Source organism: Ruegeria sp. HKCCD7296, from assembly GCF_013110775.1.
In the GTDB taxonomy this organism is placed as follows: domain Bacteria; phylum Pseudomonadota; class Alphaproteobacteria; order Rhodobacterales; family Rhodobacteraceae; genus Ruegeria.
In genome coordinates, this window is the sequence record NZ_WVRF01000003.1 from 1 (window position 1) to 112,291 (window position 112,291).

At 56.4% G+C, this 112,291-nt stretch carries 119 protein-coding genes, 3 tRNA genes and 1 other RNA gene (1 of these 123 cut by a window edge); 57 read left to right on the forward strand and 66 right to left on the reverse strand.

Translation table 11 applies throughout. The annotated features are described in order from the left end of the window. The first annotated feature begins 170 nt into the window (after positions 1-170). Positions 171-938 (forward strand): SDR family oxidoreductase, encoded by a 768-nt coding sequence (locus tag GS632_RS04945; protein ID WP_171721422.1) that lies wholly within the window; start codon positions 171-173, stop codon positions 936-938. Here the strand turns inward: GS632_RS04945 and GS632_RS04950 are convergent. Together GS632_RS04950 and GS632_RS04955 are read right to left on the reverse strand one after the other, a co-directional pair. Beyond that, positions 935-1,804: an acyl-CoA thioesterase II gene (locus GS632_RS04950; protein ID WP_171238854.1), complete on the reverse strand. Its 870-nt coding sequence runs from the start codon at positions 1,802-1,804 to the stop codon at positions 935-937. The two genes, GS632_RS04945 and GS632_RS04950, sit on opposite strands and share 4 nt — an antisense overlap. A 52-nt stretch (positions 1,805-1,856) precedes the next feature. Continuing rightward, complete coding sequence (locus tag GS632_RS04955; protein ID WP_171238853.1) at positions 1,857-3,089, reverse strand: serine hydrolase; 1,233 nt, start codon at positions 3,087-3,089, stop codon at positions 1,857-1,859. Between the two features lie 194 nt (positions 3,090-3,283). Here GS632_RS04955 and GS632_RS04960 point away from each other — a divergent pair, with 194 nt between their 5' ends. Beyond that, entirely contained in the window at positions 3,284-3,895 is a 612-nt protein-coding gene (locus tag GS632_RS04960; RefSeq protein ID WP_171721423.1) for a 2-hydroxychromene-2-carboxylate isomerase, read from the forward strand. 18 nt (positions 3,896-3,913) lie between these two features. Here GS632_RS04960 and GS632_RS04965 read toward each other — a convergent pair whose 3' ends face one another. Both GS632_RS04965 and GS632_RS04970 read right to left on the reverse strand, forming a co-directional pair. Then, complete coding sequence (locus GS632_RS04965) at positions 3,914-4,948, reverse strand: phosphotransferase family protein (protein ID WP_171721424.1); 1,035 nt, start codon at positions 4,946-4,948, stop codon at positions 3,914-3,916. Positions 4,949-4,962: 14 nt separating this feature from the next. Beyond that, positions 4,963-5,781: an SDR family oxidoreductase gene (locus tag GS632_RS04970; protein ID WP_171238850.1), complete on the reverse strand. Its 819-nt coding sequence runs from the start codon at positions 5,779-5,781 to the stop codon at positions 4,963-4,965. A 149-nt stretch (positions 5,782-5,930) separates the two neighbouring features. On the opposite strand from GS632_RS04970, the gene GS632_RS04975 reads away from it, so the two are divergent. From GS632_RS04975 to GS632_RS04985, 3 genes are all read left to right on the forward strand, one after another. Further along, a complete protein-coding gene (locus GS632_RS04975) occupies positions 5,931-6,926 on the forward strand; it encodes an NADPH:quinone oxidoreductase family protein (protein ID WP_171238849.1) in 996 nt (331 codons plus the stop codon). Between the two features lie 129 nt (positions 6,927-7,055). After that, positions 7,056-7,505 carry a type II 3-dehydroquinate dehydratase gene (aroQ, locus tag GS632_RS04980; protein WP_171238848.1) on the forward strand — a complete coding sequence of 150 codons (450 nt, stop codon included), beginning with the start codon at positions 7,056-7,058 and terminating at the stop codon, positions 7,503-7,505. Continuing rightward, complete coding sequence (locus GS632_RS04985) at positions 7,502-8,257, forward strand: autoinducer binding domain-containing protein (RefSeq protein ID WP_171173992.1); 756 nt, start codon at positions 7,502-7,504, stop codon at positions 8,255-8,257. The genes aroQ and GS632_RS04985 overlap by 4 nt, the downstream gene beginning before the upstream one ends. Positions 8,258-8,636: 379 nt before the next feature. Here GS632_RS04985 and tsf read toward each other — a convergent pair whose 3' ends face one another. The 5 genes from tsf to GS632_RS05010 all read right to left on the reverse strand — a co-directional run bounded on the left by tsf (position 8,637) and on the right by GS632_RS05010 (position 12,430). After that, positions 8,637-9,512, reverse strand: a complete 876-nt coding sequence (tsf, locus tag GS632_RS04990) for a translation elongation factor Ts (protein ID WP_171238847.1) — start codon at positions 9,510-9,512, stop codon at positions 8,637-8,639. A 76-nt stretch (positions 9,513-9,588) separates the two neighbouring features. After that, positions 9,589-10,380 (reverse strand): 30S ribosomal protein S2, encoded by a 792-nt coding sequence (rpsB, locus tag GS632_RS04995; protein WP_171234285.1) that lies wholly within the window; start codon positions 10,378-10,380, stop codon positions 9,589-9,591. A gap of 166 nt (positions 10,381-10,546) precedes the next feature. Then, positions 10,547-11,383 carry a lysophospholipid acyltransferase family protein gene (locus tag GS632_RS05000; protein WP_171238846.1) on the reverse strand — a complete coding sequence of 279 codons (837 nt, stop codon included), beginning with the start codon at positions 11,381-11,383 and terminating at the stop codon, positions 10,547-10,549. Between the two features lie 5 nt (positions 11,384-11,388). Beyond that, the gene (locus tag GS632_RS05005; protein ID WP_171238845.1) at positions 11,389-12,144 is read right to left on the reverse strand and encodes a GNAT family N-acetyltransferase; all 756 of its coding nucleotides are present in this window, start codon (positions 12,142-12,144) and stop codon (positions 11,389-11,391) included. Positions 12,145-12,247: 103 nt separating this feature from the next. Continuing rightward, positions 12,248-12,430, reverse strand: coding sequence for a DUF3553 domain-containing protein (locus GS632_RS05010; protein WP_050602459.1), 183 nt, complete (start codon positions 12,428-12,430; stop codon positions 12,248-12,250). Between the two features lie 43 nt (positions 12,431-12,473). On the opposite strand from GS632_RS05010, the gene GS632_RS05015 reads away from it, so the two are divergent. Continuing rightward, positions 12,474-13,070: a histidine phosphotransferase family protein gene (locus GS632_RS05015; protein WP_171721425.1), complete on the forward strand. Its 597-nt coding sequence runs from the start codon at positions 12,474-12,476 to the stop codon at positions 13,068-13,070. Here the strand turns inward: GS632_RS05015 and GS632_RS05020 are convergent. The 9 genes from GS632_RS05020 to GS632_RS05060 all read right to left on the reverse strand — a co-directional run bounded on the left by GS632_RS05020 (position 13,067) and on the right by GS632_RS05060 (position 20,516). Beyond that, positions 13,067-14,329: a glutamate-5-semialdehyde dehydrogenase gene (locus GS632_RS05020; protein WP_171721426.1), complete on the reverse strand. Its 1,263-nt coding sequence runs from the start codon at positions 14,327-14,329 to the stop codon at positions 13,067-13,069. The two genes, GS632_RS05015 and GS632_RS05020, sit on opposite strands and share 4 nt — an antisense overlap. A gap of 33 nt (positions 14,330-14,362) precedes the next feature. Beyond that, entirely contained in the window at positions 14,363-15,469 is a 1,107-nt protein-coding gene (proB, locus tag GS632_RS05025) for a glutamate 5-kinase (RefSeq protein WP_171173981.1), read from the reverse strand. After that, positions 15,457-16,491 (reverse strand): GTPase ObgE, encoded by a 1,035-nt coding sequence (gene obgE, locus GS632_RS05030; RefSeq protein WP_171238843.1) that lies wholly within the window; start codon positions 16,489-16,491, stop codon positions 15,457-15,459. The genes proB and obgE overlap by 13 nt, the downstream gene beginning before the upstream one ends. Before the next feature lie 38 nt (positions 16,492-16,529). Then, a complete protein-coding gene (locus tag GS632_RS05035) occupies positions 16,530-17,066 on the reverse strand; it encodes a GNAT family N-acetyltransferase (protein WP_171090081.1) in 537 nt (178 codons plus the stop codon). After that, positions 17,063-17,671: a LysE family translocator gene (locus GS632_RS05040; RefSeq protein WP_171173977.1), complete on the reverse strand. Its 609-nt coding sequence runs from the start codon at positions 17,669-17,671 to the stop codon at positions 17,063-17,065. The genes GS632_RS05035 and GS632_RS05040 overlap by 4 nt, the downstream gene beginning before the upstream one ends. A gap of 96 nt (positions 17,672-17,767) precedes the next feature. Continuing rightward, positions 17,768-18,037 (reverse strand): 50S ribosomal protein L27, encoded by a 270-nt coding sequence (gene rpmA / locus GS632_RS05045; protein ID WP_039535512.1) that lies wholly within the window; start codon positions 18,035-18,037, stop codon positions 17,768-17,770. An 11-nt stretch (positions 18,038-18,048) separates the two neighbouring features. Next, entirely contained in the window at positions 18,049-18,663 is a 615-nt protein-coding gene (locus GS632_RS05050; protein ID WP_171238841.1) for a 50S ribosomal protein L21, read from the reverse strand. Positions 18,664-18,873: 210 nt separating this feature from the next. Then, entirely contained in the window at positions 18,874-19,674 is an 801-nt protein-coding gene (locus GS632_RS05055) for a DUF2059 domain-containing protein (RefSeq protein ID WP_171721427.1), read from the reverse strand. After that, positions 19,674-20,516, reverse strand: coding sequence for a DUF2059 domain-containing protein (locus GS632_RS05060; RefSeq protein ID WP_171238840.1), 843 nt, complete (start codon positions 20,514-20,516; stop codon positions 19,674-19,676). Before GS632_RS05060 ends, GS632_RS05055 begins: the two co-directional genes overlap by 1 nt. Before the next feature lie 123 nt (positions 20,517-20,639). Between GS632_RS05060 and GS632_RS05065 the strand changes: the two genes are divergently transcribed. The 9 genes from GS632_RS05065 (at position 20,640) to GS632_RS05105 (ending at position 29,383) form a co-directional block, all read left to right on the forward strand. After that, positions 20,640-20,729 (forward strand) — tRNA-Ser (locus GS632_RS05065). Positions 20,730-20,975: 246 nt separating this feature from the next. Next, positions 20,976-21,500, forward strand: coding sequence for a hypothetical protein (locus GS632_RS05070; protein ID WP_171237593.1), 525 nt, complete (start codon positions 20,976-20,978; stop codon positions 21,498-21,500). Between the two features lie 195 nt (positions 21,501-21,695). After that, positions 21,696-22,724 (forward strand): alcohol dehydrogenase catalytic domain-containing protein, encoded by a 1,029-nt coding sequence (locus tag GS632_RS05075; RefSeq protein ID WP_171237594.1) that lies wholly within the window; start codon positions 21,696-21,698, stop codon positions 22,722-22,724. Positions 22,725-22,797: 73 nt separating this feature from the next. Next, complete coding sequence (locus GS632_RS05080; protein ID WP_171173965.1) at positions 22,798-23,673, forward strand: branched-chain amino acid ABC transporter permease; 876 nt, start codon at positions 22,798-22,800, stop codon at positions 23,671-23,673. A gap of 3 nt (positions 23,674-23,676) precedes the next feature. Then, the gene (locus tag GS632_RS05085; RefSeq protein WP_171619006.1) at positions 23,677-24,774 is read left to right on the forward strand and encodes a branched-chain amino acid ABC transporter permease; all 1,098 of its coding nucleotides are present in this window, start codon (positions 23,677-23,679) and stop codon (positions 24,772-24,774) included. Continuing rightward, a complete protein-coding gene (locus GS632_RS05090; RefSeq protein ID WP_171173961.1) occupies positions 24,771-25,535 on the forward strand; it encodes an ABC transporter ATP-binding protein in 765 nt (254 codons plus the stop codon). Before GS632_RS05085 ends, GS632_RS05090 begins: the two co-directional genes overlap by 4 nt. Further along, positions 25,532-26,305, forward strand: coding sequence for an ABC transporter ATP-binding protein (locus GS632_RS05095; protein WP_171237596.1), 774 nt, complete (start codon positions 25,532-25,534; stop codon positions 26,303-26,305). The genes GS632_RS05090 and GS632_RS05095 overlap by 4 nt, the downstream gene beginning before the upstream one ends. Positions 26,306-26,310: 5 nt before the next feature. Continuing rightward, positions 26,311-28,197: a long-chain fatty acid--CoA ligase gene (locus GS632_RS05100; protein WP_171237597.1), complete on the forward strand. Its 1,887-nt coding sequence runs from the start codon at positions 26,311-26,313 to the stop codon at positions 28,195-28,197. Between the two features lie 25 nt (positions 28,198-28,222). Continuing rightward, complete coding sequence (locus GS632_RS05105; RefSeq protein WP_171237598.1) at positions 28,223-29,383, forward strand: ABC transporter substrate-binding protein; 1,161 nt, start codon at positions 28,223-28,225, stop codon at positions 29,381-29,383. Between the two features lie 66 nt (positions 29,384-29,449). Here GS632_RS05105 and rpsI read toward each other — a convergent pair whose 3' ends face one another. The 3 genes from rpsI to GS632_RS05120 form a co-directional block, all read right to left on the reverse strand. Then, positions 29,450-29,935: a 30S ribosomal protein S9 gene (gene rpsI / locus GS632_RS05110; protein WP_171090107.1), complete on the reverse strand. Its 486-nt coding sequence runs from the start codon at positions 29,933-29,935 to the stop codon at positions 29,450-29,452. Between the two features lie 6 nt (positions 29,936-29,941). After that, the gene (rplM, locus tag GS632_RS05115) at positions 29,942-30,400 is read right to left on the reverse strand and encodes a 50S ribosomal protein L13 (RefSeq protein ID WP_039536983.1); all 459 of its coding nucleotides are present in this window, start codon (positions 30,398-30,400) and stop codon (positions 29,942-29,944) included. Between the two features lie 162 nt (positions 30,401-30,562). Further along, positions 30,563-31,966 (reverse strand): PLP-dependent aminotransferase family protein, encoded by a 1,404-nt coding sequence (locus GS632_RS05120; RefSeq protein ID WP_171721428.1) that lies wholly within the window; start codon positions 31,964-31,966, stop codon positions 30,563-30,565. Between the two features lie 99 nt (positions 31,967-32,065). On the opposite strand from GS632_RS05120, the gene GS632_RS05125 reads away from it, so the two are divergent. Then, the gene (locus tag GS632_RS05125; protein WP_171173951.1) at positions 32,066-32,293 is read left to right on the forward strand and encodes a DUF1127 domain-containing protein; all 228 of its coding nucleotides are present in this window, start codon (positions 32,066-32,068) and stop codon (positions 32,291-32,293) included. A gap of 62 nt (positions 32,294-32,355) precedes the next feature. On the opposite strand, the gene GS632_RS05130 is transcribed toward GS632_RS05125, so the two are convergent. Beyond that, on the reverse strand, positions 32,356-32,799 hold the full coding sequence (locus tag GS632_RS05130) for a PaaI family thioesterase (protein WP_171237600.1): 444 nt from the start codon (positions 32,797-32,799) through the stop codon (positions 32,356-32,358). 58 nt (positions 32,800-32,857) lie between these two features. On the opposite strand from GS632_RS05130, the gene GS632_RS05135 reads away from it, so the two are divergent. The 4 genes from GS632_RS05135 to gluQRS all read left to right on the forward strand — a co-directional run bounded on the left by GS632_RS05135 (position 32,858) and on the right by gluQRS (position 36,769). Next, positions 32,858-33,643 carry an enoyl-CoA hydratase gene (locus GS632_RS05135; RefSeq protein ID WP_171237601.1) on the forward strand — a complete coding sequence of 262 codons (786 nt, stop codon included), beginning with the start codon at positions 32,858-32,860 and terminating at the stop codon, positions 33,641-33,643. A gap of 255 nt (positions 33,644-33,898) precedes the next feature. Continuing rightward, positions 33,899-35,239: a methylenetetrahydrofolate--tRNA-(uracil(54)-C(5))-methyltransferase (FADH(2)-oxidizing) TrmFO gene (trmFO, locus tag GS632_RS05140; protein WP_171173945.1), complete on the forward strand. Its 1,341-nt coding sequence runs from the start codon at positions 33,899-33,901 to the stop codon at positions 35,237-35,239. Between the two features lie 37 nt (positions 35,240-35,276). Further along, positions 35,277-35,891 carry a class I SAM-dependent methyltransferase gene (locus tag GS632_RS05145; RefSeq protein ID WP_171173943.1) on the forward strand — a complete coding sequence of 205 codons (615 nt, stop codon included), beginning with the start codon at positions 35,277-35,279 and terminating at the stop codon, positions 35,889-35,891. Continuing rightward, the gene (gene gluQRS / locus GS632_RS05150) at positions 35,888-36,769 is read left to right on the forward strand and encodes a tRNA glutamyl-Q(34) synthetase GluQRS (RefSeq protein WP_171237602.1); all 882 of its coding nucleotides are present in this window, start codon (positions 35,888-35,890) and stop codon (positions 36,767-36,769) included. Before GS632_RS05145 ends, gluQRS begins: the two co-directional genes overlap by 4 nt. A 10-nt stretch (positions 36,770-36,779) precedes the next feature. Here the strand turns inward: gluQRS and hisI are convergent, their stop codons facing one another. Beyond that, positions 36,780-37,151 carry a phosphoribosyl-AMP cyclohydrolase gene (hisI, locus tag GS632_RS05155; protein ID WP_171237603.1) on the reverse strand — a complete coding sequence of 124 codons (372 nt, stop codon included), beginning with the start codon at positions 37,149-37,151 and terminating at the stop codon, positions 36,780-36,782. A gap of 67 nt (positions 37,152-37,218) precedes the next feature. On the opposite strand from hisI, the gene GS632_RS05160 reads away from it, so the two are divergent. Continuing rightward, positions 37,219-37,671, forward strand: a complete 453-nt coding sequence (locus GS632_RS05160; protein ID WP_171234306.1) for an iron-sulfur cluster assembly scaffold protein — start codon at positions 37,219-37,221, stop codon at positions 37,669-37,671. 70 nt (positions 37,672-37,741) lie between these two features. Here GS632_RS05160 and GS632_RS05165 read toward each other — a convergent pair whose 3' ends face one another. The 6 genes from GS632_RS05165 to GS632_RS05185 form a co-directional block, all read right to left on the reverse strand. Further along, on the reverse strand, positions 37,742-37,903 hold the full coding sequence (locus GS632_RS05165) for a hypothetical protein (protein WP_171237604.1): 162 nt from the start codon (positions 37,901-37,903) through the stop codon (positions 37,742-37,744). 140 nt (positions 37,904-38,043) lie between these two features. Continuing rightward, positions 38,044-38,166 carry a hypothetical protein gene (locus GS632_RS22250; protein ID WP_256368504.1) on the reverse strand — a complete coding sequence of 41 codons (123 nt, stop codon included), beginning with the start codon at positions 38,164-38,166 and terminating at the stop codon, positions 38,044-38,046. A gap of 112 nt (positions 38,167-38,278) precedes the next feature. Further along, on the reverse strand, positions 38,279-40,369 hold the full coding sequence (gene recG, locus GS632_RS05170; RefSeq protein WP_171237605.1) for an ATP-dependent DNA helicase RecG: 2,091 nt from the start codon (positions 40,367-40,369) through the stop codon (positions 38,279-38,281). Then, positions 40,366-42,618: an NAD-dependent DNA ligase LigA gene (gene ligA, locus GS632_RS05175; RefSeq protein ID WP_171721429.1), complete on the reverse strand. Its 2,253-nt coding sequence runs from the start codon at positions 42,616-42,618 to the stop codon at positions 40,366-40,368. The genes recG and ligA overlap by 4 nt, the downstream gene beginning before the upstream one ends. Positions 42,619-42,741: 123 nt before the next feature. Continuing rightward, positions 42,742-43,458 (reverse strand): response regulator transcription factor CtrA, encoded by a 717-nt coding sequence (gene ctrA / locus GS632_RS05180; RefSeq protein ID WP_171234310.1) that lies wholly within the window; start codon positions 43,456-43,458, stop codon positions 42,742-42,744. 85 nt (positions 43,459-43,543) lie between these two features. Further along, a complete protein-coding gene (locus GS632_RS05185) occupies positions 43,544-43,837 on the reverse strand; it encodes a DUF1153 domain-containing protein (protein WP_171234311.1) in 294 nt (97 codons plus the stop codon). Between the two features lie 130 nt (positions 43,838-43,967). Here GS632_RS05185 and mnmA point away from each other — a divergent pair, with 130 nt between their 5' ends. Together mnmA and GS632_RS05195 are read left to right on the forward strand one after the other, a co-directional pair. Then, on the forward strand, positions 43,968-45,113 hold the full coding sequence (gene mnmA, locus GS632_RS05190; RefSeq protein WP_171237606.1) for a tRNA 2-thiouridine(34) synthase MnmA: 1,146 nt from the start codon (positions 43,968-43,970) through the stop codon (positions 45,111-45,113). Positions 45,114-45,280: 167 nt separating this feature from the next. Continuing rightward, positions 45,281-46,240 carry a hypothetical protein gene (locus GS632_RS05195; protein ID WP_171721430.1) on the forward strand — a complete coding sequence of 320 codons (960 nt, stop codon included), beginning with the start codon at positions 45,281-45,283 and terminating at the stop codon, positions 46,238-46,240. On the opposite strand, the gene GS632_RS05200 is transcribed toward GS632_RS05195, so the two are convergent. The 19 genes from GS632_RS05200 to GS632_RS05290 all read right to left on the reverse strand — a co-directional run bounded on the left by GS632_RS05200 (position 46,237) and on the right by GS632_RS05290 (position 63,037). Further along, positions 46,237-46,782, reverse strand: coding sequence for a carboxymuconolactone decarboxylase family protein (locus tag GS632_RS05200; RefSeq protein WP_171173922.1), 546 nt, complete (start codon positions 46,780-46,782; stop codon positions 46,237-46,239). The two genes, GS632_RS05195 and GS632_RS05200, sit on opposite strands and share 4 nt — an antisense overlap. A gap of 97 nt (positions 46,783-46,879) precedes the next feature. Continuing rightward, entirely contained in the window at positions 46,880-47,455 is a 576-nt protein-coding gene (locus GS632_RS05205; RefSeq protein ID WP_171721431.1) for a hypothetical protein, read from the reverse strand. Then, complete coding sequence (gene lpxB / locus GS632_RS05210; protein ID WP_171721432.1) at positions 47,448-48,614, reverse strand: lipid-A-disaccharide synthase; 1,167 nt, start codon at positions 48,612-48,614, stop codon at positions 47,448-47,450. Before lpxB ends, GS632_RS05205 begins: the two co-directional genes overlap by 8 nt. Then, on the reverse strand, positions 48,614-49,408 hold the full coding sequence (locus tag GS632_RS05215) for an LpxI family protein (RefSeq protein WP_171237609.1): 795 nt from the start codon (positions 49,406-49,408) through the stop codon (positions 48,614-48,616). The genes lpxB and GS632_RS05215 overlap by 1 nt, the downstream gene beginning before the upstream one ends. Positions 49,409-49,412: 4 nt before the next feature. Continuing rightward, positions 49,413-50,198 (reverse strand): acyl-ACP--UDP-N-acetylglucosamine O-acyltransferase, encoded by a 786-nt coding sequence (lpxA, locus tag GS632_RS05220; RefSeq protein WP_171173915.1) that lies wholly within the window; start codon positions 50,196-50,198, stop codon positions 49,413-49,415. Further along, positions 50,195-50,668: a 3-hydroxyacyl-ACP dehydratase FabZ gene (gene fabZ / locus GS632_RS05225; RefSeq protein ID WP_050602398.1), complete on the reverse strand. Its 474-nt coding sequence runs from the start codon at positions 50,666-50,668 to the stop codon at positions 50,195-50,197. The genes lpxA and fabZ overlap by 4 nt, the downstream gene beginning before the upstream one ends. Before the next feature lie 72 nt (positions 50,669-50,740). Further along, positions 50,741-51,304 (reverse strand): OmpH family outer membrane protein, encoded by a 564-nt coding sequence (locus GS632_RS05230; RefSeq protein WP_253284429.1) that lies wholly within the window; start codon positions 51,302-51,304, stop codon positions 50,741-50,743. 21 nt (positions 51,305-51,325) lie between these two features. Further along, positions 51,326-53,686: an outer membrane protein assembly factor BamA gene (gene bamA, locus GS632_RS05235; protein ID WP_171173911.1), complete on the reverse strand. Its 2,361-nt coding sequence runs from the start codon at positions 53,684-53,686 to the stop codon at positions 51,326-51,328. 127 nt (positions 53,687-53,813) lie between these two features. Further along, the gene (locus tag GS632_RS05240) at positions 53,814-53,957 is read right to left on the reverse strand and encodes a hypothetical protein (RefSeq protein WP_171173909.1); all 144 of its coding nucleotides are present in this window, start codon (positions 53,955-53,957) and stop codon (positions 53,814-53,816) included. Positions 53,958-54,036: 79 nt separating this feature from the next. After that, on the reverse strand, positions 54,037-55,389 hold the full coding sequence (gene rseP, locus GS632_RS05245) for an RIP metalloprotease RseP (RefSeq protein WP_171237612.1): 1,353 nt from the start codon (positions 55,387-55,389) through the stop codon (positions 54,037-54,039). Between the two features lie 4 nt (positions 55,390-55,393). Then, on the reverse strand, positions 55,394-56,566 hold the full coding sequence (dxr, locus tag GS632_RS05250; protein ID WP_171721433.1) for a 1-deoxy-D-xylulose-5-phosphate reductoisomerase: 1,173 nt from the start codon (positions 56,564-56,566) through the stop codon (positions 55,394-55,396). After that, positions 56,566-57,348, reverse strand: coding sequence for a phosphatidate cytidylyltransferase (locus GS632_RS05255; RefSeq protein ID WP_171237614.1), 783 nt, complete (start codon positions 57,346-57,348; stop codon positions 56,566-56,568). Before GS632_RS05255 ends, dxr begins: the two co-directional genes overlap by 1 nt. After that, positions 57,345-58,076 (reverse strand): isoprenyl transferase, encoded by a 732-nt coding sequence (locus tag GS632_RS05260; RefSeq protein WP_171173900.1) that lies wholly within the window; start codon positions 58,074-58,076, stop codon positions 57,345-57,347. Before GS632_RS05260 ends, GS632_RS05255 begins: the two co-directional genes overlap by 4 nt. Before the next feature lie 9 nt (positions 58,077-58,085). Then, complete coding sequence (frr, locus tag GS632_RS05265; RefSeq protein ID WP_171173898.1) at positions 58,086-58,649, reverse strand: ribosome recycling factor; 564 nt, start codon at positions 58,647-58,649, stop codon at positions 58,086-58,088. Between the two features lie 182 nt (positions 58,650-58,831). Further along, positions 58,832-59,827 carry an acryloyl-CoA reductase gene (gene acuI, locus GS632_RS05270; RefSeq protein ID WP_171721434.1) on the reverse strand — a complete coding sequence of 332 codons (996 nt, stop codon included), beginning with the start codon at positions 59,825-59,827 and terminating at the stop codon, positions 58,832-58,834. A 105-nt stretch (positions 59,828-59,932) separates the two neighbouring features. Then, a complete protein-coding gene (locus GS632_RS05275) occupies positions 59,933-61,036 on the reverse strand; it encodes a dimethylsulfoniopropionate demethylase (RefSeq protein WP_171237616.1) in 1,104 nt (367 codons plus the stop codon). Next, positions 61,037-61,564: a DinB family protein gene (locus GS632_RS05280; protein ID WP_171237617.1), complete on the reverse strand. Its 528-nt coding sequence runs from the start codon at positions 61,562-61,564 to the stop codon at positions 61,037-61,039. Then, positions 61,564-62,268 carry a DUF1326 domain-containing protein gene (locus GS632_RS05285; protein WP_171173889.1) on the reverse strand — a complete coding sequence of 235 codons (705 nt, stop codon included), beginning with the start codon at positions 62,266-62,268 and terminating at the stop codon, positions 61,564-61,566. Before GS632_RS05285 ends, GS632_RS05280 begins: the two co-directional genes overlap by 1 nt. Before the next feature lie 4 nt (positions 62,269-62,272). Continuing rightward, complete coding sequence (locus tag GS632_RS05290) at positions 62,273-63,037, reverse strand: DUF2182 domain-containing protein (RefSeq protein ID WP_171176165.1); 765 nt, start codon at positions 63,035-63,037, stop codon at positions 62,273-62,275. A 115-nt stretch (positions 63,038-63,152) separates the two neighbouring features. Between GS632_RS05290 and GS632_RS05295 the strand changes: the two genes are divergently transcribed. The 9 genes from GS632_RS05295 to GS632_RS05335 all read left to right on the forward strand — a co-directional run bounded on the left by GS632_RS05295 (position 63,153) and on the right by GS632_RS05335 (position 70,099). After that, entirely contained in the window at positions 63,153-63,884 is a 732-nt protein-coding gene (locus GS632_RS05295; RefSeq protein WP_171173886.1) for a FadR/GntR family transcriptional regulator, read from the forward strand. Between the two features lie 117 nt (positions 63,885-64,001). Then, a complete protein-coding gene (locus GS632_RS05300) occupies positions 64,002-65,402 on the forward strand; it encodes a selenium-binding protein SBP56-related protein (RefSeq protein ID WP_171173884.1) in 1,401 nt (466 codons plus the stop codon). A gap of 13 nt (positions 65,403-65,415) precedes the next feature. After that, positions 65,416-66,069 carry a hypothetical protein gene (locus GS632_RS05305; RefSeq protein ID WP_171237618.1) on the forward strand — a complete coding sequence of 218 codons (654 nt, stop codon included), beginning with the start codon at positions 65,416-65,418 and terminating at the stop codon, positions 66,067-66,069. A gap of 59 nt (positions 66,070-66,128) precedes the next feature. Continuing rightward, positions 66,129-66,779 carry a TenA family protein gene (locus GS632_RS05310; RefSeq protein ID WP_171237619.1) on the forward strand — a complete coding sequence of 217 codons (651 nt, stop codon included), beginning with the start codon at positions 66,129-66,131 and terminating at the stop codon, positions 66,777-66,779. A gap of 17 nt (positions 66,780-66,796) precedes the next feature. Continuing rightward, positions 66,797-67,159 (forward strand): DUF4345 family protein, encoded by a 363-nt coding sequence (locus GS632_RS05315; protein ID WP_171173878.1) that lies wholly within the window; start codon positions 66,797-66,799, stop codon positions 67,157-67,159. Positions 67,160-67,195: 36 nt separating this feature from the next. Beyond that, positions 67,196-67,543, forward strand: a transfer-messenger RNA (tmRNA) gene (ssrA, locus tag GS632_RS05320). A gap of 100 nt (positions 67,544-67,643) precedes the next feature. Beyond that, complete coding sequence (locus GS632_RS05325; protein ID WP_171173876.1) at positions 67,644-68,075, forward strand: ester cyclase; 432 nt, start codon at positions 67,644-67,646, stop codon at positions 68,073-68,075. Positions 68,076-68,310: 235 nt separating this feature from the next. Then, the gene (gene chrA, locus GS632_RS05330; protein WP_171237841.1) at positions 68,311-69,564 is read left to right on the forward strand and encodes a chromate efflux transporter; all 1,254 of its coding nucleotides are present in this window, start codon (positions 68,311-68,313) and stop codon (positions 69,562-69,564) included. A gap of 76 nt (positions 69,565-69,640) precedes the next feature. Continuing rightward, positions 69,641-70,099: an SspB family protein gene (locus tag GS632_RS05335; RefSeq protein WP_171173874.1), complete on the forward strand. Its 459-nt coding sequence runs from the start codon at positions 69,641-69,643 to the stop codon at positions 70,097-70,099. A 24-nt stretch (positions 70,100-70,123) separates the two neighbouring features. Here the strand turns inward: GS632_RS05335 and GS632_RS05340 are convergent, their stop codons facing one another. Then, the gene (locus GS632_RS05340; RefSeq protein ID WP_171173872.1) at positions 70,124-70,687 is read right to left on the reverse strand and encodes a hypothetical protein; all 564 of its coding nucleotides are present in this window, start codon (positions 70,685-70,687) and stop codon (positions 70,124-70,126) included. A 206-nt stretch (positions 70,688-70,893) separates the two neighbouring features. Here GS632_RS05340 and fumC point away from each other — a divergent pair, with 206 nt between their 5' ends. Genes fumC through GS632_RS05355 form a run of 3 tightly spaced genes read left to right on the forward strand, consistent with a single transcriptional unit; the run spans position 70,894 to position 72,682 of the window. After that, positions 70,894-72,288, forward strand: coding sequence for a class II fumarate hydratase (gene fumC / locus GS632_RS05345; protein WP_171721435.1), 1,395 nt, complete (start codon positions 70,894-70,896; stop codon positions 72,286-72,288). Beyond that, positions 72,288-72,464, forward strand: coding sequence for a DUF4169 family protein (locus GS632_RS05350; RefSeq protein WP_171173868.1), 177 nt, complete (start codon positions 72,288-72,290; stop codon positions 72,462-72,464). The genes fumC and GS632_RS05350 overlap by 1 nt, the downstream gene beginning before the upstream one ends. Further along, positions 72,461-72,682, forward strand: coding sequence for a ribbon-helix-helix domain-containing protein (locus GS632_RS05355; RefSeq protein ID WP_171237621.1), 222 nt, complete (start codon positions 72,461-72,463; stop codon positions 72,680-72,682). The genes GS632_RS05350 and GS632_RS05355 overlap by 4 nt, the downstream gene beginning before the upstream one ends. A gap of 286 nt (positions 72,683-72,968) precedes the next feature. Here GS632_RS05355 and GS632_RS05360 read toward each other — a convergent pair. Then, positions 72,969-73,054 (reverse strand) — tRNA-Leu (locus GS632_RS05360). A gap of 148 nt (positions 73,055-73,202) precedes the next feature. On the opposite strand from GS632_RS05360, the gene GS632_RS05365 reads away from it, so the two are divergent. Both GS632_RS05365 and GS632_RS05370 read left to right on the forward strand, forming a co-directional pair. Next, positions 73,203-73,781 (forward strand): YqaA family protein, encoded by a 579-nt coding sequence (locus GS632_RS05365; RefSeq protein ID WP_171090199.1) that lies wholly within the window; start codon positions 73,203-73,205, stop codon positions 73,779-73,781. Beyond that, the gene (locus GS632_RS05370; protein ID WP_171237622.1) at positions 73,778-74,245 is read left to right on the forward strand and encodes a disulfide bond formation protein B; all 468 of its coding nucleotides are present in this window, start codon (positions 73,778-73,780) and stop codon (positions 74,243-74,245) included. The genes GS632_RS05365 and GS632_RS05370 overlap by 4 nt, the downstream gene beginning before the upstream one ends. On the opposite strand, the gene GS632_RS05375 is transcribed toward GS632_RS05370, so the two are convergent. Then, on the reverse strand, positions 74,242-74,829 hold the full coding sequence (locus GS632_RS05375; RefSeq protein ID WP_171090203.1) for an HNH endonuclease: 588 nt from the start codon (positions 74,827-74,829) through the stop codon (positions 74,242-74,244). The genes GS632_RS05370 and GS632_RS05375 overlap by 4 nt on opposite strands. A gap of 213 nt (positions 74,830-75,042) precedes the next feature. On the opposite strand from GS632_RS05375, the gene GS632_RS05380 reads away from it, so the two are divergent. Further along, positions 75,043-75,648, forward strand: a complete 606-nt coding sequence (locus tag GS632_RS05380; RefSeq protein ID WP_171234570.1) for an rRNA large subunit pseudouridine synthase E — start codon at positions 75,043-75,045, stop codon at positions 75,646-75,648. Positions 75,649-75,680: 32 nt separating this feature from the next. Next, a complete protein-coding gene (locus tag GS632_RS05385; protein WP_171721436.1) occupies positions 75,681-76,106 on the forward strand; it encodes a VOC family protein in 426 nt (141 codons plus the stop codon). A gap of 45 nt (positions 76,107-76,151) precedes the next feature. On the opposite strand, the gene GS632_RS05390 is transcribed toward GS632_RS05385, so the two are convergent. Together GS632_RS05390 and GS632_RS05395 are read right to left on the reverse strand one after the other, a co-directional pair. Continuing rightward, positions 76,152-76,817, reverse strand: a complete 666-nt coding sequence (locus tag GS632_RS05390; protein WP_171237624.1) for an alpha/beta hydrolase — start codon at positions 76,815-76,817, stop codon at positions 76,152-76,154. Continuing rightward, positions 76,814-77,446 carry a DNA-3-methyladenine glycosylase gene (locus GS632_RS05395; protein ID WP_171721522.1) on the reverse strand — a complete coding sequence of 211 codons (633 nt, stop codon included), beginning with the start codon at positions 77,444-77,446 and terminating at the stop codon, positions 76,814-76,816. The genes GS632_RS05390 and GS632_RS05395 overlap by 4 nt, the downstream gene beginning before the upstream one ends. Before the next feature lie 97 nt (positions 77,447-77,543). Here GS632_RS05395 and GS632_RS05400 point away from each other — a divergent pair, with 97 nt between their 5' ends. Beyond that, a complete protein-coding gene (locus GS632_RS05400; RefSeq protein WP_171237625.1) occupies positions 77,544-78,770 on the forward strand; it encodes an MFS transporter in 1,227 nt (408 codons plus the stop codon). Here the strand turns inward: GS632_RS05400 and GS632_RS05405 are convergent, their stop codons facing one another. From GS632_RS05405 to cysS, 3 genes are read right to left on the reverse strand one after another with little or no spacing between them, the layout of a single operon-like run. Continuing rightward, positions 78,771-79,553: a squalene/phytoene synthase family protein gene (locus GS632_RS05405; protein ID WP_171721437.1), complete on the reverse strand. Its 783-nt coding sequence runs from the start codon at positions 79,551-79,553 to the stop codon at positions 78,771-78,773. Further along, positions 79,550-81,184 carry a citramalate synthase gene (gene cimA / locus GS632_RS05410; RefSeq protein WP_171173855.1) on the reverse strand — a complete coding sequence of 545 codons (1,635 nt, stop codon included), beginning with the start codon at positions 81,182-81,184 and terminating at the stop codon, positions 79,550-79,552. The genes GS632_RS05405 and cimA overlap by 4 nt, the downstream gene beginning before the upstream one ends. After that, complete coding sequence (gene cysS, locus GS632_RS05415) at positions 81,181-82,581, reverse strand: cysteine--tRNA ligase (protein WP_171721438.1); 1,401 nt, start codon at positions 82,579-82,581, stop codon at positions 81,181-81,183. Before cysS ends, cimA begins: the two co-directional genes overlap by 4 nt. A gap of 218 nt (positions 82,582-82,799) precedes the next feature. Between cysS and GS632_RS05420 the strand changes: the two genes are divergently transcribed. Both GS632_RS05420 and GS632_RS05425 read left to right on the forward strand, forming a co-directional pair. Beyond that, complete coding sequence (locus GS632_RS05420) at positions 82,800-83,144, forward strand: MmcQ/YjbR family DNA-binding protein (RefSeq protein ID WP_171237842.1); 345 nt, start codon at positions 82,800-82,802, stop codon at positions 83,142-83,144. 57 nt (positions 83,145-83,201) lie between these two features. Further along, positions 83,202-84,389 (forward strand): pyridoxal phosphate-dependent aminotransferase, encoded by a 1,188-nt coding sequence (locus GS632_RS05425; RefSeq protein ID WP_171234334.1) that lies wholly within the window; start codon positions 83,202-83,204, stop codon positions 84,387-84,389. Between the two features lie 3 nt (positions 84,390-84,392). On the opposite strand, the gene GS632_RS05430 is transcribed toward GS632_RS05425, so the two are convergent. Continuing rightward, on the reverse strand, positions 84,393-84,887 hold the full coding sequence (locus tag GS632_RS05430) for an outer membrane protein (protein ID WP_371809951.1): 495 nt from the start codon (positions 84,885-84,887) through the stop codon (positions 84,393-84,395). A 435-nt stretch (positions 84,888-85,322) separates the two neighbouring features. Here GS632_RS05430 and GS632_RS05435 point away from each other — a divergent pair, with 435 nt between their 5' ends. Further along, positions 85,323-86,867, forward strand: a complete 1,545-nt coding sequence (locus GS632_RS05435) for a trimethylamine methyltransferase family protein (RefSeq protein ID WP_171237626.1) — start codon at positions 85,323-85,325, stop codon at positions 86,865-86,867. Positions 86,868-86,910: 43 nt separating this feature from the next. On the opposite strand, the gene GS632_RS05440 is transcribed toward GS632_RS05435, so the two are convergent. Both GS632_RS05440 and GS632_RS05445 read right to left on the reverse strand, forming a co-directional pair. After that, positions 86,911-87,156: a hypothetical protein gene (locus tag GS632_RS05440; RefSeq protein WP_171237627.1), complete on the reverse strand. Its 246-nt coding sequence runs from the start codon at positions 87,154-87,156 to the stop codon at positions 86,911-86,913. Positions 87,157-87,695: 539 nt separating this feature from the next. Further along, the gene (locus GS632_RS05445) at positions 87,696-91,316 is read right to left on the reverse strand and encodes a vitamin B12-dependent ribonucleotide reductase (RefSeq protein ID WP_171237628.1); all 3,621 of its coding nucleotides are present in this window, start codon (positions 91,314-91,316) and stop codon (positions 87,696-87,698) included. A 541-nt stretch (positions 91,317-91,857) separates the two neighbouring features. Here GS632_RS05445 and GS632_RS05450 point away from each other — a divergent pair. Next, positions 91,858-92,292 carry a hypothetical protein gene (locus tag GS632_RS05450; protein ID WP_171237629.1) on the forward strand — a complete coding sequence of 145 codons (435 nt, stop codon included), beginning with the start codon at positions 91,858-91,860 and terminating at the stop codon, positions 92,290-92,292. Between the two features lie 11 nt (positions 92,293-92,303). On the opposite strand, the gene GS632_RS05455 is transcribed toward GS632_RS05450, so the two are convergent. The 4 genes from GS632_RS05455 to pdxH all read right to left on the reverse strand — a co-directional run bounded on the left by GS632_RS05455 (position 92,304) and on the right by pdxH (position 94,152). After that, positions 92,304-92,380, reverse strand: a tRNA-Pro gene (locus tag GS632_RS05455). 43 nt (positions 92,381-92,423) lie between these two features. Further along, the gene (locus GS632_RS05460) at positions 92,424-92,891 is read right to left on the reverse strand and encodes a DUF192 domain-containing protein (RefSeq protein ID WP_171237630.1); all 468 of its coding nucleotides are present in this window, start codon (positions 92,889-92,891) and stop codon (positions 92,424-92,426) included. A 6-nt stretch (positions 92,892-92,897) separates the two neighbouring features. After that, on the reverse strand, positions 92,898-93,404 hold the full coding sequence (locus GS632_RS05465) for a cold-shock protein (protein WP_174836485.1): 507 nt from the start codon (positions 93,402-93,404) through the stop codon (positions 92,898-92,900). A gap of 142 nt (positions 93,405-93,546) precedes the next feature. Beyond that, the gene (pdxH, locus tag GS632_RS05470) at positions 93,547-94,152 is read right to left on the reverse strand and encodes a pyridoxamine 5'-phosphate oxidase (RefSeq protein WP_171173832.1); all 606 of its coding nucleotides are present in this window, start codon (positions 94,150-94,152) and stop codon (positions 93,547-93,549) included. Positions 94,153-94,287: 135 nt separating this feature from the next. Here pdxH and fabI point away from each other — a divergent pair, with 135 nt between their 5' ends. The 5 genes from fabI (at position 94,288) to trpE (ending at position 100,293) form a co-directional block, all read left to right on the forward strand. Then, entirely contained in the window at positions 94,288-95,094 is an 807-nt protein-coding gene (gene fabI / locus GS632_RS05475) for an enoyl-ACP reductase FabI (protein WP_171237631.1), read from the forward strand. Positions 95,095-95,098: 4 nt separating this feature from the next. Further along, positions 95,099-95,608 (forward strand): xanthine phosphoribosyltransferase, encoded by a 510-nt coding sequence (gene gpt / locus GS632_RS05480; protein ID WP_171237632.1) that lies wholly within the window; start codon positions 95,099-95,101, stop codon positions 95,606-95,608. A 64-nt stretch (positions 95,609-95,672) separates the two neighbouring features. Beyond that, positions 95,673-96,848, forward strand: coding sequence for an aminotransferase (locus GS632_RS05485; protein ID WP_171237633.1), 1,176 nt, complete (start codon positions 95,673-95,675; stop codon positions 96,846-96,848). Between the two features lie 80 nt (positions 96,849-96,928). Continuing rightward, the gene (locus GS632_RS05490; RefSeq protein WP_171237634.1) at positions 96,929-98,770 is read left to right on the forward strand and encodes a peptidylprolyl isomerase; all 1,842 of its coding nucleotides are present in this window, start codon (positions 96,929-96,931) and stop codon (positions 98,768-98,770) included. Between the two features lie 11 nt (positions 98,771-98,781). Further along, positions 98,782-100,293 (forward strand): anthranilate synthase component I, encoded by a 1,512-nt coding sequence (gene trpE / locus GS632_RS05495; RefSeq protein WP_171237635.1) that lies wholly within the window; start codon positions 98,782-98,784, stop codon positions 100,291-100,293. A gap of 56 nt (positions 100,294-100,349) precedes the next feature. Here the strand turns inward: trpE and GS632_RS05500 are convergent, their stop codons facing one another. Further along, a complete protein-coding gene (locus GS632_RS05500; protein ID WP_171721439.1) occupies positions 100,350-101,768 on the reverse strand; it encodes a divergent polysaccharide deacetylase family protein in 1,419 nt (472 codons plus the stop codon). Positions 101,769-101,967: 199 nt separating this feature from the next. Between GS632_RS05500 and GS632_RS05505 the strand changes: the two genes are divergently transcribed. The 6 genes from GS632_RS05505 to lexA all read left to right on the forward strand — a co-directional run bounded on the left by GS632_RS05505 (position 101,968) and on the right by lexA (position 106,793). Beyond that, on the forward strand, positions 101,968-102,549 hold the full coding sequence (locus GS632_RS05505; protein ID WP_171176152.1) for an aminodeoxychorismate/anthranilate synthase component II: 582 nt from the start codon (positions 101,968-101,970) through the stop codon (positions 102,547-102,549). Continuing rightward, on the forward strand, positions 102,546-103,565 hold the full coding sequence (gene trpD, locus GS632_RS05510; RefSeq protein ID WP_171173818.1) for an anthranilate phosphoribosyltransferase: 1,020 nt from the start codon (positions 102,546-102,548) through the stop codon (positions 103,563-103,565). The genes GS632_RS05505 and trpD overlap by 4 nt, the downstream gene beginning before the upstream one ends. Next, positions 103,562-104,374: an indole-3-glycerol phosphate synthase TrpC gene (gene trpC, locus GS632_RS05515; RefSeq protein ID WP_171173816.1), complete on the forward strand. Its 813-nt coding sequence runs from the start codon at positions 103,562-103,564 to the stop codon at positions 104,372-104,374. Before trpD ends, trpC begins: the two co-directional genes overlap by 4 nt. Further along, positions 104,374-104,847, forward strand: coding sequence for a cyclic pyranopterin monophosphate synthase MoaC (gene moaC / locus GS632_RS05520; RefSeq protein WP_171237637.1), 474 nt, complete (start codon positions 104,374-104,376; stop codon positions 104,845-104,847). Before trpC ends, moaC begins: the two co-directional genes overlap by 1 nt. Continuing rightward, positions 104,844-106,016: a gephyrin-like molybdotransferase Glp gene (gene glp / locus GS632_RS05525; RefSeq protein ID WP_171721440.1), complete on the forward strand. Its 1,173-nt coding sequence runs from the start codon at positions 104,844-104,846 to the stop codon at positions 106,014-106,016. Before moaC ends, glp begins: the two co-directional genes overlap by 4 nt. A 78-nt stretch (positions 106,017-106,094) precedes the next feature. Next, positions 106,095-106,793: a transcriptional repressor LexA gene (gene lexA / locus GS632_RS05530; RefSeq protein ID WP_171721441.1), complete on the forward strand. Its 699-nt coding sequence runs from the start codon at positions 106,095-106,097 to the stop codon at positions 106,791-106,793. Here the strand turns inward: lexA and GS632_RS05535 are convergent. Then, entirely contained in the window at positions 106,787-108,835 is a 2,049-nt protein-coding gene (locus GS632_RS05535; protein WP_171721442.1) for a ComEC/Rec2 family competence protein, read from the reverse strand. The two genes, lexA and GS632_RS05535, sit on opposite strands and share 7 nt — an antisense overlap. A gap of 78 nt (positions 108,836-108,913) precedes the next feature. Between GS632_RS05535 and gltX the strand changes: the two genes are divergently transcribed. Together gltX and gltA are read left to right on the forward strand one after the other, a co-directional pair. Next, positions 108,914-110,314 (forward strand): glutamate--tRNA ligase, encoded by a 1,401-nt coding sequence (gene gltX, locus GS632_RS05540; RefSeq protein WP_171721443.1) that lies wholly within the window; start codon positions 108,914-108,916, stop codon positions 110,312-110,314. A gap of 122 nt (positions 110,315-110,436) precedes the next feature. Continuing rightward, the gene (gene gltA, locus GS632_RS05545; RefSeq protein WP_171173804.1) at positions 110,437-111,732 is read left to right on the forward strand and encodes a citrate synthase; all 1,296 of its coding nucleotides are present in this window, start codon (positions 110,437-110,439) and stop codon (positions 111,730-111,732) included. Between the two features lie 134 nt (positions 111,733-111,866). Here the strand turns inward: gltA and GS632_RS05550 are convergent, their stop codons facing one another. Continuing rightward, positions 111,867-112,291: the 3' portion of a PA0069 family radical SAM protein gene (locus GS632_RS05550; RefSeq protein ID WP_171237641.1), read on the reverse strand. Its footprint extends 643 nt past the window's final position; the window shows 425 of its 1,068 coding nt (coding positions 644-1,068); its start codon lies off the right edge, out of view; it ends in the stop codon at positions 111,867-111,869.

Here is a 112,291-nt window from a genome sequence, read left to right on the forward strand (position 1 = left end):
CTCCTTGCTTTTCAGCAAGATAGGGGATTTGTCGCAACCGAGTTTAGAATGTGCCTGCCTTCTATCCAATTATCGTGTAATCGGTATTATGGTAAATAGTCACTAAGGTTGCTTAACCGTACGCATGTATTCAATGTCTCTGTATTCCAACCAGGCGTACAGGAACGAAAATGGACCTTAGAAACAAAACAGTTGTCGTAACCGGTGCTGCGCATGGCATCGGTCGCGGTCTGGCCGAACGTTTTGCTGATGAAGGTGCGCTGGTCGTGTGTTCCGATGTCGACGACGCCGGCGCGCAATCTGTGGCGGATCAGATCGGTGGCCATGCATTTCCCTGCGATGTGTCCGACGAGGATCAAATTAAAGCACTGATAGAGCTCTCAGAAGACACTGTGGGTCCGATTGATTTGTTTTGCGCAAATGCCGGAATTCTGACGCTTGGCGGATTCGACGTTCCAGATGAAGACTGGGAGCGGATTTGGAAAATCAATGTGATGTCACATGTTTGGACAGCGCGGCATCTGGTTCCACGTATGATCGCTCGCGGTGGCGGATACATTCTGACAACCGCCTCAGCGGCCGGCTTGCTGAACCAACCAGGAGCCGCTCCGTATGCTGTAAGCAAACACGCTGCCGTCGGTTTCGCAGAATGGCTTGCACTGACATACAGATCACAAGGTTTACGGGTCTCGATATTGTGCCCACAAGGTGTCCGGTCAAAAATGACCGAAGGACATGACGTGTCGGTTGCATCCATTGACGGTATGCTTGATCCCAGTGACGTCGCCGAAGCTTGCGTCAGAGCTATTGAGCAAGAACAGTTCTTGGTCCTGCCGCATCCGCAAGTATTGGACTACATGCAGCAAAAATCAGCGGATTATGACAGGTGGTTGTCGGGAATGGATAAACTAAATCAAAAGTTTATCGGCACCTTTTAACCTATTTTCTGAACCCTGCGCATTAACCCTTCCTGAGCCACAGAGGCGATCAACGTTCCGTCCTCGGAATAGATAGAGCCGCGGTTAAAACTTCGTCCCTGCCCCGTCCAGGGCGAATCCATTACATAGAGATGCCAATTCTGAAACTGAACAGGCGCATGAAACCAAAGCGCGTGATCCAGACTTGCGCCGTTGAACTCTCCGGTAAACCAGCTCAATCCATGTGGGCGCAAGCCTGAGGACATGAGGTTCATGTCAGAGGCATAGGCCAGCAATAGGTGCTGCGTAATTGCGTCCGCCGAAGCCGCAGCAGCCATGCGAAACCAGGTTTGGTTCCGATCATCCGACACCTTCGGCGTGAACGGATCCAAATGGTCCACATCGCGCACTTCGATCGGGCGCGCTCGCAACAACTCTCCGCGCAGGCGCTCGGGCACTCGGTCAACATAAGACTGTCGCAATTCGGACCGGGACGGATAGCTTTCCGGCGCGTTCACAGTTGGCATTGGGTGCTGATGTTCCCAACCTTCGTCCTGTACGTGAAACGAAGCTGACATGTTCAGGATCTGCTTGCCGTGCTGAATGGCAACCACGCGGCGGGTTGTAAAGGAACCTCCATCTCGCGCCCTATCAACTTGATAAATAACGGGCTTTTCAGGATCTCCCGGACGAATGAAATACGCATGGAGGGAATGACACAGACGGTCTTCCACAGTTCGATATGCAGCGGCCAGAGCCTGTGCAATGACCTGTCCGCCGAAAATGCGTGTTGGTGTTTCACCCCCGGACCCCGTACCACGGAACAAATCGACTTCGAGTCGTTCAATGTCCAGAAGATCCAGTAAGATGCGTTCTGCTTCGGTCATTTTGTGCTCGCATGATCATTTACTCGACCACGGGGTATCAGGCAGACAGAAATCATTCAATCATGGCCGCATGAACCAGCGCTTTAAGCTCGGCCCGCGATGGGTACGAACTGGATGGCGACAATTGCGTAAAGAAAACGGCTGTCAGGTCATTCTGCCAATCAATCCAGAAGTAGGTCGAGGCCATACCGCCCCAACTGAAATCCCCAATCGAACCGGGTACCCGGACACGTCCGGGGTTCAAAACCACCGACCCCGCCAGGCCAAAGCCCATCCCCTCCATCGGCTGTTCCGCAAAACTTTTTGGACCCATTGATGCGATATCACCCGGTAAGTGATTGCGCATCATGAACTCTACGGTCTTGGATCCAAGCAAACGGTGGCCGTTCCCAGTGCCGCGATTGCGCAGCATATCTGCAAACTTGGCGTAATCATCCAGTGTCGAAACCAGACCGCCGCCGCCTGAAAAAGTCGTCGTGCTATTGAACGGCGATCCGTCATAGCTGTCGACCAATCGCAAGCTGTCGCCGCCCTGATCTGCTGAATTAAGCGCCATCGCGTCCCCTGCCAACGGTGTATAGAGCGATGCAAATCGGTCCCCTGCCCCAAGTGGCACCGAAAACCCGGTCTCACGCATGTCCAGCGGTTCAAATATGTGCTGTTGAAAGAATTGATCCAGCGTCTGACCTGATACCACCTCGATCACACGACCCAGAACATCCGTGCCGACCGAATACTCCCAACGCGCACCGGGCTGAAAGGCCAGAGGAAACCGTGCCAGATCCCGGACGCGATCTTCCAAAAGCCCTTGATCAGGCTTGAAAATAAGATCCTGTTCATCCATGGCTTGGGGCAGAATTCCGGGGTTGAAGGGATAGCTGAAACCACTGGTATGAGTCATCATCTGATGCAAGCTTGGCGATGGAGCGTCTTCCGTCTGCTCCAAAGTTTCAGCCCCTGCAACAAGCGCGTGCATTTCTTTGAATTCAGGAAGGAAATCAGACAGCGGAGCGTCCAGATGAAATAACCCGCGCTCAGCCAGAATCATCAGGGCAACCGATGTGATCGGCTTTGTCATGGAATAGATGCGCACCAGTGTATCGCGTTGAAATGGCAGGTTGACTTCCCGATTGCGCAGACCGCTTGCGTGATAAAAGGCCTCGGACCCGCTTTGCCGCAACAGAAAAGACGACCCTGCGTATTTTCGTTGCTCAACATAGCGGTCCATCCAGGCCCGAATATGATCCAATCGCGACGGATCAAAACTTACGTTTTGGTGGGGCATTCGACCTCTTCCATCTGGTTTCCGTGCTGAGTGTCTCGGTTTAAGGGGCGAGTTAACAGAGATTTTTTTACTAATAGGTAGCTTCCCCGAAGACTTCGGAAGCCCGCGTTGCGATGAAGTGTTAAACTGAGGCTGGCCCGGATTCGAAAGGGCTGACAGAGTCAGGTATCACCAGACCACTGGAAAGGAACACCATGACGCAAAACATAGATTTTGTTTATGATTTTTGCAGCCCAAATGCCTTTTTGGCGCATAAAACGCTGCCAGAGCTTTCGGCACGGTATGATGTTAAGTTCACTTATGTCCCTGTCCTACTACCTATCGTGTTCAAAGCGACCCATAACCAAAGCCCGTTTCAAGCCTTTTCCGAAAACCGCCAGAAAACAGCGTATCTCACGCATGACCTGCACCGCTTTGCGCGTCGGCGTGGATTGAGTTTTCACATGAGTCCGCATTTTCCGATGAACACAAAATTCGCGATGCGCGGCGCGCATTTTGCAAGGGGGAAATCTTGGGAAAGTAAATACATAAGCGCGGTTTTTGATGCGATTTGGGTGCACGGGCAAAAGGTCGATGAGATCGCCGTGCTGATCGACATCTTGCAAGAGAACGAACTGCCCGTTCGCAAAATCCGCGAGGCAATGAGCGATCCTGACGTCAAACAGAACTTGAAAGATCAAACCAAAGCCAACGTGCGACGCGGAGTATTTGGTGTTCCAAGCCTGTTCGTCGGGCCCGAGATGTTCTTTGGCAAGAACAGTCTGCCCAATGTCGAAGTTGAGCTTCTAAGGTCAAACGGCGTGTAAAACCTGTAACTTACAGGTTTATGTGAAAGTGCCGTGAAGCGCTTTCAGACCGTGCTGCGCGAACAGGGGAACATAAGCGCCGTATGCCTTGGCTCGCTCTGGGTCAGAGGCATTTCCATCCAGCGCGCGTTTATAGACACCTTGCAGAATTCCAGCCATGCGAAAGAAATTGAAAGCCAGGTAAAAACCGAAATTTTCAATTCCATCCAAACCGCGCCGGTTGCAGTATTGGGCGACAAAGGCCTGATCACTGGGCAAGCCCAGATTGTCCCGATCAATTCCGGCCAACCCGCGCCCTTGTTTTCCCGGAGGCAACTGCCACTGCATGATCACGGCTGCCAGATCCGCATAGGGATGCCCGATCGTGGACAGTTCCCAATCCAATACGCCGATACAGTTGGCGCTTTCAGCTGCGAACATCAGATTGTCTATACGATAGTCACCGTGCACCAGTGTTCGCTGCCCGTCATCTTGCGGTACAGAGCGTTCAAGCTCGGAGGCCAAGGCATCCATGTCTTCGATCACCGAAGTCTCTGACGCACGATACTGTTTGGTCCAGCGCGAGATCTGACGCTCATAGTAATTGCCTGTCGGCCCATAATCGGACAACCCCACGGCATCGATGTCGACCATGTGCAACTGGGCAAGAACCCTGTTCATCTCATTCATCACGGCCGCGCGCGTTTCGTTGGTTTCGCCCTGCAGCGTTGGTTCGGGAAAAATTCTGCCGTGCAGACGCTCCATCACGTAGAAGGCCGAGCCTATGATGCTGTCGTCCTCGCACAGAAGAAACATCTCGGGCACAGGCACATGGCTGCCTGCCAGCGCGCTTTGAACTCTGAACTCGCGGTCTACGGCATGTGCCGATTTCAGAAGAACGCCAGGTGGCTTTCGCCTTAGCACATAGGTTTTGCCCGGCGTTCTAAGCTCAAATGTTGGATTGGACTGCCCAACTGAAAACTTTGTCGCCTCTAACGGACCTTCGTAACCAGAGAGATTTGCGCTGAGATACCTGTCTACCGCCGCAAGATCCAGATGGATGTCATTGCTCATGGCTTGCCTTCCAGTCACAGGGCTTCTGCAAAGATATTTCCGGCTGTTACCACATTGATTCCACCCGAAACCGGGATCACCGCACCGGTTACGTAGCTGCCGCCACGCCCGCACAGAAACAGCATACATCCTGCAATGTCTTCGTCGCGCCCGACCCGGCCCAATGGAACCGATTTGCCAACCTTTTCGCGTGTACCCTCGTCCGCCGTGGCAAACGCCGTCATACGAGAGACAAACGGTCCCGGCGCCAGCGCGTTAACCGTGATGTGGTATGGCGAAAGCTCTTTGGCCATGATCTTGGTCAGATGCAGAACCGCAGCCTTTGAAGCCGAATAGCTGTACGCTCCGTCCCCCATGGGCACTTCACCCATCACAGACCCCACATTGACTATTCGGGCAGGATCATCGGCCGTTCCCGACTTCATCAGTATAGGCAAAAGCCGTTGGGTCAGCTCGAAAATCCCCGTCACATTGACGGACATCACCTTGCCCCACGCGTCATAAGGAAACTGGCCCAGCGGAGCACCCCACGACACACCGGAGTTATTCATAAGAATATCAAGTCGTTCGGTTCGGTCTTGAATGTCAGAAACAAGGCTGGCGATCCCTTCCTCGCTTCCGATATCTCCGCTAAACCCCTCGGCGCTGCCTGGCGCATCCAATGCGTTCAGTTCAGCGGCCACTTCGGCGCAGGCATCCCCTTTGCGCGACGCGATCAGAACACGCGCCCCCGCCCTGACCAGCGCCTCGGCCGCCATGCGCCCGATCCCTGTCGCACCGCCTGTGACCAGTGCAGTCTTGCCCTCAAGAGAAAACAGGGTTTCTGGCGTCATGATCGTGCTCCTCGTTCTTGTTCGCGCCTGTGAAAGCTTGCTCTGGCCCGCTTAATGCCGTTACGGCAGTCAGCGGTCGTTCACGTTGACAAACCCATGTTCGGCACCAAAACTTCCTAATCACAAGTTACAGGCAGAACAGAGGTCTTATGCAAGCGTTACTCAGCGTCGCACCGGGCGGACCCGAAACACTGAAGCTTACCACCCTGCCCGATCCGCAGCCCGGTAAAGGGCAGCTGTTGGTAGACGTAAAAGCGGCCGGCGTGAACTTCCCGGATACGCTGATCATCCGGGATCTGTATCAGATTAAACCGCCCCGCCCATTTGCACCCGGCGGCGAAATCGCAGGTAAAGTGCTAGCCCTTGGTGAAAACGTCACGGGGTTCAAGATTGGCGACCGCATTTTGGCGCTTACAGGGCATGATGGGTTCGCGACCCACGCAACGATCCGTGCCGACAGCGCCATCAAGATACCTGATGCGATACCGTATGATGAGGCCGCTTGTTTCATTTTCACCTATGGTACGTCCTATCACGCACTGAAGGATCGGGCGAACCTGAAGACTAACGAAACTCTATTGGTTCTGGGGGCATCTGGTGGCGTCGGATCCGCGGCTATCGAACTTGGAAAAGCCATGGGCGCCAAAGTGATAGCCGGCGTCTCTTCTGCCGAAAAGGCCGAGTTTTGTCGCCAGATTGGCGCGGACGAGGTTGTCATCTACCCACGCGACTTGAACAATGACGCGCAGAAAGCCTTTTCAGCCGAGGTCAAGAAGATCGCCGGCCCTAACGTCGTGGATGTGGTGTATGATGCTGTGGGCGGTGCATTGGCTGAACCGTCCTTACGCTGCATGGCCTGGAATGGACGCTATCTTGTGGTCGGTTTTCCCGCAGGTATTCCGCAGATCCCTTTAAACCTTCCGCTTTTGAAGGGCTGTCAAATCGTCGGCGTTTTCTGGGGCGCTTCTGTCTTCCGTGACCCCAAAGGCCATGCCCAGAACGTCGCGGATCTGTTCGCCTTTTATGCTTCAGGACAAATAAAGCCTCGTATCAGCGCGCGGTTCCCACTCGAACGCGCGCATGAGGCGCTCGAGCAGATGTCGCAGCGCGCGGTTCTCGGAAAACTGGTTGTCACAATGGGTTGAGCTGAACGCGAAACAACCACCTTGCGCGAGGGTTTGCACCAAAGTCGCAAATTGGAATTTGTAATGTAATGTCAGGTGGACAATCCGGCCTTTTGCTGTCTATGAACCATTAATGGGGATTTTATAGATATGCATAAAGTTCTGGTATTAAACGGACCTAACCTCAATCTGCTTGGCACACGTCAGCCTGAGGTCTACGGCAGTACGACTTTACATATGATCGAGGAACGCTGCCGTCAGCATGGCGCGTCCGTTGGGCTGGACGTGTCGCATTTGCAGTCCAACCACGAGGGCGTCTTACTTGACGCAATCCATGCCGCGCGCGGTGTGCAGTCTGGACTGATCCTGAATGCGGGCGCTTATACGCACACGTCGATTGCCCTGATGGATGCCATTGCCTCGGTTGAGTTGCCTTTGGTCGAAGTGCACCTGTCCAACATTCATGCCCGCGAACCCTTCAGGCACAAGTCTTATATCGCTCCGGTGGCACTGGGTCAGATTTGTGGTTTCGGCGCCGAGAGCTATATCCTGGCGTTGGACGCGCTGGCCGCGCATTTGAAGGCAGGTGACGCCGTATGACTTTGAAGGAATACCTGCGTTTTGTCAGCTATACCAAAACCATGGAAGACCTGTGGGATGCTCATTGTCGCCAGATGTCCCAGTATGGGTTCGAACGTCTTATCTATGGATATACACTTTACAGAACTGCGACGTCTTTGGGCGATCCCGAAGACTTTGTAATTCTGACCAATCACAAGCGCGCCTATGTCGACGGATTTCTAAAGGACGGCCTGTACTTTCACGCCCCAATGTTGAAATGGGCATTGGACAACGAAGGCGCTGCAAGCTGGAAGATGCTCCAGGACATGAACTCCAGCGGCACTTTGACGAACGAAGAACGCAAAGTGTACGAGTTCAACAAGTCCATGGGCGTTGTGGCTGGCTATACGGTCAGTTTCAACTCGGTGTCCATGCGATCGAAAGGCGCGATTTCCCTTTCGGCCAAAACCGGCTTGAGCCAGGAAGAAATTGACTCGGTCTGGGAAGAGCATGGCGAAGACATTCTGTTGATGAACAACGTCGCACACCTGAAAATTCTTACATTGCCGTTCAACCCGCCAAACCGCGCGCTGACAAAACGACAGCGGGAAGCTTTACAGTGGGTGGGCGATGGCAAGACAACGCAAGACATCGCTTTGCTGATGGGGCTGACATCGGCCACGGTCGAAAAGCACCTGCGACTCGCGCGCGAAGCGTTGTCGGTCGAAACAACGGCGCAAGCCGTTCTCAAGGCATCGCTACACAATCAGATGTTCATAATGGAAGCCTGAACGCTAGATTTTGACGCCATCCCGCGTCAGTTTACCCTAGGTAAGGAAATCAGTACTTTTCAGATCTATCCTAAAAGTTGCAAAGTGAGAGTGTTCCGTGAGTGGTGGCTTTAGCCAGGGAACATTCGATTGGATCTTTGCAATAACAGAGCTCTCCAATCACTCTGACAAAGGGGCGTTTATTCTTCCGCGTACCAGTGTCGGAATTTTGGGGGGCCCCGACCATCCCCATCAAGCGGGGCCCTCCATTTCATTCTCAGACAACAGAAAAACGTTCATCGCGACTGATTTTGCGCGAACAAAAAAGGGTTACGCACAGCGTAACCCTTTCGTTTTGCAGAGATAAGGCCCTCAAGCAGAACCTTTCTCAATAACGTGCTTAGCCTTGAGCGGCTTTGGCAACCTCGGCTGCGAAGTCTTCTTTTTCGACCACGATGCCCTCGCCAACTTCCAGACGGATAAAGCCAGTGATGGTTGCGCCCGCTTCTTTGGCCGCTGCTTCAACGGTCAGGTCAGGGTTCACAACGAACGACTGGTTCAGCAGGGTCGATTCGGCGACGAATTTCTTCATACGGCCTTCGATCATCTTCTCGATCACCTGCTCCGGCTTGCCGGATTCGCGGGCGATGTCCATCTGAACCTGCTTTTCTTTTTCGACAACAGCCGGATCCATGTCGGCCTCAGACAGAGCAGCGGGGTTCACAGCTGCGATGTGCATCGCAACCTGCTTGCCGATGGCTTCGTCGCCGCCCGACAGCGCAACCAGAACGCCGATTTTGCCCATGCCGTTGGTGGCCGCGTTGTGAACGTAGGACACAACGGTGTCGCCCGACAGTTTCGCCATACGACGCACCGACATGTTTTCACCAATGGTGGCGATCTTGTCGGTCAGGGTGTCTGCAACGTTCTTGCCACCCAGATCAGCGGCCAGCAGTGCCTCGACATTGTCGACGCCTTCCGCGGCGTATGCGATCTTGCCAACCATTTCCTGGAACTCAGCGTTCTTCGCAACGAAGTCGGTTTCCGAGTTCACTTCGACAGCAACACCGTTGCCACCGTTCACGTGAACTGCAACCAGACCTTCTGCTGCGGTACGGCCCGATTTCTTGGCCGCTTTGGCCAGGCCCTTGGTGCGCAGCCAGTCAACGGCTTCGTCCATGTTGCCGCCGGTTTCGGTCAGCGCTTTTTTCGCGTCCATCATGCCTGCGCCGGTCGAGTCGCGCAGTTCTTTAACCATTGCTGCTGTGATTGCCATCTTTGGCTCTCCTCAATTCAAACGGAATTGGGGCAGGTCATACCCTGCCCCATATGTCATTTACGTGACGGGCAGCTTACGCTTCGGCAGGTGTTTCTGCTTCGGCGGGGGCTTCTTCTGCAACGGCTTCTTCAACCGGAGCTTCTTCGAAGGCACCCAGATCAACGCCAGCAGCACCCATCTGAGCGGTCATACCGTCCAGAGCGGCACGTGCGGCTAGATCACAGTACAGCGCGATTGCGCGGGCTGCGTCGTCGTTGCCGGGGATGATATAGTCAACGCCGTCGGGCGAGCAGTTGGTGTCGACAACAGCCACAACCGGGATGCCCAGCTTGTTGGCTTCGGCAATGGCCAGCGCTTCTTTCTTGACGTCGATGACGAACAGCAGATCCGGTACGCCGCCCATCTCGCGGATACCGCCCAGCGAAGCTTGCAGCTTGGCCTGGTCACGTTCCATGCCCAGACGCTCTTTCTTGGTCAGGCCTTCGGCGCCCGATTCCATTGCTTCGTCGATCTGGTTCAGACGGTTGATCGACTGGGAAACGGTTTTCCAGTTGGTCAGCGTGCCGCCCAGCCAGCGGTGGTTCATGTAGTACTGAGCCGACTTTTCAGCAGCATCTGCGATCGGCTGAGCTGCCTGACGCTTGGTACCAACGAACAGAACGCGGCCGCCTTTGGCAACGGTGTCACGAACAGCTTGCAGAGCCTGGTCCAGCATCGGAACGGTCTGGGTCAGGTCCATGATGTGGATGCCATTGCGCGAGCCGTAGATAAACGGGCCCATGCGGGGATTCCAACGCTGTGTCTGGTGACCAAAGTGAACGCCAGCTTCCAGCAGCTGACGCATGGAGAACTCGGGAAGAGCCATGCTATTTTCCTTTTCCGGTTTACGCCTGGGCGGGGGTGAAAGAAGCGGATGCTCCAACCGGCGGTCTTGATGAGGATGTCTCCCTCAAAAAGCCCAAACCCCGCCTGCGGGTTTGAATGGCGCGCGTATACGGCAGGTTTGGAAGCAACGCAAGGGCCAATTGCCCTTATTTCTCAAGCAAAGCCAAAGCATGGGCGTGCCTGACGGCATCTTCACAATGCGCTGCCAACGCTTTGCGGTTTTCAAAATCGCTTACCTTTGCCGGAGCGTGATAAATCAGTTCAACAGAACCTTGCCTGTGCGCGCCAAGTGTCTTGAGCAAATGCGGGCCGAACTCCATATCGCCCCACCAGCCGTAAAATCGTTTGGGCTGTCCTTTGGGCGCATGAAAGACGACCGAAACCGGTTGGATATACATGAAGTCGCGCAGCTCATCCGCAAAGAACGCCGCGAAAAGCGTTGTTTTAAATGGCAAAACACGCAATCCATCCGTCGAAGTGCCTTCGGGAAAGAACAGCAGCTTGTGTCCCGCTTTCAGGCGGGTTTCGAACAGTTTGGTCTGTTCTTTGGCTTTTGCACGGTCCCGTTGGATGAACACGGTGCCGGTGGCGCGGGCCAACCATCCGACTCCGGGCCATTTCGCGACTTCGGCCTTCGACACAAAATAGACCCTCTTACGCGCGTTCAGGGCAAAAATGTCCAGCCAAGAGGTATGATTGGCCACCACCGCCCCCTGCTCTTTCATCAACACGCCAGAGGTTCGGAACTCTATGCCGAGTATCCGAAACGCACTGCGGCACACAAATTGCGTGATGAACGGCGTGACGGGTCTGCGCACTCCGCACAACGGATACTCAACCAGTCGAACGGCTAAAAGCAAGAACAAGCCGCCAAAGACCAAAAGGGCAAGGGGCAGCCCGCGTACAAAAACCAAAACCCATCCGACTACTCCAAGTTCGATCGGATCAGGTGCGTCTTCACTGTTCCAAAGCGGGTCGTTCACGGGTGTCAGGCTCCACCGTAGATGCGGCGCTGCCGGTCGTTCATACGAGCAGTGTCGAGGATCAGGCACACATCAGTGGTGTTGAATTTGTGATCGATAAAGGCGCCCTCGCCCACGAAACCGCCAAGTCTCAGGTAAGCTTTGATCAAAGCAGGCACCTGAACCATGGCCGCCCGACGGTCCAAGGCGTCCTTGGCAACCAAATCCATGGATTGAAAAACGTCAGGCTGCGCGCGTACCCGCAATTCGGGCGGGGCCAGATGGTTGTGATGCAACATGGATAAAGGTTGCGCCAGCGTTGCGACATCCGTGCCGTGAAAGCTTGCGACCCCAAACAGCACTTCGATCTCACGCTCGGTAACATAGGCCGCCAGCCCGTTCCAAAGATGATACATGGCAGTGCCGCCACGATAGTCGGGATGCAAACAGGACCGACCAAGCTCCAACAGCTTACGCCCACTGCTTTTCAACACCGTCAGATCATATTCATCTTCTGAATAAAACTGGCCCACTTCCGCGGCACGTTCACCCGGCAACATCCGGTAAACACCAATGATTTCACCAGTGTTGTCGTCATATGCCAACATGTGATCGAAATAGGGATCAAACCGGTCTTTCTCTAACCCTGCCTCGTGATCCACCAAGTCGCCACCACCACCCAGTTCGCGCACGAAGACGTCATAGCGCAGGCGTTGCGCAGCTTTTAACTCCGCCTCGGTCTCGGCCAGCTTGACGGTAAAGGTTGGGCCTGTATCCGGCATAAAGGTGGTATCCGCTTTCTTTTCGCCGCTGATACCTCAGTTGATCAACCGAAGGCAACAACCGGTGGTTTGACCCATGTTGTTAACCTTTCCTAAACCAGTTTCACGGATCAAAGACCGGCATCAGGGCGATGCGCGTTCCGTCGATTACCACTTTCCCCTGCTCGCGAAAGTTCACGGTGATCTTGCCTGCGATGTTGGATTGAACCTGTCCAACGCCCCATTCGGGAAAATCCGGGTGGCGGACAAACATGCCCGGTGCAAGAATGGCATTCATGTCTGTCATGCTGGGCTCCTGAATCCGGCGGCAGATACAGCAGGAGGTACGCATGGGCGCTTCGGACGTCAACCTGGCCGAGTTGATCGGCTCTCGGATCTGCCATGATCTGATCAGCCCAATCGGGGCCATCACCAACGGGCTTGAGCTGTTGGATATGGTTGGCGCTGTGCAAGGCCCCGAGATGGAGCTGATCTCGGGCAGTGTGGGCAGTGCGGGCGCACGTATTCGCTTTTTCCGGGTGGCGTTCGGGTCGGCCAGCGAGCAACCACTTGGGAGAGCCGAAATCACTGAACTGCTCAATGATGTCGAACGCGCAGGTCGTGTGCGGGTCAACTGGAACCTGACCGAACCTGTGCCACGCAATCAGGTCAAACTCGCCTTTTTGGCACTGATGTATTGCGAAAGCGCGATGCCGTTGGGTGGCACCGTCGATATCACAAGTCTGGGCGCGAATTTGACGGTGACCGGCACGGCAGACAAGCTGAACGTGGACGGCGACCTATGGAAAAACGTGGTCACAGGACGTTTTCCAAACAAGCTTACGCCCGCGCAGGTACAGTTTGCCCTGCTGCCGGAAACAGCCAAGGCGATTGGACGGCGCGTCGCGGTAGAAACCACCGCAACGCGCGTTTCGCTCAGGTTTTAAGCCCGGGTCGTTCCGTCCCCACGGACCAGATACTTGAAACTGGTCAGTTGCGCCGCGCCCACCGGGCCGCGCGCATGCATTTTGCCTGTGGCGATCCCGATTTCCGCGCCCATTCCGAACTCACCGCCATCTGCAAACTGGGTGGAGGCATTGTGCATCAGTATCGCACTGTCGAGACGTTCAAAGAAACGGGCCACCGCCGCATCGTCTTCGGTCATGATGCAATCAGTGTGGTTGGACCCAAATTGCTGGATATGCGCAATCGCTGCGTCAATATCTGCCACGGGTTTGGCTGCAATCACGCTATCAAGGAATTCCTTTCCCCAATCGTCTGACGTCGCGGCCTGTGCACCATCTACCGCCAAAGCGCCTTCGGCGTGAACCTCGACTCCAGCGGCCAGCAGCGCCTCGATCACATCGCGCCCCAGTGTTTCAACAACGTCCTGATGGATCAGCAAACATTCGGCGGCCCCGCAGATGCCTGTGCGGCGGGTCTTTGCGTTCAACACAACATCGAGCGTCTTTTGCGGATCAGCAGCTTTGTCGATGTAAATATGAACAATGCCTTCGAGGTGAGCAAAGACCGGCACACGGGCCTCGCGCTGAACCAGACCCACCAGCCCCTTGCCACCGCGCGGAACGATGACATCGACACAGTCGGTCAGGGTCAACAACTCCTGCACCGCCGCGCGATCCCGAGTGGGCACCAGTTGAATGGCGTCCTCGGGCAAGTTGGCCGCTTTCAACCCTTCGACCAGACACGCATGGATCGCGGTCGAGGAATGAAAACTCTCGGACCCACCGCGCAAGATGACAGCGTTGCCGGACTTCAAACACAGAGCACCGGCATCAGCAGTCACGTTGGGACGGCTCTCATAGATCACGCCAATGACGCCCAAAGGTGTACGGACCCGCTGAATTTTCAATCCAGTGGGGCGCTCCCATTCAGCCAGAACTTCGCCCACCGGGTCCGCCTGATCCGCTACGGTGCGCAGCCCGTCGACCATGCCCTGAATACGGGCCTCATCCAGCATCAGCCGATCCATCATCGCCGGGCTCAGGCCCTTTTCACGGCCAAACTCCAGATCTTTTTGGTTCTCTTCGATTATCTTCGCACGATTGGCCCAAACCGCATCCGCAGCGGCAATCAAGGCAGCGTGTTTACGCTCGGCGCTTGCAAAAGCCAGATCACGCGATGCGTCTTTGGCGCGTTTCCCAAGATCGGCCATCAATGCGGGAATGTTGTCGAAATCTTTCATATCGCGTGCCTTTCAGGTCATCTTTTACAGTGCTTACAGGGCCAGATCATCCCGATGGATCAAAGCTGCGCGACCCGGGTACCCCAAAGTCGCTTCAATTTCAGACGACTTGCGCCCCTTGATCGCGTCGGCTTCCTGCGCGGTATAGCGGCTGATCCCTTGCGCCAATCGGCGGGCATTTGGATCAAGAACGGCAACAGGGTCACCGCGCCCGAAATCGCCAGTAACTTCTAGAATACCCGCAGGCAGCAGGCTTTTGCCATTGGCCAGAGCGTTGGCAGCCCCGTCATCCACGGTGATCTCTCCGCGTGGTTTCATCGCAGATATCCAACGTTTGCGGGCTGCATGCGGGTCCAAGGTGGCAGTAAACCAGGTTGAACTTGCTCCATTTTCAAGCATTTTCAAGGGGTTCAAAACCGATCCTTCAGTGATGGCCATTGTGCAGCCACCTGCGGTGGCCATCTTGGCGGCCATCAGTTTTGTCTTCATCCCGCCCTTGGACAGGCCTGAGCCCGCATCGCCTGCCATGGCCTCAATCTCGGGCGTAATGCGATCAATTTTCTCGAAGCGCGTGGCCGAGGAATCCTCGCTCGGATTGCCCGAATAGAACCCGTCTACATCGGACAGCAGAATCAGTTGATCGGCCCCAACCGTCACTGCAATCTGAGCGGCCAGGCGATCATTGTCACCATAACGGATTTCGTCCGTAGCAACGGTGTCGTTTTCGTTCACGATCGGAACCACACCAAGGTTCAACAAGGTCTTCAATGTGGCACGTGAGTTCAGATAGCGGCGGCGGTTCTCGCTGTCTTCCAGCGTCACAAGCACCTGCGCCGTCGTTATCTGGTGCGGCGTCAAAGCCTCCTCATAGGCCCGCGCCAGACGGATCTGTCCCACTGCGGCAGCCGCCTGTGATTTCTCCAGAGGCAACGTAGCCATCGGCAAGCCCAGCACACCGCGACCCAACGCAATCGATCCGGAAGAGACCAGGATTACATCTGTCCCCTGCCCCTTAAGCCAGGCCACGTCCTGCGCCAACGAGTTCAACCAGTCAGACCGAAGCAACCCGGTATCGCGATCCACCAACAAAGCAGATCCGATTTTTACAACAAGACGGCGGGCTGAGGTCAGGGTTGCCAAGGCTGCGCCTCCTCAGCGGGTTTCCGGCGCACGCGATTGTCGTCAATCTGTGCCCTCAACGCACGCAGAACCTCGGTCACGCCTAGATGCGCGACGCCCGACATGGTCATGACAGGGCCACCCACGGCCTCTTCCAGTTCGGCTTTGACCAGTTCACGCTCTTCATCGTCCAGAGCATCGACCTTGTTCAATACGGTGATCCGGGGTTTTTCAGCCAGCTCACCGCCATATGCTTCGAGCTCGTGAATAATAGTCCGGTAATCGTCAGCGACTGATTCAGAGGTACCATCAACCAGATGCAACAGTACGGCACAGCGTTCAACGTGGCCAAGGAACCGGTCCCCGATGCCACGCCCTTCATGTGCGCCTTCGATCAGGCCGGGAATGTCGGCGACCACGAATTCAACGTTGTCGACCCCAACAACACCCAGATTGGGGTGCAGCGTGGTGAAGGGATAATCCGCAATCTTCGGGCGCGCATTCGATGTGGCTGCCAGAAAGGTCGACTTGCCCGCATTGGGCATACCCAGCAACCCCACATCCGCGATCAGCTTGAGCCGCAGCCAGATGGTTCTGTCGATACCGGCCTGTCCCGGATTAGCCCGGCGTGGTGCCTGATTGGTAGCGGACTTGAAATGCAGGTTTCCGAAACCGCCATTGCCGCCCTTGGCCAGCAGAACCCGTTGCCCAACTTCGGTCAGATCACAGATTACGGTTTCTTCGTCTTCATCCAGAATTTCGGTACCAACGGGCACGCGCAGAAGGATATCGTCTCCGTCCTTACCGGTACGCTGCTGGCCCCGGCCTGGCTGGCCATTCTTAGCAAAGAAATGCTGCTGATACCGAAAGTCGATCAGGGTGTTCAACCCGTCCACAACTTCAGCCCACACAGACCCGCCTTTGCCGCCGTCCCCGCCATCAGGTCCGCCGTATTCGATGTATTTTTCGCGTCGGAAGCTGACGCAGCCGCTACCGCCGGCCCCGGACCGGATGTAGACCTTTGCAAGATCGAGAAATTTCATGGTCTGTCCCCTACTGCAAAGGCCCCATCGGCCACAAGTCAGAGTTTTTTACTGTATGTCCAGGTGGGCACATTCGCATCACGCGCCACCGAATAGCTTTCCGCATCGCCCAGATACTGGAATCCGCAATGGGTCAGCACCCGAGCCGAGGCGGGATTGTCCTGAAAAACACTGGCAAACATGGTCGCGTTCTGCAGAGGGTTGGCATTGACCAATGCTTCAACGGCCAAAGATGCAATGCCCGTGTTCCAATAAATAGGCGCAACCCAATATCCAACCTCGGACTGGTTCCGATCCAGTCGTTTCAGTGTGATCAGACCGATCAGTTCCGGGCCACCGTCTTTTATTGCATCCATAACCCAAACATCTTCGTCCCGGTCTTCTGCCATCGAACGCGTCACAAAAGCCTCGGTCGAGCCGGGCGCCAGCGGGTGCGCGATGCTTGTGGTCATGCGTGCCACGCGCTCGTCCCCCGCGTAGTGCTCGATCAGTCCCATGTCCGAACGGCGCAGCGGGCGCAGATCGAACCGCTCGGTTTCTATGACCGGCTGATTTATTATTGCTTCAAGCTTCATTGGTGTGTTCCTCCTCCGAACAACACAAAAAGGACGGACGCAACCGTAAGCCCGGCCAACGTCCACATTAGATATTTTTCCGCAGGGCGACCTTCAACCGCATGAGCAATTCTATCGCCTGCGAAGGTCCAGATCGGGTGCAAGACGACCTGGCAGATAAACAAACAAAGAGCGATCGTGAACGTTGCGTCCAAACTGGACGTGCCAGCCGCGACGAAACCAGTAAACCCAGCAATGATCATGGCCCAGGCCTTGGGGTTCAGCGGATGCACGATCAGTCCGGCCCAAAAACCCGGCACCGAACCACTTGCTCCATTTCGCGACAAGCGAAGATTGGCGATCTTCCAGGCCAACCAGCACACATAACCAGCAGAGGCGTATTTCAGCGCGGAAAACACAAAGGGCGCTTGTTCCGCAATTTGCATGAGACCAAAACCCACCGGCCAGATAATCAACTGCTTGCCTAGCACGACACCTGCAACAAACGGCAGGGCCGCCCGGAAACCATAGCGCGCACCTGTTCCCAGCAGAACCATATTGGCCGGTCCCGGCGTGCCCACCTGTGAGGCGGCGAAGATTAGAAAACTGGTGGTTGCGACGGGCATCGGTTTTTTGGGATCACAACTGCGTTAAAACGAAAAAGGGACCGGCATTTTCTGCCGGTCCCCCATGAATTTTTTATTAACCTTCTGGGTCTCGGCTTACTCTGCGGCCTCCGCCACTGGCAGGACCGAAATGAAGGTGCGGTTTTTGAGTCCCTTATGGAACTTCACGGCGCCATCGGTGGTTGCAAAGATGGTGTGATCTTTGCCCATGCCTACGCCTTCGCCCGGCCAGAACTTAGTGCCGCGCTGACGTACGATGATGTTGCCTGCGATGGCTGCCTGGCCACCATACAGTTTCACGCCAAGGCGGCGACCAGCTGAGTCGCGACCGTTACGGGAGGAACCGCCAGCTTTTTTATGTGCCATTCTCTCTCTCCTTAGCCTTGAGCCAGCTCTTTGGCTTGCTCAACCCATTCGGGTTTCACTTTGATGGTGTCGATAGCAGCAATCTGCTCGTCCGACAAGGCGGCCAGAGCGGCAAAGCTCTCGATACCGGCCTCAACCAGCTTTTTGGCGGCGGCAGGACCGACACCGTTCAGCTTGGTCAGATCGTCAGCGGCAGCAGCAGCGGCGGGTGCCTCTGCTTTGGCTTCAACTTTCTTGGCAGGCTTTGCGGCAGGGGCTGCTTCGCCAGCCGGTGCCGAACCGGTTGCAGCTTTGATGCCCGACTTGTCAGCGCCCGACGACAGGATGTCGGTGATCTTGACCAGTGTCAGTTTCTGACGGTGGCCAACGGTACGCTTCGAGCTGTGCTTACGACGGCGCTTGACGAATTTGATGACCTTGTCACCTTTGATCTGTTCGATCACTTCGGCCTGTACGCCCGCGCCTTCAACGAAAGGTGCACCAACAACCGGAGCGTCGCCGCCCAGCATCAGAACATCGTTGAATTGAACTTTTTCACCTGCGTCGGCAGCCAGTTTTTCAACGCGGAGCACATCGCCCGCCTGAACCTTGTACTGCTTGCCGCCAGTCTTGAGGACCGCAAACATGCGTCTTTCCTTTTCATACCCGCGTTCTGTGGTCCCCTTTTCGGGTGTTGCTGGCTTAAGCCACCTCGAACAGCGCGCCCTTCTCGGGCTGTGTGACTGACCCTTTCGACATATCTTAAGGGTCAAATAATAACGATACCCGGCGCGGATGACCGGCCGGGATGCGCGCTTATCCATAGAATAGGCGGGAAAGTCAACACCAAAGCAGCATCACAACTCAGAGGCCCTGAGAGTGCGCGCAACCGCTTGCCCCAATTGGTAAGAAATATCGTTGAACATGCGGTCAAAGCCCTCAAAAAGCGCGTCGTTCAGAGCTTGCCCAGTTTCCGTTCTTGAAAAGGCGATGTTCTCACGCATCTGCGCCTCGTCCAACGGACGATAGGCCAGCAACAAAAACGCATAAAGCCAGGCTTCGGTGTCTTCGGTCCGGCTGTCCTTTTGCGACAAAAGCTCGGCCAACAGGCCCTGCGTGTCGGCGCTTGAATCAACATCAAGCCCGCGAAAAAAGTTGTAGTCCGATGTCAAAGAGCCCTGAACGTTCTTTTCAATCAGTTCGTTCACTTCGATATATTCCTCGACCAAAGCAAACCTAGCTGTTGCGCGCTCGGTTGCTGCAAACGCATCACGGGCCATTTCTTCGATCGTGGGATCCGACATGGCCTGGCGGGCCGAGTTTTCAAGCGTCACTATGGTCCGACCAAGGTCGCTTTCAAAAAACACAATGGCCTGATCAAGTTGCGTGTCCGACATGCCGGTCTCAAACGCTTCGGTCAAATGGTCCTGCATCCAGATCTGGTCATAGATGTCTTGCACTTGGGCCTCAAAGAACGCACCCCCCGCATTGTTCAAAAGCGTTTCATCGAGATTTTTTCGGTGCTCCTGTCCTTCAAGCACCAAAATCTCCATCACCTCAGCCAAATGCATTGCCTGCGCCAACCGATCGATCTTTTCGTTAGCCGATGCAGGCAATCCTAAAACGGCAAGGGCCAAAGCAAGCAAAAGACGCCGCATCAAATATCCTGAGCGGGATGCAGATCAGCCATCCGCGCGGCAAGAACCTCGAAGCGCCGGGCCATGATCTCGAATTGAATGACATTCAAAAGCTCATAGACTTCCTGCATCAAGGGCTGTTCCAGCGCTTCGACATATGCGTTGACATCCTCGTCCGAAAAGTCCTGGTACGTATAAGCCGCGCCTGCAAGGCTGGAGAGTTGCAGAGACTGGCGCATCGCAGGTTCATTTCTTTTCAATAGCTCCCGCAAGCCTTCCGCATCCGTCTGCAATTCGATCACGCCCGATGCGCTGGCGGCCAGAAGGAAGCGCAGCTGTATTTCCTGCCACGCCCGAAGCGCTGTGCCGGTCGAATCAATCGCCGCATTCATACGCTTGAAGCTTTCGACCCTCTGAGACCCGTCCTTGATCAAATCCGAAATGATCTGCTGGCCTTCCAATTGCTTGGCCTCGTCGTCTTCATTCATGTGCGAGTCGTTTTCGACCGCAACCAGACGCTGCCCCAGATCGGACGCGTAGAATTCAACCGCATGTGCCAAGGCCTCATCGGTTAGCGTTTCCTCAAGAATGGAAACAGCCGTCTCATGCATGGCATCGACATCGAATACTTCATCTGTCAGGCGCGCCCAATCCGAGCCGAACCCGTCCGGGTCAATGCCAAGCATCTCAGGCGCAGAACGAGAGCTGAGCGTGATGCTTTCCAGCGCCACATCAAATCCGGTTGTGGTCAGAAACGCCTCGATCCGGTCCCGGTTGGCCGCAAACAGGGGCGCGACTGCCAAAACAAGCGCCAAGGCCGCCAAGAAAAGCAGAGATGTTATGCGATGTGCAAGCTGTGTCATGCCAATTAGAGTAGGCGTTTTCCGCCCGCAGGCAACGGAAAAACCCGGCTTTGACAGTTTCTGGAATTTTCTGCTTGCACCCCTGCCCGTTCCTTACTAAATCCCCCCCTCACAGACCCCCGCGGAGAGGTGCCGGAGTGGTCGAACGGGGCGGTCTCGAAAACCGTTGTGGGTGCAAGCCCACCCAGGGTTCGAATCCCTGTCTCTCCGCCACTCCCCGGCTTGGCCTTGAATTCAAAAGTTGTGCAGAGAATTGCTCTGGCTTTTAGTGGGGCAAGCGGATGGCTGCGCAATTGCAATGCGCGATTTCCCAAAGCAGCGTGATGTTGCCGTATGCAAAGCCTTGTATCAGCGTAGGCTGGCTCAAACCTCTATTCTGCTGAGAATTCAAAGGAATTCCCCTTTGTCATTGCGTTAGTCTTCAGGCATCCCGGCGACACAAATTCAAAGGAGATTCATATGTCGCGCACTCTTATTTTGGCCGTCATCATCGCTGTATTCGGCGTTGGCGGCTACTATTACCTCAACCAACCCGAACCTACTCCGGCAGAGCGTTTGCAAACAGCCGCAGAGGAAGCTGGCGATGCCTTGGCCGACGCTGCCTCTGACGCTCAGGACGCTGTGGCCGACGCCGTTGACACCGCAACCGAACAAGCTTCTGAGGCGGCTGCATCAGTGGCCGATCAGGCAGCCGAAGCGGCATCGTCGGTCGCGGATCAGGCGTCAGAAGCTGCGCAACAGGCGGGCGATCAGGTCGCCGCGCTGACCGATCAGGGGCAGGAGTTGCTGAATTCCTGGATTCAGGAAGGCAAGCTAAACCCAGCCAATTTCGACTATGACGGGATCATGGCTTCGCTGGAAGAAAGCACTCTGGCGGCCGACCTGAAAAAGCAGGCGATCCAGATCGTAAACGATATCAAAGCGTCGCCTGAGACCATCGCTCAGAAAATCCAGGAACTGACCAACCTGTTGACACAACAATAAAATACTTGGGGTCGACCTTGTGGTTTGGCCCCACCCTATGGGCGCATCTTAGGTGCCCCCACGTTATTTCGGCATTGAATTGACGCCCCGAGCGGCTTTTGATTGGCTCATTCCAAAGCTCGGCACGCGCCACGCCTGTTAAGGGTACGTGTTTAATACGGCGATTTCGACTTCAGATTTGTTGAGGATGACCAAATGACAGAACTGCCACAGACCATGTTTGCCACTCTATTAAAACATGAAGGATATTCTGGCACATCCAGCGGGCCAGCCATATCTGACGCAGCCGAATGGTTGGAACCCGCAGAGATACCCGTGCCACAGCCTGGCCCTGGTCAGGTTCTGATCAGATTGAGAACCGCATCGGTCAACCCGTCCGACTTGCATTTCATCAAGGGCGAGTACGGCCAACCTCGCGTAAAGGGATCCCCTGCAGGTTTCGAAGGATGCGGTGATGTTGTGGCCACCGGAAAAGGTGCCGAAGCCCTGCAAGGTCAGCGGGTTGCCTTTGTTGCTGCCGGATCGGGGGCCTGGGCGGAATATGTTGTCACGCAGATGCAAATGTGCATTCCGTTAAGGCCGGATATCTCGGACGATGACGGGGCCGCGCAGATCGTCAATCCGCTGACCGCGATGGCGATGGTAGACATGGCCAAGGCCGACGGCGACGCGTTTGTCGTGTCTGCCGCAACCAGCCAGCTTGGAAAACTGATGTGCAGCCTTGGGCGTGATCTTGGGCTGAAACCCATTGCGCTCGTGCGGCGCGCGGAGACCGTTGAGACGTTGAAAAGCCTCGGCGCTGCCGAAGTTCTGGTGACGACAGATTCAGATGTTGTTGAGCAATTTGCCGGACTGAGCACGTCCATGAAGCCACGCGTTTTCCTTGACGCCGTGACTGACCAACTGTCGGAACAATTGTTTTGCGCCATGCCAAACCGTGCACGCTGGATCACCTATGGAAAGCTTTCGACCGAAGCGCCGACGCTCACCCAAACCGGCCAATTGATCTTTATGGGCAAGCGGATCGAAGGTTTCTGGCTGACGCAATGGATGATGTCGACGCCACCGGCCGATCAGATGCGGGTGGTGGCCGAGGTTCAGGCGCGTTTTGCAGACGGGCGCTGGAAAACAGATGTTTCTGAACACCTTACACTCAGAGATCTGGTGCCAAATTTAGCCAATGCGCTGAAAAAGAGTGACGGAAAGGTGATAATCACGCCATAGTAGAAGAACCCCACGCACCCCGAAGACTTGCGTGAGGCTGACGGCACCTGTTGCTCGTTGGAGGGAGGACAGTTTGGATAACGCACAGCTGCTGATCAGCGGACTGGCGAATGGCTGCGTCTATGGCCTGATCGCACTTGGCTTTGTTCTGATCTACAAGGCGACCGAAGCGGTGAATTTCGCGCAGGGTGATTTCATGATGCTGGGGGCCTTTGTGACTATCGGCCTGACGAATACTGAATATATGGGCCTGCCCTTCTGGCTCGCCCTGCCGATCTCACTGGGGATTATGGGTGCCTTAGGCTATCTGCTGGATCGGCTGATTATCCGTCGATTGTTCGGTGAAAGCCAGACCGCAGTCGTCATCCTGACCATCGCTTTGGGGTTCGTGATCCGCTTTGTTGCGGGGTTGATCTGGGGGCACGAGCCGCAAACGCTGCAGAATCCGCTTGCCGGCAAAGAGGTTCGCTTTGGCGGTCTGGTTCTGGGGATGGAAGATGTGGCGGTGATTGTTGTCACGATCCTTCTGACCGGGGCGCTTTATGTCTTCTTCAGCCGCACAAAACTGGGCCTTGCGATGCAGGGCGCGTCGCAAAACCAATTGGCGGCCTATTACATGGGCATTCCGGTCAAACGCGTTCAGGGCTTTATCTGGGCACTGGCCGGGATCGTTGCCGGGATCGCCGGTATCCTGTTTGCCGCCAAGGGAGCGGTGGACCCGACCACCGGTTTGCTGGGCATCAAGGCCTTTGCAGCAGCGGTCATTGGCGGCTTTGGCAGTCTGCCGGGCGCATTGGCCGGAGGGCTGATCGTCGGTGTGATTGAGCCCTTTGCCAGCCGCTATATTGCCGCGGGTTATAGCCAGGTCGCGCCCTATGCTCTGCTGCTGGCCGTGCTGATTTTCCGACCCAACGGGCTGTTCAGTCAGGTTCGGGTCAAAAAGGTCTAAGCCATGCGGATCGTGTTTAAAACCAACTACATGCAGGACATCCGACCTTGGAAAGACCGGTATCAACTGTGTCTTTATCTGATCCTTCTGGCCGTCGTTGCAGCGGCCCCATGGTGGCTGGACGCATTCTATCTGGGTGAACTGACAAATGTTTTAATCTGGACCATTGCTGGGCTGGGCCTGATGATCCTGACCGGCCATACCGGGCAAGTCAGTCTGGGACATGCCGCTTTTCTGGCTTTTGGCTGCTATGCCAACGTTGCACTGATCGAAGCAGGGGTTCCCTTTCTGGTCGCTTTCCCACTGGCAGGAATACTGACTGGCATCGCGGGCGTGACAGTTGCCATCCCTGCCTTGCGCCTTCACGGTATCTACCTGGCCATCTTCACCATGGCCCTTTCGATCCTGATGGATGACATCATCGTTCTGTCTGAACCCATCACTGGAGGCGTCGCAGGCAAGTATGTCGGCGGGGTCGAGATCTTTGGCCATTTGGTAGATCGCTGGGGTACGCCGGATCTGTTCTTTTGGCTGGTTCTAACCGTAACGGTTCTAGTCACCTTGGGCTATATCAACCTGCTGCGAGCACCGCTGGGGCGCAGTTTTATCGCTGTGCGTGACTCAGAGGTTTCGGCTCAGGCGATGGGCATCGACATTGCGCGCACCAAAATGATCTCATTTGCCTTGTCCTGTGCTGTGACGGGCTGGGCCGGGGCTTTGATGGGGCTTTTTGCCGGTGCCTTCAACAATGAAACCTTCAGTGTTCTGATCTCGATCCAGTTGCTGATGATGATCGTGATTGGCGGACTGGGGTCGATCCACGGGGCATTTCTGGGTGCGATCGTGATCGGGTTCCTGCCGCAATTCCTTTCGATCTCTAAAGAATATGTCGGAGCCTTGTTCGGAGGAAACACAGTCGCCATTCCAGGCCTGGAATTCGGAATCTTTGGCATGATCCTGATTGCCTTCATCCTGTTCGAACCCATGGGCCTTTATGGTCGCTGGCTAAAGATCCGCACTTGGTTCGAGTTGTTCCCCTTCTACCGCAAGGACATGTTCAAACGGCAAAAATCTTATCTAAAGACAGAGCGTCTAAGATGAGCCTGCTGGAGTTTGAAAACGTAACCCTGAAGTTCGGCGGCCTCACTGCGGTCGATAACCTATCGTTCGAAGTGCTGGAGGGCGAGGTTTTTGCCATCGTCGGCCCCAACGGTGCTGGCAAATCGACTGTATTCAACCTGATCTCGCGGTTCTACGAGCCCTACGCCGGGTCGATCCGGTTCGACAGCCATGATCTGCTACGTGTCAAACCCTCGGGCGTTGCAACCTTTGGCGTGGCACGGACGTTCCAGAACATCGAACTGTTCGAGCACGCAACCGTTCTGCAAAACCTTCTGGTTGGGCGGCATAGGCATCGACAAACAAATCTGCTTTCCGAGCTTTTGTTCCTTCCGTCCGCCCGACGGCAGGAAATCGAAAACCGCGAGAAGGTCGAAGAGATCATCGATTTCCTCGATCTTCAGGCCTATCGCGACAAGATGATCGCAGGGCTGCCCTATGGCGTGCGAAAGGTGGTTGAGGTCGCGCGCGCACTGGCAACTGATCCCAAACTCCTGTTGCTGGACGAACCCGCCTCGGGCCTGTCGGTCGAAGAAACCAGTGACATGCGGTGGTGGATCGATGACATCCGGCGTCAGATGGGCATCACCGTGCTGATGGTGGAACATGACATGGGCCTGGTCTCGGGCGTGTCAGATCGGGTTTTGGCCATGGCAGACGGCGCTGAACTGGCACTGGGCTCTCCTGCGCAAGTGCAGGCCCACCCGGCTGTTATCGAAGCGTATCTGGGAAAAGCTTCATGACCGAGCCGATCCTGAAAATACGCAATGTCGAAAGCTTTTATGGCCCCATCATGGCCATTCGCGGGGTGTCATTGGACGTGCACAAAGGGCAGATCGTGTCGATCCTCGGGGCCAATGGCGCGGGAAAGACGACGCTGATGAAAACCGTGTCGGGCGTGATGGACCCTGAAAAGGGACAAATCACCTTTGATGGTGAAGACATTCAGGGGGCCGAACCACATAAGGTCGTGCAACGCGGGATCGTGCATATTCCCGAAGGGCGCGAGGTCTTTCCCCTTCTGACTGTTGATGAAAACCTCAGCCTTGGTGCCTATTCCCGCAAGGACAAAGACCAGATCGAGCAAGATCGTGAACTGGTCTTTAGCTATTTCCCCGTCCTCAAAGATCGACGCGGGCAAGAGGCTGGCACACTGTCAGGCGGTCAGCAGCAAATGTTGGCGATCGGACGTGGGCTGATGGCCCGTCCTCGCATCATGTTGCTGGATGAGCCATCACTGGGCCTGTCGCCGATGCTGGTGCAAGAGATTTTCGAGATCCTCAGGCGCCTCAACCAAGAACAGCAGATGACCATGATGTTGGTCGAACAGAACGCTCATGCGGCACTGGATCTGGCCCATCATGGCTATGTGATGGAGGTTGGACGCATCGTCATGGACGGTAGCGCCGAGGCTCTGTTGAAATCCGAGGACATTCAGAACTTCTATCTTGGTGTGCGTGAAGACGGCGCGCGGGAAAACCGGCGCTGGAAACGGAAAAAGACGTGGAGGTAAGACGGATGGATGCCAGCCCCCTGCCCCCGCAGACCACAATCAACGGCGTGCGCTTTAACGCAACAACAGGTCAAAGGCCGCTGCGGGTGGACGGCTGCATCACCATAAGCGAGCTGTTTCAACACCGCTGCGCCGAGCTGGGCGAACGCACCGCGCATCGGGAAAAAGATCTAGGCATTTGGATATCCTATTCCTGGGCCGATTACTGGCAACACGCCAAATGGATTGGTTTGGCGCTACGGAAACTGGGGCTGGAACGGGGCGATGTGGTCTCGATCCTATCCGAGGATCGCAAGGAATGGGCGTGGTTCGACATGGGTATTCAGGGCGTCGGGGGGATAGCCTCGGGCGTTTACACCACCGATTCCGCCAGTCAGTTGCAATACCTGATCAATGACAGTGGCAGCAAATTCCTGATTGTCGAAGATGAAGAACATCTGGACAAGTTCCTGGAAATCGAAGCCGAAGTTCCGGACCTGATCAAGGTGATCATTCTGGAATACGAAGGTCTGCACGACCTCAAGCACCCACGCTGCATGATGATCGACGACCTTTACGCGCTTGGCCGAGAGGCAGAAACAGCCGATCACGGGCGGTTCGAGGCCGAAATCGCGCTGGCGAAACCGCAGGATACGGCGCTGCTTGTCTATACCTCTGGCACCACAGGACAGCCCAAGGGCGCGATGCTGAGCCACGAGAATATCCTTGCTGCCATTGAATCCGGCGCGCGGGCCTTACCGGTTCTGGCCAGTGATGAGCAGCTTTGCTTCCTGCCGCTCTGCCACATTCTGGAACGGGACGTGTCGGTCTATTTCCCGCTGGCGGCCCGCTGCACTGTGAATTTCGCGGAAAGCCCGGAAACCGTATTTGCGAACTTGCAAGAGGTCTCGCCCTCGACCTTCACGGCTGTGCCGCGCGTGTGGGAAAAGATTTATGCGCATGTGCAAATTCTGACGCAGGAGGCCACACCGTTGGGGCGCGCGGCCTTTGGGATGGCATTGAAAGCAGGCGCTCGCCGCGCCGAATACAGGGCGGCAGGGAAACACGTTCCGATCGGTATCGCGGTGCAGTTCTGGATATGGGATCAACTGGTTCTGAAGAACCTGCGTCGTATGCTGGGCATGGACCAACTGCGTCGTGGCGGCACCGGAGCTGCACCGATTTCGACTGACTTGCTGAAATGGTACTGGGCCATCGGAGTACCTTTGGTCGAAGGTTTTGGGATGACTGAAACCGCCGGGTTGGCCACGCTCAACACCGTTGAAAGCAACAGGATCGGGACCATCGGCCAAGCCGTCGAAGGCTCCGACATCCGTATCTCAGAAGATGGTGAAATCCAGCTGAAAGGCATGAACGTCTTTCAGGGGTATTGGCGCAATAATGCCAAGACGGCCGAGACGTTCACTGCCGATGGTTGGCTGCGCACGGGGGATATGGGGCATATCGACAAGGATGGCTTTGTCACCATCACCGGCCGCCTGAAAGACATCATCATCACCGCAGGTGGTAAGAACATCACCCCGGCCGAAATCGAAAGCCAGTTGAAGTTCAGCCACTATATTTCTGACGCGATCCTGATTGGTGACAGGCGAAAATACCTGACGGCCCTGATCATGATCGATCAGGAAAATGTCGAGAAATATGCACAGGACCGCAAAATTCCGTTTTCGAATTTCGCCTCACTCTGTGCCGCGCCTGAGGTATGCGATCTGATCGGTGCCGAAGTTGCAGCCGTGAATACCCAGTTTGCACGGGTTGAACAGATCAAGGATTTCCGGCTGATCGACGTGCTTTTAACAGCCGAAGACGATGAACTGACCGCTACGATGAAGCTGAAACGGGGTTTGGTGGAAAAGAAACACGGACATCTGATTGAAGACATGTACAGTTAGACAAGGGAATTTCGGGAGGAGAGAAATGAGAGAGTCATTCAAACTATTGGCTGTCGCCACGGCCTTGACCGCCTCGGCGACCATAGGTTTGGCGCAAACCCAAGGCGTAACCGACGATGAAATCGTGATCGGGTCGGTCAACGATCTGAGTGGTATCTTCGCAGCCGTGGGCGTTCCGGCCACCAAAGGCGCAAATGTTGTGTTTGACCGTGTCAATGCAGCCGGAGGCGTGCACGGGCGACAAATCCGCTTTGTCGTCGAAGACAATGGCTATCAGATGCCGCGTGCAATGCAGGGTTACAACAAACTGCTGAACCGGGACAAAGTGTTTGCGATGCTGCAATCACTGGGCACACCGATGAACATGGCCGGCTTCAAACTGCTGGATCCAAAGGGAATTCCGAACGTTGCCCCCCTGACGGCGGCGCGGCAGATGTTGCAAGAGCCTATGCGCAACAAGTTCACCTCATTCTCGACTTACTATGATCAAGCCCGCATTGGCGTGAAATACCTCGCAGGTGAATTTGGATCACAAACCGTTTGCACGATGTACCTGCCTACCGATTTCGGCGAAGAAATTCTTGAGGGCAGCCAGGCCGGGGCTGAAGAGGCCGGGATCACATTTGGATCCGAGACCACTCATAAACCAGATGAGACCGATTTCGTGGGTTCGCTCAGTAAACTCAAGGAAGAAGGTTGTGACATTGTCACGATGGCGCTGGGCGTTCGTCAGGCGATCACTGTGGTGGGTACTGCCAAGAAGATGGGCCTGACGGATATGAAATTCCTGGGCACCTCGGCCAGCTTCCTGACAGTCGTGGCGCAGGTTCCCGGAGGCGTGACCGACGGCTTCTATGCCGCCGCCTCGTGGCAGGATCTGTGGGCCCGCGCCGATGAGCCCGCCCCCGCCGCGTTCATAGAAGAGTACAAGGCCGCCACGGGTGAAGATCCGGTTGGGTTTGCAATGCTGGGCTATTCCGCCGCCGAGATGATGGTCAAAGCGCTGGAGGCCGCAGGTCCTGATCTGACCCATGACAGTTTCATCGCGGCCATGGAATCGCTGGACTATCAGGACGATCTGGTCGGCAACCACATCACCTATGGGCCGGATGATCACCAAGGCGCGGATACCGTGTTCGTAAATGTTGTTGAAAACGGCGCGTGGAAGCTCGTCTACGAAGAATAAGTCGCAGTAAATGCAACGAAAAAGGGCTCGCAGATGCGAGCCCTTTCTTTTGGATTGTCCCGGCGATTAACGTTTGGAGAACTGGAACGAACGGCGGGCTTTGCGCTTACCGAATTTCTTACGTTCCACAACGCGGCTGTCGCGGGTCAGGAAGCCTGCGGCTTTCAGAGCGCCACGCAGGTTCGGATCGTACAGTTGCAGCGCTTTCGAGATGCCGTGCTTAACCGCACCCGCCTGACCGGTCAGGCCACCGCCTTTGACGGTTGCGACAACGTCGAATTCACCTTCAACACCAGCAACCTGGAACGGCTGGCGCAGGATCAGCTGCAGAACCGGACGCGCAAAATACTTGTCCTGGTCTTTGCCATTTACGGTGACCTTGCCGGAACCCGGCTTGATCCAAACGCGGGCAACAGCGTCTTTACGCTTACCGGTGGCGTAGGAGCGGCCCAGCTCGTCACGTACGGGTTCACGCACGATGACTTCTTCGGCCACGGTTTCAACGCCTGCGACGGCGCTCAGCTCTTCGAGAGTATTGATCTGATCAGCCATCGGTCATTAGCTCCGGGTGTTTTTCTTGTTCATGGACTTAACGTCCAGAACTTCGGGCGCTTGCGCCTCGTGGGGATGCTCGGCACCGGCGTATACGCGCAGGTTGGTCATCTGCTGACGCGCCAGGCGGTTGCCCGGCAGCATGCGCTTGACCGCCTGGGTCACGACGCGCTCGGGGTGTGCACCCTCAAGGATCTGCTGCTTGGTGCGCGATTTGATGCCGCCCGGGTGGCCAGTGTGCCAGTAGAAGTTTTCTTCGCGCTTCTTGCCGGTCATCTGGATTTTGTCAGCGTTGATCACGATGACATTGTCGCCCATGTCCATGTTCGGGGTGAACGATGCTTTGTGCTTGCCACGCAGGCGCATGGCGACGATCGAGGCAAGACGGCCCAGAACAACGCCCTCGGCGTCGATCAGGATCCACTTCTTGTCGATGTCTGCAGGTGTTGCAGAAAAGGTTTTCATGGCAGGATAGTCCTGTTTGATGTGAAAGACCGCCCCAAGACAGAGCGGTCCGAATTCGATGGTGGGGTTCTATGGGGTGGCCGCGCGCACGTCAAGCGCAGTAAACCTGTTTTTTACTAGGCAAAACAACACCTTAAAAAATAGGTATTATTTTACCCCAAATTAAACGCTGATTTGCTCGGGCGGATTGTCCAACAACGCACGCAGGCGAAGCATTGCGTCCTCGAACCGTTGCAACGAGACATGCCCGTTCATTGCAATGCGAACCGCATTTGGTGCACGGCCATCGCGCAAAGCGAATTCGTCCGCCGATCGCAATTGTATCCCCTCCCGCTCTGCCGCCCGGCTGAAAGCTGCTGCGCGCCAGCCAGATGGAAGGTTCAGCCAGACAAACGGTACGTCTGGTGCCCACGTCAGGTCAAAACCACCCAGCGCATTCACTGTGACACGCACATACTCGCCCATTCGGGTTCTGACATCTTTGGCGATCTGCCGCGTACGGGGATCAGACAAAAGCAATCGGGTGAGCTCTGCCAACGGCTGCGCCAGCCCAAAATACCCGTACTCTGCCGAGCGTCTCAGATCCACACTTCGCTCTTTCGGGGCAATGGCAAACCCGACGCGCAGTGATGGCGTCAGAACTTTTGAGATCGACGATACATGCCAGCCCCGCTCGGGCGCCAAGGCACGATAGCTGGGCTCTTTAGCCTCACCCATGCGATAACAGTCATCTTCCACGATCTGCACATCGAATTTTCGCGCAACTTCAACTACCTCTTTGCGCCGCTCAAGCGGGGTGTGCAGTGCGGTCGGGTTCTGCACCTCGGGTGAAACGCAAATCGCCTGCGCGGTTGTCTGCCGCAAAACATGTTCCATCGCAGTGGGATCGATGCCCCACTTGTCCATGCGAATACCGACCACTTCGGCCCGCATCAATTCACCGGCGCGGCGAAAGCCGGCGTAAGACAGGTCTTCGACCAAAACGACCGGCTTGGGACCTTGAAGGATGCTTTGAAACACAAGACACAATCCGTTCTGCCCCCCATGAGTCAGTACAATGTCGTCATCCGTCAGCGGACCCAGCGGTAAATTCGACAGCCACTCGACCACCGCCTGGCGCATTGGCTTATAGGCATCGCGGGTTGGATAGTTCATAAATAATGCGGGATCGGACTGCGCAACTTTCTGCAAACACTCCCGTATCAACGACACCTGCCCCATATCCGCCAATCTTGGACTGAACAGGCTGACGTGATTGGCATTCTGTGCTTCGGCCAAATGCAACTGACGTGACCAGACATCATCCAGAATCGGGGATTTCGGAGGGGCTACAAATGTACCACGTCCGACCTCTGCTTGTAACAAGCCTTCATCCGTCAAAATCGTATAGGCCCGTGCAACAGTACCCGGTGTGATCTGCAATCGATACGCCAGTTCGCGCACCGGCGGCAGCTTAGATCCGATGTCTAACGCTTTGCTCTCAATTGCTTTTCGTATTGTGTCAGCAACCAAAGTATACTTTGGCCCCTTGGCTTTCGGCAACTCTTCCGGCCAAATTGTATCCATTACAATTCTTCCTTTGATTTTGACACAATATTGAATGTATCAACATCTTGTACCGAATATCACTGCTTTGTGTCAATACAATTTGAAAGGAACTCTGAGATGACACGCACAATGCACAACCCCGCCCTTATACTGCTGAACGCCAGCCCTCGGCTGCCGCTGATCGCTGTGCTGGCCGTGCGGTTTGCGGCTGCGGTCACTCAATGGGAACGCCGCCGTCGCAGTCGCGTCAATCTGGGCAATCTGGATGATCGGCTGTTGAAAGATGTTGGCCTGACCCGCACGCAGGCGGACCGTGAAGTAAAACGCTACTTCTGGCAGATCTGAATCATCCCCAGTCCCAATTATTGGGACCTCTTCCTGGGCCGGGGCCAGTCCCCGGCCTTTTTTTAGCCGAACCGCGCCGCGGCCGAGCCTGCCGGTGGAATGGAATACGTCATGCTGGCCCGCGCAACCGGCTCGTCCATGCCTTCGGAATAGATCAAAACATCGCCGACGGCCAATGTTCGACCTAACTTAAGCAATCGGCAAGTCGCAATCAGATCGGCGCCACCTGCGGGTTTGCGAAGAAAATCCAGCGAACTGCTGGTCGTCACCGCCAGGGATTGCCGCCCTTTTCGCGCCAAAACCATAGCGTACACACTGACATCCGCCAGACCAAACATGGACGGGCCAGACACTGTGCCCCCGGGGCGCAGGTGCCGGTCCTGGACCACAAGGCGCATGGTAATGTTTTCTTCGGCCAGTTCTTCGACAACAAAATCCTCATGAATCTGAGGAAACACCTCTTTTAGGTATTGCGACAGTTCATCCCTGTTCATTGCCAAAGCCATACTTTCCCTCCTGCTCTTCCCGACCTAGAGTTGGCCCAACTTGGGATCGGAGGGCAAGATGGCAATTCTGGAACGTAACGACACTGGCGCGGTGGCACGGCTTACAATGAACGCGCCCGAGCGGTTGAACGCGCTGAGCGAAGAGATGCTGGCTGCGCTTCAGGATGAACTTGACGCTTTGCGCGATGACAGGTCCATCCGCGCAGTGATCTTATCAGGCGCTGGAAAGGCTTTTTGTGCCGGGCACGATCTGAAGCAAATGACAGCCGGACGTCAGTCCGAAGATGGGGGCAAAGCCTATTTCCAGGATTTGTTTGCGCGCTGCGCCCGGATGATGATGTCAATCCAGTCGCTTCCTCAACCCGTTATCGCTCAGGTCCATGGCATTGCCACCGCCGCCGGGTGTCAGCTGGTTGCGACCTGCGACATGGCTGTCGCAGCCGAGGGTACGCGCTTTGGCGTGAACGGGGTCAATATCGGGTTGTTCTGCTCGACACCAATGGTGGCGCTCAGCCGCAACATCCCCAGAAAGCAAGCTTTTGAGATGCTGACAACAGGCGCGTTCATTTCAGCCGAAAGGGCCGCAGAACTTGGGCTGATCAACCACGTCATCCCGGAATCGCAGCTGGACCATGAAGCCAATGCGCTGGCCGAGCTTGTGGCCTCAAAGCTTGGCGCTGCCGTGAAAATCGGAAAAGAGGCGTTTTATCAACAACTTCAGATGCCCCTGGATCAGGCCTACACCTATACCGGAGAGGTAATGGCGCAGAATATGTTGCACCGCGACACAGAAGAAGGCATTTCCGCCTTTATTGAAAAGCGCCCCCCAAATTGGACCCAATGAGGCAATTGTTTTGCACATTTTTTGCCACTGTTTTGATTTTTGCACTTTTCAAAACGGCGACTCTGTGGCAAAGCTGGGTCGAGGCTGAGGCCTCAGGACACTTTTGGGTCGCCGTGGGCGGAAGGTCCCTCCAGCTGGTCTCTCTCACCAGCGCTGACATTCCCGCAGCGGCGACCCCAAGACCCCCCTTTAAAATTATCGAAACTGGCACTGGCTGAGTTGCGCACGATTGTGGTCTGCCCTATGTGGCAGCGCATGACACAAGTTTTGCACATTGTAGGCGGCGGCATGGCCGGATCCGAGGCGGCGTGGCAAGCGGCGGAAATGGGCGTTGACGTGGTGATTCACGAAATGCGCCCAACCGTTGGTACCTTTGCCCATCAAACCGGCAATCTGGCTGAAATGGTCTGCTCGAACTCATTTCGGTCGGATGATGACGAACAGAATGCAGTTGGCCTGCTGCATTGGGAAATGCGGGCTGCCAACGGGCTGATCATGACAACGGCCGACGCCCATCGCCTGCCCGCAGGAGGGGCGCTTGCGGTGGATCGTGACCCTTTTGCCGAAAGCGTCACCGCAAAACTCCGCGCCCACCCACGCGTTTCGGTCACGGATGAAGAAGTGACCACCCTGCCCGATGACGGCCAATGGATCTTTGCAACAGGGCCCTTGACCTCGCCAGCACTGGGCGAAGCGATCCGCTCGGAAACTGGTGCCGAGGCGCTGGCCTTCTTTGATGCCATTGCGCCCATCGTTTATGCCGAGAGCATCGACATGTCGAAGGCCTGGATGCAGTCGCGGTACGACAAAGGCGAAACAGAAGAAGAGCGCACAGCCTATCTGAACTGCCCGATGGACCGTGATCAGTACGAGGCGTTCATCGACGCACTTCTGGCTGCTGACAAGACCGAGTTCCACGAGGGCGAAACAGCCGGTTACTTTGACGGCTGCCTGCCCATCGAGGTCATGGCAGAACGCGGGCGCGAAACCTTGCGCCATGGTCCTATGAAACCGGTCGGCCTGACCAATTCACATGCACCGGACGTCAAACCTCATGCCGTGGTGCAGCTGCGCCGCGACAATGCACTGGGCACGTTGTTCAACATCGTGGGTTTCCAAACCAAGATGAAATACGGTGCCCAGACCGAGGTGTTCCGAATGATCCCCGGCCTGGAAAGCGCCAGCTTTGCTCGCTTGGGCGGCATTCACCGCAACACATTCATCAACTCACCCACGTTGCTTGACGCGCAGATGCGATTGAAATCCAAGCCGAATATCCGGTTCGCCGGGCAGATCACGGGCGTCGAGGGCTATGTCGAAAGCGCCGCAATGGGTTTGCTGGCAGGGCGTCTGGCAGCTGCAGAGATACTTGGGCGTGATCTGCCGGACGTGCCGCAGGACAGCGCAATGGGCGCTTTGATTCATCACATTACCGGCGGGGCCGAGGCCAAGACCTTTCAGCCGATGAATGTGAATTTTGGTCTATTCCGTCCGGTGGATGGTCTGAAAGGTGGGCGGCGAGGCCGGAAGGACCGGTACAAAGCCTATACGGACCGCGCCAAGTTGGAATGGAGCACCTGGTTGGAGCATTGCTGACTGGACGCACAATACGGTCTCGGCCTAGCATACAGGTATGACCGACAAGTTCCTAGACAGCACCTACAACCTCGACACACCACAAGAAACAGAATCGCACTACAAGAACTGGGCGGCGACCTATGATAAAGAGGTCGAAGATCATGGATATGTCACGCCAGGTCGCGTGGCGGCGGCGTTGTGGTCTGCCCACCCCCACCCTGAAACCCCGGTGCTGGACTTTGGATGTGGAACCGGAATGTCCGGTCAGGCTTTGCGCTCAGTCGGGTTCGAGACTATCGATGGCATGGATCCCACTCCCAAAATGCTGGAAGAGGCAAATGCTAAGGGTGTGTACAGAAAGCTGACCGGCTTCGATATCACCAAGCCAGCTCCGCTCAAACGTGGTGCATATTCGATTGTCACAGCCATCGGTGTCATCGGTAAGGGCGCTGCCCCGGCAGAGACAATCGACGCTTTGATGCATGCTTTACCCAAAGGAGGGCTGTTTGCGTTTTCTTTGAATGATCACGCGCTGGCAGATCACACTTTCACCTGCCGCGTTACGGATTGGGTCGACATGGGGGCCGCACGTTTGCTATTTCGTGAACATGGGCCGCATCTACCCGGAATCAACCTTAACGCTGACGTGTATATAATAGAAAAAGCGTGACTTTCCTGACGCGCTTTGCGCCATCTCCAACCGGGCCACTTCATCTGGGCCACGCTTATTCCGCATTGATGGCCAACGACATGGCCAAAGCTGAAAGTGGTCAGTTCCTGCTGCGGATCGAGGATATCGACCAATCCCGTTCGCGACGGCATTGGGAGGATCAGATATATGATGATCTGACCTGGCTGGGCCTGAATTGGCCACGTCCTGTTATGCGCCAATCGGATCGCATGGCGGTTTACGATGCCGCCCTGGATCAACTCTGGGCGCGGGGCTTTCTGTATCCCTGCACCTGCAACCGCAAAGATATTGCCGCTGCAGCCAGCGCTCCGCAGGAAGGCGCACCGCTGCACGGGCCTGACGGAATAATCTATCCCGGGACCTGTCGTAAATTCAATGCAAGCAAAGACTTAACCCAACACCTTCGCCCAAAACACGAAGCTGTACGGCTGGACATTTCCAAGGCTTGTCAAGCGATTCAGGAGAGGTCCAGACTTCAGTTCACTGAACTCGGTTCCGGCCCCGACGGGGAAACAGGTGTAATCACCTTCACTCCGGATGAGATGGAAAAAACCGTCGGAGATGTTGTTCTCTCCCGCCGGGACATGGGCACGTCTTACCATCTGTCCGTTGTCCTGGACGACGCGGCGCAAGGAATCACGCGTGTTGTTCGGGGTCGGGATCTGTTCGAAGCCACCCGCATCCATGTTCTGCTTCAGGTTCTATTGGATTTACCAACGCCCGAGTATTTTCACCACGATCTGATCCGTGATGATGCAGGCAAACGATTGGCCAAGCGCGACGACGCGCGTGCGATCTCAAAATATCGCGCTGAAGGCGCCAGCCCCGCTGACATTCGGCGTATGGTCGGGCTTTGATCCGGCGCGCTTATTCCATCGGAGCCATCAATTCTGTCTCGGCCCCGTCACGAACAGCGGTGTAAAAGCAGGTCCGGCGATTTGTGTGGCAAGCAGCCCCGGTCTGACGCACCAGCACCAGAAGGCAATCGCGGTCACAATCGATCCGAAAGTCCACCAGTTCTTGGACATGACCCGAGGTTTCGCCCTTGATCCAGAAAGACTGACGAGACCGCGACCAATAGGTCACCCTGCCCGTTTCCAGCGTCTTTTCAACGGCCTGAGCATTCATCCAAGCCATCATCAGAACCTCGCCCGACGCGTCATCCTGTGCGATTGCAGGGATCAGGCCCGCCTCGTTATATTTCAATGTCGATGGGTCAAATATGACAGGCTCAGTCATCTCGAAAAACCTTTTGCATCCGGTGGGCTGGCCACTATGTATGAGGAACACACGACGAGGGAAAGCCATGAGCGGCGAGAACGACCTGATAAAGCTGTATTCCGGGCGCATTCTAGCGCTGGCGGCAGATATTCCGCATCTTGACCGTCTGGACGACCCAGATGCAACGGTCAAGAAACGGTCACCGCTGTGCGGCTCGACCGTGACAGTGGATGTCAAGGTTCAGGACGGCCGGGTGCGTGCCTTTGGTCAGGACGTCAAAGCCTGCGCCTTGGGTCAAGCTTCTGCCGCGGTCGTGGGGGATGCGATCATTGGCGCGACGCGTGCTCAGGTCGAAGCTGCTCGCGATCAGTTGGCTGCAATGCTGAAAAAAGATGGACCTGCCCCAGATGCTCCCTTCGACGGGCTCGAAGTCCTTATGCCGGCACGGGATTATAAGAACCGGCACGCCTCGATCCTTCTGGCGCTGGATGCCACAGCCGAGGCCATGGCACAGGCCGAACAGGCCCATTGCGCGTAAACTTGGCAAACTAAAGTAAACCTGTTCCGCCTCAGGTCAGATTTCAGTAGGAATGGGTTAGAACAATCTACTAGAGCATTTCGTCACGCTTTGGGTTGTTATTGACCCGATCGGGATAATAGCTGCGATTATCGCGCTCAACTCTGTCCTGTCCGCGCTGCTTGGGATCTTCAAAACTGGTCTGCTGAAAAAAACCGCCGCTCCTTCCGGGCGAAAGGGCGGCGGCAGGCATTGCGTGTCTCGTGTGGGGTCCGGTTCACCGCGCGGGGCCGAGGCATGGCCCCTCAAGGGGTTTGGGACAGGCAGGTCACCCTTGACTGAAATGGGGATGACAGCGCGGTTTTTTCGGCACGAGATCGCAGGCAGAAAGGCTTAGAAACCAACCGGCAGGTGCAAAGCTACCATCAGGATCACGACCAAAGACATCACGCCAACCGCATCCTGAAAAATGGTCGATTGCGCGCGGGTGAAAGCGGTCTTGATCTGGGTCAGCATAGGGTCACCTCCGGTCAGAGCTTTAATCCTTTGTTGACCTTTTGTTCTCATATTTACCCGAGTCGGTAAAGAACTTTTTAAGAACATTTGTGAACTTTTTAGAACACGTCACCTAACCCACTGAAATTAAACGGATAGCCTGATCTTGTTTCATCAACCACAAAAGAACACGCGCGGCACGGCCCCGTTCCGACGTCAGTTTCGGGTCTGTATTCAGCAATGCGCGCGCATCTGATTGGGCGACAGCCATCAATCCGGCCTGACGTTCAAGATCGGCGATATGGAACTTAGGAAGGCCGGATTGCGCGGTCCCGATCAGATCCCCGGCCCCGCGCATCTCAAGATCGGTTTCGGAAATGCGGAACCCATCCTCGGTTTCCCGCAAAACCTCCAGCCGTCTGCGCCCACCTTCGCTGAGCGGCGGTTGGTACATTAGCAGGCAGGTTGAGTCCGCGTCGCCACGCCCCACACGCCCTCGCAATTGGTGTAACTGCGCAAGCCCGAAAATCTCGGCCCGTTCAATCACCATGATCGTGGCGTTGGGAACATTGACCCCAACCTCGATCACAGTTGTCGCCACCAGAACCTTGGTGTCACCGTTCTGAAACGCGCTCATCGCCGCGTCTTTGTCAGTGAGCGGCATCTGCCCATGGACCAGCCCCACAACGCCTTCCCCCAGAATAGCGCGCAGACGTTTGAACCGTTCTTCGGCAGCGGTCAGGTCTGAAACCTCGGATTCATCAACCAATGGACAGACCCAGTAACACTGTCGCCCCTCTTCAATCGCGCGGCGAAGATGCGACACGACCTCATCCATACGCTGCGTGCTGACAATCGCCGTTTTGATCGGTTTTCGCCCGGGCGGTTTTTCGTCCAGAACCGAGACATCCATATCCCCATATTGCGCAAGCGCCAGGCTTCGCGGGATTGGAGTTGCCGTCATCACCAGAACGTCGGCACCCTGCCCTTTTTCCGACAGTTCCATCCGTTGCCGAACACCAAAGCGGTGCTGTTCATCGACGATGGCCAAGCGCAGAGCCTTGAACTCCACGTCACTTTGAAACACCGCATGGGTGCCGACCAGTATCTGAATACTACCTTGTTTCAGCGCCTCAAGCTTGGCACGACGCTCAGCACCCTTATCTCGCCCCGTGAGCAGTTCCAAAACCACCCCGGCCTCTTCGGCCAGCGGGCGCAACCCTTCCAGATGTTGGCGCGCCAGTATCTCGGTCGGGGCCATCATCACACCCTGCCCGCCTGCTTCAACAGCGATCAAAAGCGCCATGAAAGCCACCAGGGTCTTGCCTGCACCCACATCGCCCTGAAGTAGACGGTTCATCCGAGCGTCCGAAGCCATATCCGCCGCGATCTCTTCGATCGCGCGGCTTTGGGCCCCGGTCGGATGATAAGGAAGGCTGGCCAACACCTTGGATTGCAACCTCCCGGTCGCGACACTAACAATTCCACGAGATTTACGTTCCCGTTGGCGGGCCAATGCCAGGGTCAACTGATGCGCAAATAATTCGTCATAGGCCAAACGCTGCCGCGCGGGTGCAAAGGGAGCGACATCATCTGCCCCCTGCGGATTGTGACCGGCGCGAATGGCTGAAGCCCAATCCGGCCAATTTTGTTGCGCCACCTGAGCGGGGTCGATCCATTCCTCAAGCTCAGGCGCCCGCGCCAACGCGCTGCGACTGGCCTTGAACGCGGTTTTCTGGGTCAGCCCTTGTGTCAGATGGTAAACAGGTTCAAATTCCGGGATCTCTCGGGCCTTTTCTACTGGCAGCATATGATCCGGATGCACCATTTGGGCCATACCGTCGAACAATTCCAACTTACCGGAAATCACCCGGCGCGATCCCTCAGGCAGCACCTTTTTCAGATAATCTCCGCGCGCATGAAAGAAGACCAACTGAAAATCGGCCTGACTGTCTTCGACATGAACACGATAGGCCCCACCCTTACTGCGTGGCGGGCGATGCGTGCCCACAGTGACCTCAACTGTCAACGTGGAAGGCAAATCAGCGCCTTGGATCGTATCACGCCTACGACGGTCAACCACTGCGTAGGGCAAACCAAACAAAACATCGCGCGGACTTTCCACGCCGGTCTGCGCCATGACTTGCGCGGTTTTGGGACCGACACCATCGAGCGTCTCCAAATCCGCAAAAAGCGGAAAAAGCTGTTCCGGCCGTCCGCTCATGCGCCTTCGATCAGCTGCAACCAGCCATCCTCGTCCAAGGTTTCGATACCCAGTTCTGCGGCCTTTTTGGCTTTCGATCCGGCACCCGGTCCTGCAACCAAAATATCAGTTTTCTTGCTGACAGATCCCGAAACTTTCGCACCCAATGCCTCGGCCCGAGCCTTAGCTTCAGCTCGCGTCATCTTTTCCAGCGTCCCGGTAAACACCACGGTTTTTCCTGCCACCGGGCTGTCCGATGCGGGTGCATCCGGAGCAATGACGGTCAACTCCTGTCGTAGCGTATCAAATGCGCGCCTCTCTTCCTCATTTGCAAAAGCATCTGAAAGGGAAAGGCCAAGCGTCGCGCCGATCCCATCAATCCCGATCAGATCAGCCCAGGCTGCATTGGCCTCCGAAGAAACGCAGGCCGTTGCGATAGCCGCATCACGCACTTCCTTGACGCGGGCACGACGGCCCTCGGTCGCCGCTGTCGCTCGTTCCGCATCTTCGGCCTCATCGGCTTGCCGCTGCGCCAAAGCCGCCGGGCGAGCAGCATCCAACGCCTGCGCCATGGCATCCCACTCACGGTAATACAACGCCAAATCGCGCGCGCCAACTTCGCCCACATGCCGAATACCCAAGGCAAACAGTAGGCGCGCAAATGGAATTTTGCGTTTTTCGTCTATCGCAGCAAACAGATTTCCGGCCGAGGTCTCGCCCCATCCATCCCGGTTTTTCAACCGGGCCAGATTACCGTTGTCGCGCTGTTCCAATGTGAAGATGTCAGCAGGGGTGTTAATCGGAAGGACCGGGTCATCGTAAAACATTTCAATCTGTTTTGCGCCCAGGCCTTCGATATCAAACGCCTTGCGAGACACAAAATGTTTTAATTTTTCTACCGCTTGCGCCGGACAAATCAAACCGCCCGTACAGCGGCGCACGGCATCGCCTTCCTCGCGAACAGCCGCACTACCGCATTCAGGACATTCTTGCGGAAACGGAAATGTCTCAGTGTTCTCAGGGCGTTTGGTCAGATCGACATCGGCAACTTTCGGGATCACGTCACCCGCGCGATAAACCTGTACCCAGTCCCCGACACGTATATCCTTGCCTTCTCGGATCGTACTGCCCTTGGCATCGCGCCCGGCAATGTAGTCTTCGTTATGCAAAGTGGCATTCGAAACCACAACGCCGCCAACTGTCACTGGATGCAAACGGGCCACGGGGCTGAGCGCACCAGTGCGGCCAACTTGAATGTCGATTGCCTCTAGCCTCGTCCAGGCCAGTTCGGCGGGGAACTTATGCGCAATTGCCCATCGCGGCGTAGTAGAGCGAAACCCCAAACGCGCCTGAAGCGACAAATTGTTGACCTTGTAGACAACCCCGTCAATGTCATATCCCAAGGTGGACCGTTGCGCCTCGATTTCCCGATAGTGCGCGATCATCTCTTGGGTCGTCTGACATAGGCGCGTCAGTGTATTTGTCGAAAACCCAAGAGATTGCAGTCGCTCAATCGCACCCAATTGTGTGTCTGCCAAGGGTTCGGACACCTCACCCCACGCATAGGCAAAAAACTTTAGGGGTCGGGATCGCGTGATTTCCGCATCTATTTGCCGTAAAGACCCGGCCGCTGCGTTACGTGGATTGGCAAAGGGCTTTCCACCTCGTTCTGCTTGCCGCGCATTCAGCGCCTCGAAATCGGCATGAGACATATAGACCTCGCCACGGACCTCAAGCACTTCGAGCGCGCCATTCAACTGCTGAGGAATATCCGAGACGGTACGCGCATTCGCCGTCACATTCTCGCCGACCTCACCGTCCCCTCGCGTCGCGGCCTGAACAAGTTGGCCGTTTTCATAGCGCAAGGACAGCGACAGACCGTCAATCTTTGGTTCAGCCGTGAAAGACAATGGCTCATCGGAGCCCAGACCCAGGTACTTTCGAATCGATCTGTCAAAATCGGCCACGTCCTCGTCATCGAAGGCATTGCCCAGCGACATCATACGAACAGCATGCGTTACCTTCGAAAACCCGTCCGCTGCCTTGGCGCCGACTTGGTCCGACGGGCTGTCATCACGTTTGAGGTTGGGGAATCGCGCCTCAATCTCAGAGTTTCGGCGCTTCAACGCATCGTATTCCGCATCCGAAATTTCAGGCGCGTCTGTCCCATGATACAGCGTGTTTGCCCGAGACAGCACAGCCGCAAGGCGCGCCAATTCGGCGCGCGCTTGGTCTTCGGTCAGATCAGATATGGAAATGGAGTTGCTCATGGCCTCGCCCTGTCACGCGTTCTTGGACCTCAGTGATAGGGCGAGGCCATGGCCAGGTCCAGACGTGCTGAGCCGTGAGTGTAAAGTGCCGCCCTGGACCACCAGCGGCACGGGTGGTTCCAATCAGAGACCGACAGCCATCCGCGTCTCGTCGAGAGTATTGCTTTGCGGATCGCGCAGCACATAGCCGCGCCCCCAGACGGTTTCGATATAATTCTCGCCGCCGGTCGCATTGCTGAGCTTTTTGCGCAGTTTGCAGATGAACACGTCGATGATCTTCAGTTCAGGTTCATCCATGCCGCCATAGAGGTGATTCAGGAACATCTCTTTGGTAAGGGTCGTGCCCTTACGCAAGCTAAGCAGTTCAAGCATTTGATATTCCTTGCCGGTCAGATGAACAGTCTTTCCGTCCACCTCAACGGTTTTGGCATCCAGGTTTACCGCAACCCGACCGGTGTGAATGATGGACTGCGAATGCCCCTTCGACCGGCGGATAATGGCGTGAATACGCGCTACCAGTTCTTCGCGGTGGAAGGGTTTGGTCAGGTAATCATCCGCTCCAAAACCAAAGCCTTTGATCTTGCTTTCAGTGTCATCGGCCCCTGACAGAATCAGAATCGGTGTCTCAACCCGTGCGATACGTAACTGGCGCAGCACCTCGTGCCCGTTCATGTCCGGCAAGTTCAGATCCAGCAAAATTAGATCGTAATCATAGAGTTTCGCCAGATCGATTCCTTCCTCGCCAAGATCCGTTGCATAGACGTTGAGGTTTGCATGCGTCAGCATGAGCTCAATGCTTTTAGACGTGGTCGGATCATCCTCGACAAGAAGTACGCGCATTTTTTACTGCTCCAATTCGGTCAACAATTCCAATTAAAAATAAACCTGAACAAGAATGGTTAATCTGACGTTACCGTTGAATCAGTTATTCACACTCTCCCTTAGGTTGTCGATATTTTTTTAGGGCTGTGGCTTTCAGTGCTTCGGCACCATGTTCCGCAACAAGAGACACCCAGCCATTGAACTCCTCATCACTGATCCCGTAATTTTTCTTGGCATCAGACAAGCTGATCAGGCCGTAAAGCACGCCACGCACAACCAAAATCTTGCGTGAGGCCACCCAACGCCGTGTATCAGAAGGTGGCAGATCAGCGCGTGTCAGAATGGTACCGTCAGGCAATGTCACAGACCGAGGGCCTTCCACTTTGTGCAAAAACATCTTTCAACCCTTTTCTTACTGCATCACAGCTGACATCAGGCTACTTAAGAGCGCGTGAAACCGCCCCTTGAGAATGTTTAGAATTTTCTTATATTCCGGCGGTCTTCCTTAACCCGAAACGGAACTGATCATGGCCCTCGATACCGAGACCCCGCTGAACTCGCTTGGTTTTGCAAAGCCGCCTTCGGAAACGCGGGTGGTCGTTGCGATGTCGGGTGGCGTCGACAGCTCGGTTGTGGCGGCCTATCTAGCGGATCAGGGCTATGACGTTGTGGGGGTTACGTTGCAGCTTTATGACCACGGAGCGGCGCTGGCCAAGAAAGGCGCGTGTTGCGCTGGGATCGATATCCACGACGCGCGTCGTGTGGCCGAAGAACGTGGTTTTCCGCATTACGTTCTGGATTATGAGAACATCTTCAAAGATGCTGTGATCGACGAATTCGCCGACAGCTATCTGGCGGGAGCTACCCCTGTGCCCTGCATTCGCTGCAATGAACGGGTGAAGTTCAAGGATTTGCTGGAAACCGCCAAAGATCTTGAGGCCGACTGCATGGCCACCGGCCACTATATCCAACGCAAGATGGGTCCCAACGGACCCGAGTTGCACAGCGCCGAGGATGCGAACCGCGATCAATCTTATTTCCTGTTTTCGACCACACCGGAACAGTTGGATTTCCTGCGTTTTCCTCTGGGCCACCTGCCATCCAAGGACGCAACGCGTGAAATGGCGGCGCAATACGGGTTGTCCGTTGCGGATAAACCCGACAGTCAGGACATTTGCTTTGTGCCAAATGGCAACTATGCCAGCGTGATCGAAAAGCTGCGTCCCGGTGCGGCAGAGCCGGGCGAGATCGTTCACGCGGATGGCCGCGTTCTGGCGCAACATGATGGCGTGCTTCACTACACGATCGGTCAACGGCGCGGTCTTGGCATCGGCGGCCTGACTGAGCCGCTTTATGTCATCAAACTGGACGTCGACAAGAAACAGGTCGTTGTCGGCCCCAAGGAGATGCTGGCCACCCGTGTCGTTCCGGTACGCGAGATCAACTGGCTCGGCGATGAACCTTTCACCTCGCGCGACGAATGGCATCTGTCAGTCAAAGTCCGCTCGACCCGTCCCCCGCGTGAGGCGATTGTTAGGCCCCTGTCCGACACCACAGCCGAGGTCGAACTGCTGACACCCGAGGAAGGTATTTCACCGGGTCAGGCATGTGTGTTTTATGCAGGTGAAGGCAGCCGCATTTTTGGCGGCGGCTGGATCTGGCGTGGATACTGAACAAGTTATTGAAATAGCAGATCGCACAGGATATTTCGGTTTCAAAGTAATACCTTAACCGGAATACACAATGCTTAGACTCTACCGTTTTCTTATTTTGTTCCTGGCTATTCCAGCAATATCGCTGGCTGAGAATGCAGAAGAATGGACCCTGAAAGCGCTGCTTGATGAAGCAGACGGCTGGCAGGCAAGAATACAATGGCGCGATTTCTATGTCAGCCTACGCCTTGAGGACGACCGGGATACACGGTGGTGGTTCAGGTTGGACCACCCGGAGCCGGTCGGCATTGATTCAAACCAACCCGGGGCTACAGTTCGGCGCCGGGCTGTTTGGGTCCGAACCTGCGAACGCTTACGATCATGATTTTTTGAATAAACTTGCAGACAGCGACATGCTCGACCAGGCCAATCCCGAGGCTATTGCCAGCTTTGATCGACTTGCTTTTTTTGATGAATACGACACCGAAATACTGACCATCCCTGCAAGCGTCTGCGGTGGATGCGCTCGACCTGACGCCTACACCGGAGCCGTCACGATCAGGGTTCCGTTGAGCGATGAGCAGATCCAAATCCTGCGTCACTCGACATATGCAAAATTTTATTACTACAAAGTGAAATCCAAGTTGGAATGGGATGGAGGAAAGACCAGCTTCACTGTTGATCTCGTCGAAGAAGATGGCGATCTGCCTGATGCGATCGACCATCTTTTGCGGATCGCGGACGATCCCAGCCAAGCACCGGAAAAAGATCAACGAGGTTTCTTCGACTCACTGGACGATCAGTATGACGACACTCCGGATGCCACCCCCATCACTGCGGCCAATGGCGTTGCTCATCCTCCAGAAGACGGAATTTATACCCTTCACCCCGGCACATTTGCCTCATGCGAAACTTCGGATTGGGTATCGCATTTTCAGTCTTCAATCGAACTGCAACTCGGTGCCGACGGGCAAAAGGATCGCCATTCAAAGCTTGCTGAACTGGCGACAGCAAATGAATGCAATATCCTGACGACCTATGACCAGATCACCGTGTCCGCCATCGACCATGATGGGGACAGCGTGGCCATTGCGTCTGGAACATTGGAAGGTTGGGTTTTCAGGGAAATCCTTGCAACCGCGAATTAGGCTGAGACCGGTTCGACCTCTGCTTCGATCTGGATCTGAAGGGCATCGTTGAAGCGGTTGAACGCTCCACAAAGGGCGATGCGCCAGGTCAGCTCAACGATCTGCGCATCACTGAACCACTCCCGCAGGTCCGATACTTCGGCGTCCCGCATCCGACCGGATCGTGTTGTCACGGCCTCTGCATAGCGCACCACGGCTTTGTCACAAGCGTCCAGTTCTGGATGATCCTCAACGTCCGGCAGACGCGCAGCACCCTCGGGACTTAGGCCCGCGACGGTCAGCATCGGTGTATGATGTGAAACACAATAGTCGCAGGCGTTTAGCTTGGATACCGTCACCATCGCCAGTTCAAGCGCGCGCTGGGGCAGATTCTGTTGTTCGCGCAATGTGGTCAGCATTCCCGTCACATGTTCCAGAATCGAAGGGCAATAGGCCGCAACACGAGCCCAATTATCGAACGGCCCATATGCGCCCAAAGCCGAATGAGACGCGCGTGCCTCTTCGGTCATTTCTTGATCCGACAATGGGGGAATGCGGGTCATAGCAAAGCTCCTTTTTCGACGAGGATATCGCAGCCCCGTGTCGGTGCACCACCCGGATAAGGATCACATATGCGATATACGGCGTATCCTCTCTCTGTCACATAACATCCGTGGGCGAATTAAAGAGAATATAGAGACCAACACAGACCATGATGTACGGCGCGATCCGATCCAGACGTGCGACGCGAGGGCCGAGGCTTTTGGCGCGGGGCGCACCCCACGTCGCAACGGCGACCAGACCGGTGGCAGCCACTACTACGCCAACCAGCGCAGCAATGCGAAAAGTGGGCGCAGAGTCCGCCAGCAGAGGGGTCATGACCGCGAAACTGTCAATCGAAAGACTTAGGAAAAGCGTCACTACCGAAGTCACGGCCGCATTGGAATCCGTGTCCTGCGCTTCGGCGTCACGATACTGTTTCCAGATACCGCGGAAACCAAAAACCAGGGGCACGATGCCCAGATACCCGATCCAGAACGGGACACCGCTTTGGTTCAGACCAAGCGCGACGGTCATCGCCAGGGTCAGAACAAGGGTTTGAGCAACCGCAAAGCCAATGATGGCGCGGCGCTGTTCCATCACCAAAATCAGACCCAACAAGACGGCCAAATTGTCGAGATTGGTGGATACCATCGCGATCCCGGCAGACACCGCGAACAGCGCATGGTCAAGCATAATCGACCTGCATTCTATCCAACACAGCCCGCGCGGCACGCAAACCGGGGGCTTCGCCACTTCGGCCCAATCGGTCCATGGTCAGACCCATGGCAAGCTGCTGCGCATCCGGGGCGTTGATCACATTGCGCAAGGCGTCGGCGATCTTTGCTGGTTCGCAGTCATCCAGCAGACATTCCGGCACAGCGCGCGTATCTGACACCAGATTAACCAGAGTTACGGTGTCCAGTTTGACCATCCGTTCGGCCATCTTCTGTGTCAGCCAGTTGAGTTTGTAGGCAATGACCATCGGCGTATTCTGCGCAGCAAGCTCAAGTGACACGGTTCCCGACGCCGCAAGCGCCAAACTGGCCGCGCCAAACGCGGAACGCTTATAGGCAAGCGTTTGATCCGCGCCTTCATAGCGCGGGTCCAACACTACCGGGTCTCCGGGCCAGCCCGCGACCCGCTCTTTAACAAGCTCGGTTGTCGCGCCAACGGTGGGGATCACCACGCGGTAGCCCGGATGAGCCTCGATAAACAGCCGCAATGCACCGCCAAAGGACTCTGCCAGCCGTTCAATCTCGCCCCGACGTGATCCGGGCAAGGCCAACAAGATCGGCGCATCCCCCAGATCAAAGCGGTTCCGAAACGCGGCGATCTCTTCCGGCGTGGCAACAGGCTCGCTGGCCACGGGGTGACCGACAAAATCGCACTCCATCCCTGCCCGTTCCATATACGGCGGCTCAAAAGGAAGCAGCGCCAGCACATGGTCAATAACCTTGGCCATCTTATCGGCCCGCCCCGGCCGCCAGGCCCAGACACTAGGGGCGACATAGTGAACTGTGCGGATGTTGCTTGCGGCCTTTACAATCTTGGCAACACGCAGGCTGAAATCCGGACTGTCGATGGTGATCAACACATCCGGTTTCGTATCCAGCACGGCCTGCGCGGTCTCGGAGATTCGGCGCTTGAGGTGAAAGAACTTCGGCAGAACTTCGACAAGGCCCATGACTGAAAGCTCGGACATGGGAAACCGGCTGGTCAGACCCTGCGCCTCCATCAGCGGGCCACCGACCCCGTCAAATTCCACATCGGGGATCAGAGTTTTCAAGCCTGCCATCAACGCGCCACCCAGCCGGTCGCCCGAAGGTTCTCCGGCGACCAGAAAGACACGCATCAGGCCGCCCGCTCGCGGATGTATAGGAACAGACCCAGACGGTTACATTCTGCGATGACCTGCTCTTGCCGCAGTACAAGCACGCCGCCTTTTTCCAATACGATTCCAGACAACCCGGCCGCAACCGCATCGGTGACGGTATCGGGTCCGATGGCCGGTAGATCGGCGCGCCGGTCCTGACCGGGTTTGGGCCCTTTGAACAGTATTCCTCCGCCCGCATCTGGTCGTTGGGTCAAAGATTTCAGCATCCAAGCGGTGCCGAATATCCCTTCAATCGCCAGGGCCTGGCCATTTAACACAGCGCAGGCTTGCCCTGTATCTGCGGCCCCCATGGCACGCAGAATACCTGAAGCACGGACCGCATCAGCCATGTCGGCCTCGGAGGGTTGCGCATCCGTCTGACAGCCCAATGGAGGAAGCAACCCGGGCGCAATTTCGTGTGCGGCCCGCATTTGCAGCCCTGCATCTTCAAGAATCCCGATGACCGCACGCAACGCGCCGTCATCTCCGGACATGATTGCCTTTTGGATCACCGGAACCAATGGTAGCGTCGCGGCGTCAATGCGGCTTGGGTCGATAGGCGGGCGCTGAACCGCACCGGCCAGACAAATCTGCGTCACGCCCCGCGCCTTCAGATCGGCGATGAAGCTACCCAGCTGTTCCAGCGGAAACACAATATCCGCCGTCAAATCGTCAGGTAGAAACCCTTCCATTGCGCAGATCAAAGGTCGTTCGGTCAACTGTGCCACCACTTCGGTCGGCAATGCCCCTGTTCCCGCAATCAACGCCAGCATGGGTTTATTTCCCCGGTGTCAGGAATGAGCGATCACTGTGGCCGGTGACAAAATCGACGATCCGCTGCACGTAATCGCTTTCATTGCCTTCGCCGATCCGGCTGGCGCGGTCCATAAAGGTTCCATCGCCTTCGGACAGTTCCTTGAAGGCCGCGCGCAGCGCCGAGATATCCTCGCGCGAAACACCCTTGCGTTTCAGACCTACAAGGTTCAAGCCGTCCAGCTCACCACGTGAGGCCTGCACCAGACCGTAGGGAATAACGTCCTTGGGCACCATGGTCAGCGCACCAATGATTGCTCCGCGCCCGACGCGCACCCATTGATGCAGCCCTGAAATGCCGCCGACAATCACATCGTCTTCCACGATACAGTGACCAGCTGCCCCTGCGTGGTTGACCATGATGACGCGGTTGCCGATCTGCACGTCGTGGGCCACGTGAACGCCTGCCATCAACAGACAATCATCCCCGATGCGCGTGACGCCGCCGCCACCGTCGGTGCCGGTGTTAATCGTCACATGTTCCCGAATCCGGTTACGTTGACCGATTTCCAGGCGGGTGTTTTCGCCACCGAACTTCAGATCCTGCGGGATTTCACCAATCACCGAGAAATTGAAAATGACGGTGTCTTCGCCAACCGATGTATCTCCGGTCACAACCACATGAGATTTAAGCTCGACCCGATCCGCCAGTTTGACCTGCGCGCCGACATAGCAGAATGGACCAATCGTACAGCCCTGCCCGATCTGAGCGCCCTCTTCAACAATTGCGCTGGGATGGATTCCACTCATGTTGTTTTTTCCATATCCCAATCAACATAGGCCGAAAACTCGGCCTCGGCTGCTACTTCTCCTTCAACCGTGGCCCGACCGCTGAATTTGAACAGCTTGCCGCCTTTTTTACCGCGCACTGTTTCCACATGCATTTCCAGAACGTCACCTGGCACTACCTTGCGGCGAAACTTGCACTTGTCGATGCTCATGAAATAGATCAGCAATTCAGTATCGATGACATCCATGCCAACACCCAGCATCACACCCGCAGTCTGAGCCATGGCTTCGACGATTGTGACGCCCGGCATGATCGGTGTGCCGGGGAAATGCCCCTGAAAGTGCGGCTCGTTCATAGTCACGTTCTTGATGCCGCGCGCCGACTGATAGCCCGAGATGTCCACCACCTTGTCGACCAGCAAAAACGGATAGCGATGTGGCAAGATCCTCTGGATCAGCTGAATGTCGGCGCTTTTGGTTTCCGTGGTCATTGATCAGATATCCCGTTTTGGATGTTTCTTTTCCGCGTGGTTAGCAATACAGCAACCCAAGGGCAAGCAACCCTATTCGCCGTTGCCCTCTTGGAGGGAACTGCCATCCCCGATTGCAGCGTCGATACGGGCGATGGCTGCGTCAGTGATGTCGGTGGTGCTGACGACCACATTGGATCGTTCGATCATTACGCTGGCTCCAAATTCGCGCAGCAAGTCTACAAGGATGGGGCGGACGATCTCGAAAAAGGTCTGTTGCGCTTCTTCACTGCGCCGCGCCAAGGCATCCAGCTTTGCGCGCTGGCCTTCGCGATGAGACTGAACCTTGGTGTCAAAAGCCTCGGCCAATGGGCGGAATTCCTCAGCCGGCAAGGTCGCGCGCTGTTCCGTCAGTTCTTTTTCTTCCTGGCTGAGCTCAACCACAATCCGTTCGTTTTCCTCCGCAAGCAGGGCACTTTCTTTTTCGACCTCTCGCCGCACACGCTGACCGAAGGCCGACTTGGAAAACAGTTCTTCGCTGGACAAGGTAACGACACTGGCTTGCGGTACGCCGAGTTGTTGTGCCGAAACCAACGGTGCGGTCAAAACAACCGACAAAAGACACAGGGCCCCGAAAGGGCCCAGTGCTGTTTTCATTATCTTATTCAACATGTCTGATCAGAACCGAGCCTGAATCGTAAAGTCAAAGTTCTGTTCTTTGTCGAAGCTCTCTTTTTTCAGAGCCTGCGAGAAGTTGAACCGCAACGGTCCGAACGGAGTGTCCCAGAGAACAGCGATGCCAATCACGTGGCGGATCGAGCCGTTTGCGCCGACGATATTCGCACCGGCGGTGTTGACGTTGTCGATGTCATAGAGGTTACCGACGTCGTAAAAGACACCACCGCGCAGACCCAATTCTTCGGGCAGGCCAAGCGGGAAATCGCTTTCAAAGCGTGCAACCCAGTAATAGTTACCACCGATGGCGTCATCCTGACCGTTGGACAGATCCCGTGGGCCAAGACCTGCAGGCTCGAATCCGCGGAACGTATTGGGCCCCAGCACAAAGCGGTCAATCGTACGGCTGAAATCGTTCCCCCGCCAGTGCAGCGCACCCAGCTCCATCGACGCCCGCAGCACGACCTCTTCGTTCCAAACGCGGGTTTGTGCGATGCCGCGTGCGGTGGTTTTGAAGTATTTGTTGTCGCCACCAAGACCCGCAGCATCAACGCCAACCTCGAACAGAACGCCGGAATTCGGGTCCAAACCACCGCGACGGCTGTCATACACGTAAGACACACCCAAAGAGCTGGACGTTCGCTTACCCTGAGCGATTTCCGACGAAATAACCGCACCGTTCACTTCGTTGTCCTGCTGGGTCATTTCACTGCGATCCCAACCATAGCGCAACCGCAGCGACGACAGTTCCCCGATGGCATAGGTCAGTTGTGGGGTGAAGAACAGCGAGCTGGTATCATAGCTGGCAAAGCCCGAGTTTGTTCCCGACAGCCCCAGCCCCAAGTCAAAACGCAGCTTACGGCCCAGCAGATACGGCTCTGTAAAGCTGATCGAATACTGCTCGGAGTCCTGGGCGGTCGAAATCGTCAGACCTAGGTTCTGACCACGACCCAGGAAGTTGGATTCATTCAGACCAATCGCGATCCCGAAACCGTCCGTTACCGAGTAGCTACCACCAAGACTAAGCGAGCCTGTGGGTTGTTCTTCTACATCCACATCCAAGATCACCTGGCTGGGCGAAGACCCTTCGCGCGGCTCGACATCTGCGGTGGCGAAGAAACCCAGAGCATTGATCCGCTCAGCCGCCTGACGAATTTCGCGCGGGTTGAATGGGTCACCCTCGACCGTGTCAAACTGACGGCGGATGACGCGGTCCAGCGTGGTGGTGTTGCCTTCAATGTCAATCCGTTCAACAAATATGCGCGGACCTTTTGTCAGGACAAACTCCACATCCAGTGTCAGGTCGCGATCATTGCGGGTGATGCGCGGCTCGACCCGCAGGAAGTCCACGCCCTTCTTGACGCCCAAACGTTCTTGCCGGGCAATCGAGTTTTCAATCAGCGTGGGCGTATAAGTCACACCAGGTTTGATCTTCAGCGCATCTTGATATTCTGCGGCGTTGACGCCGGGGATTTCACTGACCGTAGTGATCTTGCCGAACGAGAACTTTTGCCCTTCTGTGACGTTCATAACCAGAAAGAACGCATCCCGTTCACGCGTGAATTCGACATTGGCGCTGTTCACCCGGAAATCGACGTAGCCACGCGACAGGTAGAAATCGCGAATGACCTGTTTGTCGAACTCGATGCGGTCACCAATAAACGTATCGTTACGGAAGAAGGTCCGAAGGAACGTTGCTTGCTTGGTCTCGAGAACCCGGCGCAAACGGCGGTCCGAGAATGCCCGGTTGCCAACAAAGCTGACACGCTCAACTTCGATGGTTGTGCCTTCCGCGACTTCAAAAACCAGATCGACCCGGTTGTCACTGCGGCGGATGATCCGTGGAATGACCGTTGCGGCAACCCTGCCCTGCGCTGAGTAAACTTCGGCAATCAAATCCGCGTCTGCTTCTGCCACCTGAGGGGTAAAGACTCGGCGCGGTTCGGATTGGATGACGTCCAACAAAACGTCATCTTTAACCCGAGCGTTTCCTTCGATGCTGATCTGGTTGATCGTGGGGTATTCCTGAACTTCGATCACCAGAGTAGTGCCACGCGGCGTCAGTTCGACTGTTTCAAATACACCACTGTCAAGCAATCGCTGATAGGCATCATTAATCTGTCCGGCGGTGACTGTTTGGCCCGGTTCGATTCCGGTTCGGGCAATAATTGTGCCGGTTTCGATCCGACGGTTGCCCTCAACCTGGAAGGAGTTGATCGTGAAGTTTTGCGCCTGCGCCGCGTTCGGAAAAGCCGTCAAACTCGCTGCAACAAAAAGGAAAAGAACCGTTAGCGCCTGCCACAAAATATTGTTTGTCGGCATTTGCCCCCCGCAGGATGTGCCCGCGTTTCGCCTGTCAGTCATTTTGTGCTCTACCCAGAATTTTAGAACTTTATTGCTGAGTAACGGGATTAAATGAGCTTGTCAAAAGGCGAAATAGAAGCATTCCACCACGAGGGTGGACCAGAAGCTGCCAGCATTTCGGTAAGAATCAGAATCCCGCCAGATAGATCCCGGCCAGATAAGCTGCACCTGCCAGCGCCAGCGCTGTCATCGCAAAGCTCAACAACACGTCACGGTTCAGCATGAAAAGCAGGCTGAACCCCTGGTACGATTTTTTAAGCGCTTTGGTCATGGTGATACCCTTTCGACGCAAAGAGCATAGTCCCGAAATAAGGCAGGAATGCGGCCCAAATTGGCGCCTAACGCCACAATCAGCAGAACAGATCGTTGCTAACCGAAAACAGCATCAGAGTCAGGATAATAGTGATGCCCAGTCCCATGAGAATTCTCAATGCGCCGTCGCTGGGTGGTTTACCTGCGACGGCTTCGTAGGCGTAGAAAACCAAGTGGCCGCCATCCAGTGCAGGAATCGGGAACAGGTTCAACAAACCAACGGCTGTCGACAGCACTGCGATAAAGAAGATAAAGTTCTGCGCGCCCTGGCTGGCCATCGCACCCGAGGTTTCGGCGATCCCGATTGGCCCGGAAATGTTGCAGGTGCTGATCGCGCCCGTCACCATGTGCCACATACCGGACAAAGACCCTTCGATGATCCGACCTGTTTGAATGACACCGCCGCTCAGTGAATCCACAAGACCGGCGGGTTCCGTAGCAGGTTCTAGCATCATTCCACCGATGATGCCGATCCGCCAATGGGTGACAAACCCACCTTCCGGTTGAGGCTCGTCCGTGCGTCGAGGCGCAAGTGCAAACTCCAGATCGGATCCGTCTCGCCATACGTTCAAAAGTAGAACGCGGCCATCCGAGCTTTCGACAAAGTCCTTCAATTGATCAAAGGCAAAGATCGGCTCGCCATTCACGGCAGTGATAACATCGCCCTGCTCAAGCTGGATATCCATTGCGGCGCTGCGCGGGGCGACCTGCCGGATAAGTGGTGGGAACATCCAAGGCGCCTGAACGTCCAGCGTTTCGCCGTCTCGGATTACTGTATAATCCAGAACTGGTTGCACCGGCAGTGCATCGATGAAATCCTGCCATGCCCCTTCTTCATCATAGTCCGGCGTAGTGATGCCCGAGATCGCGATGATCACATCACCTTCACGCAGCTCTTGCACCGTCCCTGGCAGAGGTTGCAATGAACCCACGGTCAACGGTTCGCGCGAAACACCCTGCGACCAGAAAATCATGCCAAAAACCAGAATGGACATCGCAAAGTTAAATGCCGGGCCTGCCGCCACTGTAGCAGCCCGCGCCCATAAGGGGGCTCCATGCATGGTGCGCCGCAACTCTTCGGGGCTTTGAGTGGCGATTTCGCCCATCGCCTCTTCATCTTTGCCTGACGCTGCGTTGGCATCACCCAGGAACTTTACGTATCCGCCAAACGGCAACAATGCGATCTGCCAGCGGGTGCCACGCTTGTCTACGCGGCTCCAAAGTACAGGGCCAAACCCGATCGAGAACACCTCGGCATGGATACCAGACCAGCGCCCCACAATGTAGTGGCCGTATTCATGCACGGCCACGATAACGGACAACGCGATGACAAAAGCCACAATCGTCCAAAGAAGATTGCCAAATTGAGGTATCAGCGAAAGTACGTCCAAAATTCTATCCTGCTCGTTCCACCACGGTGTCATCGACCCATTGACGTGCCAAATGGTCCGTTTGATGCACGTTATCAAGGGTCATCGGGGCATCAATAAGGCCGTCTGATGCGTCAAATCGGTCAAGAACGGCGGCCACGGCATCTGCCATATCCAGAAATGAGATCCGGCGCGCAATAAAATGATCCAGCGCTCGTTCCTTGGCTGCATTGAACACCGCCCCCGCCAGACCACCGCGCTCCATTACATCCCACGCCAGTTTCAAAGCCGGGTATCGCTTCAGATCAGGCGCTTTGAAGTTCAATTGTCCGACCTTCGCCAGGTCAAGCCGATCCACTGGAAGATCGCGTCGTTCTGGCCAATGCAAGGCATAGCCGATGGCATGGCGCATATCCGGTGCTCCCATATGGGCCATCACAGCCCCATCGCGGTACCCGACCATTGCATGTACGATGGATTCAGGGTGCACCAAAACCTCGATCTGCGCAGGCGAAACAGAGAAGAATTCCCTTGTTTCAATCACTTCTAAGGCTTTATTGAACATCGAAGCACTGTCGATTGTAATGCGCTGTCCCATGTCCCAGTTCGGATGGCTGGACGCTTGTTCAACGGTGGCATTGACCAAATCTTCCATCGGCCAGTCCCGGAATGCTCCACCGCTGGCCGTAATGATCACGCGCTCAACGGCAGTGATGTCTTCTCCGACCAAAGCTTGAAAAACGGCTGAATGCTCGCTGTCGACCGGCAGCAGTCGCGCATCATGAGCCTTGGCCGTCTCCATGACCAGAGACCCTGCGCAGACCAGCGTTTCTTTGTTGGCCAGCGCCAGCGTTGAACCTTGTTTCAGCGCCTCAATCCCCGGCGCAAGCCCTGCTGAGCCCACAATGGCTGACATGATCCAATCCGCTGGGCGCGTTGCAGCCTCGGCAATGGCGTTTGCGCCAGCCGCTGCTTCGACCTCGCTGCCAGTAAGCGCGGCGCGCAGATCGTCCAACTTGTCTTCATGTGCCGTCACCGCCAGATCGGCCCCTAAACGGCGCGCGTCATTGGCCAGTTTCTGAATATTCGCCCCACCTGTCAGAGCCACGACATCATAGTCGCTTGGCGCGCGTGAGATCAGATCGATCGTGTTTTGCCCAATCGATCCTGTGGCCCCAAAAATAGAAACCCTGCGCATTACATCCCACCCGGCGCGTAAAACAGCCCAGCTATAAGGACAAACAAGGCAGCGCCCATCATGCCGTCAAAGCGATCCAGAAAGCCGCCATGGCCTGGGATCAGGTTTGAACTGTCCTTGACCCCAAACTTTCGTTTGACTGCACTTTCGATAATATCACCAGCTTGACTGGCCATTGAAGCCAATATCGAAACAACAACAAACGCGAATCCGAAACCGGCATGGGCCGCAAAGGCCACCCCGACGCAGGCGGCGGCAGCCCATCCACCCAATGTTCCCGACCATGTTTTCTTAGGGCTAACTTTGGGCCAGAACTTAGGTCCGCCGATCATTTTTCCAACAAAGTACCCTGCGACATCCGTGGCGACGACCACGGCAATCAGCCAAACCATCCAACTAAAGCCAAAATTCTCGCGGACCGAGATGAACCCCAACCCGGCGCCGACAATCCAGACAGCAAACAGCCCATAAAGGATCTTGGATCGGCTCACCTGCCCCATTCCCACCAAGGCGGGCGCGACAATGACAGGTAATGTGTACAGAGGTGGCAGATGGTAACTCAGCAAAACCGCAGCGCTTGTCAGGACGCCAAGCTGAATGGCCGTACCCTGGCTTTTTGGATCGATCATCCGAACCAGTTCCCAGGTCATCAAACCGCAAGCTGCAGCGATAAAAGTTTCAAACCAAACACCGCCCAGCCACACCTCGACCGCGCCCACCATAACCAGCACGACTGCAGAAAGAACCCGTGCTGTCAGGTCAGACCATCGGCCTTCGCTCATGCCAGCACCGCTCCGAACCGGCGCTCTCTCGAGCCATAGTTGCGGCATAGCGCTTCCAGTTCGGCGGCCGTAAAGTCCGGCCACAAAGTATCGATAAACTCGTATTCCGAATAGGCCGACTGCCACAAAAGAAAGTTTGAAATACGCGCTTCGCCACTGGTGCGAATAACAAGGTCCGGATCAGGAAGAACACGCGTATCCAGATACTTAGGAAGAGTTTCTTCGTCCACCTCTTCAGGCTTCAATCGCCCCTCGGCAACATCACGCGCCAACCGTTTGGTGGCGCGCGCCACCTCATCACGGCCACCGTAGTTCAACGCCACCGTCAAATGCACGAGGTCGTTGTCCTTGGTTTCCTGTTCCAAAGCATCCATCAAATCGGTCAGCTTCGAATCCAACCGGACGCGATCACCGATGAACCGAACGCGGATTCCGTTGTCCGCAAGTGTCCGGGTTTCTTTGATGATGTAGCGACGAAACAGGCTCATCAGACCTGCAACCTCAACCTGCGTCCGCTTCCAGTTCTCGGTCGAAAAGGCGAAAACAGTCAGATACTTGATCCCAAGGCCAGGACAGGCCTCAACCACCTCTCGCACACGCCGCGCGCCCGCATGATGACCATACAGTCTGGGGCGGCCACGCGCCTGTGCCCAACGACCATTGCCGTCCATGATGATAGCCACGTGGCGTGGGCCGGAAACCGGATCGATTTGGGGATCTTTGGGCATCAGTCCAGCTCAGACCTGCATGATTTCAGCTTGCTTGGTCTCAAGCGCAACATCAACGGCCTTGATCATTTCATCCGTCAAATCCTGAACTTCGCTTTCCCAAAGCTTCTGGTCATCTTCCGACATTCCATCCGCCTTGGCTTTTTTGATCTGGTCCATACCGTCGCGGCGCACATTGCGGATCGAAACTCGCGCGCTTTCCGCATATTGCCCGGCAACTTTACCCAGCTCGCGGCGGCGTTCTTCATTTAGCTCGGGAATCGGCAACATGATGATGGTGCCGTTCAGCTGAGGATTGATGCCAAGTCCGCTTTCTCGAATGGCTTTTTCCACCTTTCCCACCAGTGACTTGTCCCAGACATTTACAGTCACCATACGCGGTTCGGGCACGTTCACTGTGCCCACTTGGTTGATCGGCGTCATCGAGCCATACGCGTCAACCATGATAGGTTCCAGCATGGAAGCCGATGCGCGCCCCGTGCGCAGCGAGGCAAATTCGGTTTTCAGATTGGCCATGGCGCCATCCATGCGGCGCTTGAGATCGTCGGTGTCCAGTTCGAAGTCGTCAGACATGCTGCTCACTCCCCGTATTCAGGTACTCTTTCGATGGGTCTTACGCCATCGCAAATGGGATGTATAGCAATCATGATCGGGAATTGTATCAATGGCCAGAGGCGCTGCGACCATTTTGTACCAAACCTGCGACCTCAGACCTGGTCGGAATAATCCGTCCAGGTCTGCTGGAAAGCTCGAACCTAAGCGTTTACATCCACTACGACGCGACCCTTGACCTGTCCTTTCAGGATATCGGCCCCCAGCTGAGGTAAATCTGACAACACAGCGGGTTGGATCATCGCGTCCAACTTGTCCATCGGCAGATCCGTGGCGATCCGTTTCCAGGCGCGCAGCCGATTGTCAAAGGGCTGCATTACACTGTCGATGCCCAACAGGTTCACCCCACGCAGCAAGAATGGAATCACTGTCGCCGGCAATCCAGCCCCGCCAGCCAAACCAACTGCCGCAACGGAACAGCCGTATTTCATCTGACCCAGAACACGCGCCAACATATCGCCACCCACTGCATCCACACAGCCACCCCAGGTTTCACTTTCCAGCGGGCGTTTGGTGGTCTCATTTAGGTCTTCGCGCGGCACAATGGTCGTCGCGCCCAAGGATTTCAGATAGTCCCCGGTTTCGGGCCGCCCGGTTACTGCGGCGACCTCATATCCCAGCTTGCCCAGAATTGCCGTGGCCACCGATCCAACACCACCTGCAGCGCCTGTCACCAGAACCGGTCCCCGATCCGGGGTCAGTCCATGATCCTCCAGCGCCATCACCGCAAGCATCGCCGTAAACCCGGCGGTACCCACAGCCATGGCCTGCCGCGTGTCCAACCCGTCCGGGAGCGGAACCAACCAATCGGCCCGCGCATTGGCTTTCTGAGAATAACCGCCCCAATGCGCCTCACCCACGCGCCAACCGGTTAGAACGACCTTGTCCCCTGGCTTGTAGCGATCATCTGACGAAGCCTCTACCGTACCGGCATAGTCAATGCCCGGAACGTGCGGGTAGGACCGGACCAGCCCGCCGCCTTTAGCAGACAGGCAGAGCCCGTCCTTGTAGTTGACCGTCGAATACTCGACAGCAACGGTGACTTCACCATGCGGCAAATCATCTTCAGACAATTGCTTGACCGATGGGCTCGCCAAACCGCTTTCTTCGTCCTTCTCCATCACAAGAGCATTGAACATATCTCAATTCCTTTCGTGTTTCTGCGCCCGGACCAGTTCTTCACCTGGCCCAAAATACCTCGGGGGAGTCGCGCAGCGACGGGGGCAGCGCCCCCAACCCCCGTGTCAAATCCAGAAATGTGACTGCACGGTTGCGTGACGCATCCCGTCCGGTGTCTCAACATCCAGTTCCGTTCCCGCGTCCCAATGGCTCAATCGCACCATGCCAATGGCTACGTTGGTCTTGAAGTCAGGGGACCAGGTCGCCGAAGTCACCTGCCCGACCCATTTTCCATCCGCGTAGAGACCCCAGGGCCTATCGCAGCCCGGCACAGGATCGCCCGCGATGGCAATAGGCCGGATTTGCTGAATGGGCCCCTCTTTGGCCACACGCAGCAATGCATCGCGGCCAATGCAGCCGATTGCGGTATGCGTGTTGCAGAACTTGCCCAAGCCACACTCGTGCGGAGTGTTATCATCCGTCATGTCATTGCCATAGGACAGCAAGCCACCCTCGATCCGTTCGATCAGGTTTGGACAGCCGGCACGCACCTCAAGGTCTTCTCCTGAAGCGAATAAAGCGTTCCAGAGGGGCATACCAATGTCGCTGCCCTCAACATAAATCTCGAATCCGCCCTGTTTGGAATAACCCGAGCGCGCCACGGCCAAATCGCGTCCCTCAAACTCGAACATGTCAAACTTGAAAAACCGGATATCCCGCACGCGGTCGCCAAATACGCGGGCCATGAGTTCGTCCGCCTTGGGGCCCTGAACAGCAAGCGGCGACACATCCGGCTCGTCCACGAGAACATCCAGACGGTATCCCACAGCGATCCCTTTGACCCAAAGCAACAGGTCACTGTCCGCAATCGAAATCCACCAACGATCTTCGGACAGCTTCACAGCCACCGGGTCGTTTAGCATTCCACCTGTTTCATCGACGATCGGCACATAGAAACACTGCCCCGGCAACATCCCACGCAAATCGCGCGGAGTGAGCATCTGCATCAGGCGTGCGGCATCCGGCCCGCGTAGTTCGACCTGTCGCTCACACGAGACGTCCCACACCTGCACATGGGTCTTCAAATGCCGATAGTCGGCCTCAACGCTTTCGAAAACAGTAGGCAATAACATACGGTTATATACCGTATATCCTTTGACCCCAGCAGCTTCGACCCCATCCGAGAATGGCGTGCGCCTCAAACGGCGCGAAGGAGATATTTGCGGCATTCAATCCTCCTGCGGCATGAAGACAAGATCACTGACCGGCGCTTCAGATCCCGCCTCAGTCAGCATCTTGTGCACTTGTCCCCGGTGGTGGGTTTGATGATTGAACATGTGGATGACGCACCGCGCATAGGGCAAAGTAATGTCAGCCTCCTTCGCGGCTGAATACCACGTGAACGGACCCGTCAGAGGTTCGTCGCCCAAGCTGTCAGCCCATCGGATGATGCGGGCATCAATCTTTTCTCGCAAGGGCAGCCATACAGACAGGTCGGGGCACAGATACACACTTTCATGAATACCGCCGCCCGCGCGGTGAATGTTGCTTTCTGGCCCGTCCCCCTTGTCAAAGCGGGACATCCAGATCCAGTCCCCCCAGAGCAGATGGTTGGCGGTACCTAGGATCGAACCAAAAAACGCTCCGCGTTCAAGGATCAGCTCCTCGTGACTCAAAGCTTGCATAAACTCCGACAACTGCTTGTTTTGCCAATGATTATACTGCGCCATCTCACGTGCATAAGCGCCGGTGATCATTACTTAGGCCCATGCCAGTCAATCGGACAAATCTCGGCTGACTTACCGCCAAAATCCCAAACCCGGCCGTAATCACGCACTTTCGACTTCGTGCCCCGCGCCACGATAATATCAGGGCCCATCCAGTATTTCGAGTTCGAAACCATGACGGGATGCTCTGGGTCTTTACCGCCCAGCATCTCAATCTCGCCCTGTATCTTTCGGCCAATCATGATGCGGCGCTTGGTGCCGTCGCGTTCGATCTGAACGGGCGCGCGCTCGGCCCCGATGATCTCACTCACCAGCATGGTGAACAGCCCGGTGGTTCCGCCCGCCTGCCCGCTGAAGATTTGCAGCAACCCGTTATACGCCTTGCCACTGGCACGTTCGTCTACATAAGCCGCCACTTTCCACTGGCCTTCGCCCATCCGGCCCGGGATATCGACCAACAGACCGACCTTCAGCCCAGAAAGATCTTCGCCCTCATAGTGCCCTTCATCGATGATGACGCCCATCCAAGCATGGCAATGGCCCTCGGTCGGAGGATGCGCACCCAACGACACAACACAGGGGCAGAATACATCGCACGAGCAGTTCAGGATCAATTCGCCCTTGATCGACCATTCCGTTGGGCTCATTTCGCGCCGTTTCGGGTTTGGCATCCGGCTGTCAATCCGCTGACTGATGGGCAACCGATCGGCTTCTGGTTTTCTGTTTTTTGCCATTGGCTTAACCTCCGTAGCTAATTGGATAGACGAGCAGGACGAGACCGCCCGTAATTAATACAAACCCCATGGGCCGCGTGATCGCGTGCCCGATTTGGGGGAGTTTCTCCAAAACCATGAACAGTGTCGCGAGACCCATCCACAACAAGCTCATGACACCGCCCACAAATCCCAGCGCCATAAAACCCCAGCAGCAGCCGACGCAAAACGCGCCCAGGCTCAAACCCATGCGGACCCCGCCCGCGAAGCCGGTTTTCCAATGGCCCAGAAAATAGGTCATCGGGGCATGACAAACGCCGTGGCAGACCTCTTTCGCGCGGGTGAACTGAAAGGCCCCCACTGCAATCATCAATCCGCCCGCAATCCAGCCGGACTTGGCGATGCCCAGCATATCGACCGCACCGCCAAACAGCAAAGCCAGCTGAATCCCGGCGATCAGAGCCGCAAACCCAACCCACACGATCGAGTACCCCGCCAGAACACCCAGCCAACCCGCACGGCTGCCATTGGCGCTGCGGATCAGGTCGTCATAGCTGCGCAGGGTTGGTACAAGCGTGGGCAGCATCATAGCCGCCATCATGATCGCCCACATTGAAAACAGCGGCCCAAACTCGGCCATGGGCATATACATGTCCATGCGCGGATCCATGGCCGCCATGGCCTGCCCCATGGGTCCGGGGCGACCGATCAGATCAAGGTCCATGTCCCGGCTCATCGAGAACATGACCCACCACGCCCACAGGATCAGAACATAAAAGCCCAGCCACATTCCGCTGCGCAGCCAAGTACGACTCACTTCAGCCTCCCGACTCAACTCCCTTGCTTTTCAAATGTCAGACTTTTAAATGTCAGACAAATAAAAATTTGCCCAAGGTCCTCTGAACATGAAAGCCGCCCCCCGAAAAACCGCTGACCTGTCCGCCCAGATCGCTCAAGCCATTCGGGATGCGATTGTGTCGGGTGAGCTTATCGGGGACGCCCGCTTGCCGTCAGAGGCTGAGTTGTCCGATCAGTTTCAGGTCTCGCGCCCTACCGTGCGAGAAGCGTTAAAACGGCTGGCGGCTCAGTCTTTGATCCGCACACAACGTGGCGCATCGGGTGGCGCGTTTGTAAACCGTTTGAGTTTTGAGGACGCCTATTCACAGCAAGTTACAACCTCGACCCTGTTGCTATCGATGAACGCCGTCAGCTTCGATACCGCATGCGAGGCGCGCTATGCACTGGAAAGGGCCTGTGCGCCTTTGTCCGCCCAGCGACGCACAGCGGATCAACTGGCCACCATGCGGGCGGAGATCTTTCGCCAGTCGCAACCTGGCCTTACGGATGAAGCGTTTTGCGCCTCGGATGTCACATTCCACCGTGCGTTGGTGGATGGTGCGGAAAATCCCGTTTTGTCTTACCAACTGGCCGGAGCTGTAGAAGCGATGCAACCGTTGATGAACATGATCACATTCACCGCGCGGTCTCGAGAGGCGATAATAGGACTGCATACAAGAATAGTGGACGCGCTTGAGGCCCAGAATGCGGATGCCGTAGACGCCGCGTTGGTGGATCTGGAGCATTACACCCGACAACTGGCCCAGGACGTGGCCGATCGCAAACGTAAACCGGCCTAAAGGCCAAACTTGCAACGCAACCTGAACGAAAGGCAGACGAGCAGGTAGAATGTCACCCGGCGACAAGACCGGAACTCTCAATATGAATTGAAGACCAATGACTTACGGGAGGACGTTATGAATACAAGACCGGACCCAACCTTTTATCCATCCGCCAAACTGGCAATGGAGGGCCCCACCGAAACGCTTGCTTTCACCTTGATGCTAAGCCCTGATTTTTCGCAACCAGACGGGCTGGCGGTTGTGAATGTCGATCCGACATCTGACGACTTCGGAAAGATCGTGCATCAGGTAATAATGCCTGAGAAAGGTGATGAGTTTCACCATTTCGGTTGGAATGCATGTTCGTCCGCCCTTTCGCCGCTGACCGGGCACGCGTTTCTAGAGCGACGTTATCTAATCATCCCCGGCATTCGGTCCAGCAGGATTTACGTCATTGACGTCAAAAACCCGCTTGAGGCGAAGATCCACAAGATTATCGAACCCGAAGAAGTCTTTGCAAAGACTGGATATTCACGCCCGCATACGATCCATTGCGGGCCTGAGGGCATCTATGTCAGTACTCTGGGCGGCGGTGGCGCGGATGGTACCGACGGACCTCCGGGCATCTTCATTATGGATTGCGAAAGCTTCGAGATCATCGGGCGTTATGAGATCGAGCGTGGCGTGCAGGACAAGCACTATGATTTCTGGTGGAATCTACCGCGCGACTACATGGTCAGTTCCGAATGGGGTCTGCCGCCGCAATTCGAGAACGGTATCGTGGCTGAGGACCTGCTGTCGAATAAATACGGCCATCGCATACATTTCTGGAACCTGCGCAACCGGACCAATATCCAAACCATCGATCTGGGAGAAAATCACCAGATGGCGCTGGAAATCCGCCCGGCCCATGATCCGATCAAGCAATACGGGTTCTGCGGGGTTGTTGTCGATACCACCAATCTGCAAGGTGCGATCTTTACATGGTGGCGCAATGACGACGGCACATTCGAGGCCAAGAAAACCATTACAATCGATCCGCAACCGGCCGACCCGGACGATCTGCCAGACCTGCTCAAGGGTTTTTCAGCTGTTCCGCCATTGGTCACCGATATCGACCTAAGTCTCGACGACAAATACCTCTATGTTGCTTGCTGGGGTACCGGAGAGATGCACCAATATGATGTCTCGGACCCAATGAACCCGACTCTGGCTGGCAAAGTAGAGATTGGTGGTATCGTCAAGAAAACCAAGCACCCGAACGGTCAGGATTTCGGCTATGGTCCGCAAATGGTTGAAATCAGCCGTGACGGAAAACGCGTCTACTGGACCAATTCGCTTTATTCCACATGGGATGATCAGTTCTATCCGGGCGAGCGCGGCGCGGCGATGGTCAAGGCTGATGTTGGAGAGAACGGAGGGCTGACGCTGGATCCGAATTTCTGGGTGGAGTTCCCCAAAGGCTATCGCAGCCATCAGATAAGGTTAGAGGGCGGAGACTGTTCAACCGACAGCTTCTGTTACCCGTCGGTCTGAATTGGAGGTCTTGATGACATCAACGGCTGGCCTCTGGCTGGCCGTTGTTCTCAGCGGCGCCTATCACGGGTTGAATCCGGGCATGGGCTGGCCGCTGGCTGTTTCTTCCGCCTTGATGGAGCAACGCCCGTCTGCGCTCTGGCAAGCGCTGGCGGCTTTGGCAGGCGGGCATTTTGTGGCCATGCTGGGGGTCTTGCTGCCTTTCGCCCTGATGGCGGTTCTGGTCGACTATCAGAAAGAAATCCGAATTGGTGCCGCGTTGATCGTGATCGGGATGGGTTTATACATCGCGATCACCCGTCGTCACCCCCGTTTCCTGTCACGGATTCCCCCCAGCAAGCTGGCTCTTTGGTCCTTCCTTGTGGCCCTCGCGCATGGGGCCGCGCTTATGCTGGTTCCAATCTATCTGGGGCTGTGTGCCGTAGATGAACTGGATGCTGGCCATCAAGCGATTTCTCAGATCATGACAACAAACACCCTGCTGGTTCTGGGCGTCGCCGCGCTGCACACTGCTGCCATGGTTCTGGGCGGCGGTCTGCTGGCCTTTGCTGTCTATTGCTGGCTGGGCCTGCAGGTTCTGTCGCGCAGTTGGTTTAACCTCGAACTCATCTGGGCGATAAGTCTGATATTGGTGGGCGGTCTTGGTCTTTGGTCGGCGCTTGGTTGATCTTGTACTTTGATTTGAAACGCGCTTTGTCTGCGGAAAGACAAATACGGAGCTTCCGAATGCAGGACCAAACCCGCCCAACCGAAATGCTGCGTCTCGGCAGAAGTGACGATTGGCAAGCCGCCACCACCCATGCCTTTACGCGCGAACTGTCGGACGGCACCCTGCCCGAGGACAAGATGCGCTGGTACCTTCTGCAGGATTATCAGTTCGTCGACGGCTTTGTGCGCCTGCTTGCAAGTGCAATTGCGCATGCCCCGACCCTGGGCGACAGCGTGCCTGCCGCTCAGTTTCTCGCGGTGATCACAGGCCCCGAGAACACTTATTTCCTGCGTGCGATGGAGGCTTTGGGCACAGAACCCAGCACCCAGCCTGCCCCTGCCACACGGGCGTTTCAGGACCTGATGGCCGAGGCCGTGGCCTCGGGCCGTTATCAGAACATGCTGGCGGTGCTGGTCGTTGCAGAATGGGTTTACCTTAGCTGGGCCAGCCCGGAAAACCCACCCAAAGACGACCTGCCCTTCTGGTTTGCCGAATGGATCACGCTACATGCAGGTGAAGGATTCGAAAGCGTGGTCGAATACCTGCGTGGACAGCTGGATAAGGTTTGGCAAACGCTGAATACGGCAGAACAGGCCGAGGTCACGCGTTTGTTCCATCGTGCGGTCGAACTGGAACGCGATTTCTTCGACGCCGCCTACGCGGCCTGAATCACAAGGGGGCTGGTATGGTCACAACATTGAACGTCATCGCTGCCTTGCTGACCGTTGGGTTCGGCGCGTTTGGATTTCTGGCCCCGGCCCACACTGCGTCGGCCCTTGATCTGGCCCCGACCAACAGCACGATGGGCTTATCTGAGATGCGCGCCTCGGTCGGAGGGCTGTTTGTCGTCACCGGACTTGCCGTGATCTGGCTGAATAACCCGATGGCCTATGTGATGCTGGGCGTTGTTTATGCTGGGGCGGCATTGGGCCGGTTCGTGTCGATTGCACTTGATAACCCACCTCTGACCAAGGCGTTGATCTTTGGGGGAATCGAGCTGGTTCTAGCCGTTTGGCTGATAGCTGCAAACATTAACAAGACAACTTAACCAATTGGGGTTACTACATAGATCTGGATGCAATCGGAGTTTGCATCTCTCCATCTCCTCACCTATATATGGGATGTCCTTCGGGACTATGGACATAAACGCGCTCGTAATAAGCGGATCGGACCCGGGGGCGGTACCCGGCGGCTCCACCAACCATCCTTCGTTTGGGGATTTTGGGGCCGAAATAGGATCGACGAACGTCTAAAGGGGTTAGCTTTGTCTCGGCTGTCTGCCACCGTTATCGGCGAAACTAGTACAATTGCAAACGACAATCGTGCTCCGGTTGCAGTTGCTGCGTAAGCAGTAACAAGACCGAAATCTAAGCCCTTGCGCCTAGCCGCGTAAGGCGGGGTTCGCAGGTACCTGGCAACAGAAACCTGCATTATTCCCCGAAATGTCTGACGTTATTTCCCTTTTTAGGGCGCATTCAGAGTTTGTTCATTTCTGAGTGTCATCGTGCCCTCACTTGGACAGGAGAGCTGGAATGACAAATTCAGAGATACTCAGAAAGTGGTATTCCGAAGTTTGGGAACACGGAAACACCGAGGCAATCGATCAGTATTTTGCACCTGAAACAATGGCCGAAGGGTTGATTCCCGAAATGCAGGTCGGGGCTGATGACTTCCGCGATCTGGTCACTGCTTTCCGCCATATTCTGGGCGACATCAAGGTCGAGCTGCCCAAGATCATTGAAAATGGGGATTGGGTGTCAGCCATTTTGAATGTTCGCACTTTCCGCGCCGATAACGGCGCGCCTTTGGAGGTCACCGGTCAGGTGATGGCTCGGTTCAAAGGCGACAAGATGGTTGAAGCCTATAATCACTTTGATTTCATCTCGTTCTTTGAAGAGTTGGGCCAGTTCCCATCCGACACCCTGCCCGTGTGCATGACAGGGCAGCGTCTGGACTGGGCCTGACCCCAAACCAATCTTGACCCCAATCGCGCTTGCACGTTAGCAAGCGCCATGGGGTCCAAGTGCGAACACCCAAGGCGGTGCCGCAAGTTTCGCATCTTTCGACACTTGCAGGATTTCATGTTGTGACTTGGCCGCCCGATACTACACAGCAGATCCCGATAGCCTTGAGTGTTTTCAACGGCTCCAGTTTCGGGATCGGGTCAAAGATTTCGGATCTTGCGACGTGAGCAAGACCATGACGCCGTCGATTAAAGACCTCATCCGGGTTTTTGGCAGGATCGGGCTGCTGTCCTTTGGGGGTCCGGCTGCGCAAATATCCCTGATGCATCAGGAACTTGTCGAGCGCCGACCATGGCTTGATGAACAGACCTACCTGCGCGCCCTGTCACTTTGCATGTTGCTACCGGGTCCGGAGGCGATGCAACTGGCCACCTATGCCGGTTGGCGCCTGCGCGGCGTAACAGGCGGGCTGATCGCCGGCAGTTTGTTTGTCTTGCCCGGCGCTTTGGTTATTGCGGTATTGGTCGCGCTATATTCCACGTTTGGCGATGTTCCGTTGGTCCAATCCGCCTTTGTTGGCATCAAAGCAACGGTTATTATGATCGTCTTGCAGGCGCTGCGCAATCTCTCGCGTAAAGCCTTAATGGACAAAGACCACCGCATAATCGCCGCACTGTCTTTCGCTTCCATTTTTCTGCTGAACCTGCCTTTTCCCTTGATCATTCTTGCCGCTGCGCTTTGGGGATATGCGACGTTTCGTGGCCCAACGGAACCGCCTGGCCCAGTTCAGCCATCGCACCTGAAACGATCACTCAAAACAGTTGCTATCTGGTTGCCGCTTTGGCTTGGACCATTGTTCGCGCTGACCCTCAGCGGGCATCAACTGCTCAGCGATTTGGGCTGGTTCTTTGCGCGACTGGCCGTCGTCACCTTTGGCGGCGCTTATGCGGTGCTGGCCTATATGACGCAGACGGTTGTGGATCAGTACCACTGGATCAGCACAGATCAAATGATCGACGGATTGGGTCTTGCGGAAACGACACCCGGCCCCCTGATCCTTGTCACCCAATTTGTTGCAATGCTTGCCGGTGAACTTAACGGAGGCTTCAGCTTGGCGTTGGCGGCCGGTGCAGTTGCGCTCTGGGCGACTTTTGCGCCCTGTTTTCTATGGATCTTCCTGGCCGCCCCGTATCTGGACCGGCTTGCCACGCGCCCGCGCCTGTCATCGGCCCTCAATGGCATCACCGCCGCTGTTGTCGGCGTGATTCTCAACCTTTCCGTGTGGTTCGCCCTGAACGTTCTATTCGAATCAGTGCCGAACATATCCTGGGGGCCGCTAGCAATACCTGCCCCACAGCTTTCCCAGTTAAATTTTGCTGCGTTGGGCTTAACCGCTCTGGCTGGGGTCTTGATATTTCGACTAAAATTGGGGATGGGCACGGTGTTGGCCCTGATGTCCATCGCTGGGCTGGCCGCACACAATATCTGATCAATCCGGTCATACCCGCTCTTTCGTTTCCGAACAAAAGCCCTATGCTGGGCATAACCACTTTTGAGGATCACACATGTCGCAAGGCATCGATTACGGCAACCTGATGCACTCCGCCATGCGCGGGCTTATCAAGAAAGTGCTGACAGATGTTTCCGAAACCGGATTACCCGGTGCACATCATTTCTTCATTACCTTCGACACGCGCGAGGACGGTGTGGATATCGCCGACTGGTTGCGCGAACGTTATCCGGAAGAAATGACGATTGTCATGCAGCATTGGTTCGAAAACCTCGAGGTTGGTGAGACCGGCTTTGCCATCACTCTGAATTTCGGTGATGCGCCCGAACCGCTTTATATCCCCTACGCCGCGATCAAGACGTTTGTTGACCCCTCTGTGGAGTTCGGCCTGCGCTTTGAGAGCCCTGAGGACGATATGGATGACGATCATATCGCAGAAGAGACGATTGAAGTCGAAGAAGAAGAACCACACCACGACGCAGACGTCGTGTCACTGGACAGCTTCCGCAAATAGACCTCAACCCCGCCACGCGCGGGGTTATTTCTTTTGTAGGAAAGTCTCGACCGACCGTGATTTCACACCTTCGATGAAACGAGAGAACGACAAGTTCAACCCGCCTTCTGCAAGCGTACGATCGTATTGCTGCAATTCGTACCCGCCATCCAAATCAATGAACAAGGAATAAACTGTCAACGTATCACCAACGATTCGACCCCAAACAAAAGGCTCCCCTTTCATCGGGTCCAACGGCACTTCGTGGCCAAACACATTGCGCTTCATTGCGGCTGAAAACAAATCCCCACGCCCCGAAGGCACAAAGTCGATTGAGAACTTTTGGTTCTTTACTCGCCCGTCCAGCTTATAGGTTGTGGTACGCCAGCTCACATTAAACCCGTCTTCGGTTTCGAAAATAGAAACGCTCATATCCCGCGGGGTAGAGGTGCCATCAGCATCCACAACGTTTGCAGACCCAATGTAATCCCCGACAAACGGCGCAATGTCCGCCGCGCGCGCGGACACGCTGAACACGGACAACCAAACCATGCACACCGCAAAGACCGCGACGGCTTTGGCTAGTGCAAATCTATGGAAATTTGGCATTTTGTCCTCCACGGGATTCACCTTTCTATTGTAGCTCAGAGGGGGCTGCGCACAATGGCACAATCCATCTCTTTCTCATTAAAGTGACGCACCCCGGCACCTATACCTTTGGTACGCCTGAGTTTAAGGTGCGCCCAACTGGCCGATTGCGTCATGGCTTTGCTGCGGCTAAACGGCATACAACTGCATACCAGACGGAGTGACAGATGTCTCAGACCCGCACCGAATCCGACAGCTTTGGCCCGCTAGAGGTCCCTGCCGACAAGTATTGGGGCGCACAAACGCAGCGTTCGATCATGAATTTCCCTATTGGCTGGGAAAAACAGCCCGTCGCTATCGTACGCGCGCTGGGCGTGATCAAAAAAGCCTGCGCCATGCAGAACAAGGCCATTGGCAAGCTGGACGCCAAGATCGCCGACGCAATCATCCAAGCCGCAGGTGAAGTGATCGAAGGCAAGTTTGATGACAATTTCCCGCTGGTCGTGTGGCAGACAGGCTCGGGCACGCAATCAAACATGAACTCCAACGAGGTCATTGCAAACCGCGCCATCGAAATTTTGGGTGGTTTGATTGGCTCAAAAGACCCGGTGCATCCGAACGATCACTGCAATATGGGTCAATCGTCGAACGACACCTTCCCCACCGCCATGCATGTGGCCACCGCGACCAGCGTGCGTGACGTGCTGCTTCCGGGTCTTGAAAAACTGGCCGCAGGACTGGAGCAGAAGGCCGAAGAGTTCAAAGACATCATCAAGATCGGTCGGACCCACACGCAGGACGCGACGCCTCTGACGCTGGGACAGGAATTCAGCGGTTACGCTCATCAAATCCGTCAGGGAATTGCCCGCGTTCACGCGGCGATGCCTGGGATTTACGAACTGGCGCAAGGCGGTACCGCTGTTGGCACAGGACTGAACACCCAGCACGGTTGGGGCGAGGCCGTCGCAGGCCACATGGCCGATATTACCGGCCTGCCCTTCGTCACCGCGCCAAACAAGTTCGAAGCATTGGCGGCCCATGACGCCATGGTCTTCCTGTCCGGTGCTTTGGCGACGATTGCAGGCAGCTGCTACAAAATCGCCAATGATATCCGTTTCCTGGGCTCCGGCCCGCGGTCGGGTCTGGGCGAATTGATCTTGCCCGAGAACGAACCCGGTTCGTCGATCATGCCCGGCAAGGTGAACCCGACACAGGCCGAAGCGTTGACCCAAGTCGCCGCCCACGTGATGGGCAACAACGCTGCGATGACTTTCGCAGGCAGCCAAGGTCATTTCGAGCTGAACGTCTACAACCCGATGATGTCCTACAACTTGCTGCAATCGATCCAACTGCTGGGTGATGCCTCTGACAGCTTTACCGAGCGGATGTTGATGGGAATCAAGGCCAACGAGCCACGCATAGACAAGCTGATGAAGGAATCGCTGATGCTGGTGACAGCGCTGGCACCGACTATCGGTTACGACAACGCCACCACCGTGGCCAAGACGGCGCATAAGAACGGCACAACCCTCAAGGAAGAAGCCATCGCGCTGGGCTTTGTGGACGAAGCAACCTTTGACGCCGTCGTCCGCCCCGAGCAGATGATTGGTCCAAAAGACTGATGGGCAAGCCGGTTAACCTGAACCGGTATCGTAAAGAAAAAGCGCGGGCTGAAAAGAAAGCCCGCGCGGATCAGAATGCTGTCGCTTTCGGACGCACCAAGGCCGAGAAGGAAATCGTCAAGTTCGAACGGGACAAGCTGAAGCGCGAACTCGACAAGCGCGAGTTAGACGAATGAGCGGCCGCCCAATCAAACGCTCTCTGACACTCAAGGGTCACCGAACATCCGTGTCGCTTGAAGATGAATTCTGGCGAGCTTTCCGCGACATAGCTGCTGAAAAAAGTATTCCGATCAATGTTTTGGCCGCTGAAATTGATGTTGAACGCGATCCTGAAACTGGCCTTGCTTCGGCCATTCGGGTGTTTGTTCTGAAATGGTATCAGAACAAGGTTTGAGGCATATGTCCGGCTTCGCCTTTGGCCATGAAGTTAAAAACATGCGGTGAACAATTGAAGCGCAGCGCCGTAATTGTTTCCCTTTTCCCCTGACTCGTTTTCTTGGACCGCTCAGATTTTAGGCGTTGAAGAAAACCACACCAAATCGTTGCCGCTTCGTTTTTTGCACTCAAGTTTTCGCAAGGCAGATCAATCGCGCGTTTCAAGGCAGCGCATCAAAAGCCATGACAACAAAGCGACGCAACTATCTGATCACGAGAAACAAATAGCAGGTTAAAAGAAAATGTGGTGCCCAAGGAGAGACTCGAACTCTCACGCCCGTGAAGGCGGGGGATTTTGAATCCCCTGCGTCTACCATTCCGCCACTTGGGCCACCGACACTGGATTAGCGCCCAAGCGCGGGAAGGTCCAGAGGCAAAAAACATCCCATATTCCATTTGTTTCAATCTGGGCGGTTGACGGTCCGTCAGGTGCATGGTTTGCCTTCTTGGGGCCGCTAAACGGGATTTGAGTACTGTATATGTTACGATCGCTTTATGACTGGACCATTCGTCTGGCCGAACACCCTCATGCCCTGTGGGCCTTGGCCATCGTCGCCTTTATCGAAAGCTCGTTTTTTCCGATTCCTCCTGACGTCCTGATGATTCCGATGATTCTAGCGCGTCCATCGCGCGCCTGGTTGATTGCGACCGTCGCGTTGGTGGCTTCGGTGTTGGGCGGGATGCTGGGATATGCGATTGGAGCGTTTTTCTATGAAAGCATCGGCCAGCCCATTCTGGAATCCATGGGCAAGGCGCACGCGATGGAAGAGTTCAACACGCGTTTCAACGATTTCGGCTTCTGGGCGGTGCTGGCCGCAGGCGTAACGCCCTTCCCCTACAAGGTCATCACCATCATGTCCGGCTGGACCGGAATGCCGCTGGGCACCTTCATCGCCACATCGATTCTGGCGCGTGCCATGCGATTCTTTCTGGTTGCCGGCCTGCTTTGGGGCTTTGGCGAACCGATCCGGGACTTTATCGAAAAGCGTCTGGGTCTTATGTTCACGCTGTTCATCATCCTACTCTTTGGCGGGTTCGTGGCGGTTAAATATTTATGACAAAACAATCCCGACTTGTGGCTCTGGCCACGATTGGCTCAGCAGCCCTTTTATTGGCGGCGTTCGGCTTTCAGCATTTGGGCGGGCTTGCACCGTGCAAGATGTGCATCTGGCAGCGCTACCCGCACGCAGTGGCTATCGCGATCGGTGCGGTCGCGCTGGCATTGCCAAGATTTAGTATCCTGCCGTTGCTGGGTGCAGCTGCGGCTGCAACAACCGCGGCCATCGGCGTTTTTCACGCTGGCGTCGAACAAGGCTGGTGGGAAGGCCCCAGCAGCTGCACCTCGGGCGATATCAGCGGGCTGAGCACCGATGACCTGTTCGATCAGATCATGAACGCGCCGCTGGTGCGATGCGACGATATTCCGTGGGAGATGTTCGGTATCTCGATGGCAGGGTGGAACGCCATCGCTTCGGCAGTGCTGATGCTGATCTGGATCGCGGCCTGGCGGGCACGCGCTTAAAACTCGTCCAGTTCCGCATCCCAATACAGGAAGTCGATCCAGCTTTCGTGCAGGTGGTTGGGCGGGAACTTCCGACCGATATTGCGCAGAGCCTCAGCATCAGGCTGACGCGGCGGTTTGCGCAATGTCATCCCCGCCTGACGCAGCGATTTGGACCCTTTGCGCAGATTGCACGGGCTGCATGCTGCCACCACGTTCTGCCAGCTGGTCACGCCGCCTGCCGCGCGTGGGACCACGTGGTCAAATGTCAGGTTATCGCGGCTGCCGCAGTACTGGCAGCGGAATTCATCCCGCAAAAATAAATTAAAGCGCGTGAAGGCCACGCGCTTTCTGGGTTTTACATAGTCTTTCAAAACAACGACCGAGGGTATTCGGATCTCGGTGCTCGGGCTTCGGACGACCTCGTCATATTCGGCCACGATGTCGACCCGATCCAGCCAGGCCGCTTTGATCGCCTCTTGCCAGGGCCACAATGACAGCGGGTAGTAGGACAAGGGGCGGTAATCGGCGTTCAAAACCAGGGCCGGGTGTTGTTTGAGCATACCCGGCTCTCTTACAAATTCGGTCCTGAAATCTCCGTCCATCACAGAATCGCTCCTCGCTCTCGGCTGCCCGTTTGTGACACCAGAGCGGAGAGCACCCGCCCCGGCCTTAAGATAACTATATATCGTGTTAAAACTCTGACAAGCCCTGATTTTCCACAATATGTCGCAGACTGGGTAAGCCGAATCTGTGACAGTCACATGACAGTTATCCACAACTTGCACCGGGTGCGTCCTTCGGGCTATGGGCGGGTCATGTCTTGGTTCATTCGCTTCAACAAACCATATGACGTGCTGCCGCAGTTTACCGACCGCGCCGATGCCGAAAGCCCGCGCAGCACGCTGTCCGATTTCATCGACCTGCCTGGCGTTTATCCCGCTGGTCGTTTGGATCGTGACAGCGAAGGTTTGATGCTGCTGACTGATCACGGAAAACTGCAGGCTCAGATATCAGATCCAAAGCACAAGATGGCAAAGACCTATTGGGTTCAGGTCGAAGGCATCCCTGATGAGGCCGCCTTGAAAGCGTTACGGAACGGGGTTGAGTTGAAGGACGGCCAGACGCGCCCCGCAAAGGTACGGCAGATTGATGAGCCCGAGGGGCTCTGGCCTCGCATCCCACCTATCCGGGAACGAAAAAGCGTACCCGACAGTTGGCTGGAACTGACCATCCGAGAGGGCAAGAACCGGCAGGTGCGGCGCATGACGGCGGCAGTGGGTCTGCCAACCCTGCGCCTGATCCGCTATCGTATCGGAGACTGGACACTGGATGATCTGGGGCCCGGTCAATGGGACAGCCTGCCGATGCCCACCTTGAACACCGCTCCGCAACGCAAACGTGACCGACGTCCGCGCCGGTGACAAAACCCGCCCTTTTCTGTTATACTTGGGGCATGAAACTCACGCCAGATATCCCGGCCCCTTCGGCCATTCTGGAGGCCGCGCTTTACGCAGACAATCTGGATGCGGCGGAACAGTTTTATAGCGAGGTTTTAGGGCTTGAGCGTATTCAGTGCATCAACAACCGCCATGTATTTTACCGCATCGGCGGATCTGTTCTGCTTATCTTTAACCCCAACCAAACAGAACAGCCGCCCCTCAACCCTGACATGCCTGTCCCACCTCATGGTGCGCGCGGCCCCGGACATGTGTGTCTTGTTTTGTCACGCGATGAAATCACAGTGATGCGCAAACACCTGCTGGATTGGAACATCCCCGTGGATGCCGAGTTTGACTGGCCCGGCGGTGCACGGTCTTTGTACGTGCGCGACCCGGCGGCAAACTCGATCGAGTTTGCCGAAGCGCATCTTTGGTCTTGATCTTGCACGGAACACCAAGGCGTTCCGCTGATCTGGATGGTAAAGTTAAAGGCTCAGCTTGTCGCGCATGAAAGCCAGCGCGACGCTCAAACCATCGGGGGCAATGCCATGGCCGGTGCCTTTCATGACATGCGCGTATATCTCTTTGAAATCCGAAGCCTGCAGGGCTTCAGCGGCCTCGGGCAGCGATTGCGGTGGCACGACGTCGTCCGCATCACCATGCACAAGCAGGACCGGCATCCGGCTGACAGTTTCGTCGGGCAGAAGATCGGGTTCCAACAACCGGCCAGAAAAGGCGACGATCCCAGCCACGGGGTCTTCGCGGCGCGGCGCAACGTGCAGGCTCATCATAGTGCCCTGGCTGAAGCCAAACAGCACAACCTGCTCGGGCAGTACATCTTCGTCCACCATCAGGGCGTCCAGAAAGGCGTTGAAGTCCTCAACCGCCATTTCCATACCCCGGCGCGACTCTTCTTCGGACGACCCATCGATCCAAGGAATCGGGAACCACTGAAAGCCGTTCGGCATCCCCGGAATCTGCTCGGGTGCATCTGGGGCTACAAACAGAGTATCGGGCAAATGCTCGCCCAACGGATCGGCCAACCCCAGCAGGTCGGCGCCGTTTGCGCCATAGCCATGCACGAACACCACGACTGATCGCGTGTCACCCGAAACAGGCTCTTTCCTCAGCGCATTCAAAACCCGTGTCATCTGATCCCTTCTCTTTGTTTATCAACCCGGTAATAGGCCCACAGCACCCGCGCCGCAACCGAGCGCCACGGCGACCACGCTTCGGCCATTTGGCGCAGTTCCTTGTCCGTCGGGCGTTTGGGCAGGTCATAGAGGACACGCGCGGCCTCTTGCAGCGCCAGATCACCGGGTGCGATCACGTCGGCGCGGCCCAGGGAAAACATCGCATAAATCTCGGCCGTCCAGACGCCGATCCCGGACACCTGCGTCAAAGTTTTAACCACCTCGTCGTCAGGCGCGTCGCGCAATGCTTTGAAGTCAATGCGCGCCTCAGCCAACGCCCGTGCATAGCGGATCTTCTGACGGCTTAGACCCACGGCGCGCAGATCTTCATCTGTGGCCCACATAATCTTGCGTGGACCGGTCAGTTTCGCGTCCTGCAACCGTTTCCAGATTGCACGCGCGGCAGCTACGCTGACCTGCTGGCTGACAATAGCGCTGAGCAGTTGTGCGAAACCATCGGGGCGGCGGCGCAGAGGCAAAGAGCCAGTTTGTTCGATGGCATAGGCCATGCGCGGGCAAGTTTGCGCCAGCCATTCGGCGCCTTCGGCCACGCAATCTGGCGTTTCGATGATGCGGCCTACGGACATGCGGCCTCCCTGCTCGGTGTTCATGGGCACGTTAGGCGCATGTGCCGCAGATGCAAGCCGCTTGTACCCCAAAGGCTTAGCCGATAACCATTCGCCCATGACAATGACCTCAGCCCTTCCAGACGACCGTCAGGCCAAGCGCAACGTAGCTGTTTTGGTGGCCGCACAGGCCATTCTGGGTGCACAGATGCCCATGATGTTCATTGTCGGGGGGCTGGCAGGCCAGTCGCTGGCCTCAAACCCTTGCCTTGCGACATTGCCCATTTCCTTGATTGTTCTGGGTTCCATGCTAGCGGCCACGCCGATCTCGGCGATCATGCAGCGCTGGGGCCGTCGTGCCGGATTCCTTGTTGGAGCAACCGCTGGCGCGTTAGGTGGGCTGATCGGAGCTTACGGCTTGTTCCTTGGCTCTTTCCCTATCTTCCTTGTTGGCAGCCTGCTGACAGGTATCTACATGAGCGCACACGGGTTCTATAGGTTCGCTGCGGCGGACACAGCGTCAGACGCGTACCGCCCTAAGGCCATTTCATACGTGATGGCCGGGGGACTGGCTGCGGCGATTATCGGCCCACAAATCGTGAAACTCACCTCTCAGGCCTATGTCATTCCGTTTCTGGGCACCTATCTGGCTGTGATTGGGATTAACGTTCTGGGCTCTGGCCTGTTCTTCTTTCTCGACATCCCAACACCACCAAAACCCACAGAGAACGAGCCCAAAGGACGTTCACGGCTTGAGTTGCTGAAAACACCACGTATCGCAGTCGCGGTCATCTGTGCGATGGTGTCTTACGCCCTGATGAATCTTGTAATGACCTCGACCCCGCTGGCCGTCGTTGGGTGCGGATTCTCGGCCAACGACGCAGCGGATATCGTTACAAGCCACGTGTTGGCCATGTACATCCCTAGTTTCTTTACCGGCCATCTGATCGCCCGCTTCGGGGTAGAGAAGATCGTGGCACTAGGCCTTGCCATTTTAGCAAGCGCCGGGGTTGTTGCCTTGCAAGGGGTTGAACTTGGGAACTTCTTCCTCGCGCTTGTTCTGCTGGGTATTGGGTGGAACTTTGGCTTTATCGGCGCAACGACGATGCTGGCAGATTCGCATGACCCGCAAGAGCGTGGCCGGATGCAGGGCCTGAACGACCTGCTGGTTTTCGGAGGTGTCACATTGGCCTCGCTGGCCTCAGGCGGGTTGATGAACTGCTCGGGCGGCTCTGCGATCGAAGGCTGGACAGCGGTTAACCTGGCCATGGTTCCGTTGCTAACATTAGCGGGTGGCGCGTTGCTGTGGCTGGTGCTGCGTCCCGCCGACCCGGAACGGGCCTGATCACCAGCGCCCACTGCTGACCGTCCACATCAGGGACAAGCGTTGCCGCATTTCGCCCGGTATCAAACTGCCAGAAGCAACACGTTCAGGCCGCGCAACAACCTCTTTCAACGCCCATTCAGCCAACCACCCTGCCGCAAGCGCTGGACGGGCTTCGACAGAGATCGCAACCCGGTTTGCCCGGGCCTTGTTAAGACGCTCCAGCGCAGATTGCGCAAGGGTTTGCACACCTTCCGGGGTGCCGTCCAACAAAGGTATCCGACCCCTGTTTTCCAGCTCGGGGGTCGCGCGAAGCCAGTTTGCAACACCAACGGCATAACCAAAATCGCGCAACACATCCTCGTCCGCGACACCCAGCGCTTGAGCAGAGGCCACAAACAAAGACCCCGCGCTATGGTTGATATAAGCGTCAAAGTGTTCCTGGCCTTCAAACGGATCCCGATAAATATCCCAACGCCTTACAGCCACATATTCATCCAGAACACCGGCCAGATGAGGCGAAAGCACACGCGATAAGGGCGTTACAACTTCATGCCGTCGCACAGTGGCGCCTTCGGCAATCTCTTGCAAAGCGTCGCGCCACCATTGCAGCCGCATCTCGGCAATCATCGGTTCTTGCGTGACCCAGGGCGCGCGCGCCACTTCGACGTTCAACGCGTATAACGGGAACAGAACGGCACGGGCCGCCACCGGGGCTGCCATTGCGGCACGGAACCGGTCAGGATCAGCCCGTTGCACCAGCGCGGCACAGGCTTTGACGTCGTCGTCAAAGACCGCGCTCACTCAGCTGCTGCCTTCTGCGGATCGCAATCGCGCACCAGTTTCCACTGAATCGCATCCAGCAAAGCCTCGAACGATGCATCGACTATGTTCGCGCTGACGCCCACGGTAGACCAGTGCCGCCCCTGCCCGTCTTCGCTGTCGATGATGACACGCGTGACCGCTTCGGTCCCGCCTTGTGTGATCCGCACCTTGAAGTCGACCAGTCGCATATCTGACAGGACTTGCGAATACCGCCCCAAATCTTTGGCCAAGGCTTTGGCCAGAGCGTTCACAGGCCCCCGGTCACTGCCGGAATCGTCCATGGACTCGCTGACGGACAGCTTCTTTTCACCGTCCACTTTCACGACAACAACAGCCTCGGACAGGCTGACCATCTTGTTGTACTTGTTCTTCCGCCGCTCAACCGTGACCTTGTAGCGTTTGACTTCAAAGAACTCGGGCAGTTGTCCCAGCTCGTCCCGCGCCAACAGTTCGAAACTGGCTTGCGCAGTATCATAGGAATACCCATCCGCTTCACGCAGTTTGATCCGTTCAAGGATCCGACCGAGCGCGGGATCACCCGCCTCGACGCTCAACCCGGCTTCGGTCAGACGTTTGCGCAGGTTCGACTGCCCGGCCTGGTTCGACATTGGAATGATGCGTGAGTTGCCCACACTTGCAGGCTCGACATGTTCATAGGTCGATGGGTCCTTGAGGATCGCACTGGCATGCAGTCCGGCCTTATGCGCAAAGGCAGACGCCCCCACATAGGCCGCCTGCTTGCTGGGAACCCGGTTCAGAACGTCATCCAACATCCGGCTGATACGGGTCAGCCCCGCCAGAGCATCCAGGCTGACGCCGGTTTCAAACTGCGAAGCATAGGGTTCCTTCAGCAGCAGCGTCGGGATCAAAGCGGTTAGGTTGGCATTCCCGCAACGCTCGCCCAAACCGTTCAGGGTGCCCTGAATTTGGCGCGCACCTGCTTCTACGGCCGCCAGGGAACAGGCCACCGCGTTCTCGGTGTCGTTATGTGTGTGAATACCCAACCGATCACCGGGCAGACCTGCTGCGATCACGTCTGATACGATCCGCCCAACGTCCGACGGCAAAGCGCCTCCATTTGTGTCGCAAAGGACCACCCAACGCGCGCCAGCGTCCAGCGCGGCGCGGCAGACCGCGACCGCATAATCCGGGTTGTCCTTGTAGCCGTCAAAGAAATGTTCGGCATCAAACAGCGCTTCGCGACCCTGCGCCACGATATGTGCGACCGAGGCACGGACGTTCTCGACATTGTCCTCAAGCGAGATCCCCAGCGCATGGGTCACGTGATAATCGTGCGATTTGCCCACCAGACAGACGGCCTGCGTGCCCGCATTCATCACGGCTGCAAGCACATCATCATTCTCGGCCGAGCGCCCTGCCCGCTTGGTCATTCCAAACGCCGTCAGACGGGCTGAGGTCTTCGGTGCAACCTCGAAAAACGCGCTGTCGGTGGGGTTCGCACCGGGCCAGCCGCCTTCGATATAATCCACTCCCAAAGTATCCAGAGCCTGAGCGATCTGCACCTTTTCGGCGGTGGAGAACTGAACGCCCTGCGTTTGTTGCCCATCGCGCAGGGTGGTGTCGTAGAGGTAGAGGCGTTCTTTGGTCATAAGACCTCCTCCAACTTGGAGGCATCAAACCCGGCACCGGGCACCAGTTCCACACCTTCCTTGCTCATGCGCACTTCAAGCCCTGCCGCGATATACGCGGCCTTGAGGCGGTCAACTTCCGAGAAGTCCTTGTTCTGCATGGCGGACGCCCGTGCGTTGGCCAAACGGTCAGCATGTGCAGTCAAGTCAACAGATGCCGTATCCGCCCACGCGCCCATCTCTGGCAGCAACAGCCCCAGCAACTGCGCGCTCGCCAACAGACCCTCTGCGTCACCGTCCGATGCAAGACGGTACAACTCGGTCATTGCACCTGCAGTGTTCAGATCATCGCTCAGTGCCACCACCACCGCAGGTGCCGCGCTGGCGGCGGGCTCGACGCCCGCTGTCAACGCCCGCCACTTGCGCAACGTCGCTTCGGCCTCACGCGCCTTTTTCTCGGTCCAGTCCATCGGCTTGCGGTAATGGGTCTGCAGAAACACAAACCGGATCACCTCACCCGGCACGCCTTGTTCCAACAGATCGTGCACGGTGAAGAAATTGCCCAGCGATTTGGACATTTTCTTCCCTTCGACCTGCAGCATCTCATTGTGCAGCCAAACCCGCGCAAACTCACCTTGCGGGTGCGCGCAGCAGCTTTGGGCGATCTCGTTCTCGTGGTGCGGGAACATCAGGTCGTTGCCGCCGCCGTGAATGTCAAAGCTCTCGCCCAGCAACTCATAGCTCATGGCCGAGCATTCAATGTGCCAACCAGGACGCCCCCGACCCCACGGGCTGTCCCAACCCGGCAGTTCGTCGGTTGACGGCTTCCACAACACGAAATCCATCGGGTTCTTTTTGTAGGGTGCCACCTCGACCCGAGCGCCTGCGATCATGTCATCGACCGAGCGGCCCGACAGCTTGCCATAGCCCTCTTTCCAACTGTCGACGGCAAACAGCACGTGGCCCTCGGCGGCATAGGCATGGCCCTTAACGGTCAGATCCTCGATCATTGCAATCATCTGGTCAATGTATTGGGTCGCACGCGGCATCTCGTTGGGTTCAAGAGTTCCCAAAGCGCCCATATCGTGCAGATACCAGCCGATGGTTTCGTCAGATCGTTCCTGTACCAACTGCTCTAACGAGCCTTCCGCGCCCGCCTTTTTACGCGCCAGCGCGGTGGCGTTGATCTTGTCGTCGACGTCGGTGAAATTGCGCACATAAGTCACGTGATCCGCGCCATAGACATGACGCAGCAGGCGGTACAGCACATCAAACACCACCACCGGGCGGGCGTTGCCCAGATGCGCGCGGTCATAGACCGTCGGACCACAGACATACATCCGCACATTTTCAGGGTCGATCGGAGCGAAGTCTTCCTTCGTCCGCGTCCGTGTGTTGTGCAGCTTGATCGTCGTCATCGGTCGGGCTCCTCAGAAACAGCATGTGCTTGCGCGTTGGCGCGGGCTTAGCAACTTGTCTCAGGGATGAAAACGAAAGAAACCGGCCCGCTTGATAAATCAGCAGGTAATGCAGCAGATAATGATGCAGGTCATCGGGTTCATGTCCTTCGGTTAGCACGGGTTGATCCTCAAGCCAAGTATTGAGTTTGCACGTCGCCTCAGTCACCGTGCGGATCATGGACCGAGATTACGTCAACACGGTTTGCAAGGAATTCCCCGGGGCCGCGTTGTCGGACCCCTGGGGCGGCGGGCACGATGCGTGGAAAATCGGTGGCAAGATGTTTGCCTGCATCGGTACAGCGAACGATGGTGTTTCCGTCAAAACACCCGATGTGGAAACGGCCCAGATGGTGATTGATGCCGGTGTGGGCGTGAAAGCCCCCTATTTCCACCGCAGTTGGGTGCGCCTTCCGTTTGATGCTGATCCTGAGGAACTGCGCCACCGCCTGACGGTGTCATACGACATTGTCCGGGCATCGCTGACTAAAAAGCTGCAAGCGACATTGCCGCCGCGAAGCTGATTGACAAAGCTCAGCCGCTCTGTCCCATTCAGCCAAAAGCTATCCCGGAGCAGTGGTATGAAACTGTCTAAACGCATCACGCAGATTACAGGCGGCGGCAGCGACGGCTGGGACGTGTTCTATCGGGCCCGACGGATGCTGAGCGAAGGTCAGGCCGTGACCGAGTTGACGATCGGCGAACATGACATCCGAACCGATCCATCGATCCTGCATGCCATGGACCTTTCGGCCCGCGAAGGACATACGGGTTATGCCATGGTGCCCGGAACAGATCTTCTGCGCGACACAGTGGCGGCACGGGTGCAAACGCGGACGGGCGTCCCAACAACGCGCAACAACGTTATGATCACACCCGGCGGCCAGTCTGCACTGTTTGCGGCCCATATGGCAGTTTGCGATCCCGGTGATGTGGGGCTGTTCCTAGATCCCTATTACGCCACCTATCCCGGAACGATTCGCGGGGTCGGAGCAGTTGCCCGCGCAATTCAGACCGCAGCAGAAGACGCCTTTCAGCCCTGCGCCGAACGGATCGATGCTGCGGCTGACGGTGCTGTTTCACTTTTGATCAACACACCAAACAATCCAACCGGGGTTGTTTATTCCCGCCAATCGCTTGAAGACGTTTCCGAAATTTGCCAGCGACGCGACCTGTGGCTGATCTCGGATGAAGTCTATGACACGCAGGTTTGGCAGGGAGAACACCTGTCGCCGCGCGCTCTACCCGGTATGGAGGATCGGACGCTTGTCATTGGTTCCATGTCCAAATCCCATGCCATGACGGGATCGCGCTGTGGTTGGATTGTCGGCCCCGAAGAGGTCATCGCCCATCTGATCAATCTGGCCACCCACACAACCTATGGCGTACCAGGCTTCATACAGGACGCGTCCAGTTATGCTCTGACCGCAGGACACGAGCTGGAGGAAAAGATCGCCGCACCGTTTCGTCGTCGACGTTCACAGGCCGTGGCGATTCTTCAGGATCAATCCACCGTTGGCCTGGTGCCCGCACAGGGGGCGATGTACCTGATGCTGGACGTGCGCAAGACCGGGTTGTCCGGGGAAAGTTTTGCCAATGCTTTGTTGGACACGCACAGCATTGCCGTCATGCCCGGAGAAAGCTTTGGCTCAGCCGCCGCCGGGCATGTTCGGGTGGCCATGACTGTTGAAGACAACCGTTTTGCTAGCGCACTGAAAACGCTGTGCTCTTTTGCCGAACAGCTCGCGCAGCGTCACGCTGCGGAATAGTATTCAAAAACGAAACGTTGTTCGTAAATTGAAAACGTTGGAATCCAGACTGCCGCTGGAACGGGTGACATCGTCGAAGTTTTGCCGCAACGCCTCGCCGCTGATCACAAAGTTTTCTCCAATCGGGTACGCCACGCCGATGCCGTAAACCGCTGCCGTGTCGCTGTCGACCGAGGTTTCAGCCCGCGCCGCCCCGACAACCACATAGCCAAGCGCGTTGCCGAAATCATATCCACCGCGCAGCTTCAGACGAGTCATGCTGTCCAAACTGCCTTGGGACGAGCCCAAATCCAACGAGAGCCGGTTGTATTCCAGCTCACCACCCAGGACAAAATTCCCAAAGTCCTGATCATAACCAATATGCGCACCAAAAGCGGTGTCATCACCGCTGGAGCCGCCCGGTCCATCCGCATCCGCATATCCAAAGCTGAGGCCCACATAACCACCTGTCCAATTTTCGGCAAAAACCGGGCCTGCGCTGGCGAGACAGGTCGCCACGAACAGGACAGAAAGAGGTTTTTTGCATGGGTACAAAATTATGTCGCTCTTGTTTCGATCTAAAGACGCAAACTTATTCTAATCTGCGTTTCGCTTCATCAGAATTCAATTCCAGGGTCACAAAACTCAAAAGTAAGTGAATGCAGTATAACAGAATTCTTCCAAAACGGGAGAAAATCTGCCCGATCCTCCTTTATCCCGCAGTAAACCGTCACGATGAGCTGCAAAAACCAACAAAGGTCGTAAACAGGACAGATTGTGTCTTAGTGTTTTGGAAGGCTCAGGCCAGAAGTTGAGAACCCGAATGACAGACCACGACTGGAAAATCAGCCTGATCAGCCGCACCATTGGTGCGGATCGTGGACGTGCCGCTCGGGGACGGCCGTAAGGGGATATTCCGCACCCCAAAGCATCACTCAACAACCGGATCAAGACATGAACGACCAATCCCGCAACACGTCACGCAGCGGAGGCCGTGCTGCACGCCGTGCCGCCCGCGCAACGGCCCTGCCCGACCATCTTCGCCCCGTGCGCCCTGGAATGAAGGGCGGAGTTCTAAATGTTCTGACGCAGGCACAAATTGAACGTATTCACGAGGCCGCACTGACCGCGCTGGAAACCATCGGTCTGGCTGACGCCCCGCAAAGCGGTATCGACTACCTTGTAAATGCAGGCTGCACCCTTGGGGACGATGGACGCATTAGATTTCCACGCGCTTTGGTCGAGGACACTATCGCCAAGGCTAACCGCGCGGTTACATTGTACAGCCGTGATGGAAAAACCGATCTTGAGTTGTCAGGCACCAAAGTTCACTACGGCACTGCCGGCGCTGCCGTGTCCATGGTCGACGTGCATGGGCGGGAATACCGCGATTCAACTGTGCAGGACCTACACGATGCCGCGCGAATCTGCCAACAACTTGATAACATTCACTTTGTTCAACGCCCTATGGTTTGCCGCGACATCGTGGATAACCTCGAAATGGACCTGAACACGATCTACGCCAGCTGTTCCGGCACTTTCAAACACATCGGGACATCGTTCACGGAACCCAGCCACGTCGCGCCCGCGATGGAGATGATCTACATGATCGCGGGTGGTGAGGATAAGTACCGCGAGCGGCCATTTGTATCGAATTCGAACTGCTTTGTGGTTCCCCCCATGAAGTTCGCCACTGAAAGCTGCGAAGTGATGGAGGAGTGCATCAAGGCCGGAATGCCTGTCCTGCTTCTTTCAGCCGGGATGGCCGGTGCCACAGCGCCGTCGACCATAGCCGGAGCCATCACTCAAGCGACCGCCGAATGCCTTGCCGGACTGGTTTACGTAAACGCCGTAAGTCCCGGAGCACCAGCCGTTTTTGGCACCTGGCCCTTTGGCTTGGACCTTCGGACAGGTGCGATGTCCATTGGGTCAGGCGAACAGGCGTTGCTGACGGCTGGATGCGCACAGATGCACCGGTTCTACAACCTACCCGGCGGAGCAGCAGCCGGAGCGTCGGATTCAAAACTGCCGGACATGCAAGCCGGATGGGAGCAGATGTGTTCCAACGTGATGGCGGGTCTGTCCGGTCTGAACATGGTCTACGAAGCGGCGGGCATGCACGCCTCTTTGTTGGGTTTCTGCTTTGAAAGCCTGATCCTCAGCGATGACCTGATCGGTCAGGCGCAGCGCTGCGTACGGGGCATCGAAGTGAACGATGAAACCCTAGCTCTGGACCAGATGGCCGAGGTCTGCATGGGCGGCCCTGGTCACTATCTTGGAACGGAAGCTACGCTCAGCCGGATGCAAGCTGACTACGTTTATCCCACATTCGGAGATCGATCGTCGCCAAAAGAATGGGTCGAGCTTGGCAAACCGGACCTGATCGACAAGGCAACGGCGCGCAAGGAAGAAATTCTGTCTGCGCCATCCGAGGCCAAGTTCGATCCGCTGCTGGACATGGAACTGCGCGAAAAGTTCAAAATTCATCTGCCCACTTAGTGGGCGGAAGGGCGGCCCGAAACCAATCGGGCCACCCACGGATTTATCCATCGCTTGACGGAAGCAGCCCTGCCTCTTGCGCAACGGCGACTTCGTCAGCGTCCAACGCGCCATCACCATTGGCATCCATCGCCGAGAAGGTATCGGCGTCTACATTCGGTACGACAGCCTGAACTTCCTCGATGGTCAGAACGCCATCGCCATTGGCATCGGCTGTAGATTGGGCCGAGACCAGTCCCGGCAAGGTTAGAGCAGCGATGGAAATTCCAATCAAATACTGCGGTTTCATTTTGGTGCCTCCTGATAGGTTGGTTTTGTTTTTGTCCGGACAAGCCCCAGAAACAACATAGCCTCGCACCACGTCACCCGCATAGCGCGACCAGCAGGGATTCGCGCCAATCCTTGCGTGTTTGACCGAGTCGGCATCGCAAAGTGCCGCCGGGCAAAATTCCGCCAGACCTGTATCGGCAGGTCTTGCCACACGCGCCGCGCACGATCTGGCGAAACACCGCTTAGAACAGCGACCGCGCGAAAAAAGAAAGGGGGCCGAAGCCCCCTGTCAGTTTCGCCTTCCAGGCTCATATCGTTGACCGCCCGGTGTTTTTTTGCCTGCGGCCTGGACTGCGCATGGGACGAGCGCACCCGCCCCGTGAAAGAGTGGGAGGGAGCAAATATTCCGCCCCACCCTGTTCCCGGCCAACACGGGCATGTCAGCCGAGTGGAGAAAGGTCATCAGGTAAGTCTTACGTCCTTTCTCCGTATTCGTCGGGGTCGGTTACCTAGGGCAGCGTCCGACCCCTACGCCCCGGGGTGCCAGGGCGTTAAAACTTAGCTACACCCGCTTGTCGCGCCGCAGGTGTTGCACTTCATGCAGGTGCCGTTGCGGACAAGCGTGTAGTTTCCGCATTCACCGCAGGGGTCACCTTCGTAACCCTGCATCTTGGCTTTGGTGCGGGCGTCCATTCCCGTGGCCACAGCATTTTCCGCAACGGGTGCCTCGAAAGCAGCGGCCGTTTCAGCCATACCGCCCAAGTCTGCCTGACCCGCATTGAACACGGCCAGATCCTGAGGCAGACGTTTGCGCAAATAACCGGTCGAGCTGATTTGTTTCAGCACTTCCAACGACTTGGACGCAGCGCTTTCACTGATTTCCGAGATGTTGGACACACCTTCTTCTTCGCCCCGACCCAGATCATCAAAGGTCGCACCTTCGGGTTTTACATGGGCCAGATCGGTGCGATCCAGATAGGACACGGCCAATTCGCGGAAGATGTAATCAAGGATCGACGTCGCATTTTTGATCGAGTCGTTGCCCTGCACCATCCCAGCCGGCTCGAACTTGGTGAAAGTGAAGGCATCGACAAACTCTTCCAGCGGTACGCCGTATTGAAGGCCGACCGACACGGCGATGGCGAAGTTGTTCATCATCGCCCGGAAGCCAGCGCCTTCCTTGTGCATGTCGATGAAGATCTCGCCCAGCTTGCCGTCTTCGAACTCACCAGTCCGCAGATAGACCTTGTGGCCGCCCACGATTGCCTTTTGGGTATAGCCCTTGCGACGATGAGGAAGTTTTTCGCGATGGCTGCGGATCATTTCTTTGACCACAACCTTCTCGATCACTTTCTCGGCCAGAACAACGGCTTTTTCCTGCGTCGAGCCGCTTTCCAGCACCTCAGCCGCCTCGTCGTCATCCTCGACCAGCGCCGCTGCCAGAGGCTGCGACAGTTTCGAGCCGTCACGATAAAGCGCGTTGGCTTTCACACCCAGCGACCAGCTGAGTTCGTATGCCTTCTGGCAATCCTCGATGGTCGCGTCATTCGGCATATTGATCGTCTTCGAGATCGCCCCCGAGATGAAGCTTTGCGCCGCCGCCATCATGGTGATGTGGCTATCAACCCCAAGGAAACGCTTGCCTTTCTTGCCGCACGGGTTGGCGCAGTCGAAGATCGCGTAGTGCTCTTTCTTCAGGTGCGGCGCGCCTTCCAGTGTCATGGTTCCGCAAACGTGGTCGTTGGCTGCGTCGATGTCCGCTTTGGTGAAACCCAGATGGCGCAATAGGTCGAAGGTCGGGTCATTCAGCTTGGTCGCTGGAATGCCCAGAACGCCGGTGCAGAAATCCTCGCCCAGTGTCCACTGGTTGAAGACGAACCGGATGTCGAAGGCGCTTTCCAGCGCGGCGTCCACCTTGGCCAGCTCATTGGGGCCAAAGCCGTGACCGGTCAGCGAGGTGTGGTTGATCCCCGGCGCGTTGCCGATGGTGCCATGGCCGACTGCGTAGCCCACGATCTCTTCGATCTGAGACGAGGAATAACCCAGCTTTTCCAGCGCCGACGGCACCGAGCGGTTGATGATCTTGAAGTAGCCGCCGCCGGCCAGCTTCTTGAACTTGACCAGAGCAAAATCCGGCTCGATCCCGGTGGTGTCGCAATCCATCACCAGACCAATAGTGCCGGTTGGTGCGATCACAGTGGCCTGTGCGTTGCGATAGCCGTTCTTCTCACCCAGGCTCAGCGCTTCATCCCAGGCCGACATGGCCAGATCGACCAAACGCTTGTCCGGGCAGTTACCGTGATCCAAAGGCACTGGCTTCACGGCCAGCTTCTCATAACCCTCGGTAACCCCCTGCGACGCGCGGCGGTGGTTGCGGATGACGCGCAGCATGTGGTCGGCATTGCGCTCGTACCCCTTGAACGGTCCCAGCTCCCCAGCAATCTCGGCTGAGGTTGCATAAGCCACACCAGTCATAATCGCGGTCAGCGCACCACAGATCGCACGGCCTTCATCCGAGTCGTAGCTGTAGCCCATGTTCATCAGCAAACCGCCGATGTTGGCATAACCCAGACCCAGTGTGCGGAAATCGTAAGACAGCTTTGCGATTTCCTTGGACGGGAACTGCGCCATCGTCACCGAGATTTCCAGCGTCAAAGTCCACAGGCGCGAGGCATGCATGTAATCCGCTGCCTGGAACTCACCATCCTTCAGAAAGGTCAGCAGGTTCATCGATGCCAGGTTACAAGCCGTGTCATCTAGGAACATATATTCCGAGCACGGGTTCGAGCCGCGAATCTCGCCGTCCTCGGGGCATGTGTGCCATTCGTTTACTGTGTCGTGAAACTGGATGCCTGGATCGGCACAGGCCCATGCGGCGTGACCGACCTTTTCCCACAGGTCACGTGCTTTGACGGTGCGGGCGACCTTGCCGTCGGTGCGGTTGATCAGTTCCCAATCGGCGTCCTTTTCGACAGCGGTCAGGAACGCATTGGTGACGCGGATCGAGTTGTTCGAGTTCTGACCCGAGACCGAGCTGTAAGCTTCGGAATCCCAATCTGTATCGTAGGTCGGGAATTCAATACTGTCATGGCCCTGCTTGGCGTAATCCAGAACACGCTTGATGTAAGTTTCTGGGATTGCAACCTTTTTCGCTTCGCGCACCGCCTTTTTCAAGGCGTCGTTTGCGTTCGGATCATATGCGTCGTCAGCAGATCCGTCCCACGAACGAATGGCCTCGAAAATACCGTTCAGCATCTTCTCGTGCATCTTCGATCCGGCAACAATCGAAGCCACTTTCTGCTCTTCGATCACCTTCCATTCGATGAACTGCTCGATGTCCGGGTGATCCGCATCAACGATCACCATCTTTGCTGCTCGACGGGTTGTCCCGCCTGATTTGATCGCTCCAGCAGCGCGGTCGCCTATCTTGAGGAAGCCCATCAAGCCCGAAGATTTGCCGCCACCTGACAGCGCTTCGCCTTCTGCGCGCAGATGGCTGAAGTTGGTACCGGTGCCCGAGCCGTACTTGAACAGGCGCGCCTCGCGCACCCACAGGTCCATGATGCCGCCTTCGTTCACCAGATCATCGTCGACAGACTGGATGAAGCACGCGTGCGGCTGCGGATGTTCGTAGGCGGATTTCGATTTCGTCAGCTTGCCGGTTTTGTAGTCTACATAGTGGTGCCCCTGCGCCGGACCGTCGATCCCATAGGCCCAATGCAGACCAGTGTTGAACCACTGCGGGCTGTTCGGAGCAGCACGCTGGGTCGCCAGCATGTAACGCATCTCGTCAAAATAGGCGCGCGCGTCTTCTTCATCCGAGAAATAGCCGCCTTTCCAGCCCCAATAGGCCCATGCACCTGCCAGACGGTCGAACACCTGCTTGGACGAAATTTCTCCGTCAAACTCCGCACCTTCGGCAGGTACCGAACGCCACAGGAATTCTGGAACGTCCCTTTCTTTGACCTTTTTCAGCTTGCTGGGAACACCTGCCTTGCGGAAGTATTTCTGAGCAATCACATCACTTGCCACCTGCGACCAGCTTGCGGGCACTTCGATGTTGTCCAGACGGAAAACAATCGTTCCATCCGGATTGCGGATTTCAGACGTTGCAGACACAAAATCCAGGTCCGAGTAGGCATCCTGATCTGGTTTGGTGAATTTTCTTTCAATCTTCATGTCCGCAGCCCTGGTTAAATTCCGCCCAATGTTCAGTTCCCGACACCAAATCTTGTGTTGCAGGGTGCCGCCCACAACGCCCAGAGTCTTACGGACAAGGGTATCGTTCGCTGTCAAAGACAGCGGAAAAACCACAAAAACGGCGCACTTAAATTAGATGTGCTTTCCGACCCTCGCCTGCTGCCTCTTCCAGTTTGAACACCAGATATTGTGGCAATCTCTTCGGCTCATACAATTTGACGTATGAACCCATAGAAGGTCAACGCCCTTTTCCGTCTTTTTTGAAATCTTTTTTGTTGACCTGAGAACGTTTCAAGTCCGCCACCCAATTGCGCGCGATTCCTCCACAGGATCATCCACGGCAAAATTCCGCCGAAACCTTTAAGTCTCAAAACGAATTCCCGTTTTTACCAGCATAGTTATCCGTGTTTGATCAACCAAGACGGTGCCGATTAAGCTGGTTGGGAATCAATTGCATTTCCTCGCAACCCATCGCGTTCACGAGTCGCCAGTTCGTTCGATTTTAAAAAGGTCCAACCTGATGAAGCTGTTAGCCTTTAACCTGATCCTGATCTTTATCGTGGCCTGCGCACCACAAGATGTGCCCATTGCATCACGCAGCGCACAGTTTGACACCTATCCCCAAAGATTGTTCGAAAGCTTCGAAACCAGTTGTACCGGGCCGGGGGAATCTTTTGAGAAAACAGGAAACCAGAAGTTCGAGTGTTACGAAATCCTGCCTGCAAAAGCATCCGCCTTTTTGATTCTGAACTATGACGGCAATCCACAGGACCTGCCGCAAAGCGTCACGCGCTTAACATCTACCAAAAACGCAGCGGGATACCGCGTGGATGCTAACGTGTTCTTTGAAGTTCCGCAGAAAGACGGATCCATAGTCGAAGTGCCATTGGAAAGCCCCACCCTGGATCAATCGATCAGCAGGCTGTTTCAAGCCATGGGCGGATTGCCCTCATGATATTGAGGAAGTGGTCGGGGCGGCAGGATTCGAACCTACGACCCCCTGTACCCAAAACAGGTGCGCTACCAGACTGCGCCACGCCCCGGACCGTGCGCCTTCCTAACGATGCCAATCTGATTTGAAAAGCCCTAACAGGGCCAAATTGCAGGACCTTGCGAAAAAATTTCATGCTGCATCTGCGTGCCCGGCGTAATTGAATAGCGTGCGGACAGTCCGGCGTTGATTTCCAGCACTGCAAATACGGAATCTCCGCCTTCGATTGGGGTCAGATCACCGGGAATCGCCCCCTCATGCACCCGTGTAACTGTGCCAGTTCGATCCACGAAGATCATATCCAGCGGAATCAGTGTGTTCTTCATCCAGAAAGCTACGGGTTGCGGCGGGTCAAAAACAAACAGCATCCCGGATCGATTCGGAAGTGACTCGCGAAACATTAACCCTCGCGAACGCTCTTGCGGTGTCACCGCCAGTTCGATGTCAAATCGTACCGTCGCCGCGTCATTCCGCAAAGAAACCTGATCAGCGCGACACGCGGCAAACGCCCCACCTGCCCAAAGCGTAAAGAACAGGGTCAGAAGCGTCAGAAACCGTCCCATGAGAAATCAGCCGTCCAGTGCGGCTTCCCAAGCCAGCACCTGAGCTGCCATCCGGCCTCTTTTGCCATCAATTACACGCATGGCCAGCGCTTCGCCCGGTTGAAGGTCAGCGAGGCCTGACCGGCGCAGAACTTCTATATGAAGGAAGACATCTTCGCCCCGACCAAAGACGTTCGCAAAACCGAATCCCTTGCCTTTGTCGAACCACTTAACCCGTGCCGCTTCCAACGGGGCCTCGGCAATAACCACCGGGTCCAGTTCGGCAAAATCGGCCAACATCATCGAGTCGGTTCGTTCCGGAGGATCAATCGCAACGACCTCAACCGCCTGAACACCACGGTCCGTGCGATGAGTCATGATTTCAATCCCCGCGCCATCGGCGACAGAACTCTGGCCGAAATTGCGCAACACATTCACGTGCAACAGGATGTCCGGACCACCTTCGTCGGACACGACAAATCCGTACCCCTTGGCGGGATCGAACCATTTAACGTGTCCACGGACGCGATACATATTGTTCAGGTCTTCTGGCACGGTTTTCCCATCGCGAATTTTAGCCGTTCGTTAAGGGTTTGTTGTTTATGGGAATGGCAGGCAATTTCAAGCTGAAAAAACTGTTTATTTTCGGTCTGTTGCATTTCACGACACGTGAACGTCATGGATTCAACCTTTCCACATGCCATACCGATCCCGGCTCATTACGCTTCCATCTGAACCGGTCATGAAGTCGGAATGCCCCGTCGGCCCAGAATTCAATTTCAGTAGGCGTCAATCGGTACCCGCCCCAAAACGGTGGACGGGGCGGATTCGGACCCAGCTTAGCAGTCACCTTGGCCACCTCAGCCATCAAGGCTGTACGGCTTGATAGGGGTTGAGATTGCTTCGACGCCCAGGCCCCCAAACGGCTCTTCAGCGACCTCGATGCGTAATATTCATCCGCCTGAGGCCCATCTTCGCGGGTGATTGTACCACGAACACGCAATTGTCGCCGCAAAGATTTCCAATGCATGACAAATGCGGCCTTCCCGGCGGCATCCAGTTCGGTGGCCTTTGCGCTTTCGTAGTTCGTATAAAATACAAAAGAATCCGCTTCGATTTCCTTGAGCAGAACCATACGCGCGTTCGGCAAACCATCCGAGTCGACGGTGGCCAGCGCGATCGCATTGGGATCGTTCAATTCTGTCTTTTCAGCCTCGGCAAGCCACCGGCCCGCTATTTCAAACGGATCGGAGCCAGCAAATATGCCATCACGCTCGGTCATTTCCATCCCCTGGAAAGTATTAAAGACGAACCTAAGGCGAGAACCCGCTGCGAGCAAGAGCGCACGGCCTTGAAGCAACGCTACCAATGGCATAAACCAACTCAACACATCGCGAAGACAGGCGGAGAACCACACATGTCAAATCAGTTGATGGCCGGCAAACGCGGCCTCATCATGGGACTGGCCAATGACAAATCAATCGCATGGGGAATCGCCCGCGCCTTGTCCGATGCCGGGGCCGAGCTTGCTTTTTCCTATCAGGGCGATGCTTTGAAAAAGCGCGTCGACCCGCTGGCCGCCCAATTGGGCAGTGAAATCGTTCTGCCCTGTGATGTCAGCGACGAGGCGTCGATCGATGCGCTATTCACCGCGCTGGAAGAAAAATGGGGCAAACTGGACTTTGTGGTTCATGCCATCGGCTTCTCTGACAAAAATGAGTTGCGCGGACGTTATGTCGATACCAGCCGGGCGAACTTCAAACTGACCATGGATGTGTCGGTCTATTCGTTCACCGCCGTGATGCAACGCGCCGAAAAGATGATGGGCGAAGGCGGCAGCGCCGTCACCCTGACCTACTATGGTGCCGAGCAAGTCATGCCGCATTACAATGTAATGGGCGTCGCCAAAGCCGCACTTGAAGCGTCGGTAAAGTATCTGGCCGAGGATCTGGGCAAAGACGGCATCCGAGTCAACTCGATCTCTGCCGGTCCGATCAAGACGCTGGCGGCCAGCGGCATCGGCGATTTCCGCTATATCATGAAGTGGAACGAATATAACTCGCCCCTGCGTCGCAACGTGACCATCGACGATGTGGGCAAGTCAGCCCTTTACCTGCTGTCGGATCTGTCCAGCGGCGTGACCGGAGAAAACCTGCACGTGGATTCGGGCTATCACATTGTCGGCATGAAGGCCGTCGATGCACCCGACGTGGAAAAGGGCTGATATCATGAGTGCCAAAGACCGCCTGCCCCACGAAAAAGGCTTTCACATCAGCTGGGATCAAATCCATCGCGATTCGCGCGCTTTGGCTTGGCGGCTTGACGGGCAAGGCCCTGAAAATGGTGCCTGGCGCGCAGTGGTGGCTATCACGCGCGGCGGTATGGCCCCCGCGATGATCGTCAGCCGCGAATTGGACATCCGCACCGTCGATACGATCAGCGTGCGGTCTTATCACCATCAAGAACAAGGCGAGGCCGAAGTTTTGAAGGCACCCGACGCGGATCTGATGGGCGACGGAACTGGCGTTCTGATCATCGACGACCTGGTAGACAGCGGTAAAACACTGGAACTGGTCCGCAAAATGTACCCCAACGCGCATTTCGCGACGGTTTATGCGAAACCCAAGGGCCGCCCGATGGTAGATACGTTCATCACCGAGGTCAGTCAGGACACGTGGATCTTCTTCCCCTGGGACATGGCGTTGCAATATGTCGAACCCTATCGTGGGACAGACTAACCTCTTTTCTGCTCTCAAATACTTAGAAGCGTGAGGCGGAGCCTCGCATAAAGACTGGCACACCATGACCCAGACTCGCACAAGCGCCACTTTCCCTCCTCCGGTGATGGAGGCGCGACGATGGGTCGAAGGTGTCAACTTTCCTGCAGACCGCCCACTGATCAATGTCAGCCAGGCCGCGCCGGTTGACCCGCCTCCGCTTGCTCTGCGACAGGCAATGGCAGATTTTGCCGTGCAGGAAGACAACGCGCATTTATATGGGCCGGTCTTGGGGAACGACGATCTTCGCACAGAATTGGCGGCCCAGATCAGCGCGCACTACGCCGGGCGCGTTGACGCGTCTCAGACCGCCATCACCTCGGGCTGTAATCAGGCATTCTCGGCCGTGATCTCGGCAATCACCGATGAGGATGATGAAGTGATTCTGCCAACGCCATGGTATTTCAACCATAAAATGTGGTTGGACATGGCTGGGGTGAAGGCTGTGGACCTCCCAACCGGAGATGACCTGCTACCCGATCCAGAGAAGGCGCGCGCTCTGATTACCGAAAAAACACGCGCCATCGCCCTGGTCACGCCGAACAACCCCGGCGGCGTGGAATACCCTTCCGATCTGGTCCGCGCGTTTTTTGACCTTGCACGCGACTGCGGTCTTCGCCTGATCGTGGACGAAACCTATCGCGATTTCGATAGCCGCAGCGGCCCGCCCCACGATCTGTTCCAACAACCGGCTTGGGATGAGACGCTTGTTCATCTCTATTCCTTCTCTAAAGCCTATCGCCTGACAGGCCACCGAGTTGGTGCGATAGCCACAAGCCGTTCTCTTCTGGCCGAGGTCGAGAAATTCCTCGACACTGTTGCCATTTGCCCTGGCCAAATCGGCCAGTTTGCAGCCCTTTGGGGGATGCAGAACCTATCACAATGGCTTGCGGGTGAACGAGACGAAATTCTCGACCGCAGAGCCGCAATTAAAGATGGAATGCCCGCCCTTGAGGCCCAAGGATGGCGTCTTTTGGGGCTTGGGGCGTATTTTGCTTACCTCGAACACCCTTTCAATATGCCGTCAGACGAATTGGCACGCCGTTTGGTGACTGAGGCAGGCGTGCTCCTGTTGCCCGGCACCATGTTCATGCCCGCCCATGACCCCGCTGGAAAACGGCAAGTCCGTGTAGCATTCGCCAATCTGGACCGTGCGGGATTGGGTCAATTGTTCGACCGGTTGCAGGGCCTGTCCTTCTAAGCTTGCCCCTCGGCGGTGTGCGTCGTATTCAGGGCCGCAACCGACAGGGCAGAACGCTGCCGCAATAACAAGAGGGCACCATGGCCGCAGGCGCTAAAAGTCTTTCTAAAACCTTTGTCTGGATTCTGATGGGCCTGCTGATGCTGGGCCTTGCGGGATTTGGCGCCACCAATCTCAGCGGTACGGTCCGAACCGTCGCACATGTGGGTGACGAAAGCATCTCGGTCGATGAGTATGTGCGCGAGTTGCAGCGCGAAATCCGCGCGGTTGAGGCACAAACCGGCCAGCCATTGCAGATGTCGCAGGCACGCGAGTTGGGGCTTGATCAGAATGCCCTGGCCCGTCTGACGGCATTGGCGGCATTGGACAACGAAGTCGGCCAACTGGGTATTTCCATCGGGGACGAGAACCTACAGCAAGACATCGTCGCGATCCCGGCCTTCCAGGGTGTGGACGGCAGCTTTGACCGTGAAGCCTATCTTTTTCAGCTGGAACAGATCGGCATGACCGATTCCGAGTTCGAAACTGATTTGCGTAAGGAATCGGCGCGTACGATCGTTCAGGGCGCGATCATGGGCGGCGTCGAAATGCCAGCCACTCTAACGGATACGATGACGGACTACATCGGCGCTCGGCGCAGCTTTACGGTGGCCACCGTCGGGACCGAAGCATTGGAATCTTCGATTGCCGATCCGACCGAGGCGCAGATTCAGGCTTATTATGATGAAAACGGTGCTCTGTTCACACTGCCCCGCACCAAGCAACTGACCTATGCGATCCTGTCCCCTGCGATGCTGATCGACAGTGTCGAGGTGGATCAGGACGCCCTGCGCGCGCTCTATGACGACCGGTCTGCTGAGTTCAACCAGCCTGAACGCCGCTTGGTTGAGCGCTTGAATTTCCCGGACGAGGAAGCTGCAAGCGAAGCTAAAGCCCAGCTTGAGGTGGGTGGCACTACCTTTGAACAGCTGGTCCGCGACCGCGATCTCGAATTGAACGACATCGATCTGGGCGACGTGACACGTGAGGATCTGGGCGAAGCAGCGGATGCTGTATTTGCGGCCGATCTGGATGCTGTTGTTGGACCCTTGCCGTCGGTATTTGGTCCGGCCCTGTTCCGGATCAACGGATCTCTGGCAGCCAACAATGTGCCCTTCGAAGAAGCTGAACCGGCCTTGCGGGAAGAGCTGGCGGCCGAGCGTGCGCGCCGCCTGATCGAGGCGCAGTCCGAAGATATCAACGACATGCTTGCTGGCGGCGCTACACTGGAAGAACTGGCGGATGAGACCGAAATGGAGCTGGGTCAGATCGACTGGACCCGCGAAAGCGTGGATGATGTCGCGGCCTATGACGGGTTCCGCGTCGCAGCCGAAGCTGTGCAGGAAGGTGATTTCCCGGAAATCGCATTCCTCGAAGATGGGTCGATCTTTGCTCTGCGCCTGAACGAGGTGCTGCCGCGTCGCCCCGAGCCGCTGGACAGCGCGCGTGATCGCGTGGCCGCCGCGTGGCTTCAGGCCGAAACAAACAAGGCGCTGGAAGAACGGGCCAATGCGGTTCTGACACAGCTTGCAACAGATGGTGACTTTACAGCCACCGGCCTGCCCTTCCGTGTTGAAAATGCCCTGACCCGCACGGCGTTTCTGGATGACGTTCCTGCGGATTTCATGAACGAAGTGTTCCAGATGGAACCTGGCGAATTGCGTGTCATTGGTGGCAACAGTGCAGCGTTGCTGGTGCGCCTGGATGAAGTTCTGCCTCCGGCAGATACAGACGAGCTTCGCCAACTGCGTGAAGCCCTTTCCGCTCAGATGAATCAGGCCCTGTCACAGAATATTTTCAACGCTTATGTGCGCGATGCACAGACACGCGCGCGCCCGGTCGTCGACCAACAGGCGCTGAATGCCGTGCAATCGAGCTTTTAAACGAGACCGAAATGGCACTGACACCCGAATTCGACACCTTCGCGCGCGCTTATGAAGCGGGCGAAAATCAGGTGGTCTACACACGGCTTGCCGCTGATCTGGACACGCCCGTGTCACTGATGCTCAAGCTGACGGGCGCACAGAAAGATGCGTTCATGCTGGAATCCGTAACCGGCGGCGAAGTTCGTGGCCGTTACTCGATCATCGGTATGAAACCCGACCTGATCTGGCGGTGTCGCGGTGACGCGTCCGAGTTGAACCGCTCTGCCCGGTTCGATTCCGAGGCGTTCTCGGCCCAAGACGGCAACCCGATGGACAACCTGCGCGCTTTGCTGGCCGAAAGCCGCATCGACCTGCCGGATGACCTGCCTCAGGCTGCAGCCGGGCTGTTTGGATATTTGGGCTATGACATGGTCCGGCTGGTGGAATACCTGCCAGACGTAAACCCTGACCCTCTGGGCCTGCCCGATGCGATTATGCTGCGCCCTTCCGTCATCGCCGTGTTGGATGGTGTTAAAGGCGAAGTGACCGTGGTTTCACCAGCTTGGGCCAGCGACGGTCAATCCGCCAAGGCTGCGTATGCACAAGCCGCCGAACGTGTGATGGATGCGGTTCGCGATCTGGAACGTGCGATGCCTGCGGAAACCCGCGATCTTGGGGACGCGCGCGAAGTTTCACCGCCCGTGTCGAACTTTACCAAGTCCGGCTATATGGAAGCCGTTGAAAAGGCCAAGGAATACATCCGCGCGGGTGATATTTTCCAGGTTGTCCCCGCGCAGCGCTGGACGCAGGAATTTCCTCTCCCACCCTTTGCGCTTTATCGGTCGTTGCGGCGCACCAACCCGTCGCCTTTCATGTTCTATTTTAATTTCGGTGGTTTTCAGGTCGTCGGTGCCAGCCCCGAGATTTTGGTGCGCGTGTTCGGTAGTGAAGTCACCATTCGTCCCATCGCCGGCACCCGCCCCCGTGGCGCGACGCCGGAAGAAGACAAGGCAAACGAACTGGATCTGCTGGCCGACAAGAAAGAGCTGGCCGAGCACCTGATGCTGCTGGATCTGGGCCGCAACGATACCGGACGCGTGGCCAAGATTGGCACGGTGCGCCCGACTGAAGAGTTCATCATAGAACGTTACAGCCACGTAATGCATATTGTGTCAAACGTGGTGGGTGAACTTGCCGAAGACAAAGACGCGCTTGACGCATTCTTTGCCGGGATGCCAGCGGGCACAGTGTCTGGCGCGCCCAAAGTGCGCGCGATGGAAATCATCGACGAGTTGGAGCCCGAAAAACGCGGCGTCTATGGCGGTGGCGTGGGGTATTTCAGCGCGGGCGGCGACATGGACATGTGTATCGCGCTGCGCACCGCAATTGTGAAAGATCAAACGCTTTATATTCAGGCGGGCGGCGGCGTTGTTTATGACAGCGATCCAGAAGCCGAATTCATGGAAACCGTCCATAAATCCAACGCGATACGACGCGCTGCGGCGGATGCCGCGCGTTTCACCGGAAACGGAAACAGCTAAACGCAAAAGGGCGGCAGATCAAAAGATCGCCGCCCTCATTTTCTGTTTTATGCCAGTCACTGTACCTGTTTCATCATGACCGCAGAAATCGGCGCCATGGCGACGCGGCTGCCACGGTCTTCCAACCCCCAAAGCAACAATGCTGAAATCGTTTCGGGACGGACCCGCCCCAACATGACCACAGCACCTTCCTGCCCGGCGCGGAACGCGGCCTGATCCAGAAAACGACGCATGACCTTCGGATCCTGACGCGCACCATCGATGTCACGGAACACGACACCTGAAGGAGTTCCGTTTCGGGCCGCGAGTTTTTGAACGGTGTTCAACCCATTGTCCTGCGTGATCAATCCCCGGCCAGTTCCGGCAGCAATTTCCGCAACTTGATCGGCCAACTTGCGATTGCCGTGAATGCCGCTGTCTACCCCTTCCAGAATACCAACGGTTTCGGGCAGAGTATCCAGCCAGACCGACAGGGACACCTCGGCGTCCTGAGCGGTTGCGGCCTCAGGCAAATCAGCAAGCGCCATGACTTCGAACCCGGCCGCGCGGTGCCGCGCCATTTTTTCCGCCGCATCAGGATCGGACGGGTTAACGGCAAAGCTGATTGGATAGGGAAAGTCTTGCAGCGCTTCGACACCAAACGCGCCCTCATCATCGATCAGAATGATGGACATCAAGGGCTTGGCCTCGGGGTTTTCGAACTTCGCGGCATAGCGTTCGATCGGCTTGTCCGCTGGTGCCGCTTCTTCTGCCGAGGCTTGCTCGACCACTGGCTCATCATCCCGTTCGGTCAAAGGAACAACGCGTTTTCCAATCGTTGAGCTGACTGGTACTTCCTGTTCGCCGCCGATCTGCGGCAATGCCGCGATACGCGGCAACTTGCGCGGAAGAATTTCTTCATCCCCTTCCACCGCAATCGGACTGCTTTCAAACGGATTTACCTCTTCAGTGTCCACCGTCGTTTGAGGCAATGGGTCTTGTTCCGGCTCGACAAGCGCGACTTCGGTTGTCTGGGGCTCTTCCACGGGAGGGGTCGGTGTATCGTCGATTACGGCTGGCTCTGCCTCGTCCTGCGGAGCCGCAGGTGCAAGGCTGGGTTCTGGCGGCGCTGCAGGCGCTTCGGTCACAACTGACACTTCAGTCGCAACCGCGGCCTCTGGTTGGTCCACGGCCTCAGCCGCTGCGCCCACTTCTGGTTGCGTGTCCGAAGACGATTCAAGCCCGGACAAGTCAACCAGATCCTCGGTTGAGTCATCGGCGGCTTCCAGCCCACGCGGAGCCAATTCCACCACATCGGCATCGGAAACCGCTTCGGCCACCTCAGTCGGTGCTTCAGGTGCTTCGGAAATTACCGGAGCCGGTGCTTCGGTTACAACAACCGGCGTATTGACCATCGGCGTCTTGAGCGACACGATCACGCCCAGGATCAAAACAACGATCGCCCCGGCGACCATTCCTCCGAAAAATCCGCCCATTTTTTCTGCCTTTCGCCTCTTTTCTCTGCCTCGTCCAGCTCTGCGCCATCTGGTGTGGCGCTCGGCCAATTGAACGCGTCAGAAACGGTATGTCCTCTTGACGCTGCCGCCCAAGCCTGAGCATGTATGTGAGGACATTATACCGTGGCCCGGGGCTGCATCGCCAGCCTGAAATGCCCAAGTGAAGATAAGTGCCCATATGCTGCTGCTGATCGACAACTACGACTCGTTTACCTACAATTTGGTACATTATTTAGGCGAACTTGGTGCCGAAATGGTTATTCGCCGAAATGATGCGCTTGATGTACAGGAAGCGATGGCTATGAACCCCGCCGGTATCCTGCTAAGCCCCGGCCCCTGCGACCCGGATCAGGCCGGGATTTGCTTGGCGCTGACTGAAGCCGCCGCAGAAACCAAAACACCATTGCTGGGGGTTTGTTTGGGGCATCAGACCATCGGTCAGGTTTTTGGCGGCAAAGTAGTGCGCTGTCACGAGATTGTTCATGGCAAGATGGGCACGATGCAACACACCGGAAAAGGTGTTTTTGCTGGTCTGCCCTCACCCTTTGAAGCGACCCGCTATCATTCGCTGATTGTTGAGCGTGAATCCCTGCCCGACTGTCTTGAGATCACGGCTGAATTGGAAGACGGCACCATCATGGGGCTGCAGCACAAGGAACTGCCCATACATGGCGTTCAATTCCACCCGGAATCCATCGCCTCCGAGCATGGACACGCCCTGCTCAAGAACTTCCTACAAGAACTGAAAGTCCCCGCATGAGCGACGCGCTGAAACCGCTGATCGGAGCTTCGGCCGATCGTCCATTGACTCGTGACGAAGCTGAAAAAGCCTTTGCCATCCTGTTTGATGGCGAAGCCACGCCCAGCCAGATCGGTGGGCTTTTGATGGCCATGCGCACACGTGGTGAAACCGTCGATGAATACGCCGCTGCCGCCGCTGTGATGCGGGCAAAGTGCAACGCCGTCAAAGCTCCGGACGGAGCGATGGACATCGTGGGCACAGGCGGCGACGGCAAAGGCACACTGAACATCTCGACCGCGACGGCTTTTGTGGTTGCCGGTGCCGGTGTCACCGTTGCCAAGCATGGCAATCGGAACCTCAGTTCGAAATCAGGAGCAGCCGATGCCCTGGGTCAGATGGGCATCAACGTCATGGTTGGTCCCCAAGTTGTTGAAGATGCTCTAAAAGAAGTTGGAATTGGGTTCATGATGGCACCGATGCATCACCCGGCCATTGCCCACGTAATGCCATCACGCCAGGAACTGGGCACGCGTACAATCTTTAACATCCTTGGCCCCCTGACCAACCCCGCAGGCGTCAAGCGGCAATTGACCGGCGCGTTCAGTCGCGACCTGATCCGACCAATGGCCGAAACGCTTGGTCTGCTGGGATCAGACCGCGCGTGGCTGGTGCATGGATCGGACGGGACGGATGAACTCACGATCACGGGAATCAGCTGGGTCGCTGCGCTGGAAGATGACACGATCAAAGAGGTCGAACTGCACCCCGAAGACGCAGGTCTGCCGGTACATCCGTTCGAAGACATTATCGGCGGCACACCAGAAGAGAACGCCGTCGCATTCCGCGCTCTGTTGGACGGTGCCCCATCCGCTTATCGCGATGCAGTACTGTTGAATTCGGCTGCCGCTTTGGTCGTCGCCGAAGCGGCAAGCGATCTGCGCGACGGTGTCGCCATGGCCGCCCAAAGCATCGACAGCGGCAAAGCCAAAGAAAAAATCGCCGCTCTGGCACGCAAGACACAGGAAGCCGCATGACCGAAACCGTTCTGGACAAGATCAAAGCCTACAAACTGGAAGAGGTCGCAGCCGACAAAGCACAGAAATCCCTGGAAACACTGGAGAGCGAAGCACGGGCCGCATCGGAAACCCGTGGCTTTGCCACAGCTTTGCAATCCGCGTCGCGGCAAGGCTATGGCCTGATTGCCGAGGTCAAGAAAGCCAGCCCGTCCAAGGGTCTGATCCGTCCGGATTTCGACCCGCCTGTACTGGCCAAAGCCTATGAGGATGGTGGTGCTGCGTGTTTGTCCGTGCTGACCGACACCCCAAGCTTTCAGGGCGCAAAGGAATATCTGACGCAGGCACGCGAGGCGACTTCGCTGCCCGCTTTGCGCAAGGATTTCATGTATGACCCCTATCAGGTGATCGAAGCCCGCGCCTTGGGCGCCGATTGCATTTTGATCATCATGGCTTCGGTCAGTGATGATCAGGCGGCTGAACTGGAACAAACTGCCTTTGATTGGGGTATGGATGTTCTGATCGAAGTGCATGACGAAGCGGAACTGGAAAGAGCCACCCAGTTGAAAAGCCCGTTGATCGGCATCAACAACCGCAATCTCAAGACCTTCGAGACAACATTGGACACCACGCGACGCCTGTCCAAGCTGGTACCAGCGAACCGCACAATTGTTTGCGAAAGCGGCCTGGGAACACCGGATGATCTGAAGGACATTGCGCGCTATGGTGCACGGTGCTTCCTGATTGGTGAAAGCCTGATGCGGCAGGATGATGTTGAAGCCGCCACGCGTCATATCCTGTCCAACCCTCTGATCCCCGGAGTGATGTGATGCCGCTGACCCATTTTGACGCTCAAGGTCAGGCGCATATGGTCGATGTGTCGGACAAAGACGTGACAGACCGTGTCGCCGTTGCTGCCGGGCACATTAGGATGGAGCCGGAAACCTTTGAAATCATTTCTGAAGGCCGCGCGAAAAAGGGCGACGTTCTGGGCATCGCCCGTCTGGCGGGCATCATGGGCGCAAAGAAGACGCCCGACTTGATCCCGTTGTGTCACCCTCTTCCAATCACCAAAGTGGCGGTTGAACTGACCCTTGATCCTGATTTGCCGGGTGTTCAGATCGAGGCCACGGTCAAGACCTCGGGACAGACCGGTGTTGAGATGGAAGCCCTAACCGCAGTCTCAACCGCGGCTTTGACAGTGTATGACATGACAAAGGCCGTCGATAAGGCGATGGAGATTGGCGGAATCCGCGTTCTCTTGAAAGATGGCGGTAAATCAGGGCGTTACGAGGCGAAATGATCACAGTCGAAGAGGCGCGCGCCCTGCTGTTCGATCTGGTGGGGGTTTTACCTTCGGAAGAGGTTCCTCTGGCACAGTCCGCCGGGCGTGTATTGGCGCGGGATGTTGTGGCGGGGCGGAACCAACCGCCCTTCGCGGCATCGTCGATGGATGGATATGCCGTAAAGGCCGCCGAAGTTGAGCTGCACGCCATGTTCAAGGTGGTCGGAGAATCCGCGGCTGGCCATCGCTTTGATGGCCAGGTCGGTCCCGGTCAGGCGGTGCGCATTTTCACCGGTGCGCCAGTGCCCGAGGGCGCGGATTTTGTGATCATTCAGGAAGACACAGATCGACGTGGTGACCTGATCACGATCACCGACGAACCCGGCCCCAAAACCAATATCCGGCCAGCTGGCGTAGATTTTGAAATCGGCACATCCATTTCAGCACCACGTTTGATCCGGGCCGAAGATGTGGCTCTTATGGCCGCAATGAACACTCCCCGCGTTACGGTTGCGCGCAAACCGGTGATTGCACTTATCTCCACCGGCGACGAGTTGGTGATGCCCGGAGAAGAGCCGGGCCCAGATCAGATCATTGCCTCCAACACATTCGGTTTGCAGGCGCTGCTTGAAGGTCTGGGTGCATCGGTACGCGTTCTGCCCATTGCGCGCGATACCGTTCCCTCGCTTGAAACTGCATTTGGCTTGGCGCACGGGGCCGATCTTGTCGTCACAATCGGTGGCGCTTCGGTTGGTGACTATGACCTTGTCGCAGATGTCTCGCAGGGTTTGGGGATGGAGCGGTCGTTCTACAAGATCCGAATGCGTCCCGGAAAACCACTGATGGCCGGTCGTATCGGCGAAACGGCTATTGTGGGCTTGCCCGGCAACCCGGTCAGCGCCATGGTGTGCGGGTATCTGTTTTTAGCACCGATGGTGCGCCTGATGCTTGGCCTGGACGACGTGGTTCCGACTTTCCGTACAGCGCAGCTCACGGCTCCCTTGTCGGAAAACGGACCGCGAGAGCACTACATGCGCGCAGTTCTAAGCGACACGGGCATCGAAGCCTCTGCAGATCAAGACAGCTCGCTTCTCAGCGTTCTGGCTCAAGCAAATGCGCTTTTGGTCCGACAACCGCACGATCCCGCCCGTGAAATCGGGGAAACGGTTCAGTACCTGCCGATCTGAGATGTTCTCAAATCCGTTGACACAAAACGTGAACATGCGTAGAACAAAAGAAAACGCATGAGCGACGAGGTGTGAGCGATGCTGACCAAGAAGCAATTGGATTTGCTGGAATTCATCCACAAACGCGTGCAGGCGGACGGTGTTCCGCCCAGTTTCGACGAAATGAAGGCCGCGCTTGATCTGCGGTCGAAATCCGGCATCCACAGATTGATCACCGCTCTGGAAGAACGCGGGTTTATCCGCCGCCTCGCCCATCGCGCCCGCGCTATTGAGATTGTGAAACTTCCTGAAAGCCTTGGGGGCGAACCCACAACCGGGTTTTCGCCGCGGGTTATCGAAGGTGACAAACCGGAAGGTCGTCGCCCCGCGAATGTGGAACCCGTTTCAGTCGACGCGCTGGAACTGCCGGTCATGGGTCGGATTGCGGCTGGTGTTCCCATTGAGGCCATCAGCCATGTCTCGCACCATGTCGCCGTCCCCGGCCCCATGGTCTCCGGCAAGGGCGAGCATTACGCGTTGGAGGTTCGTGGAGACTCGATGATCGACGCGGGTATCAACGACGGTGATGTAGTGGTGATCCGGGAAACGGCGACAGCAGATAACGGCGACATCGTGGTTGCTCTGGTCGAGGATCAAGAAGCGACGTTGAAGCGGTATTTCCGCCGGGGCAATGCCATCGCGCTTGAAGCTGCCAACCCGGTCTACGAAACGCGCGTTCTGCCTGAAGAAAAGGTCAAGGTTCAAGGCCGCCTTGTTGGCTTGATCCGGACTTACTGATCCTGCTTGGACGGAAGGTCCCCGGTCGCGTTTGGGGACCAAAGCCTTTGCCCCGTTAGCTCGGCGCTTGATATCAGCTTTCCGTTCAGAACAGACAAGCTGCCGGTTTCGTACAAGCGATCGGGGTCAAAGACCCCGCACGGCCCCTTCAAATTCAGAGCCACAGCAGAGACTATGATCTGGTTTGCCTTGCATTCGTCAAACCCGTTTGCAGCCCTTTTGCCAGTCAGGTGGATAATCTCCTGATCTTTCATCAGGTAGCGCTGGATTGCGTTCGTCTCGGGCCATCTGAGCGCAGCCTGTGACTGATCGACACCATCCCCGTCATTCTCAAGCCAAACAGTTGCGACAAACCCGCTGCCTTTGCCTTTGCTTAACGCGCGACCCTCTTCAGTCATAACACCCACCAAACCTCCGGTTTCGGCGATCAGGGCGTCGGGGCGGTGCCCCGCAGTCCACAGCAGAAAGCCCGCCAAAATCGGGCACATCCCAATCCACTTTGCGTGTCCCTGCCACAGCGCGATCCACAAAACGCCCAGGGCGATAACAGGCAGAACGTACCACGGCGGGCTGACCACATAACCTTGTGCGCCATGCAGATTCGAAACCCAATGTGACACCGTCAAAATCCACTGCAATGCCCACCCCATCACTGTCAGGGGAATCGCCTCAAGCCCCAGAGGAGCCAATAGCGCGGCGACAACCGCCGCTGGAACAACACACAAGCCCATAACCGGAACAGAGAGCAGATTCGCCAAAAGACCGTAGTGCGACATGGTATTGAAATGCGCGGCACCGATCGGAGCCGTCGCAAGCCCGGCAATGGCCGAGGACATCAGCACGCCAACCACCGGCTTAATCCATTTCGGTCCAGGCAAGGGACCCACTTCGCGCAGCGCCCCGAACACGGCGACCAGAGCTGTGGTTGCTGCAAATGACATCTGGAATCCCGGACTTAACAGGGATTCCGGCCTGAGGAGCAGAACGATCACCGCCGCAACCGCCACGGCGCGGAGAGAGATCGCCCTGCGGTCGATCAGCACCGCTCCCAGCATGACCGTAACCATGACAAAGGCACGTTCGGTCGCGACATTTCCGCCGGACAACATCAGGTAGACAATCGCCGCGCACAAGGCGCAGACAGCGGCAACTTTTCGCACAGGCAAGTGCAGCGCAAGCGCCGGGAGTAACGACAGACAGATGCGGCAAGCCACAAATACGAATCCCGTCAGCAGCCCCATATGCAGCCCCGAGATTGCCAGCAGATGTGCAAGGTTCGATGCGCGCAGCGACGATAGCGTATCTTGCCCCATACCACTGCGATCCCCGGTGGTGACTGCTGCTGCAAAGCCACCAATTTCACCAGGTAGTATTTCTTTCACGCGCTGCGATATGGCCATTCGGATTGCGGTTATCCGTACTCCTTTGACCCCGTCTGATGCGGGCGCAATGGCTAGAACAGGAACGCGTGTGTACCCCACTGCGCCTAAACTCTGGAACCAGGCATGACGGCGGAAATCGAACCCGCCGGGTTCTACGGGCCCTTGTGGTGGAGACAGATGCGCCGTCGTCATAATCCTCTGCCCCGGTGCAATAGGTCCGGTTGGGGCATGAACGGAAAGACGGACGCGCTGCGGCCTTCGCTCCTGCGGCACGTCCCCTATGCGCACCTGATCAAGCGTCAACCGCAACGCATCCGAGGCAGACCGATCCATGGCGACGACCCTCCCCTCGATAGGGCCATAATACCGCCACGACAGAACCGGTTCTGCCACCATATGGGCGCGAACACCTGCCAGACAGAAACCGGCAGCGATCAGCGCGCCCCCGATGGCCAACGACCCCACCCCCGGCGCAAGCCAGCGGCGCGCAAAGACGAAAGCCAAGCATAGACAAACCAGACCAGCGTAAACCGGCATGGCAGGTTCTGCCCGGATGCCGAAATACAGGCCAATCCCGGTTGCCAGCATCACCGGCGTCCATGGGAACATGTACCCAGTCTGGTGCAGCAGCGCGGCCTCAACCCGTGCAAGAACACGCATGGTTGCCCCCGTCCTTCGGGCTCGTTAGACAGGCGTCAAACTATGCCAGATACGGTTACCAAAAGGTTAATCCCCACCATGTCCGACCAGGTCGTCACACGTTTTGCCCCTTCACCTACAGGTTTTCTGCATATTGGCGGCGCGCGTACCGCGTTGTTTAACTGGCTTTATGCACGGGGTCGTGGCGGCAAGTTCCTGCTGCGGATTGAAGACACCGACCGCGAACGCTCGACACCTGAAGCGACTGCCGCAATCCTTCAAGGTATGGCGTGGCTGGGACTGGACCACGATGGTGACGTGATCAGCCAGTTCGAGGGCGCAAACCGGCATGCTGAGGTTGCGCATCAACTGTTGGCCGAAAGCAAGGCATACAAGTGCTTCTCAACTCAGGAAGAAATCGCCGCCTTCCGCGAACAGGCGCGGGCCGAAGGTAAATCAACCCTGTTCCGCAGCCCGTGGCGCGACGCTGATCCGGCAACACATCCCGATGCGCCATTTGTCATTCGCATCAAAGCGCCACAAGACGGTGCGACCGTGATCCGCGATCAGGTTCAAGGCGATGTCACCATCCGCAATGATCAACTGGACGATATGATCCTGCTGCGTTCGGACGGCACACCCGTCTACATGCTGGCGGTGGTGGTCGACGATTACGACATGGGCGTCACCCACGTTATTCGCGGCGACGATCACTTGAACAACGCCGCGCGTCAGATGATGATCTATGAGGCAATGGGCTGGGACGTTCCGGTCTGGGCACATATCCCGCTGATTCACGGGCCCGACGGCAAGAAATTGTCGAAACGTCATGGCGCACTGGGCGCGCAGGAATACCAGGCCATGGGCTATCCCGCGGCTGGAATGCGCAATTACCTGGCGCGTTTAGGCTGGAGTCACGGTGATGACGAATTCTTCACGGATGCGCAGGCAAAAGAGTGGTTCGATCTGGACGGAATCGGAAAAAACCCGGCCCGTTTCGATCTGAAAAAGCTGGAAAATCTCTGCGGACAGCATATTGCAATCTCAGATGATGCTGCGCTGCGGCGGGAAATTGAAGATTACCTCGCGGCAGCGAACCTTCCTGCTCTCACTTCGACACAATCCAGTGATCTGGAACGTGCGATGTATTGCCTCAAGGATCGGGCGCGTACTTTCCCAGAACTCCTTGAAAAAGCGCATTTTGTGCTAACCCAACGCCCAATTGTCCCGGATGAGAAGGCGGAGAAGGCGCTGTCATCTGTATCCGATGGTATACTGTCGGAATTGACGCCGCAGCTGCAAAATGCTAGCTGGTCCCGGAACGAGCTGGAGGAGGCCCTGAATTCCTTTGCCGAGTCAAAGGAGCTCAAGTTCGGCAAGCTGGCGGGTCCGCTACGGGCCGCACTGGCAGGCCGGGCCGTTACACCTTCGGTTTTTGACATGATGCTGGTGCTGGGGCGGGATGAAACCTTGGCGCGGCTTTCTGAGGCAGCGAAATAAACCCAATCTTCATAGTCGGGTAACGCTGCTCCGCTAACACCCGGATTGCGCGTTCGCGCGCAATCGTTGCCCGTATCGCCGGAGGTCTGTCCGGCGTGCGCATGATTGAAGAAGGGACGACTATGACTGACAGCAACAAAACAGCCACTCTGACTGTTCACGGCAAAGAATACGAGTTGCCAGTTCATTCCCCGACCGCCGGCCCTGATGTTGTTGATATTCGCAAGCTATACGGACAAGCCGGGGTTTTCACCTACGATCCAGGCTTCACCTCGACCGCTAGCTGCGACAGCACCATCACCTATATCGACGGCGAAAAAGGTGAGCTGCTGCATCGGGGTTATCCGATCGACCAATTGGCCGAGAAATCGCACTTTCTCGAAGTTTGCTATTTGTTGCTTTATGGGGAACTACCTGCGGCAAAGGATCTGGAAAAGTTCGAAACCACGATCACCCGTCACACCATGCTGCACGAGCAGATGCAGTATTTCTATCGCGGTTTCCGCCGAGATGCGCATCCGATGGCCATCATGGTCGGTGTTGTCGGGGCAATGTCGGCCTTCTATCACGATTCGACCGATATCTCGGACCCGCACCAGCGCGAGGTTGCCTCGCACCGTCTGATCGCCAAGATGCCGACAATTGCGGCCTGGGCCTACAAATACCACATCGGTCAGCCGTTCGTTTACCCGCGCAACGACCTGGACTACGCGTCGAATTTCCTGCGCATGTGTTTTGCCGTTCCCGCCGAGGATTATGAGGTCAACCCGATCCTCAGCCGCGCGATGGACCGGATTTTGACTCTGCACGCGGATCACGAACAGAACGCTTCGACCTCGACCGTGCGTCTGGCATCGTCCTCGGGTGCGAACCCGTTCGCTTGCATCGCAGCCGGTGTTGCGTGCTTGTGGGGTCCTGCCCACGGGGGCGCCAACCAGGCATGTCTTGAAATGCTGGAAGAGATCGGCACCGTTGATCGCATTCCCGAATATATCGCCCGCGCCAAGGATAAAGACGATCCGTTCCGTCTTATGGGCTTTGGTCACCGTGTCTACAAAAATTTCGACCCGCGTGCCAAAGTGATGAAACAGTCGGCAGACGAAGTTCTTGACCTGTTGGGCATTGACGACAATCCCAAGCTTCAGGTCGCTAAAGAACTGGAAAAAGAAGCGCTGGAAGATCCGTATTTCGCCGAAAAGAAACTGTTCCCGAATGTCGATTTCTATTCTGGGATCATTCTTGAGGCGATGGGCTTCCCAACATCCATGTTTACGCCGATCTTCGCTCTGTCGCGCACAGTAGGCTGGGTCAGCCAGTGGAAAGAGATGATTGCCGATCCTCAGAACAAGATCGGTCGCCCGCGTCAGCTGTATCTGGGCGAGACACTGCGGGATTACGTGGATATCGAAAACCGCTGATTCTCCAAACTTCGACAAATATTTAAGACCCTGGTTTAACCAGGGTCTTTTTTGCAATCGGGCATTTCGAAATCAGTATAAGAAATTGCTTTTGCGATATTATTCAGCGGTCAGCCCAGGGGTGTATTTAGGCTTTAGAACAAGCTCATTTGATCCCCGGGTTGCGGCGGAATTTCAAAAAGATCGCAACGTAGAGGGGCAGATTTCACAGAAAGCCCTAACCGCTTGCAAGCTTTGGAAAACCTTTGGGCAATAATTCCGGCGTACTCACCCTCACCCCGCATTCTGTGGCCCCAGCGCGGGTCATAGTCCCGCCCACCGTGCATGTCGCGCAGCTTGGACATCACTTTTTCCGCCCGTGCCGGTTGGTGTTCGGCCAGCCAATCCTGCCACAACTGCGACACCTCACGCGGCAATCGCAGCATGATCCAACTGGCGGCATCTGCTCCTGCCTCCTGTCCCGCCTCAAGCAGGTTCTCTAGTTCATGATCCGTCAGGCCGGGCACAATCGGAGATGTCATCATACGCACCGGAACCCCGGCCTCGGTCAGTGTGCGGA

Coding starts and splice junctions, on each gene's coding strand:
- GS632_RS05050 (WP_171238841.1), bottom strand. CDS start 18,663: ATGTTTGCGGTCCTCAAGACTGGCGGCAAGCAGTACAAGGTTCAGGCG.
- GS632_RS05085 (WP_171619006.1), top strand. CDS start 23,677: ATGCGGATCGTGTTTAAAACCAACTACATGCAGGACATCCGACCTTGG.
- GS632_RS05325 (WP_171173876.1), top strand. CDS start 67,644: ATGACAAATTCAGAGATACTCAGAAAGTGGTATTCCGAAGTTTGGGAA.
- GS632_RS05380 (WP_171234570.1), top strand. CDS start 75,043: ATGTCTTGGTTCATTCGCTTCAACAAACCATATGACGTGCTGCCGCAG.
- GS632_RS05040 (WP_171173977.1), bottom strand. CDS start 17,671: ATGCCCGTCGCAACCACCAGTTTTCTAATCTTCGCCGCCTCACAGGTG.
- GS632_RS05260 (WP_171173900.1), bottom strand. CDS start 58,076: ATGCCCAAAGATCCCCAAATCGATCCGGTTTCCGGCCCACGCCACGTG.
- GS632_RS05355 (WP_171237621.1), top strand. CDS start 72,461: ATGAGCGGCCGCCCAATCAAACGCTCTCTGACACTCAAGGGTCACCGA.
- hisI (WP_171237603.1), bottom strand. CDS start 37,151: ATGACTGAGCCTGTCATATTTGACCCATCGACATTGAAATATAACGAG.
- cimA (WP_171173855.1), bottom strand. CDS start 81,184: ATGACCAAAGAACGCCTCTACCTCTACGACACCACCCTGCGCGATGGG.
- gltX (WP_171721443.1), top strand. CDS start 108,914: ATGTCCGACCAGGTCGTCACACGTTTTGCCCCTTCACCTACAGGTTTT.
- GS632_RS05465 (WP_174836485.1), bottom strand. CDS start 93,404: ATGTATCGCGTCCGTGGACACGTTAAATGGTTCGATCCCGCCAAGGGG.
- fabZ (WP_050602398.1), bottom strand. CDS start 50,668: ATGACCACGGAAACCAAAAGCGCCGACATTCAGCTGATCCAGAGGATC.
- gltA (WP_171173804.1), top strand. CDS start 110,437: ATGACTGACAGCAACAAAACAGCCACTCTGACTGTTCACGGCAAAGAA.
- GS632_RS05010 (WP_050602459.1), bottom strand. CDS start 12,430: ATGACAGACATGAATGCCATTCTTGCACCGGGCATGTTTGTCCGCCAC.
- trpE (WP_171237635.1), top strand. CDS start 98,782: ATGGCACTGACACCCGAATTCGACACCTTCGCGCGCGCTTATGAAGCG.
- GS632_RS05435 (WP_171237626.1), top strand. CDS start 85,323: ATGAACGACCAATCCCGCAACACGTCACGCAGCGGAGGCCGTGCTGCA.
- GS632_RS04970 (WP_171238850.1), bottom strand. CDS start 5,781: ATGACGCCAGAAACCCTGTTTTCTCTTGAGGGCAAGACTGCACTGGTC.
- GS632_RS05075 (WP_171237594.1), top strand. CDS start 21,696: ATGACAGAACTGCCACAGACCATGTTTGCCACTCTATTAAAACATGAA.
- obgE (WP_171238843.1), bottom strand. CDS start 16,491: ATGAAATTTCTCGATCTTGCAAAGGTCTACATCCGGTCCGGGGCCGGC.
- rpmA (WP_039535512.1), bottom strand. CDS start 18,037: ATGGCACATAAAAAAGCTGGCGGTTCCTCCCGTAACGGTCGCGACTCA.
- GS632_RS04945 (WP_171721422.1), top strand. CDS start 171: ATGGACCTTAGAAACAAAACAGTTGTCGTAACCGGTGCTGCGCATGGC.
- GS632_RS05395 (WP_171721522.1), bottom strand. CDS start 77,446: ATGTCCGTAGGCCGCATCATCGAAACGCCAGATTGCGTGGCCGAAGGC.
- ctrA (WP_171234310.1), bottom strand. CDS start 43,458: ATGCGCGTACTTCTTGTCGAGGATGATCCGACCACGTCTAAAAGCATT.
- GS632_RS05195 (WP_171721430.1), top strand. CDS start 45,281: ATGAAGCAGACGGCTGGCAGGCAAGAATACAATGGCGCGATTTCTATG.
- GS632_RS04975 (WP_171238849.1), top strand. CDS start 5,931: ATGCAAGCGTTACTCAGCGTCGCACCGGGCGGACCCGAAACACTGAAG.
- GS632_RS05365 (WP_171090199.1), top strand. CDS start 73,203: ATGTTACGATCGCTTTATGACTGGACCATTCGTCTGGCCGAACACCCT.
- GS632_RS05385 (WP_171721436.1), top strand. CDS start 75,681: ATGAAACTCACGCCAGATATCCCGGCCCCTTCGGCCATTCTGGAGGCC.
- lpxA (WP_171173915.1), bottom strand. CDS start 50,198: ATGAGTGGAATCCATCCCAGCGCAATTGTTGAAGAGGGCGCTCAGATC.
- GS632_RS05090 (WP_171173961.1), top strand. CDS start 24,771: ATGAGCCTGCTGGAGTTTGAAAACGTAACCCTGAAGTTCGGCGGCCTC.
- GS632_RS05230 (WP_253284429.1), bottom strand. CDS start 51,304: ATGAAAACAGCACTGGGCCCTTTCGGGGCCCTGTGTCTTTTGTCGGTT.
- fabI (WP_171237631.1), top strand. CDS start 94,288: ATGTCAAATCAGTTGATGGCCGGCAAACGCGGCCTCATCATGGGACTG.
- acuI (WP_171721434.1), bottom strand. CDS start 59,827: ATGTTCAATGCTCTTGTGATGGAGAAGGACGAAGAAAGCGGTTTGGCG.
- ligA (WP_171721429.1), bottom strand. CDS start 42,618: ATGAGCAACTCCATTTCCATATCTGATCTGACCGAAGACCAAGCGCGC.
- GS632_RS05460 (WP_171237630.1), bottom strand. CDS start 92,891: ATGGGACGGTTTCTGACGCTTCTGACCCTGTTCTTTACGCTTTGGGCA.
- rpsI (WP_171090107.1), bottom strand. CDS start 29,935: ATGGCTGATCAGATCAATACTCTCGAAGAGCTGAGCGCCGTCGCAGGC.
- GS632_RS05100 (WP_171237597.1), top strand. CDS start 26,311: ATGGATGCCAGCCCCCTGCCCCCGCAGACCACAATCAACGGCGTGCGC.
- GS632_RS05165 (WP_171237604.1), bottom strand. CDS start 37,903: ATGCCTGCCGCCGCCCTTTCGCCCGGAAGGAGCGGCGGTTTTTTTCAG.
- lpxB (WP_171721432.1), bottom strand. CDS start 48,614: ATGCGTGTCTTTCTGGTCGCCGGAGAACCTTCGGGCGACCGGCTGGGT.
- GS632_RS04985 (WP_171173992.1), top strand. CDS start 7,502: ATGACTTTGAAGGAATACCTGCGTTTTGTCAGCTATACCAAAACCATG.
- trmFO (WP_171173945.1), top strand. CDS start 33,899: ATGACACAAGTTTTGCACATTGTAGGCGGCGGCATGGCCGGATCCGAG.
- GS632_RS05300 (WP_171173884.1), top strand. CDS start 64,002: ATGAATACAAGACCGGACCCAACCTTTTATCCATCCGCCAAACTGGCA.
- GS632_RS05425 (WP_171234334.1), top strand. CDS start 83,202: ATGAAACTGTCTAAACGCATCACGCAGATTACAGGCGGCGGCAGCGAC.
- GS632_RS05420 (WP_171237842.1), top strand. CDS start 82,800: ATGGACCGAGATTACGTCAACACGGTTTGCAAGGAATTCCCCGGGGCC.
- GS632_RS05070 (WP_171237593.1), top strand. CDS start 20,976: ATGTCGCGCACTCTTATTTTGGCCGTCATCATCGCTGTATTCGGCGTT.
- GS632_RS05350 (WP_171173868.1), top strand. CDS start 72,288: ATGGGCAAGCCGGTTAACCTGAACCGGTATCGTAAAGAAAAAGCGCGG.
- fumC (WP_171721435.1), top strand. CDS start 70,894: ATGTCTCAGACCCGCACCGAATCCGACAGCTTTGGCCCGCTAGAGGTC.
- GS632_RS05105 (WP_171237598.1), top strand. CDS start 28,223: ATGAGAGAGTCATTCAAACTATTGGCTGTCGCCACGGCCTTGACCGCC.
- GS632_RS05280 (WP_171237617.1), bottom strand. CDS start 61,564: ATGATCACCGGCGCTTATGCACGTGAGATGGCGCAGTATAATCATTGG.
- GS632_RS05505 (WP_171176152.1), top strand. CDS start 101,968: ATGCTGCTGCTGATCGACAACTACGACTCGTTTACCTACAATTTGGTA.
- GS632_RS04955 (WP_171238853.1), bottom strand. CDS start 3,089: ATGCCCCACCAAAACGTAAGTTTTGATCCGTCGCGATTGGATCATATT.
- GS632_RS05450 (WP_171237629.1), top strand. CDS start 91,858: ATGAAGCTGTTAGCCTTTAACCTGATCCTGATCTTTATCGTGGCCTGC.
- GS632_RS05370 (WP_171237622.1), top strand. CDS start 73,778: ATGACAAAACAATCCCGACTTGTGGCTCTGGCCACGATTGGCTCAGCA.
- GS632_RS05055 (WP_171721427.1), bottom strand. CDS start 19,674: ATGCGGCGTCTTTTGCTTGCTTTGGCCCTTGCCGTTTTAGGATTGCCT.
- GS632_RS05200 (WP_171173922.1), bottom strand. CDS start 46,782: ATGACCCGCATTCCCCCATTGTCGGATCAAGAAATGACCGAAGAGGCA.
- GS632_RS05215 (WP_171237609.1), bottom strand. CDS start 49,408: ATGCTGGCGTTGATTGCGGGAACAGGGGCATTGCCGACCGAAGTGGTG.
- GS632_RS05135 (WP_171237601.1), top strand. CDS start 32,858: ATGGCAATTCTGGAACGTAACGACACTGGCGCGGTGGCACGGCTTACA.
- GS632_RS05060 (WP_171238840.1), bottom strand. CDS start 20,516: ATGACACAGCTTGCACATCGCATAACATCTCTGCTTTTCTTGGCGGCC.
- GS632_RS05035 (WP_171090081.1), bottom strand. CDS start 17,066: ATGAAGCTTGAAGCAATAATAAATCAGCCGGTCATAGAAACCGAGCGG.
- GS632_RS05255 (WP_171237614.1), bottom strand. CDS start 57,348: ATGAGCGAAGGCCGATGGTCTGACCTGACAGCACGGGTTCTTTCTGCA.
- glp (WP_171721440.1), top strand. CDS start 104,844: ATGATCACAGTCGAAGAGGCGCGCGCCCTGCTGTTCGATCTGGTGGGG.
- GS632_RS05305 (WP_171237618.1), top strand. CDS start 65,416: ATGACATCAACGGCTGGCCTCTGGCTGGCCGTTGTTCTCAGCGGCGCC.
- lexA (WP_171721441.1), top strand. CDS start 106,095: ATGCTGACCAAGAAGCAATTGGATTTGCTGGAATTCATCCACAAACGC.
- GS632_RS05130 (WP_171237600.1), bottom strand. CDS start 32,799: ATGGCTTTGGCAATGAACAGGGATGAACTGTCGCAATACCTAAAAGAG.
- mnmA (WP_171237606.1), top strand. CDS start 43,968: ATGGCCCTCGATACCGAGACCCCGCTGAACTCGCTTGGTTTTGCAAAG.
- GS632_RS05120 (WP_171721428.1), bottom strand. CDS start 31,966: ATGGATACAATTTGGCCGGAAGAGTTGCCGAAAGCCAAGGGGCCAAAG.
- GS632_RS04960 (WP_171721423.1), top strand. CDS start 3,284: ATGACGCAAAACATAGATTTTGTTTATGATTTTTGCAGCCCAAATGCC.
- GS632_RS05490 (WP_171237634.1), top strand. CDS start 96,929: ATGGCCGCAGGCGCTAAAAGTCTTTCTAAAACCTTTGTCTGGATTCTG.
- GS632_RS05185 (WP_171234311.1), bottom strand. CDS start 43,837: ATGTTTTTGCACAAAGTGGAAGGCCCTCGGTCTGTGACATTGCCTGAC.
- GS632_RS05400 (WP_171237625.1), top strand. CDS start 77,544: ATGACAATGACCTCAGCCCTTCCAGACGACCGTCAGGCCAAGCGCAAC.
- gpt (WP_171237632.1), top strand. CDS start 95,099: ATGAGTGCCAAAGACCGCCTGCCCCACGAAAAAGGCTTTCACATCAGC.
- GS632_RS05500 (WP_171721439.1), bottom strand. CDS start 101,768: ATGGGCGGATTTTTCGGAGGAATGGTCGCCGGGGCGATCGTTGTTTTG.
- GS632_RS05335 (WP_171173874.1), top strand. CDS start 69,641: ATGTCGCAAGGCATCGATTACGGCAACCTGATGCACTCCGCCATGCGC.
- GS632_RS04950 (WP_171238854.1), bottom strand. CDS start 1,804: ATGACCGAAGCAGAACGCATCTTACTGGATCTTCTGGACATTGAACGA.
- GS632_RS05390 (WP_171237624.1), bottom strand. CDS start 76,817: ATGACACGGGTTTTGAATGCGCTGAGGAAAGAGCCTGTTTCGGGTGAC.
- GS632_RS22250 (WP_256368504.1), bottom strand. CDS start 38,166: ATGCTGACCCAGATCAAGACCGCTTTCACCCGCGCGCAATCGACCATT.
- GS632_RS05285 (WP_171173889.1), bottom strand. CDS start 62,268: ATGGCAAAAAACAGAAAACCAGAAGCCGATCGGTTGCCCATCAGTCAG.
- rpsB (WP_171234285.1), bottom strand. CDS start 10,380: ATGGCTCTTCCCGAGTTCTCCATGCGTCAGCTGCTGGAAGCTGGCGTT.
- moaC (WP_171237637.1), top strand. CDS start 104,374: ATGCCGCTGACCCATTTTGACGCTCAAGGTCAGGCGCATATGGTCGAT.
- GS632_RS05310 (WP_171237619.1), top strand. CDS start 66,129: ATGCAGGACCAAACCCGCCCAACCGAAATGCTGCGTCTCGGCAGAAGT.
- GS632_RS05290 (WP_171176165.1), bottom strand. CDS start 63,037: ATGTGGCTGGGCTTTTATGTTCTGATCCTGTGGGCGTGGTGGGTCATG.
- aroQ (WP_171238848.1), top strand. CDS start 7,056: ATGCATAAAGTTCTGGTATTAAACGGACCTAACCTCAATCTGCTTGGC.
- GS632_RS05020 (WP_171721426.1), bottom strand. CDS start 14,329: ATGAAAGATTTCGACAACATTCCCGCATTGATGGCCGATCTTGGGAAA.
- cysS (WP_171721438.1), bottom strand. CDS start 82,581: ATGACGACGATCAAGCTGCACAACACACGGACGCGGACGAAGGAAGAC.
- GS632_RS04965 (WP_171721424.1), bottom strand. CDS start 4,948: ATGAGCAATGACATCCATCTGGATCTTGCGGCGGTAGACAGGTATCTC.
- GS632_RS05275 (WP_171237616.1), bottom strand. CDS start 61,036: ATGCCGCAAATATCTCCTTCGCGCCGTTTGAGGCGCACGCCATTCTCG.
- GS632_RS05125 (WP_171173951.1), top strand. CDS start 32,066: ATGACACGCACAATGCACAACCCCGCCCTTATACTGCTGAACGCCAGC.
- GS632_RS05005 (WP_171238845.1), bottom strand. CDS start 12,144: ATGCCGGATACAGGCCCAACCTTTACCGTCAAGCTGGCCGAGACCGAG.
- tsf (WP_171238847.1), bottom strand. CDS start 9,512: ATGGCAATCACAGCAGCAATGGTTAAAGAACTGCGCGACTCGACCGGC.
- GS632_RS05375 (WP_171090203.1), bottom strand. CDS start 74,829: ATGGACGGAGATTTCAGGACCGAATTTGTAAGAGAGCCGGGTATGCTC.
- GS632_RS05015 (WP_171721425.1), top strand. CDS start 12,474: ATGGGCGCTTCGGACGTCAACCTGGCCGAGTTGATCGGCTCTCGGATC.
- GS632_RS05340 (WP_171173872.1), bottom strand. CDS start 70,687: ATGCCAAATTTCCATAGATTTGCACTAGCCAAAGCCGTCGCGGTCTTT.
- GS632_RS05315 (WP_171173878.1), top strand. CDS start 66,797: ATGGTCACAACATTGAACGTCATCGCTGCCTTGCTGACCGTTGGGTTC.
- dxr (WP_171721433.1), bottom strand. CDS start 56,566: ATGCGCAGGGTTTCTATTTTTGGGGCCACAGGATCGATTGGGCAAAAC.
- trpC (WP_171173816.1), top strand. CDS start 103,562: ATGACCGAAACCGTTCTGGACAAGATCAAAGCCTACAAACTGGAAGAG.
- GS632_RS05160 (WP_171234306.1), top strand. CDS start 37,219: ATGAGCGGCGAGAACGACCTGATAAAGCTGTATTCCGGGCGCATTCTA.
- pdxH (WP_171173832.1), bottom strand. CDS start 94,152: ATGACCGAGCGTGATGGCATATTTGCTGGCTCCGATCCGTTTGAAATA.
- chrA (WP_171237841.1), top strand. CDS start 68,311: ATGACGCCGTCGATTAAAGACCTCATCCGGGTTTTTGGCAGGATCGGG.
- GS632_RS05205 (WP_171721431.1), bottom strand. CDS start 47,455: ATGCTTGACCATGCGCTGTTCGCGGTGTCTGCCGGGATCGCGATGGTA.
- bamA (WP_171173911.1), bottom strand. CDS start 53,686: ATGACTGACAGGCGAAACGCGGGCACATCCTGCGGGGGGCAAATGCCG.
- GS632_RS05440 (WP_171237627.1), bottom strand. CDS start 87,156: ATGAAACCGCAGTATTTGATTGGAATTTCCATCGCTGCTCTAACCTTG.
- rplM (WP_039536983.1), bottom strand. CDS start 30,400: ATGAAAACCTTTTCTGCAACACCTGCAGACATCGACAAGAAGTGGATC.
- GS632_RS05095 (WP_171237596.1), top strand. CDS start 25,532: ATGACCGAGCCGATCCTGAAAATACGCAATGTCGAAAGCTTTTATGGC.
- GS632_RS05535 (WP_171721442.1), bottom strand. CDS start 108,835: ATGCGTGTTCTTGCACGGGTTGAGGCCGCGCTGCTGCACCAGACTGGG.
- frr (WP_171173898.1), bottom strand. CDS start 58,649: ATGTCTGACGACTTCGAACTGGACACCGACGATCTCAAGCGCCGCATG.
- recG (WP_171237605.1), bottom strand. CDS start 40,369: ATGAGCGGACGGCCGGAACAGCTTTTTCCGCTTTTTGCGGATTTGGAG.
- GS632_RS05145 (WP_171173943.1), top strand. CDS start 35,277: ATGACCGACAAGTTCCTAGACAGCACCTACAACCTCGACACACCACAA.
- GS632_RS05485 (WP_171237633.1), top strand. CDS start 95,673: ATGACCCAGACTCGCACAAGCGCCACTTTCCCTCCTCCGGTGATGGAG.
- GS632_RS05240 (WP_171173909.1), bottom strand. CDS start 53,957: ATGACCAAAGCGCTTAAAAAATCGTACCAGGGGTTCAGCCTGCTTTTC.
- GS632_RS05295 (WP_171173886.1), top strand. CDS start 63,153: ATGAAAGCCGCCCCCCGAAAAACCGCTGACCTGTCCGCCCAGATCGCT.
- trpD (WP_171173818.1), top strand. CDS start 102,546: ATGAGCGACGCGCTGAAACCGCTGATCGGAGCTTCGGCCGATCGTCCA.
- GS632_RS05445 (WP_171237628.1), bottom strand. CDS start 91,316: ATGAAGATTGAAAGAAAATTCACCAAACCAGATCAGGATGCCTACTCG.